Origin of the sequence: Pannonibacter phragmitetus (genome assembly GCF_050510895.1) — a bacterium.
GTDB lineage: Bacteria > Pseudomonadota > Alphaproteobacteria > Rhizobiales > Stappiaceae > Pannonibacter > Pannonibacter phragmitetus_B.
Genome location: NZ_JBNINT010000001.1, coordinates 3,764,111 through 3,877,768, shown reverse-complemented (window position 1 = coordinate 3,877,768; position 113,658 = coordinate 3,764,111). Strand labels below are relative to the sequence as shown.

At 62.6% G+C, this 113,658-nt stretch carries 99 protein-coding genes, 1 tRNA gene, 13 pseudogenes and 3 riboswitches (2 of these 116 only partly in view); of the genes and pseudogenes, 39 read left to right on the top strand and 74 right to left on the bottom strand.

The window, feature by feature from the left end:
- The 3 genes in view from hemW to rph are tightly spaced (at most 8 nt apart) and all read right to left on the bottom strand, a layout consistent with a single transcriptional unit that may run on beyond the window.
- Window positions 1–121: the 5' end (the start) of a radical SAM family heme chaperone HemW gene (gene hemW / locus ACQB61_RS18640; protein WP_019964187.1), read on the bottom strand. The gene continues 1,037 nt to the left of window position 1, outside the view; 121 of the gene's 1,158 nt are visible here — the first part of the coding sequence; it begins with the start codon at window positions 119–121; its stop codon lies beyond the left edge, outside the window.
- Complete coding sequence (rdgB, locus tag ACQB61_RS18635) at window positions 118–759, bottom strand: RdgB/HAM1 family non-canonical purine NTP pyrophosphatase (protein WP_430513836.1); 642 nt, start codon at window positions 757–759, stop codon at window positions 118–120. Before rdgB ends, hemW begins: the two co-directional genes overlap by 4 nt.
- A gap of 8 nt (window positions 760–767) precedes the next feature.
- The gene (gene rph, locus ACQB61_RS18630) at window positions 768–1,481 is read right to left on the bottom strand and encodes a ribonuclease PH (protein ID WP_430513835.1); all 714 of its coding nucleotides are present in this window, start codon (window positions 1,479–1,481) and stop codon (window positions 768–770) included.
- Between the two features lie 196 nt (window positions 1,482–1,677).
- Between rph and hrcA the strand changes: the two are divergent.
- Window positions 1,678–2,726: pseudogene (hrcA, locus tag ACQB61_RS18625) on the top strand (heat-inducible transcriptional repressor HrcA).
- Between the two features lie 30 nt (window positions 2,727–2,756).
- Entirely contained in the window at window positions 2,757–3,563 is an 807-nt protein-coding gene (locus tag ACQB61_RS18620) for a HesA/MoeB/ThiF family protein (protein WP_430513834.1), read from the top strand.
- 70 nt (window positions 3,564–3,633) lie between these two features.
- On the opposite strand, the gene secB is transcribed toward ACQB61_RS18620, so the two are convergent.
- Window positions 3,634–4,128 (bottom strand): protein-export chaperone SecB, encoded by a 495-nt coding sequence (gene secB, locus ACQB61_RS18615; RefSeq protein ID WP_430513833.1) that lies wholly within the window; start codon window positions 4,126–4,128, stop codon window positions 3,634–3,636.
- 181 nt (window positions 4,129–4,309) lie between these two features.
- On the opposite strand from secB, the gene ACQB61_RS18610 reads away from it, so the two are divergent.
- From ACQB61_RS18610 to ACQB61_RS18600, 3 genes are all read left to right on the top strand, one after another.
- On the top strand, window positions 4,310–5,668 hold the full coding sequence (locus tag ACQB61_RS18610) for an ActS/PrrB/RegB family redox-sensitive histidine kinase (protein ID WP_430513832.1): 1,359 nt from the start codon (window positions 4,310–4,312) through the stop codon (window positions 5,666–5,668).
- A 60-nt stretch (window positions 5,669–5,728) separates the two neighbouring features.
- Window positions 5,729–6,286 carry an ActR/PrrA/RegA family redox response regulator transcription factor gene (locus ACQB61_RS18605; protein ID WP_430513831.1) on the top strand — a complete coding sequence of 186 codons (558 nt, stop codon included), beginning with the start codon at window positions 5,729–5,731 and terminating at the stop codon, window positions 6,284–6,286.
- 270 nt (window positions 6,287–6,556) lie between these two features.
- Window positions 6,557–8,332, top strand: a complete 1,776-nt coding sequence (locus ACQB61_RS18600) for a hypothetical protein (RefSeq protein WP_430513830.1) — start codon at window positions 6,557–6,559, stop codon at window positions 8,330–8,332.
- 30 nt (window positions 8,333–8,362) lie between these two features.
- Here ACQB61_RS18600 and coaA read toward each other — a convergent pair whose 3' ends face one another.
- The 7 genes and pseudogenes from coaA to hisB all read right to left on the bottom strand — a co-directional run bounded on the left by coaA (window position 8,363) and on the right by hisB (window position 13,146).
- Complete coding sequence (gene coaA, locus ACQB61_RS18595; protein WP_430513829.1) at window positions 8,363–9,328, bottom strand: type I pantothenate kinase; 966 nt, start codon at window positions 9,326–9,328, stop codon at window positions 8,363–8,365.
- A 96-nt stretch (window positions 9,329–9,424) separates the two neighbouring features.
- Window positions 9,425–9,748: a phosphoribosyl-ATP diphosphatase gene (locus tag ACQB61_RS18590; protein ID WP_430513828.1), complete on the bottom strand. Its 324-nt coding sequence runs from the start codon at window positions 9,746–9,748 to the stop codon at window positions 9,425–9,427.
- A 53-nt stretch (window positions 9,749–9,801) separates the two neighbouring features.
- Window positions 9,802–10,581: an imidazole glycerol phosphate synthase subunit HisF gene (gene hisF / locus ACQB61_RS18585; protein ID WP_430513827.1), complete on the bottom strand. Its 780-nt coding sequence runs from the start codon at window positions 10,579–10,581 to the stop codon at window positions 9,802–9,804.
- A gap of 10 nt (window positions 10,582–10,591) precedes the next feature.
- Window positions 10,592–11,320: pseudogene (gene hisA / locus ACQB61_RS18580) on the bottom strand (1-(5-phosphoribosyl)-5-[(5-phosphoribosylamino)methylideneamino]imidazole-4-carboxamide isomerase); the annotation flags it as partial.
- 63 nt (window positions 11,321–11,383) lie between these two features.
- Window positions 11,384–12,037, bottom strand: a complete 654-nt coding sequence (gene hisH, locus ACQB61_RS18575; protein WP_430513826.1) for an imidazole glycerol phosphate synthase subunit HisH — start codon at window positions 12,035–12,037, stop codon at window positions 11,384–11,386.
- Complete coding sequence (locus tag ACQB61_RS18570) at window positions 12,034–12,540, bottom strand: DUF2628 domain-containing protein (protein WP_430513825.1); 507 nt, start codon at window positions 12,538–12,540, stop codon at window positions 12,034–12,036. Before ACQB61_RS18570 ends, hisH begins: the two co-directional genes overlap by 4 nt.
- Window positions 12,541–12,552: 12 nt before the next feature.
- On the bottom strand, window positions 12,553–13,146 hold the full coding sequence (gene hisB / locus ACQB61_RS18565; RefSeq protein ID WP_094462666.1) for an imidazoleglycerol-phosphate dehydratase HisB: 594 nt from the start codon (window positions 13,144–13,146) through the stop codon (window positions 12,553–12,555).
- Between the two features lie 212 nt (window positions 13,147–13,358).
- Between hisB and pyrF the strand changes: the two genes are divergently transcribed.
- A complete protein-coding gene (gene pyrF / locus ACQB61_RS18560) occupies window positions 13,359–14,087 on the top strand; it encodes an orotidine-5'-phosphate decarboxylase (RefSeq protein ID WP_430513824.1) in 729 nt (242 codons plus the stop codon).
- A gap of 8 nt (window positions 14,088–14,095) precedes the next feature.
- Here pyrF and ACQB61_RS18555 read toward each other — a convergent pair whose 3' ends face one another.
- On the bottom strand, window positions 14,096–14,884 hold the full coding sequence (locus ACQB61_RS18555; RefSeq protein ID WP_430513823.1) for a dioxygenase family protein: 789 nt from the start codon (window positions 14,882–14,884) through the stop codon (window positions 14,096–14,098).
- A 230-nt stretch (window positions 14,885–15,114) separates the two neighbouring features.
- Between ACQB61_RS18555 and dut the strand changes: the two genes are divergently transcribed.
- The gene (dut, locus tag ACQB61_RS18550; RefSeq protein ID WP_430513822.1) at window positions 15,115–15,576 is read left to right on the top strand and encodes a dUTP diphosphatase; all 462 of its coding nucleotides are present in this window, start codon (window positions 15,115–15,117) and stop codon (window positions 15,574–15,576) included.
- A 780-nt stretch (window positions 15,577–16,356) separates the two neighbouring features.
- Here the strand turns inward: dut and ACQB61_RS18545 are convergent.
- On the bottom strand, window positions 16,357–16,881 hold the full coding sequence (locus tag ACQB61_RS18545) for a hypothetical protein (RefSeq protein WP_430513821.1): 525 nt from the start codon (window positions 16,879–16,881) through the stop codon (window positions 16,357–16,359).
- A 498-nt stretch (window positions 16,882–17,379) separates the two neighbouring features.
- Between ACQB61_RS18545 and cysK the strand changes: the two genes are divergently transcribed.
- A complete protein-coding gene (cysK, locus tag ACQB61_RS18540) occupies window positions 17,380–18,342 on the top strand; it encodes a cysteine synthase A (protein WP_430513820.1) in 963 nt (320 codons plus the stop codon).
- Window positions 18,343–18,519: 177 nt separating this feature from the next.
- Here the strand turns inward: cysK and ACQB61_RS18535 are convergent, their stop codons facing one another.
- The 10 genes from ACQB61_RS18535 to ACQB61_RS18490 all read right to left on the bottom strand — a co-directional run bounded on the left by ACQB61_RS18535 (window position 18,520) and on the right by ACQB61_RS18490 (window position 30,659).
- Entirely contained in the window at window positions 18,520–18,813 is a 294-nt protein-coding gene (locus ACQB61_RS18535) for an SIP domain-containing protein (RefSeq protein WP_430513819.1), read from the bottom strand.
- Window positions 18,810–19,634, bottom strand: a complete 825-nt coding sequence (locus ACQB61_RS18530) for a siderophore-interacting protein (RefSeq protein ID WP_430513818.1) — start codon at window positions 19,632–19,634, stop codon at window positions 18,810–18,812. The genes ACQB61_RS18535 and ACQB61_RS18530 overlap by 4 nt, the downstream gene beginning before the upstream one ends.
- A complete protein-coding gene (locus tag ACQB61_RS18525; RefSeq protein ID WP_430513817.1) occupies window positions 19,631–20,839 on the bottom strand; it encodes an MFS transporter in 1,209 nt (402 codons plus the stop codon). The genes ACQB61_RS18530 and ACQB61_RS18525 overlap by 4 nt, the downstream gene beginning before the upstream one ends.
- Window positions 20,840–20,967: 128 nt before the next feature.
- Window positions 20,968–21,741 carry a TonB-dependent receptor domain-containing protein gene (locus tag ACQB61_RS18520; RefSeq protein ID WP_430514415.1) on the bottom strand — a complete coding sequence of 258 codons (774 nt, stop codon included), beginning with the start codon at window positions 21,739–21,741 and terminating at the stop codon, window positions 20,968–20,970.
- The gene (locus tag ACQB61_RS18515; protein ID WP_430513816.1) at window positions 21,738–23,180 is read right to left on the bottom strand and encodes a TonB-dependent receptor plug domain-containing protein; all 1,443 of its coding nucleotides are present in this window, start codon (window positions 23,178–23,180) and stop codon (window positions 21,738–21,740) included. Before ACQB61_RS18515 ends, ACQB61_RS18520 begins: the two co-directional genes overlap by 4 nt.
- 168 nt (window positions 23,181–23,348) lie before the next feature.
- Window positions 23,349–25,121, bottom strand: coding sequence for an IucA/IucC family protein (locus ACQB61_RS18510; protein WP_430513815.1), 1,773 nt, complete (start codon window positions 25,119–25,121; stop codon window positions 23,349–23,351).
- A complete protein-coding gene (locus ACQB61_RS18505; protein ID WP_430513814.1) occupies window positions 25,118–26,074 on the bottom strand; it encodes a GNAT family N-acetyltransferase in 957 nt (318 codons plus the stop codon). The genes ACQB61_RS18510 and ACQB61_RS18505 overlap by 4 nt, the downstream gene beginning before the upstream one ends.
- Window positions 26,075–26,090: 16 nt before the next feature.
- A complete protein-coding gene (locus tag ACQB61_RS18500; protein ID WP_430513813.1) occupies window positions 26,091–27,938 on the bottom strand; it encodes an IucA/IucC family protein in 1,848 nt (615 codons plus the stop codon).
- A gap of 88 nt (window positions 27,939–28,026) precedes the next feature.
- Window positions 28,027–29,373 (bottom strand): lysine N(6)-hydroxylase/L-ornithine N(5)-oxygenase family protein, encoded by a 1,347-nt coding sequence (locus ACQB61_RS18495; protein ID WP_430513812.1) that lies wholly within the window; start codon window positions 29,371–29,373, stop codon window positions 28,027–28,029.
- A complete protein-coding gene (locus ACQB61_RS18490; protein ID WP_430513811.1) occupies window positions 29,370–30,659 on the bottom strand; it encodes an MFS transporter in 1,290 nt (429 codons plus the stop codon). Before ACQB61_RS18490 ends, ACQB61_RS18495 begins: the two co-directional genes overlap by 4 nt.
- Before the next feature lie 393 nt (window positions 30,660–31,052).
- Here ACQB61_RS18490 and ACQB61_RS18485 point away from each other — a divergent pair, with 393 nt between their 5' ends.
- The 3 genes from ACQB61_RS18485 to ACQB61_RS18475 all read left to right on the top strand — a co-directional run bounded on the left by ACQB61_RS18485 (window position 31,053) and on the right by ACQB61_RS18475 (window position 32,722).
- Complete coding sequence (locus tag ACQB61_RS18485) at window positions 31,053–31,823, top strand: PRC-barrel domain-containing protein (RefSeq protein WP_430513810.1); 771 nt, start codon at window positions 31,053–31,055, stop codon at window positions 31,821–31,823.
- Between the two features lie 101 nt (window positions 31,824–31,924).
- Window positions 31,925–32,227: a DUF883 family protein gene (locus ACQB61_RS18480; protein WP_430513809.1), complete on the top strand. Its 303-nt coding sequence runs from the start codon at window positions 31,925–31,927 to the stop codon at window positions 32,225–32,227.
- A gap of 3 nt (window positions 32,228–32,230) precedes the next feature.
- A complete protein-coding gene (locus ACQB61_RS18475) occupies window positions 32,231–32,722 on the top strand; it encodes a hypothetical protein (RefSeq protein WP_430513808.1) in 492 nt (163 codons plus the stop codon).
- Between the two features lie 254 nt (window positions 32,723–32,976).
- Here the strand turns inward: ACQB61_RS18475 and ACQB61_RS18470 are convergent, their stop codons facing one another.
- The 3 genes from ACQB61_RS18470 to ACQB61_RS18460 form a co-directional block, all read right to left on the bottom strand.
- A complete protein-coding gene (locus tag ACQB61_RS18470; RefSeq protein ID WP_430513807.1) occupies window positions 32,977–33,654 on the bottom strand; it encodes a diacylglycerol/lipid kinase family protein in 678 nt (225 codons plus the stop codon).
- A 104-nt stretch (window positions 33,655–33,758) separates the two neighbouring features.
- Window positions 33,759–34,346 carry an RNA polymerase sigma factor gene (locus ACQB61_RS18465; RefSeq protein WP_430513806.1) on the bottom strand — a complete coding sequence of 196 codons (588 nt, stop codon included), beginning with the start codon at window positions 34,344–34,346 and terminating at the stop codon, window positions 33,759–33,761.
- The gene (locus ACQB61_RS18460) at window positions 34,343–34,531 is read right to left on the bottom strand and encodes a NepR family anti-sigma factor (protein WP_430513805.1); all 189 of its coding nucleotides are present in this window, start codon (window positions 34,529–34,531) and stop codon (window positions 34,343–34,345) included. The genes ACQB61_RS18465 and ACQB61_RS18460 overlap by 4 nt, the downstream gene beginning before the upstream one ends.
- Window positions 34,532–34,722: 191 nt before the next feature.
- Between ACQB61_RS18460 and ACQB61_RS18455 the strand changes: the two genes are divergently transcribed.
- The 4 genes from ACQB61_RS18455 (at window position 34,723) to ACQB61_RS18440 (ending at window position 38,756) form a co-directional block, all read left to right on the top strand.
- Window positions 34,723–35,520, top strand: a complete 798-nt coding sequence (locus tag ACQB61_RS18455; RefSeq protein WP_430513804.1) for a response regulator — start codon at window positions 34,723–34,725, stop codon at window positions 35,518–35,520.
- Window positions 35,521–35,701: 181 nt separating this feature from the next.
- Complete coding sequence (locus ACQB61_RS18450) at window positions 35,702–35,866, top strand: DUF1328 domain-containing protein (RefSeq protein WP_430513803.1); 165 nt, start codon at window positions 35,702–35,704, stop codon at window positions 35,864–35,866.
- 87 nt (window positions 35,867–35,953) lie between these two features.
- Complete coding sequence (locus ACQB61_RS18445; protein ID WP_430513802.1) at window positions 35,954–37,039, top strand: sensor histidine kinase; 1,086 nt, start codon at window positions 35,954–35,956, stop codon at window positions 37,037–37,039.
- 112 nt (window positions 37,040–37,151) lie between these two features.
- Entirely contained in the window at window positions 37,152–38,756 is a 1,605-nt protein-coding gene (locus tag ACQB61_RS18440) for a CHASE domain-containing protein (protein WP_430513801.1), read from the top strand.
- Window positions 38,757–38,780: 24 nt separating this feature from the next.
- Here the strand turns inward: ACQB61_RS18440 and ACQB61_RS18435 are convergent, their stop codons facing one another.
- Genes ACQB61_RS18435 through thiO form a run of 4 tightly spaced genes read right to left on the bottom strand, consistent with a single transcriptional unit; the run spans window position 38,781 to window position 41,404 of the window.
- Window positions 38,781–39,386: a thiamine phosphate synthase gene (locus ACQB61_RS18435; protein WP_430513800.1), complete on the bottom strand. Its 606-nt coding sequence runs from the start codon at window positions 39,384–39,386 to the stop codon at window positions 38,781–38,783.
- Window positions 39,383–40,159, bottom strand: coding sequence for a thiazole synthase (locus ACQB61_RS18430; RefSeq protein WP_430513799.1), 777 nt, complete (start codon window positions 40,157–40,159; stop codon window positions 39,383–39,385). The genes ACQB61_RS18435 and ACQB61_RS18430 overlap by 4 nt, the downstream gene beginning before the upstream one ends.
- 1 nt (window position 40,160) lies before the next feature.
- A complete protein-coding gene (thiS, locus tag ACQB61_RS18425) occupies window positions 40,161–40,358 on the bottom strand; it encodes a sulfur carrier protein ThiS (protein WP_430513798.1) in 198 nt (65 codons plus the stop codon).
- Window positions 40,355–41,404: a glycine oxidase ThiO gene (thiO, locus tag ACQB61_RS18420; RefSeq protein ID WP_430513797.1), complete on the bottom strand. Its 1,050-nt coding sequence runs from the start codon at window positions 41,402–41,404 to the stop codon at window positions 40,355–40,357. Before thiO ends, thiS begins: the two co-directional genes overlap by 4 nt.
- 73 nt (window positions 41,405–41,477) lie before the next feature.
- Window positions 41,478–41,592: riboswitch (TPP riboswitch) on the bottom strand.
- Between the two features lie 312 nt (window positions 41,593–41,904).
- Between thiO and ACQB61_RS18415 the strand changes: the two genes are divergently transcribed.
- Entirely contained in the window at window positions 41,905–42,261 is a 357-nt protein-coding gene (locus tag ACQB61_RS18415) for a GNAT family N-acetyltransferase (RefSeq protein WP_430513796.1), read from the top strand.
- 51 nt (window positions 42,262–42,312) lie between these two features.
- On the opposite strand, the gene ACQB61_RS18410 is transcribed toward ACQB61_RS18415, so the two are convergent.
- From ACQB61_RS18410 to ACQB61_RS18375, 8 genes and pseudogenes are all read right to left on the bottom strand, one after another.
- Window positions 42,313–42,813, bottom strand: a complete 501-nt coding sequence (locus ACQB61_RS18410) for a GNAT family N-acetyltransferase (RefSeq protein WP_430513795.1) — start codon at window positions 42,811–42,813, stop codon at window positions 42,313–42,315.
- Window positions 42,810–43,082 (bottom strand): YjhX family toxin, encoded by a 273-nt coding sequence (locus tag ACQB61_RS18405; protein WP_430513794.1) that lies wholly within the window; start codon window positions 43,080–43,082, stop codon window positions 42,810–42,812. Before ACQB61_RS18405 ends, ACQB61_RS18410 begins: the two co-directional genes overlap by 4 nt.
- Window positions 43,083–43,406: 324 nt before the next feature.
- Window positions 43,407–43,658, bottom strand: a complete 252-nt coding sequence (locus ACQB61_RS18400) for a hypothetical protein (protein WP_430513793.1) — start codon at window positions 43,656–43,658, stop codon at window positions 43,407–43,409.
- A 310-nt stretch (window positions 43,659–43,968) separates the two neighbouring features.
- A complete protein-coding gene (locus ACQB61_RS18395) occupies window positions 43,969–44,973 on the bottom strand; it encodes a carbon-nitrogen hydrolase family protein (RefSeq protein WP_430513792.1) in 1,005 nt (334 codons plus the stop codon).
- 16 nt (window positions 44,974–44,989) lie between these two features.
- A complete protein-coding gene (locus tag ACQB61_RS18390) occupies window positions 44,990–46,336 on the bottom strand; it encodes a PLP-dependent aminotransferase family protein (protein ID WP_430513791.1) in 1,347 nt (448 codons plus the stop codon).
- A 577-nt stretch (window positions 46,337–46,913) separates the two neighbouring features.
- The gene (locus ACQB61_RS18385) at window positions 46,914–48,104 is read right to left on the bottom strand and encodes an amino acid aminotransferase (protein WP_430513790.1); all 1,191 of its coding nucleotides are present in this window, start codon (window positions 48,102–48,104) and stop codon (window positions 46,914–46,916) included.
- Window positions 48,097–49,331 (bottom strand): annotated as a pseudogene (locus ACQB61_RS18380) (aspartate aminotransferase family protein). The gene ACQB61_RS18385 and the pseudogene ACQB61_RS18380 overlap by 8 nt, the downstream one beginning before the upstream one ends.
- Entirely contained in the window at window positions 49,331–50,497 is a 1,167-nt protein-coding gene (locus tag ACQB61_RS18375) for a phosphoserine transaminase (RefSeq protein WP_430513789.1), read from the bottom strand. Before ACQB61_RS18375 ends, ACQB61_RS18380 begins: the two are co-directional and overlap by 1 nt.
- Window positions 50,498–50,715: 218 nt before the next feature.
- On the opposite strand from ACQB61_RS18375, the gene ACQB61_RS18370 reads away from it, so the two are divergent.
- Window positions 50,716–51,408: a 2-dehydro-3-deoxy-6-phosphogalactonate aldolase gene (locus ACQB61_RS18370; RefSeq protein ID WP_430513788.1), complete on the top strand. Its 693-nt coding sequence runs from the start codon at window positions 50,716–50,718 to the stop codon at window positions 51,406–51,408.
- Between the two features lie 229 nt (window positions 51,409–51,637).
- Here the strand turns inward: ACQB61_RS18370 and ACQB61_RS18365 are convergent, their stop codons facing one another.
- The 14 genes and pseudogenes from ACQB61_RS18365 to ACQB61_RS18300 all read right to left on the bottom strand — a co-directional run bounded on the left by ACQB61_RS18365 (window position 51,638) and on the right by ACQB61_RS18300 (window position 65,175).
- Complete coding sequence (locus ACQB61_RS18365) at window positions 51,638–51,832, bottom strand: hypothetical protein (RefSeq protein WP_430513787.1); 195 nt, start codon at window positions 51,830–51,832, stop codon at window positions 51,638–51,640.
- Between the two features lie 189 nt (window positions 51,833–52,021).
- A complete protein-coding gene (gene ccoS / locus ACQB61_RS18360) occupies window positions 52,022–52,189 on the bottom strand; it encodes a cbb3-type cytochrome oxidase assembly protein CcoS (protein ID WP_430513786.1) in 168 nt (55 codons plus the stop codon).
- Window positions 52,186–54,405: a heavy metal translocating P-type ATPase gene (locus tag ACQB61_RS18355; protein WP_430513785.1), complete on the bottom strand. Its 2,220-nt coding sequence runs from the start codon at window positions 54,403–54,405 to the stop codon at window positions 52,186–52,188. Before ACQB61_RS18355 ends, ccoS begins: the two co-directional genes overlap by 4 nt.
- Window positions 54,402–54,899 (bottom strand): FixH family protein, encoded by a 498-nt coding sequence (locus tag ACQB61_RS18350; RefSeq protein ID WP_430513784.1) that lies wholly within the window; start codon window positions 54,897–54,899, stop codon window positions 54,402–54,404. The genes ACQB61_RS18355 and ACQB61_RS18350 overlap by 4 nt, the downstream gene beginning before the upstream one ends.
- Window positions 54,896–56,341 carry a cytochrome c oxidase accessory protein CcoG gene (gene ccoG, locus ACQB61_RS18345; RefSeq protein WP_430513783.1) on the bottom strand — a complete coding sequence of 482 codons (1,446 nt, stop codon included), beginning with the start codon at window positions 56,339–56,341 and terminating at the stop codon, window positions 54,896–54,898. Before ccoG ends, ACQB61_RS18350 begins: the two co-directional genes overlap by 4 nt.
- Entirely contained in the window at window positions 56,341–57,210 is an 870-nt protein-coding gene (gene ccoP / locus ACQB61_RS18340; protein ID WP_430513782.1) for a cytochrome-c oxidase, cbb3-type subunit III, read from the bottom strand. Before ccoP ends, ccoG begins: the two co-directional genes overlap by 1 nt.
- A complete protein-coding gene (locus ACQB61_RS18335; RefSeq protein ID WP_430513781.1) occupies window positions 57,207–57,365 on the bottom strand; it encodes a cbb3-type cytochrome c oxidase subunit 3 in 159 nt (52 codons plus the stop codon). The genes ccoP and ACQB61_RS18335 overlap by 4 nt, the downstream gene beginning before the upstream one ends.
- A gap of 3 nt (window positions 57,366–57,368) precedes the next feature.
- Window positions 57,369–58,108, bottom strand: a pseudogene (gene ccoO / locus ACQB61_RS18330) (cytochrome-c oxidase, cbb3-type subunit II).
- Between the two features lie 63 nt (window positions 58,109–58,171).
- Window positions 58,172–59,646, bottom strand: a pseudogene (gene ccoN / locus ACQB61_RS18325) (cytochrome-c oxidase, cbb3-type subunit I).
- Between the two features lie 366 nt (window positions 59,647–60,012).
- A complete protein-coding gene (locus ACQB61_RS18320) occupies window positions 60,013–60,561 on the bottom strand; it encodes a DUF934 domain-containing protein (protein WP_430513780.1) in 549 nt (182 codons plus the stop codon).
- Window positions 60,545–62,203 carry a nitrite/sulfite reductase gene (locus tag ACQB61_RS18315; RefSeq protein WP_430514414.1) on the bottom strand — a complete coding sequence of 553 codons (1,659 nt, stop codon included), beginning with the start codon at window positions 62,201–62,203 and terminating at the stop codon, window positions 60,545–60,547. The genes ACQB61_RS18320 and ACQB61_RS18315 overlap by 17 nt, the downstream gene beginning before the upstream one ends.
- The gene (locus ACQB61_RS18310) at window positions 62,110–62,556 is read right to left on the bottom strand and encodes a DUF2849 domain-containing protein (protein ID WP_430513779.1); all 447 of its coding nucleotides are present in this window, start codon (window positions 62,554–62,556) and stop codon (window positions 62,110–62,112) included. The genes ACQB61_RS18315 and ACQB61_RS18310 overlap by 94 nt, the downstream gene beginning before the upstream one ends.
- A gap of 24 nt (window positions 62,557–62,580) precedes the next feature.
- On the bottom strand, window positions 62,581–63,807 hold the full coding sequence (hemA, locus tag ACQB61_RS18305; RefSeq protein WP_430513778.1) for a 5-aminolevulinate synthase: 1,227 nt from the start codon (window positions 63,805–63,807) through the stop codon (window positions 62,581–62,583).
- A gap of 480 nt (window positions 63,808–64,287) precedes the next feature.
- Window positions 64,288–65,175, bottom strand: a complete 888-nt coding sequence (locus tag ACQB61_RS18300; RefSeq protein ID WP_430513777.1) for a LysR substrate-binding domain-containing protein — start codon at window positions 65,173–65,175, stop codon at window positions 64,288–64,290.
- 237 nt (window positions 65,176–65,412) lie between these two features.
- On the opposite strand from ACQB61_RS18300, the gene ACQB61_RS18295 reads away from it, so the two are divergent.
- The 4 genes from ACQB61_RS18295 to ACQB61_RS18280 all read left to right on the top strand — a co-directional run bounded on the left by ACQB61_RS18295 (window position 65,413) and on the right by ACQB61_RS18280 (window position 69,057).
- Complete coding sequence (locus ACQB61_RS18295) at window positions 65,413–66,864, top strand: MFS transporter (protein WP_430513776.1); 1,452 nt, start codon at window positions 65,413–65,415, stop codon at window positions 66,862–66,864.
- A gap of 51 nt (window positions 66,865–66,915) precedes the next feature.
- The gene (locus tag ACQB61_RS18290) at window positions 66,916–67,068 is read left to right on the top strand and encodes a hypothetical protein (RefSeq protein WP_430513775.1); all 153 of its coding nucleotides are present in this window, start codon (window positions 66,916–66,918) and stop codon (window positions 67,066–67,068) included.
- A 319-nt stretch (window positions 67,069–67,387) separates the two neighbouring features.
- Window positions 67,388–68,056 carry a class I SAM-dependent methyltransferase gene (locus tag ACQB61_RS18285; protein ID WP_430513774.1) on the top strand — a complete coding sequence of 223 codons (669 nt, stop codon included), beginning with the start codon at window positions 67,388–67,390 and terminating at the stop codon, window positions 68,054–68,056.
- 80 nt (window positions 68,057–68,136) lie between these two features.
- A complete protein-coding gene (locus tag ACQB61_RS18280) occupies window positions 68,137–69,057 on the top strand; it encodes a cupin domain-containing protein (RefSeq protein WP_430513773.1) in 921 nt (306 codons plus the stop codon).
- Between the two features lie 9 nt (window positions 69,058–69,066).
- Here the strand turns inward: ACQB61_RS18280 and ACQB61_RS18275 are convergent, their stop codons facing one another.
- A complete protein-coding gene (locus tag ACQB61_RS18275; protein WP_430513772.1) occupies window positions 69,067–69,765 on the bottom strand; it encodes an HAD-IA family hydrolase in 699 nt (232 codons plus the stop codon).
- Window positions 69,766–69,926: 161 nt separating this feature from the next.
- Between ACQB61_RS18275 and ACQB61_RS18270 the strand changes: the two genes are divergently transcribed.
- Window positions 69,927–70,676 carry an SDR family oxidoreductase gene (locus ACQB61_RS18270; RefSeq protein ID WP_430513771.1) on the top strand — a complete coding sequence of 250 codons (750 nt, stop codon included), beginning with the start codon at window positions 69,927–69,929 and terminating at the stop codon, window positions 70,674–70,676.
- 270 nt (window positions 70,677–70,946) lie between these two features.
- Here the strand turns inward: ACQB61_RS18270 and ACQB61_RS18265 are convergent.
- Window positions 70,947–72,247 (bottom strand): annotated as a pseudogene (locus tag ACQB61_RS18265) (HAMP domain-containing sensor histidine kinase).
- Window positions 72,247–72,936, bottom strand: a complete 690-nt coding sequence (locus tag ACQB61_RS18260; RefSeq protein ID WP_430513770.1) for a response regulator — start codon at window positions 72,934–72,936, stop codon at window positions 72,247–72,249. Before ACQB61_RS18260 ends, ACQB61_RS18265 begins: the two are co-directional and overlap by 1 nt.
- 150 nt (window positions 72,937–73,086) lie before the next feature.
- Here ACQB61_RS18260 and ACQB61_RS18255 point away from each other — a divergent pair, with 150 nt between their 5' ends.
- From ACQB61_RS18255 to ACQB61_RS18245, 3 genes and pseudogenes are all read left to right on the top strand, one after another.
- Complete coding sequence (locus ACQB61_RS18255; protein ID WP_430513769.1) at window positions 73,087–74,520, top strand: efflux transporter outer membrane subunit; 1,434 nt, start codon at window positions 73,087–73,089, stop codon at window positions 74,518–74,520.
- A gap of 11 nt (window positions 74,521–74,531) precedes the next feature.
- Window positions 74,532–75,608 carry an efflux RND transporter periplasmic adaptor subunit gene (locus ACQB61_RS18250; protein ID WP_430513768.1) on the top strand — a complete coding sequence of 359 codons (1,077 nt, stop codon included), beginning with the start codon at window positions 74,532–74,534 and terminating at the stop codon, window positions 75,606–75,608.
- Window positions 75,605–78,690, top strand: a pseudogene (locus tag ACQB61_RS18245) (efflux RND transporter permease subunit). Before ACQB61_RS18250 ends, ACQB61_RS18245 begins: the two are co-directional and overlap by 4 nt.
- Window positions 78,691–78,847: 157 nt before the next feature.
- Here ACQB61_RS18245 and ACQB61_RS18240 read toward each other — a convergent pair.
- Window positions 78,848–78,925 (bottom strand) — tRNA-Arg (locus ACQB61_RS18240).
- A gap of 392 nt (window positions 78,926–79,317) precedes the next feature.
- On the opposite strand from ACQB61_RS18240, the gene ACQB61_RS18235 reads away from it, so the two are divergent.
- Complete coding sequence (locus ACQB61_RS18235; protein ID WP_430513767.1) at window positions 79,318–80,820, top strand: cryptochrome/photolyase family protein; 1,503 nt, start codon at window positions 79,318–79,320, stop codon at window positions 80,818–80,820.
- A 207-nt stretch (window positions 80,821–81,027) separates the two neighbouring features.
- Here ACQB61_RS18235 and ACQB61_RS18230 read toward each other — a convergent pair whose 3' ends face one another.
- A complete protein-coding gene (locus ACQB61_RS18230) occupies window positions 81,028–81,378 on the bottom strand; it encodes a septal ring lytic transglycosylase RlpA family protein (protein WP_430513766.1) in 351 nt (116 codons plus the stop codon).
- 468 nt (window positions 81,379–81,846) lie between these two features.
- Between ACQB61_RS18230 and ACQB61_RS18225 the strand changes: the two genes are divergently transcribed.
- From ACQB61_RS18225 to ACQB61_RS18175, 11 genes and pseudogenes are all read left to right on the top strand, one after another.
- Window positions 81,847–82,332, top strand: coding sequence for a hypothetical protein (locus tag ACQB61_RS18225; protein WP_430513765.1), 486 nt, complete (start codon window positions 81,847–81,849; stop codon window positions 82,330–82,332).
- Window positions 82,284–83,170, top strand: a pseudogene (locus ACQB61_RS18220) (GGDEF domain-containing protein); the annotation flags it as partial. The gene ACQB61_RS18225 and the pseudogene ACQB61_RS18220, both read left to right, overlap by 49 nt.
- Window positions 83,171–83,239: 69 nt before the next feature.
- Window positions 83,240–84,049, top strand: coding sequence for an EAL domain-containing protein (locus ACQB61_RS18215; RefSeq protein WP_430514413.1), 810 nt, complete (start codon window positions 83,240–83,242; stop codon window positions 84,047–84,049).
- Between the two features lie 195 nt (window positions 84,050–84,244).
- On the top strand, window positions 84,245–85,177 hold the full coding sequence (locus ACQB61_RS18210) for a helix-turn-helix domain-containing protein (RefSeq protein WP_430513764.1): 933 nt from the start codon (window positions 84,245–84,247) through the stop codon (window positions 85,175–85,177).
- Window positions 85,178–85,300: 123 nt separating this feature from the next.
- Window positions 85,301–86,740, top strand: a complete 1,440-nt coding sequence (locus ACQB61_RS18205; protein ID WP_430513763.1) for an aldehyde dehydrogenase family protein — start codon at window positions 85,301–85,303, stop codon at window positions 86,738–86,740.
- Between the two features lie 20 nt (window positions 86,741–86,760).
- A complete protein-coding gene (locus tag ACQB61_RS18200) occupies window positions 86,761–88,410 on the top strand; it encodes a GMC family oxidoreductase (RefSeq protein ID WP_430513762.1) in 1,650 nt (549 codons plus the stop codon).
- Window positions 88,411–88,651: 241 nt separating this feature from the next.
- The gene (gene cobF / locus ACQB61_RS18195) at window positions 88,652–89,437 is read left to right on the top strand and encodes a precorrin-6A synthase (deacetylating) (protein ID WP_430513761.1); all 786 of its coding nucleotides are present in this window, start codon (window positions 88,652–88,654) and stop codon (window positions 89,435–89,437) included.
- Window positions 89,434–90,786 carry a precorrin-3B synthase gene (cobG, locus tag ACQB61_RS18190; protein ID WP_430513760.1) on the top strand — a complete coding sequence of 451 codons (1,353 nt, stop codon included), beginning with the start codon at window positions 89,434–89,436 and terminating at the stop codon, window positions 90,784–90,786. Before cobF ends, cobG begins: the two co-directional genes overlap by 4 nt.
- Before the next feature lie 10 nt (window positions 90,787–90,796).
- Window positions 90,797–91,429 carry a precorrin-8X methylmutase gene (locus ACQB61_RS18185; protein ID WP_334250641.1) on the top strand — a complete coding sequence of 211 codons (633 nt, stop codon included), beginning with the start codon at window positions 90,797–90,799 and terminating at the stop codon, window positions 91,427–91,429.
- A gap of 8 nt (window positions 91,430–91,437) precedes the next feature.
- Window positions 91,438–92,187 carry a precorrin-2 C(20)-methyltransferase gene (locus ACQB61_RS18180; RefSeq protein ID WP_430513759.1) on the top strand — a complete coding sequence of 250 codons (750 nt, stop codon included), beginning with the start codon at window positions 91,438–91,440 and terminating at the stop codon, window positions 92,185–92,187.
- Window positions 92,184–92,948, top strand: coding sequence for a precorrin-3B C(17)-methyltransferase (locus tag ACQB61_RS18175; RefSeq protein ID WP_430513758.1), 765 nt, complete (start codon window positions 92,184–92,186; stop codon window positions 92,946–92,948). The genes ACQB61_RS18180 and ACQB61_RS18175 overlap by 4 nt, the downstream gene beginning before the upstream one ends.
- Here the strand turns inward: ACQB61_RS18175 and ACQB61_RS18170 are convergent.
- The gene (locus ACQB61_RS18170) at window positions 92,912–93,682 is read right to left on the bottom strand and encodes a cobalt-precorrin-6A reductase (protein ID WP_430513757.1); all 771 of its coding nucleotides are present in this window, start codon (window positions 93,680–93,682) and stop codon (window positions 92,912–92,914) included. The two genes, ACQB61_RS18175 and ACQB61_RS18170, sit on opposite strands and share 37 nt — an antisense overlap.
- Between ACQB61_RS18170 and cbiE the strand changes: the two are divergent.
- Window positions 93,675–94,945 (top strand): annotated as a pseudogene (gene cbiE / locus ACQB61_RS18165) (precorrin-6y C5,15-methyltransferase (decarboxylating) subunit CbiE). The gene ACQB61_RS18170 and the pseudogene cbiE sit on opposite strands and share 8 nt — an antisense overlap.
- Window positions 94,945–95,708 (top strand): annotated as a pseudogene (cobM, locus tag ACQB61_RS18160) (precorrin-4 C(11)-methyltransferase). Before cbiE ends, cobM begins: the two co-directional pseudogenes overlap by 1 nt.
- Before the next feature lie 81 nt (window positions 95,709–95,789).
- Here the strand turns inward: cobM and nrdF are convergent.
- The 16 genes and pseudogenes from nrdF to ACQB61_RS18080 all read right to left on the bottom strand — a co-directional run.
- Window positions 95,790–96,764, bottom strand: coding sequence for a class 1b ribonucleoside-diphosphate reductase subunit beta (gene nrdF, locus ACQB61_RS18155; RefSeq protein ID WP_430513756.1), 975 nt, complete (start codon window positions 96,762–96,764; stop codon window positions 95,790–95,792).
- Between the two features lie 26 nt (window positions 96,765–96,790).
- Complete coding sequence (gene nrdE, locus ACQB61_RS18150) at window positions 96,791–99,001, bottom strand: class 1b ribonucleoside-diphosphate reductase subunit alpha (protein ID WP_430513755.1); 2,211 nt, start codon at window positions 98,999–99,001, stop codon at window positions 96,791–96,793.
- Window positions 98,989–99,386, bottom strand: a pseudogene (gene nrdI / locus ACQB61_RS18145) (class Ib ribonucleoside-diphosphate reductase assembly flavoprotein NrdI). Before nrdI ends, nrdE begins: the two are co-directional and overlap by 13 nt.
- A gap of 22 nt (window positions 99,387–99,408) precedes the next feature.
- Window positions 99,409–99,630, bottom strand: a complete 222-nt coding sequence (gene nrdH / locus ACQB61_RS18140) for a glutaredoxin-like protein NrdH (protein ID WP_334250633.1) — start codon at window positions 99,628–99,630, stop codon at window positions 99,409–99,411.
- A gap of 284 nt (window positions 99,631–99,914) precedes the next feature.
- A riboswitch (cobalamin riboswitch) is annotated at window positions 99,915–100,129 on the bottom strand.
- A gap of 71 nt (window positions 100,130–100,200) precedes the next feature.
- Window positions 100,201–100,656 carry a pseudoazurin gene (locus tag ACQB61_RS18135; protein WP_430513754.1) on the bottom strand — a complete coding sequence of 152 codons (456 nt, stop codon included), beginning with the start codon at window positions 100,654–100,656 and terminating at the stop codon, window positions 100,201–100,203.
- A complete protein-coding gene (locus ACQB61_RS18130; RefSeq protein WP_430513753.1) occupies window positions 100,656–101,459 on the bottom strand; it encodes an ABC transporter ATP-binding protein in 804 nt (267 codons plus the stop codon). The genes ACQB61_RS18135 and ACQB61_RS18130 overlap by 1 nt, the downstream gene beginning before the upstream one ends.
- Window positions 101,456–102,481, bottom strand: a complete 1,026-nt coding sequence (locus tag ACQB61_RS18125) for a FecCD family ABC transporter permease (protein WP_430513752.1) — start codon at window positions 102,479–102,481, stop codon at window positions 101,456–101,458. Before ACQB61_RS18125 ends, ACQB61_RS18130 begins: the two co-directional genes overlap by 4 nt.
- Window positions 102,481–103,506, bottom strand: coding sequence for an ABC transporter substrate-binding protein (locus tag ACQB61_RS18120; protein ID WP_430513751.1), 1,026 nt, complete (start codon window positions 103,504–103,506; stop codon window positions 102,481–102,483). Before ACQB61_RS18120 ends, ACQB61_RS18125 begins: the two co-directional genes overlap by 1 nt.
- A 265-nt stretch (window positions 103,507–103,771) precedes the next feature.
- A riboswitch (cobalamin riboswitch) is annotated at window positions 103,772–104,016 on the bottom strand.
- A gap of 120 nt (window positions 104,017–104,136) precedes the next feature.
- A pseudogene (locus ACQB61_RS18115) lies at window positions 104,137–104,755 on the bottom strand (2,3-bisphosphoglycerate-dependent phosphoglycerate mutase).
- A 31-nt stretch (window positions 104,756–104,786) separates the two neighbouring features.
- The gene (gene dapB, locus ACQB61_RS18110) at window positions 104,787–105,599 is read right to left on the bottom strand and encodes a 4-hydroxy-tetrahydrodipicolinate reductase (RefSeq protein ID WP_430513750.1); all 813 of its coding nucleotides are present in this window, start codon (window positions 105,597–105,599) and stop codon (window positions 104,787–104,789) included.
- A gap of 265 nt (window positions 105,600–105,864) precedes the next feature.
- Window positions 105,865–107,992 (bottom strand): annotated as a pseudogene (gene pnp, locus ACQB61_RS18105) (polyribonucleotide nucleotidyltransferase).
- 229 nt (window positions 107,993–108,221) lie between these two features.
- On the bottom strand, window positions 108,222–108,491 hold the full coding sequence (rpsO, locus tag ACQB61_RS18100) for a 30S ribosomal protein S15 (RefSeq protein WP_430513749.1): 270 nt from the start codon (window positions 108,489–108,491) through the stop codon (window positions 108,222–108,224).
- A 218-nt stretch (window positions 108,492–108,709) separates the two neighbouring features.
- On the bottom strand, window positions 108,710–109,645 hold the full coding sequence (gene truB, locus ACQB61_RS18095; protein WP_430513748.1) for a tRNA pseudouridine(55) synthase TruB: 936 nt from the start codon (window positions 109,643–109,645) through the stop codon (window positions 108,710–108,712).
- Between the two features lie 41 nt (window positions 109,646–109,686).
- On the bottom strand, window positions 109,687–110,118 hold the full coding sequence (gene rbfA, locus ACQB61_RS18090; RefSeq protein WP_430513747.1) for a 30S ribosome-binding factor RbfA: 432 nt from the start codon (window positions 110,116–110,118) through the stop codon (window positions 109,687–109,689).
- Window positions 110,119–110,272: 154 nt separating this feature from the next.
- The gene (gene infB / locus ACQB61_RS18085; RefSeq protein ID WP_430513746.1) at window positions 110,273–113,014 is read right to left on the bottom strand and encodes a translation initiation factor IF-2; all 2,742 of its coding nucleotides are present in this window, start codon (window positions 113,012–113,014) and stop codon (window positions 110,273–110,275) included.
- An 8-nt stretch (window positions 113,015–113,022) separates the two neighbouring features.
- A protein-coding gene (locus ACQB61_RS18080; protein WP_430513745.1) for an RNA-binding protein crosses the window boundary here: on the bottom strand, window positions 113,023–113,658 show its 3' portion. It continues 27 nt past the right edge of the window; the window shows 636 of its 663 coding nt (coding positions 28–663); its start codon lies beyond the right edge, outside the window — the gene reads right to left on this strand; the stop codon is at window positions 113,023–113,025.

Genomic DNA, 113,658 nt, shown 5'->3' with positions numbered 1-113,658 from the left:
AGCGGTCCTGATCGACCGGTTGATGCCGGACGTGGGAATTGAAGTCGCAATAGGGGCACTTGGCCGCGCAGAAGGGCCAGTGCACATAGATGCCGAAGCCGCCGTCCGGGGTGGTGGTCATTCTTGCTCCAGGCAGGCCTTCGAAAAGGTCACAAAGGCGCGGGCACGATGCGACAGGGCAGGTGTGGTGGTAGACCAGCCGTGCTTTTCCTCTGACGTCATCTCGCCGAAGGTGAGCTCATGGCCATCAGGCTGGAACATCGGGTCATAGCCGAAGCCCTTGGTCCCGCGCGGCGGCCAGACGATCTGGCCTTCCACTTCGCCGCGGAAGAACTCCGCATGGCCATCGGGCCAGGCAAGACACAGCACGGCCACGAAGGACCCGCGCCGGGCTTCGGGTGTTACGGCACCTGCCTGCTGCAGCTTTTCTTCCACATTGCGCATGGCCATGGCGAAGTCCTTCTCCGGACCGGCCCAGCGGGCGGAATAGATGCCGGGGTCGCCATTGAGCGCTGCCACGCAAAATCCGCTGTCATCGGCCAGCGACGGCAGACCGGAGGCTTCCGCTGCCGCGCGGGCCTTCAGTTCTGCATTGGCCTCGAAGGTGGTGCCGGTCTCTTCCGGCTCCGGCAGGCCCAGTTCGCCGGCGGAAACCACATCGAAGCCATAGGGGCCGAGCAGTTCGCGGATCTCGCGCAGCTTTCCGGCGTTGTGGGTGGCCACGACCAGACGGCCCGGCTCCAGCTTGCGGTGTGCCATGGTGTGCCTCACAGGATAGACATTTTCTGCAGGTCGATAAGGCGGCCAATGCCGCCCCGGGCCAGGTCCAGCAGTGCCTTGAACTCTTCCTCGGAGAAAGGTGCACCTTCCGCCGTGCCCTGGATCTCGACAATGCCGCCAGCGCCGGTCAGCACGAAGTTGGCGTCGGTTTCGGCAGCGGAATCTTCCTCATAGTCGAGGTCCAGTACCGGCTTGCCTTTGTAGATGCCGCAAGAAATGGCAGCCACATGGTCCTTCAGCACCGGCTTCTTGACGATTTCGCGGGCGCGCATCCATTCGATGCAATCATGCAGGGCGACCCATGCGCCGGTGATCGAAGCCGTGCGGGTGCCGCCATCGGCCTGGATCACGTCACAGTCGATGGAAATCTGGTTCTCGCCGAGCGCTTCCAGATCGACCACAGCGCGCAGCGAGCGGCCAATGAGGCGCTGGATTTCCTGGGTGCGTCCGGACTGCTTGCCGGAGGACGCCTCGCGGCGCATGCGCGTGCCGGTGGCGCGCGGCAGCATGCCGTACTCGGCCGTTACCCAACCCTTGTTCTGGCCGCGAAGCCAGGACGGCACACGCTCTTCGAGGCTGGCGGTGCACAGGACGTGGGTGTCACCGAATTTCACCAGGCAGGAGCCTTCAGCGTGCTTGGACACACCGCGTTCGAGAGTGACGGACCGCAGTTCATCGGCAGCACGTTTGGACGGACGCATATCTGGCTCCTGACTTGAAAATGGCCGCTGCGGCGCACTGGCCCACAGATCTTTCCGCGCTTGTAGCCCTGAGACCCGAGAGCCGTAAAGGCCTGCTTGCACTCTGCGGCCATTTTGGTCCTATATCTTGCAGAAGAGCCGTGAATTGCCCGCAGGTGGCAGAGCATGAAACCCGGCAGAGGATGAGGTTGGATACGTGAGCCTGAGCGATCTGGACAAGCGGTCCCGCGAGATTTTCCGCTCCATCGTCGAGACCTATCTGGACACCGGCGAGCCCGTCGGCTCGCGCAATGTGGCGCGCGGCCTCGGCATGTCGCTGTCGCCAGCCTCTGTGCGCAATGTGATGGCCGATCTGGAGCATCTTGGCCTGCTCTATTCCCCGCACACCAGTGCCGGGCGCCTGCCGACCGAAACGGGCCTGCGTTTCTTCATCGACGCGTTGCTGGAAGTGGGCGATCTGTCTCAGGAAGAGCGCGAGCGCATAGATGTGCAGGTGCGCGCCTCCAGCCATGCCAAAGGCACGATGGAACATGTGCTGACGGAGGCCAGCCAGCTTCTGTCGGGGCTTTCCAGCGGGGCAGGTGTGGTGCTGACCCACAAGCAGGATGTGCGCCTGCGCCAGATCGAGTTCATCCGTATCGAGCCCCTGAAAGCCCTTGCCGTTCTGGTGGGCGAGGATGGCTCGGTTGAAAACCGCATCATCGACCTGCCCTCCGGCCTGCCGCAGTCGGCGCTGGTGGAGGCGGGAAACTATCTCAATGCCCAGATCCAGGGCCGCACCCTGTCGGATGTACGCCGCGAGCTGGAGCGCCTGCGCGAGGCCAACCAGGCCGAGCTGGACAGCCTGACCCAGAAGATTGTCGAGGCCGGTCTTGCGGTCTGGGCTGGCGAGGGGGCGAAAGCGACAGGCTGATCGTGCGCGGCCAGTCCAACCTGCTCACCGATGTCGACGTGGCGGAGGATCTGGAGCGGGTGCGCCTGCTGTTCGATGACCTTGAGAACAAACGCGACCTCATCCAGCTTCTTGGCCTTGCCGAAAAGGGCGACGGCGTGCGCATTTTCATCGGTTCGGAGAACAAGCTGTTCTCGCTGTCCGGCTCGTCGCTGGTGGTCTCGCCCTACCGCGACCGGGAGCAGCGCATCGTCGGTGTTCTGGGCGTCATCGGCCCCACCCGCCTCAACTATGCCCGCGTGATCCCCATGGTGGATTACACGGCCCGCCTCGTCAGCCGCATGCTCGGCTGACAGGCTTCTCAGATACAGTCAGGAATCGTCATGTTTTCTCCCGCAGAGCTGGAGCGCTACGCCCGTCACATCGTGCTGAAGGAAGTGGGCGGTCCGGGTCAGCAGAAGCTGAAAGCCGCACGCGTTCTCGTCATCGGCGCAGGAGGGCTCGGCGCGCCGGTGCTGCAGTATCTGGCGGCGGCCGGGGTCGGCACGCTCGGCATTGTCGATGATGACACGGTGTCACTCTCCAATCTGCAGCGGCAGGTGATCCATGACACGGAGCATCTGGGTGAGCCGAAGGTGTCGAGTGCGGCTGAAGCGATTGCCCGGCTCAACCCCAATGTGACCGTGGAACCGCATCCGGTGCGGCTCGCGGGCCACAACGCCATGCAGCTGATCCAGCGCTATGATCTCGTCATCGACGGATCGGACAATTTCGCCACCCGCTATCTGGTGTCCGATGCCTGCTTCTTTGCCCGCAAGCCGCTGGTCACGGCCGCGGTGGGGCGCTTCGACACCACCATTACGCTGCTGAAGCCCCATGAGACCGGTGAGGACGGCACGCCCAACCCAACCTACCGCTGCCTCTTCCCGAAGCGTCCGGCGGAGGGCCATCTGCCGACCTGTGCCGAGGCAGGCGTTCTGGGGGCCCTGACGGGTCTTGCCGGGACGTTGCAGGCGCTGGAGGCGGTCAAGGAAATCACCGGCATCGGCACCGGCCTGACCGGGCGCCTGCTGATGATCGACACACTCGCCATGCGGTTCGAGACGATCAACTACCGCCGTTCCCCCGCCAATCCGCTCAACGGCGATCACCCGAAAACCTGGGCGGAGCTGCTGGAAGAGGGACGCTGACCTTTGAAAAGCAAAGGCCGCAGCCCGGAGGAGCTGCGGCCTGAAGCCTTGCCGGAAATGGCTGCCCGGGTCAGTTCGGAACCGGAGCCGCTTCCTGGTTTGCCATGTTCTGGCGGTAGAGCTGGGCGAAGTCGATCGGGTCCAGCATCAGCGGCGGGAAGCCGCCGTTGCGGGTCGCATCGGCCAGGATCTGGCGTGCAAACGGGAAGAGCATGCGCGGGCACTCGATCATAACGAAGGGGTGCAGGTGCTCGCTCGGCACGCCGTTGATGCGGAACAGGCCACCATAGACCAGCTCCACGTTGAACATGACCATGTTCGGACGCTCGGCCTTGGCGCTCAGCGACAGGACCACATCGAAGTGACCATCGGCGACCGGCTGGGCGCTGACATTTACCGAAATGTCGAGCTTCGGCTGCTCGCCCTGCTGCAGCGAACGCGGTGCGTTCGGGTTCTCGAAGGACAGGTCCTTGATGTACTGCGCCAGGATGCTGAGGCCCGGTGCTTCGCCACCCTGTGCATCGCTGCCCTGCGCCGCAGCGCCACCTTCGTTGATGTCCGTCATCTGTCTCGTATCCGTCTTTCAGTTTCAGGTCCGGCAGAATGCTCCGGACCATCAAGCGGCAAGCCGGTGTCCGCTTATCGGTCGCAGAACACCATCTGGACAGGCTGGCTAACACGCGAGCACCTGTTCACACAAGAGGAGAGGGCTTGCCACGGCGCGGATTTCGGCCCAGTTAGAAGCCATGAACGACCCAGTTGAATCCGGTTTCATCCTTTCCCACCGCAGGCTCAGCCTTGATACGCTGGTGCGTTTGCGCTGGCTTGCGGTTGCGGGCCAGACAGTGGCCCTGCTTGTCGTGCAACTGGGGCTTGGCTATCCGGTGCCCTCAGCGCCCGCCTTTGCGCTGGTTGCCTGTTCGGCCTGGCTCAATGTGTTCCTGAAGGTCCGCTCCCCTTCCGCCAAACGCCTGCCGGACTGGGCGGCGGCCGGGCAGCTGGCCTATGACATCCTGCAGATGAGCGGCCTGCTGTTTCTGACCGGCGGTCTCGGCAACCCCTTTGCCTTCCTGCTTCTGGCGCCGGTGATGGTGTCGGCCACCGGCCTGTCGGGCCGTCTGACGCTGATGCTGGGCCTGCTGGTGACGGTCTGTGCCACGCTGCTGGCATTCATCCATCTGCCGCTGCCCTGGCCGGAGCCGCATGTCTTTTCGCTGCCGTATGTCTATTCGGTCGGCGTCTGGATGGCGCTTGTCTGTTCTCTTGCCTTCATGGCTGTCTATGCTTTCCGCGTCGCGGTGGAAGCGCGCCAGCTGGCCGATGCGCTTGCCGCCAGCGAGCTTGTTCTGGCGCGTGAGCAGCATCTCAATGCCCTCGACGGCCTAGCCGCTGCCGCAGCCCACGAGCTGGGCACGCCGCTGGCAACGATTTTCCTGACAGCCAAGGAACTCTCACGGGAATTTGACGAGGGTGACCAGCGCCGCGAGGACGTGGTTCTGATCCGTGCGCAGGCAGAGCGCTGCCGCGATATCCTGCGGCAGCTCACCACCCTGTCGAGCGACAAGGACCGGCTGTTCCAGCGCATGCCCATGTCTCAGCTGATTGAGGAGGTCGTGGAGCCGCACCGGGGCTTCGGCATCGACATCCAGGTGGGCTTTGCCGGCAAGGAGCCGGAGCCGGTCGGCGTGCGCAATCCGGCGATCCGCTATGGTCTCGGCAACCTTCTTGAAAACGCTGTCGACTTTGCAGCTTCTGCTGTTCAGGTGAGAACATCCTGGGATCAAAGGACCGTCCGGATCGAGATCCGCGATGATGGCCCCGGCTTTACCCCGGACGTATTGTCGCGGATCGGGGAGCCCTACATCTCCTCCCGTGCCTCCCGCTCGCAGACGGGCGGAGGCCTTGGACTTGGCTTTTTCATTGCGAAAACCCTGCTGGAGCGGACCGGTGCAAGGCTGATGCTGGAGAACCGTCCAGCCCCTGAAACGGGAGCTCTGGTGCGCATTTCCTGGCCCCGCAGCAGCATTGAAGGCGCCTCGGATATGGACCCGGAGGCGGTTTCTGGCCATATAAAGGACACTATTCACGAGCGAGGGGCTCCGTGAGCGGCCGGACACCATTCTGGCAGCGGAGCTGATCACGTCTGTAAATGCAGGACGGCACCCATGAGTGACACAGAGCTTCGCAAGATTGAGGCGGAAGACAAGAGTCTTCTGCTTGTTGATGACGACAGGGCTTTCAACCAGCGCCTTGCCCGGGCCATGGAAAAGCGCGGGTTCGAGGTGGAGACGGCGGAAAGCGTGCGTGAGGCCGTCGCCAAAGTGGGCGCCCGTGCCCCGGCTTTTGCCGTCGTTGATATGCGCCTGGAAGATGGCAGCGGGCTTGATGTGATCGAGGCCATCCGCCAGAGCCGTCCGGATGCCCGCGCCGTGATCCTCACGGGCTATGGCAACATCGCAACGGCCGTGACAGCGGTAAAGCTCGGCGCCATCGACTATCTCTCCAAGCCCGCTGATGCTGATGAGGTTTTTGCCGCGCTGACCCGGGAAGGGGACGAGAAGGCCGTTCCGCCGGAAAACCCCATGTCCGCCGACCGTGTCCGCTGGGAGCATATCCAGCGTGTCTATGAAATGTGCGAGCGCAACGTCTCGGAAACGGCACGCAGGCTCAACATGCACCGGCGCACGCTGCAGCGCATTCTGGCCAAGCGCGCCCCGCGCTAATTTCAGACTTCAATGAACGTGACACATTGAGGTCTGGTCAAGCCCGTAGGGCGCGTGAGCAAACTCAAGGCATCACGCGTAAGCCTTGGCATAAGCCGGGGCGCCAGCCTCGCACCAGATGCAATTGATAGCGCTGGGGCACTTCCGGCGCTTTGGATGCGGGCCCCGCATGGGCAAAATCCCGCCCCAAGTGTTTGCGATATTGCCGTCAGTGGCCCGGCAAGGCTAAAAGCGGCTTGCGCTGGGCTTGTCCCGGGCAGGTGCGAACGCATGAAGATGAGGGACGACATGGGGTGGATGTTCAGCGGCGGTGCCGGGGGCGCGACAGCGGGACTTCTGACGCTGCTGGCAGTCACGCTACCTGCGCAGCCTTCCCTCGCCCAGAACCTGCCGGAGCAGATCCGGGTGCAGGTTGTGCCGGCCGAGCCGGGAATCCGCTCCATTCTGGTCAACAAGCGTTACCGCCCGATCATATCCCGCGGCATTGAAGGTGCGGTGATCGAGACTGTGACGGGCGCCGTCGATCCCTCTACAGTCGGCTGTCAGGTTGAGCTTGAAATCACGCTGGAGAACAGCCGCGTCCTGCGCGAGAGTGCAGATATCTGCGCTTCCGGCGGCGCAGTGACGGTCGATGTGAAGAAGGACGTCGGGGGCCGCCCGCGTGTTGTCGGCGGAGCAGGCGTGACACCTGCGCCATCCACTCCTTCGGCCTCCTCCGCCTCCGGCTCGCAGAACAACAGCAACCCTCAGGCTGCGGCAGCTCCCGCCCAGAGCACACAACAGCCGTCTGCCCAAAACCAGAACCAGCAGAGCCCGGCAGCTGCCGCTCCTGCGCAGACGCAGGCTGGATCTCAGAACGGAGCTCAGCCGCAGGCAGATGCCCCTGCGCAGCAGACACAGCCAGCGCCACTGCCGCAGCCTGACAGCTCCGCACCGCCGGCTGTGCCTGTCGAGCGGGAATGGACGGTCACCGGCACGGAGCTTGGCTCAACGATGGCGCGGCTCGCGCATGGCTCGGCGCAAGGCGCTGATGCAGATTTCACCGCGCGCTGCACGCCGCAATCCGGCTTCATTACCGTCAGCGTGCCCCAGACCACCGCTCCGGTCTCGCAGGGCAGTCCGGTCTCTGTGGCGCTGAAGTCGGAAGAATTCTACACCAGCTATGATGCCACCGGATCTGACGCGAACAATCCGCAGGGCCGCTCCCTGCCGGAGTTCACTGTGGCTGCGACTGATCCCGTTTGGGACATGATGGCCCGCAAGTCCGTGCTGGAAGTGATTGTCGAGGGTGCCAACACGCCGGTTTCCCTCAAAGGCAGCGCCAAGGCGGTACGCTTGTTTGCCGCCGCCTGCGCCTTGCCGGACCAGATTGTGGACCCCAATTCCAACCCGGCCATGGCCGGTGGTACCGGCGATCTGGCTTGCTCGGAACTTGGCGGAATCCGCTCGCTCGACGGCGGTTTCCGGGGCCGCATGCTGTTCCGCAATGCCCGGGGCGGCCCCATTGATGTGTTCTGGATCGATTATTCCGGCATCCAGCAGTTCTATGCGCGCCTTGAGCCGGGGCAGGTGCTGGATCAGGAATCCATCATCTCCAATGCCTGGCTCGTCACGACCGATGTGGGACAATGTCTCGGCATTTACATCAGCCGCGAGCCGCAGCAGACCGTGGTGATCGGGCAGGCGTCCGGGGGCGCAATGCCGGTTCCGCAAGGCCTGCCGCAGGGTGCCTTCACGCCCGCGCCATCTGTTCAGCCCCAACCTCAGCCTCAGGCGCCGGGCATGCTGCTGCCGCCCGCACCCGTCGGCAATGTCAGCACCACGAATTACATCTGCACCGCCGGTATCGACCTGCAGGTCGTTTATGACACCGCCCGCGGCGTTGCCATGGTGACCGAGTTCGGGCAGGTCTCCGTCACGCTCCCGCGCGTCAACGGCGGATCGGGCTTCCGCTATGAAGCAAACGGCTATGTTCTGCAGGGGCAGCGGGACAACGTCACGTGGTCCCGTCCGGGCCTCTATGACGTCTTCTGCGGGCGCGGGTGATCAATCCACACGCCCGCAGTCTTGTGAAAGTCAGATCCGGCGCAGGGCGACCTTGGAGATACGGTGATCGGCATCCTTGGTCAGGATCAGATCGGCGCGCGGGCGCGTCGGCAGGATGTTTTCCTGAAGGTTCAACAGGTTGATGTTGGTCCAGATGGTCTTGGCCGTGGTGAGGGCTTCTGCATCTGTGATCCGCGAGTAGCGGTGGAAATAGGAGCCGGGATCACGGAAGGCGGTTTCACGCAGGTGCATGAAACGCTCCACGTACCATGTCTCCAGAATATCCTCCGGCGCGTCGATATAGACAGAGAAGTCGAAGAAATCCGAGACGAAGGGCACGGCGCGGCCGTCCTTCGGCAGCTCCCGCGTCTGCAGCACGTTGAGACCTTCAACGATAAGGATATCCGGCTGATCGATGGTGACCGAGTGGCCGGGCATTACGTCATAATAGAAGTGCGAATAGAGTGGCGCCCTGACGTTGCGCTTGCCTGCCTTGATATCGGACAGGAAGGTCAGCAGCGCCGTGCGGTCGAAGCTCTCGGGAAAGCCCTTGCGCTGCATCAGGCCTTCGGCTTCCAGCACCGCATTGGGGAAGAGGAAGCCATCGGTGGTGACAAGATCCACCTTCGGGCTTGCCGGCCAGCGGGCGAGCAGGGCGCGCAGGATGCGCGAGGTGGTGGACTTGCCCACCGCGACGGAGCCTGCAACGCCGATGATGAAGGGCGTCTTGCTCTCGGCCACACCGAGGAAGCGCTTCGTCGCCTGATGCAGGATCAGCGTGGCTTCGGCGTAATAGGCCAGAAGCCGCGACAGCGGCAGATAGATGCTCTCCACCTGCGCCATGGAAATGGGGTCGTTCAGCGCCCGCAGTTCGCTCACCTCGGCAGAGGTCAGCGTCATGGGCGTATCGGCGCGCAGCCGTGACCATTCGTTTTCCGTGAAGACCCTGTACGGCGACAGGTCCATGGTCTCGGGGCGGGTGACAGTCTGATCCATGGGCGGCTCTGTCCCGGTTGTTCCAAGGGAGTGCATACGGGCCGGAAGGTCCGGATGCGCTTTGCGATGCGCCAGAGCGGTGCCTGTTGAAAGGCTCTAGCTGGCAGGCCGCGAGGCTTTTTCCTCAAGGCCGGTCTGCCCGGTGCGTGCGGCCAATTCCGCCATGACCTCGTCAAGGCTCACATCACAGACCTTCAGCACCACCATGAGGTGATACAGAAGATCCGCTGCTTCACCCCTGAGGCCCTCCCGGTCACCCTGCACGGCGGCAATGGCGGCTTCAACGGCTTCTTCGCCCAGTTTCTGGGCGCATTTGCCGATGCCTTTGCCGACCAGCTTGCGGGTGTAGGACATGTCATCATCGCTCGCCGCACGGGCCGCGACGATGGCTTCCAGATCGGCCAGAGTGAATGCGGTCATCAGAGCTGTCTTTTCCCGTAACAGGTGAAACTTACACCGGATTTCGACCGAAATCAGGTATCCATTCGCATAGGTATCCCTGCGGCAGCCATGTGGGTTTTTGCCTCACCAATGCTGTAGGTGCCGAAGTGGAAGATCGAGGCGGCCAGAACCGCCGTTGCATGGCCATCGCGCACGCCTTCGACGAGATGGTCGAGATTGCCGACGCCGCCCGAGGCAATCACCGGCACTGGCACCGCATCGGCAATCGCCCGCGTCAGGGCAATGTTGTAGCCGGATTTGGTGCCGTCCCGGTCCATGGAGGTGACCAGCAGCTCGCCCGCGCCCAGTTCCACCACCTTCTGCGCAAACTCCACGGCATCAATGCCGGTGGCGTTGCGCCCGCCATGGGTGAAGATCTCGAAGCGCGGTGCCTCGCCTTCGGCATTCACCTGCTTGGCGTCGATGGAGACAACGATGCACTGGGCCCCGAATTTCTCGGCAGCTTCGCGCACGAAATCCGGGTTCTTCACCGCCGCCGTGTTGATCGAGACCTTATCGGCCCCTGCGATCAGCAGCTTGCGGATATCCTCCACCGCACGCACGCCGCCGCCAACGGTGACGGGCATGAAACAGGCCTCCGCCGTGCGCCGCACCACGTCGAAAATCGTATCCCGCCCCTCGTGGCTGGCGGTGATGTCGAGGAAGCACAGTTCGTCGGCACCAGCGGCATCATAGGCCTTGGCCGCCTCTACCGGGTCTCCGGCATCCACCAGGTCGACAAAGTTGACGCCCTTGACGACGCGGCCGTCCTTGACGTCGAGACAGGGAATGATGCGGGCCTTGAGGGTCATGCAGCAGTCTCCTCGCCGCCCGGATCAGGGCCATGGCTTCGGCCGGGTCGAGGCGGCCGTCGTAGAGGGCGCGGCCGGAGATGGCGCCTTCCAGGATGGCGCAGTCCGGCTGCAGCAGGCGCTTGATATCCTCAATCGAGGCAAGGCCGCCCGAGGCGATGACGGGAATGGATACGGCAGCCGCCAGGTCCAGCGTCGAGGGGATGTTGAGGCCCTTCAGCACGCCGTCCCGGTCGATATCCGTGTAGATGATGGCTGAAACGCCGGCATCCTCGAAGCGCTTGGCAAGATCCACGGCGGTGAGTTCGGAGGTTTCCGCCCAGCCCTCCACCGCCACGCGGCCGCCCTTGGCGTCGATGCCGACGGCGACCTTGCCGGGGAACTTGCGGCAGGCCTCGCGCACCAGCTCCGGGTCGCGCACGGCGACGGTGCCGAGGATGACGCGGGTGATGCCCTTGGCCAGCCAGCTTTCGATATGGGCCAGGGTGCGGATGCCGCCGCCCAGCTGCACCGGGTTCTTCGTTGCGCCAAGAATGGCTTCCACCGCCGCGCCGTTGACGCTTTCCCCGGCGAAGGCGCCGTTGAGGTCAACCACGTGCAGATACTCAAAGCCCTGATCTTCAAAGGCCTTGGCCTGCGCCGCCGGATTGTCGTTGAACACGGTGGCCTGGTCCATGTCGCCCAGTTTCAGGCGCACGCACTGGCCGTCCTTGAGGTCGATGGCGGGAAAAAGGATCATGGCAATGTCTCTCTTGCGGCGCCTGCCGCGCCATAGTCGTGCATCAAGCGTGAAAGCCGGGCCTCAGGGCTTCCAGTCAAGGAAGTTGGCAATGAGGCCAAGGCCAAGCCGCTGGCTCTTTTCCGGGTGAAACTGGGTACCCACCATCGTGTCGCGCGCCACCATCGCAGTGAAGGTGCCAGCATAGTCGAAGGTGGCCAGCCGGTCTTCCGGGCGGGCGCAGGCGAAATGGAAGGAATGGACGAAATAGGCATGCAGCCCGTCCGGCCCGGTGGCCAGCCCCTTGAGAACGGGGTGGGACTGCGGATGCACGCTGATCGTGTTCCAGCCCATGTGCGGGATTTTCAGCGCGGGATCAGACGGCTGCATCGCCGTGACATCGCCGTCGATCCAGCCGAGGCCTTCCACCGTTTCGAATTCCAGTCCGCGCGAGGCCATCAGCTGCATGCCGACGCAGATGCCCAGGAAGGGCTTGCCCTTGCGGCGCACGCTTTCCTCCAGCGCTTCGTGCATGCCCTCGACGGCCTCAAGCCCCCGGCGGCAATCGGCAAAGGCGCCGACACCCGGCAGGACGATGCGGTTTGCCTTCAGTACCTGTTCCGGATCGGAGGTGACGATCACATCCGGCACCTTCGCATGATCGCGGGCGGCCCGTTCGAAGGCCTTGGCAGCCGAGCGCAGGTTGCCCGAGCCATAGTCAATGATGGCGACAGTCATCTTGCACCTTCTCCCGCAAATCCGGAGCCGGACAGCGTCAGGCCGATCACCTGCTCGCGGCCAAAGCGCGGCACGAAGCCCTGTGGCTGCGGGGCAGCCGGTGTTTCCACCGGGCGCGGGGCCGGGCGGTAGGCGTTGAAGAAGCGCAGCTCAGCCTCTTGCACGTCCTGTCCCGTGACAACACCGGCAAAGATCCAGCCCTTGCGCTCCAGCGACCAGCGCCGCAGGTTGCCGCTTTCAAGGCCGATGAGAACACCGGTCAGGAACGCCAGCACGCCGGGCACCGACTGGATGAAATTCTGCGCGATCAGCTCCAGCACCAGCGAGAGGGTGAGATAGGCCAGAAACGGCAGCCACAGCCGGTGCACCAGCATCCAGATGCCGGTGAAGACCAGCGCCGGGGTGGAGAAGCCGTCGCGCACGAAAACCGCCCTTTGCGCCATGGCGGGCGTCAGTTCGCGCCCCTCCGCCTCCGGCGGCAGCATGACCATGTATGTGCTCATTGTCCTGCCTCCTCAGCCGCCAAGCTGGCCTTTGGTGGTGGGCACGCGGCCCGCCTGGCGCGGGTCGATCTCGATGGCCTTGCGCAGCGAGCGTGCCACGGCCTTGAAACAGGTTTCCGCGATATGGTGGCAGTTGCTGCCATAGATATTGGCGACATGCAGGGTGATGCCTGCATTCATGGCGAAGGCGCGGAAGAATTCCTCGAACAGTTCGGTGTCGAACTCGCCCACCTTGTCACGGGAGAATTCCACCTGCCAGACGAGGAAGGGGCGGCCCGACACATCCAGCGCGCAGCGCGTCAGCGCCTCGTCCATGGCCAGATGGGTGTCGGCATAGCGGGTGATGCCGGACATGGACCCCAGCGCCTGCGACAGGGCCTGCCCCAGCGCGATGCCGGTGTCCTCCACCGTGTGGTGGAAGTCGATATGGGTGTCGCCCTCGGCGCGCACCTTGATGTCGATCAGCGAATGGCGCGCAAGCTGTTCCAGCATATGGTCGAAGAAGCCGACCCCCGTCGCCACGTCATAGGCGCCGGTGCCATCGAGATTGATCTCGACGTCAATGCGGGTTTCCTTGGTGTTGCGCGAGATTGCCGCTGTGCGCATCTGTCATCCTTCCATCGGCCAGCCTTACTACCTGCCTGGCGAAACCGCGCCGTTTTAGCAGGCGGTGCCAATCATTGAAACACAAATGGGCAATCTGGCCAGAGACTTCTTTGCCAGATCATCGAAGCCGGGAAGATGCGCGGTTCTGGCGTTGCCGCAACGGGCCTGCTAGGAAGCGGCGATGCCTCATGCCACCATGAAAGGAAACCCGGATGGCCGCCTCCAGCCGTTTTGCCCCCAAGTCCGCCACAAACCGCCTGATGCTGCCGCTGGATGTGCCCACGGTTGAGGAGGCGCGGGCGCTGATTGCGGCGACCAAGGGCGCCGTCGGGGTCTACAAGATCGGCATGGAGCTGCAGTTTGCAGGCGGGCTGAGGCTTGCCGAAGAGCTGGCGGGCGAGGGCATTGAGGTGTTCCTCGACGTGAAGCTGCTCGATATTGACAACACCATTGCCAGCGCCGTGCGCAACATTGCCCGCATGGGCGTGCGCTTCGTCACGCTGCATGCCTACCCCAAGACCATGCGCGCCGCCGTAGCTGCCTTGGAGGAAACGGACGCCAAGGATCTCTGCCTGCTCGGCGTCACGGTTCTGACCTCCATGGACGAGGAAGATCTGGTGGCAGCCGGTTATCGCGGCCCGGTAGCGGGCCTTGTCGAGGCGCGCGCCGGGGATGCGCGGGCCGCCGGCATGGGCGGCATCGTCTGCTCGCCGCTGGAGGCGGGCCTTGTGCGTAAGGCTGTGGGCGGCGAGCTGGTGGTGGTGACGCCCGGCGTGCGGCCCGCTGGCAGCGACAAGGGTGACCAGAAGCGCGTGATGACGCCGGGCGATGCCATCCGCGCCGGGTCCGACTATCTCGTCATCGGCCGCCCCATCAGCCGCGCCACCGACCCCCGCCGTGCGGCAGAGGCCATCGTTGCGGAAATCGAAGCGGCGTTGTGAGCGCTGCTTCAGGCAGCTTTTCCGAACCGGTAGTAGGACATGGACAGGGTGCCGTATTCATAGGTGCGGTGCAGCAGCTCGCCCTTGGCGCCCTTGCCGCCGGCACCAAGCGCGAAGAACACGGGCAGAAGGTGCTCCTCCCTCGGGTGCGCCATCCGGAAGCCGGGGGCGGCGTCGAGATCCGTGATCCGCTCCGCTTCGCCGCTCAGAAGCCCCTGATCCAGCCAGGCATCAAAGGCCGTGGCCCATTCGGGGGCCGGGCTGTTCTGCGGCATCAGCTGGCGCAGGTTATGGGTGGTGCTGCCGGTGGCGATGATCAGCACGCCGCTGTCCTGCAGTCCGCTCAGCGCCTCGCCCAGCTCCAGGAGCTCCTGCGGGCCGTAGCTCAGCGGCAGGGAGAGGGCGACGACCGGAATATCCGCCTGCGGATAGGCGAGATAAAGCGGCACCCAGGCGCCGTGATCCAGCCCCCATGTGGGGTCGATGCGCGCCGCGATGCCTGCGGCGCTCAGCTTGTCCATCACCTCGCCGGTCACATCTTCCGGGGCGCTGGCCGGATACTGGATCTCGAACAGGGCACGCGGAAAGCCGCCGAAATCATGGATGGTGCGCAGCGGGCCGGGGGCGGAAACCCGGAGGCCCTCCGTCTCCCAGTGGGGCGACAGCACGACGATGGCACGCGGGCGCGGCAGGCTGGGGCCGAGTTCCTTCAGAAACCGGTGCGCGGCGCTGTCCGCAATCGCCAGCATGGGCGAGCCATGGGCCAGAAACAGCGGTTCAAATCCTGTGGCAGACATGTGATCCCTCCATTGAGGCGCAGGGGTTTCAATCGTTGCCTGGAGAATAGGAACGTTTCCGGCGTGAATAAAGATGCGCAAATGCGACGGATCGTTCACTTCAAGGAAACAGAAGCCATGCCCCCGTCCGGCGCCTTGCCGCATGACCTGTTGACCGCAGGCCGCAAGGCTTGCGCTGGGCCGCCAATGCTGACAGCAAGAGGGCCGTATTTCCTTCAAGGAGAATTGCCATGCCCGTTCCTGCTTCCGTCACCGTTGAACTGCTGCGCCTTGAGCATGGCGCAGACCTGCCGCTGCCCGCCTATCAAAGCGCCGATGCGGCCGGGTTTGATCTGATGGCAGCGGTGAGCGAAGATCTGGTGCTGCAGCCGGGCAAGAGGGCGATGGTGCCGACCGGCCTTGCCATGGCCATCCCGCGCGGCTTCGAAGGCCAGGTCCGCCCCCGCTCCGGCCTTGCCGCCAAGAACGGCATCACGGTTCTCAACTCCCCCGGCACGGTTGATGCGGATTATCGCGGCGAGGTGAAGGTCATCCTGATCAACCACGGCGACGAGCCCTTCACCATCACCCGCGGCCTGCGCATCGCCCAGATGATCATCGCCCCGGCCACGCAGGCGTCTTTGACCGAAGTCACCACCCTCGACGCCACCCAGCGCGGCGCTGGCGGGTTTGGGTCGACCGGGGTGGGGTGAGTGGGTTTTTTGGGGTGGGGGTCGGGAGAAGCGGGTGGTTTCAGAGGCCTGCTTCTCAGGTTGAGAGGGGAACTCCCGCCTGAGGCGCAGAGTTGATATTGGGCGCAAGGAAAAGGCCACTTCCTCTCGTGGCCACCGGATTCACACATCAGGTTCGGACACTGCCTGCAATGATGCATCTGATTTGTGGCAGGGCCTCTCCGCCCCCTCCCCTCGTGGGGAGGGGTAAGGGGTGGGGGCTCTGAACCCGCAACTATTTGAAAATAAGATATTTTCCTGAATGACTCTCAAGCGGACCAGCTGCCTGCAATCCATAAACTCTCTGCCAGCCGGAGATGCCTCCCCCACCCCTAACCCCTCCCCACCAGGGGGAGGGGAGCTGAAGCGCTGTGCCGGGGCGACCAGATTGCAGGCTTTTCGCGAGCCATGACTGGTTCGAACATATGTGTGATTTCCGGCGGTCTTGAAATGGGAGAGCTCTTGTGCCGGAAAATCTTGGTCTGTATGGGGCTAATTGTTGCCTTGGCTGGGCTTTAGATCATTTGGGATAACAAACGCCCGACATTTTTGCGCCAGAGGCAGCGGGGTCTTGGAGGGCCTGAAGTATGTCTGCGCACGCGAGCTATTGACGTGCCAATCTCGCATAGGAATCCACAAAGTCTAGCCGCCTACCGGCAAGAGTGTAACTGCTAGGGAATTGCCTAGGGAAAAATACGGACGTGATCACGAATGGGCGCGTTGCGGAACGATCTAGAGGATGTGGACTTCCGAATACGAATATCAACCTGGCGAACTCCAAACGTAAAATTCGTCCTTATGGTCATATATAAATTCTCGGAAAAAGCAGCCTAGAGCAAAGAGTCTGTCGATGTTGACGCTATCGATGCCGTTGTTCTTTTCAAACGGATAGCGTGTCTTCTGAAAGACACCATCGAACTCCTTCAGTAGTATACGAATGGTACGGGATTCAAATCGAAACTCAAAGTCATCTCGCCAAATTTCCTCCAGTTTTGATCGAACATCCCAATCAAGGTCTTCATACTGGCCGGAAAGATGATGGTCACGGCTCATCGCCTTCGAGTGCAACTGTCTGAAGCCGTCAGGATCGTTTATCTTGGAATACACTGTCGTGGCGTTCAATGATTTCAGATAGAGTTCGACAGCGATGATCAGCGCGTTAATGAGGGGCAGCTGAACCTTACTTGCAGTGGAATTGGAATGCAAAATTGTGGCTGCAGTCAGATATTGATCAGCTACACCAACGATTAGCATGTCCGGGATTACGCCGAACAAATCACTCTTCATCGTATCCTCCCGGCACTATTTTGATCACCAACTTTGCTAGCGAAAAGCCCTCCTAATGTGAAGTATGCGGCCGCCTTAATCTCACACTTCGCCATCTGCAGCATGCTCGAGTTCACGCTAAGGCTTCTATGCTTCGTACTGTCTATACAGCCTCGAAGCCTCCACGCGGGGCCGTCGTAGTTGTAGCTGCTGTCGGCGGCGGCGATGATTTCGTCTTAATTGGATACGGAGAGCTCTGCTGGGGCACCATCACAGCAAATCTGAGAGCCGCCTAAGTGGGTTCATATGGCATCGGCCGATTAGCGAGAACCAAACGACCAAAGCCAGAGCTCCCCTCCTCCCCCCACCCCGCTTTGGCACAACTTTCCTTATTCCTCAGGCTTTTGAGCATGAGAGCACTCGATTCCGGCGGGAATTGTTCCTAGGTTAGGGGTTAGAATTCCGACAGAAGAACAGGTGCCCCGCATCATGGTGCCGGGGCCAGGACGGGAGATGAGAATGACCGACAGGAAGCCGGGCCGCGGCCGGATTTACAGCTCGATCACCGAAACCATCGGCGACACGCCGCTTGTGCGGCTGGACCGCCTTGCGGAAAAGCACGGGGTGAAGGCCACTCTGCTGGGCAAGCTGGAGTTCTTCAACCCGATTTCCAGCGTCAAGGACCGTATCGGCGTTGCCATGGTCGAGGCGATGGAAGCTGCTGGCCAGATCCAGCCGGGCAAGACCACGCTGGTGGAGCCGACTTCCGGCAACACCGGCATTGCGCTGGCCTTCGTGGCCGCCGCCAAGGGCTACCGGCTGATCCTTGTCATGCCGGAGACCATGTCCATCGAGCGGCGCAAGATGTTCAAGATCCTCGGCGCCGAGCTGGAGCTGACGGAAGGGCCGAAGGGCATGAAGGGCGCCATCGCCCGTGCCCAGGAGCTGGTCAGCGAGATCCCCGGCGCGGTGATGCCGCAGCAGTTCGAGAACCCGGCCAACCCGGAGATCCACCGCCGCACCACGGCGGAAGAGATCTGGAACGATACAGACGGCCAGGTGGATGTGTTCGTCTCCGGCATCGGCACGGGCGGCACCATCACCGGTGTGTCGCAGGTGCTGAAGAGCCGCAAGCCGGGCCTGCATGTGGTGGCGGTGGAGCCGGAGGACAGCCCGGTCCTGTCCGGCGGCAACCCCGGCCCGCACAAGATCCAGGGCATTGGCGCCGGTTTCGTGCCGGGTGTGCTGGACACGTCGGTCTATGATGAAGTGGTCAAGGTTTCCAATGACGAAGCCTTTGCCACGGCCCGTGAGGTGGCTCGCACCGAGGGCGTGCCGGTCGGCATTTCCTCCGGCGCAGCGCTGATGGCGGCCATCAAGGTGGGCCAGCGTGAGGACATGGCCGGCAAGACCATCGTCGTCATCATCCCCTCCTTCGCCGAGCGCTATCTCTCCACGGCGCTGTTTGAAGGGCTGGAGTGAGACAGGGCTACAACGGCCAGGCGTAACAAAGCCCCGGCGGATGCTGCATCCGCCGGGGCTTTTGTTTGTGATAGAGGCCCATCCCTTTCCGCCGTCTTGCCATGGTCGGGCCATGGCAAGACGAAACAAATGAGTGCCGGGCGTTCTGGTAAATCCCCGCCGCCGTCCCCCTGACGCTTACCGCTCCATCCCGGTCTTGCCCTTTGTCCAATAGGCAATCGCATACTGGCTGCCCTTGCCGAGGCCGAAATCCTTGCGGAACAGGGGGCGCAGGTGCTGGGCGGTCTGCTGTTCGCCGGCAAACCAGGCATAGGCGGGCTTTGTGCCTGCGAAGGCCGTGCGGATGGCCTGTTCCAGATCCGCATCGAAGGCTTCCGGGGCAAGGCCATGCACCTTCAGGCCGAGGCGGGCAACCTCTGCGGCGGGAAGATAGGCCAGCGCCTCCTCATCCGTGCCAAGCCCGAGGATCACATGCCCGCCGCCGGAAACGGGGTGCCCTCCCGGTCCATGTCTGCGGCCAGTGCCTCGATCATGCGGGCAACGGCCGGCGCGCCGGTGCCATCGGCGGCAAGCAGCAGCGGGCCTGCGAGCGGCGGATGCTGGAAGCCGGAGGGGCCGAGCAGGCCGATCACATCGCCCTCACGGCAGGCCTCGGCCCAGTCCGAGACGGCGCCGCCTGCATGGCGGACAACGTCGATATCGATTTCGCCGGCCTGCTTGCGGGTGTTCTTGATGGTGTAGTAGCGCATGTGCAGCGCGTCCGGCCCTTCGGGCAGGATCAGCGCGCCATTGGCGGCAAGCCGGGGCCAGACAGGCGTGCGGCCTTCCGGTGGCAGCAGCAATTTCACGTGAATCCCGTCGCTGCCAAAGCGCTCCATCCCTTCCACCTTGAAGGTGAGGCGGAGCAGGGCAGGGCTGAGCGCAGCCTTTTTCAGGACCGTCAGCTCGTGGAAATAGGGTGGGGCAACCTCGCCATCGCGCGGCTCATCATCGGACCAGCGCAAGGCCGCCGTCGTGCCGGGCTGCAGCTCCTCCAGGTGCTCCATCAGCCATTGCTTCAGCCGGTGGAGGGGAACCAGCCCGTTTGCCTGCACCGTAATGCGCAGCCCTTCGCCCTGCTGAACGCTGAGGCCAACCGTGTTGGGGTCAAGGTTCAGCGCAACTTCGGCCGGGGTGGGGCGGGTGATGTCCATGCCGTTGCGGAGCATTTCGGCAACAAGCGTCTCCAGCAGCGCTGCCGGGGCATCGCAAGGGAGCGTGGTGAAGGCAATCAGAGGGGCGGGGCCGTTCATGGGCGGATTTCCTCAAACATCTGCGGGGCCGGCTTGCGGCGCAGGAGTGTTGCCGTCAGCAGCACGGCAAGGCCGGACAGGGCCGTGGAGAGGGTGAAGAGCACGCCATAGCCCAGCTTGTCCGCCAGGACGCCGGAAACACTGGCTCCCCCGAGATAGACCACCAGCTGTGCACAGGCCAGAATGGTGAAGTCGGTGCCCGGCTGCTCCTTCGAGGAAACGGACATGAACAGCGAATAGAGGACGACGATCTCCATGTAGCGGATCAGCGTCTGGAACCCGGCGGCACCAATGACGGTGTAAAGGCTGTCCGAAATTCCCAGGGCATGGACCATGAACATCAGGAAGCAGATGGTCCGGAGGCCGCCCAGCGTGATCAGGGCCGTGCGCGTGCCCTGCCAGCGCATGAGGCCCACGGCGACGATGGAGCCCAGAAGCCCGGCCGTTGCCGCCGAAGCCCCCGAAAGGTAGCCGATCCAGGACAGCGGCAGTTTGATATCAACGAGGTAAGACCCTTCCATCGCCTTGACGAGGCCCTCACTGGCCCGGAACACCAGCGCAACGATGAGGATCTGCACCGCTTCGGGGCGGCGGAAGAAGGCGCGAAGCGAGGGGCGCGGTGCCTGGCCTGCTCCGGAGGTGCCTCGTGCAAGTTCGTCTGCGTCCTCTTCCATCAGGGCGGTGATGGCCAGCGGGATCAGCGACAGGGCGGCCACAAAAAGCAGCGTTGGCTGCCAGCCCCAATGCTCGAACAGGAAGAGCGACAGGCTGCCGCCGATGACGACGCCAAAGGCAACCGCTCCGCCCTGACAGGCGTTGCCGATGCCCCGGTCAGCTTCCGTCAGCTTCTGTGTTGCGTAGCCATCGGCGGCGATGTCCTGCGTCGACATGGCGATTGAAATGACCGTGCAGATGACGAAGAGACGGACCACATCCGTGGGCTGGATGAAGGCCATGGCCAGCAGGGCAGCAGAACTGATGAGCTGCATCGGCACTATCCAGCCGCGCCGGTGGCCGATGGGCAAAAGACGGATCCGGTCCACGAAGGGCGCCCAGGCGAATTTCACCACCAGCGGCAGCATCAGCAGCGAGAAAAGCCCGATGGCCGTACGCGAAACGCCCTGCTCGCGCAGAACGGGCGGCAGGGCGGCAGCGAGCAGATAGCTCGGGATACCTTGTGCAAGATAGAGCCCGGCCAGCGTCACATAGAGGCGGATCCGGCTTTCCCGGCTGGCGCGGTCTGGCTTTGGGGTGCTGGTGCATCCCGCATGGCACTGGTCTTTCCGGCAAGAGGAAAGCCTCCCGCAAGCGCTTGCGGGAGGCCTCAGTAGGATCAGAACGTCACGCGATAGGTGAGGGCCACCGTGCGGCCAAGGCCCGGTACGTCTGCGCCGCGGACAGCGCTGGCGGTCGGGTTGACGTAATCCGTGTCAAAGACGTTGCGCACGCCAAGCGACAGCTTGCCCGCCTTGCCCATGTCCTTCGAAACGCCCATGTGCACCAGTGTCACATCCGGCAGATGCTGGCTGGTCTCCTTGCGGCCGGACAGATGCTCGATCTCGGCGCGGGCCATGATGTCGTACATGAACTTCATCTCGCCATAGACATTCAGCTTGACGTTGTTCGGGATGCGGTTGTTCGGCATGTATTCGCCCGCTCCGATGCGGCCGTCGCCATTGGCGTCATACTTGCCTTCCACGTAGGAGAAGACGGTGCCGAAGGTCAGCCGGTCGGTGGCGTCCGCCTCGGCGGTGAGGTCAAAGCCCCAGATCTTTTCCTTCTGCTGAGAGACGGTATTGTTCCGGGGATCGAAGGTCGTGCCCTTGTCCGAGGTGGAGATATAGGCGCTGGCCGTGCCGCGCACACGGCCCCAGTCGCCACGCAGGCCACCTTCATAGGTGTTCACAAGCTGCGGCTCCGGCGCAATGGAGGCATAGCTGATGCTCAGTGCGGGCGTTCCGGAGCAGCCGAAGGCACGGGCCAGGGCGCCATAGGCCGCACAGATCTCGCCGGTGGAGTTGACGCCTGCGCGGCGGGTGAAGCCGCCGATGTCGGTCAGGGAGTAGCCCTGCGAAAAGTTTGCGAAGGCCTGAGCTTCCTGCGTCAGGTCAAATACGGCCCCCAGATTATAGGTCGGCGAATTATACTCAAAGCTGCCGCCGCGAACATTGATGGCCGGCCAGAGTGTGAAGGCCGTGGGGAGCGGTACTGTACCGCTGTTGGGCGGTTGAAGTCCTTCACGTCCAGATAGAACTGGTCAAATCTCGCGCCACCTTGCAGCGTCAGACGGTCGGTGACCGGCAGTTCCAGCTGGGCAAAGGCGCCGATCTGGTTCTGGGTCATGGGGGAGATGATGGTGGTCCCGTCGGTCAGTTCCTGCGTGGTCTGGTCATAGGTGTAGTCCAGACCCCATGTCAGGTTTGCCCCCTGACGCAGCCAGTCAACCGGGCTGTTCACAGTGGCATTGACGCCAGCGCGATCGCTCTTCAGCACACTCTGATTGTAAGGCGACGTCGGCGATGCCGGATTGCCGGAGTAATAAACAATCGAGTTCACTGCGGAGAGTGTATTGAACGGGCTCGTCTTTTCGATCGAATTGTAGAATGCCGTGACCGACAGCTTCCCCAGCAGGAAATCATTCTCGGTGAACTTGCCAGTCAGATACTTGGAGTCCTCCTTCAGCGGATCGCTGACATAAGGCGACCGGAAGTCAGGCGATACGGGTGTGGTGGCGTAGTTGGTCAGCCAGTCGGGCTTCTGCTCCAGGTAGGTCCAGTCGAAGCTGAAATCGAAGCGGCGGCTTTCGTTTTCATAGCCGAGGCCGGTGAAGAGGTTGCCCTGCTTCGTCCGGTCTGCGCCGCCCTGGCCGAGCATGGCATCGGAAGCCATCTCCTTGCCGCGGCCATCATAGGCCTTGCGCGTCATATCGCCGGAGAGGGAGAAGAAATAGTCGAACTGGCGGATGCGGCCTTCAACGTTGGCACTCACCGAAGGGGCAATGGAATTGCCGGCGTCCTGAGTGAAGGCGCTTGCCTGCGTTGTGATCGAGGTGCGGATGCCCTCTTCCGCGCCACGCTTGGTAATGAAGTTGATCGTGCCACCCGTAGCGCCTGCGCCGTACAGGCTGGATGCGCCATTGACGACCTCGATGCGCTCGACCGTGCTCAGATCAATCATCGACAGGATACGGGAATTGTCGCGCAGCGGTGTGTTGCGCGGCACGCCGTCGACCATGATCAGCACTTCACGGCCACGGAAGGTCTCCGAAGCGCCGGAAAGGGTCTGGTTCGACGGAGCAAATCCCGGGACCATCCGGGCAATGAGATCTGCGGCATCAGTTGACCCGAAGTTGCCATCTTCAATCTGCTCCCGGTCGATCACGACCACAGACTGCGCCAGCGTGCTGACCTCACCTTCACTGCGCCCCGCAGTGATGACGATCTTGTCGAGGGTGGAAGCGGCTTTGGGCGCGGCACCTTCCTGAGCCATTGCCGGAAATGCTGCGATGAGCGCTGTGGTCGTCAGCGCAAGTGTTCTGATATGCATGGCCTGCCACCTGTTGCATGAGCGGTTGAAGTCTTGCGTGCGGTGGCTTGGCCCTTTGGGCCTGGCTTCCTGATGTGGGCGCTACAACTACATATATGAATTAAGGATTCAAGTTTTGTTCAAGGCGCAGACCTTGCAAAAGTTGCGCTGTTGCGTGAACGCAACATTTCAGTGCCGCCACAGCGGGTTCCGCAGGTCAGTCCCCAGTGCCGGCATCGGGCGCTGGGCGGCATCGCCATAGCCGATGGCAAAGCGCACCTTGTTGATGCAGACCCTGGGCATCGCCGGATTGAACAGATCGAACATGCTGTGCCGCTCCGCCAGAGCCGGATGCTTTGCCATGTAGTCCTGAAGCACATCCGCCAGCAGCCGGTAGAACCGGTCCTCCGGCAGCACACCGGACGCTTCGAGCCGGGCGGAGAAGAAGCGCAGCACCGTGACGAAATGCGCGGTCTGGATGTTGTGAACGATATAGGCCGGAGGCTTCGACGGCAGCACGGCCCTTACCTCGGCTGGCAGGTCCGCTTGCTCCGGAAACTCGACATTGACCAGATCCACGTCGCCCTGCAGATCCTTGATGGCAATTCCGGCCGGTACGTCCTTCTCCAGCACCACGGTGATGTTCTGCCCGTGGGCGATGAAGCCTGTGCCGAAGCGGCAGAGCATGTGGTAGAGCGGCACCACGCTGACCTCGAAGAGGCGCTTCAGCCAAGCCTCGAAGTCCATTCCGGCCCGGCCTGCATGGGCCACGGCAAGTGGCCGCCCTTCCGCGTCGGGATGCAGAAGCGCTGCATAAAGGCAGGCGCGGCGCTGCGGTCCTACCCTGCCGGAGGCATTGTCACGCCAGATCACGCCCAGCGTTTCGCCGTGCTGGTAGGGTGCATCCTCCATCTGCCCATAGAGCGGGTGCCGGTACCAGATGCCGCGTGCCTCGCGCAGGATCGTGACGTGCCGGGCCAGCAGATCATCTGAGGCCACGATGCCTTCCAGCCAGTCCGACAGGGCGGCGCCGATTGCGATGTACTTGCCCGGAATGCCGCGCCAGGCGGAGGTGTTGAGGATGGTCAGCGCCACCTTCACATCCGCCGAGCCGGGCCGGTCGATGCTGGTGAGCGTGCGCAGACTGGGGCCTGCCACATAGCGCCCGCCGAAGCTGCCCAGGAACACCAGATCGCCCGTCGCCAGATCCGTGACATAGGCCTGCTGGATCACATTGTCCCACTGCCAGGGGTGTACGGGGATCAGCGTGTGGGTCTCAAGGCTCAGCCCCTTTTCAGCCAGCCGGGCCAGAAGCTTTGCCGTCTCATCTTCTTCGAGTTGGCGGCGCAGGAAGGCGGCTTCGTCGCCTTCCCCGCCCATGCGGCAGTTCTGCCGGATGGCTGCCAGCCAGAACAGGGAGAAGGGTTCGGCAGACTCCGGCGAATAGCGGGCAAGGTCATCCACGCCCCAGCCCAGGCGCCCCTTGTTGGCCACGGCCTTGGGGTGCCCTTCCAGCAGCCCGTGCAGCACATGCACCGGAAGGTTCAGCAGCCGGTCCGCATCCAGCCCTTCCGTCTTCTGATGCAGGATCATGTCCTGCCGCAGGGTGTTGGAAAGCTCGCGCAGGAAGGTGGCGAGGGTTTCCGGCGCCATGCCGAGCTCGGATCTTGCGTCCAGCGTGAACTGAAGCGGCGAGACCGCCCCCTCCGGCTCGCGGCGGATCGTCCGGCTGTCCGTCAGCAGGTTGCCCCAGGCGCCGGTGCGGGCGGCAAAGCGCCAGGTGACGCCGGACTTGAGGCGCAGGGCATAGCCGCCCTCGCCTTCCGCTTCCGGCGCCAGCACTTCCTCATAGGTCAACTCGTCGAGCATCTTGGCAAGGGCGGTCCGGCAGACGCTGTTCCAGCGGGCGTCTGCGGCGCTGCGGCCGTCTGCCGGGGTGGACAGGGTGAAGGGCGCGTTCACAGCCGCACCTCCGAGAAGAACCGGTCACGGGGGCAGCGCATCAGGGCCGAGCGCTTGTGCGGGAAGTCGAATTCCTTGACCTTTTCGTAGCCGACTTCTCCGGCATAGTTCAGCAGCTTGGCATTATCGACGCGCGGCTCGCCCATGATGTTCTCCGTCATCGGGCAGTCGAGGAAGAGATAGTGGATGAGCCCGCGCAGCCAGGCGCCTGTCTTGGCCCGGCCAAGATGGCGGCGCTCGCCAATGAGCCCGTGCCAGGCCCGGTCCCAGGGGCCGCTGTCATAGAAGGGGCCAAGCCGGTCCTCCCGAACCCAGTAGGTCTCGAAGTAGCCGGCGTCCTCACCGTTGAAGCAGCCGATCAGCGGATAGGTATGCGGACGCTCCGCGAAGGCGGCGAGATAGTCGCGCAGCTTCGGCTTTTCCCAGGCCAGCTCCCAGAAATAGGCGACGCGGCCATCGTTCATCCAGCGGTGGAAGGTGTCGAGGTCCCGGTCAATGTCCACGGTGCGGAAGGAGACGGTGAGATCTGCCACCGGGTCATACCGCTCGTAGACCACACCCACCGGATGGGGCGGGCGCAAGGGATGGTCGCGGCCATCGGGGCCCGGCACCAGCCCGGTGTGCAGCCGTCCTACGGGTCTGTGCCCAAGCCAGAGCTGGTCTGTCTGATAGAAGCCGTCGCGGCGCACCTCCAGCCCGCCCGCCACCGGATGAGCAAAGGGCAGATCGCGGATGATCAGCGGCGCGCCCGCCGGATCAAGGATCAGCCGGTGGAGGCTTCCGTCAGCAGCAAAGGCGGATTCCAGTGCCCGCAGTACGGCGCCGGTCAGTTCTTCTGCGCCGGGCGCTGCTCCGTTCAGGCGCAGCGACAGAACAGGTGTTTCCCCGGTGCTGTCGAGACGGGTGGTCACGAGGGCTTCCGCCTGTGTGGTGCTGGCAGCATGAATGTTCATGGGCTTGTCTCCGGTGTCAGTGCCCGTCCGCGCGCGTCAGCGCCAGCAGCGGGTTCGGCATTTCAAGGAAGGCGGCAAGCTGGCCCGAGCCATCGCCCGAGGCCTCGTTCACGTTGCTGAGGCTGGTGCGGTAATTGCCCTTGCTCACCCAGGTGGGCCGGTTCAGCAGAAAGTCATGCAGGCTGGTGTCACCCTGGCTCTGCACCTTCTCCCGTTGCAGGAAGGTCAGAAGGCAGCGGTTGGCCCGCTCTTGCGCCATAAGGCCATCCAGCACCAGCGTGGCGATCACGCTCATCAGGTTGTTGACGATGACGTAGTAGCAGAAGAGTCCGTCACCCAGTTCCGGCGGCACTACATTTTCCGCGTGGCGGCCGATATCCGGCAGGTGCTTAGCCAGCATCTCGTGATGGGTGGTGAGGTGCCCGGTGCCCTGACAGTCGCGCAGCCACAGATGCGCTGGCCAGCCGTGCTGATCGAGCGCCAGCGTCATGTTTTGCTGATGCGCTCCGAAGAGAAGGCCATAGCGGGCGCGGATTTCCAGAAGCGGATGGATCGCCACATCAAGGAAATCCTGCAGCCAGCTTTCCGCCAGATCCTCCACCGCGCCGCCATCGCGGGCGGCACGGGCCAGGATCAACTCGCCGAGAGGCGAAGCGCCATCAGGGCGCTGTTCGCACAGGCCCGCCATCATCACTGGACCGGATGCAGTTTCATCACGGAACGGGTTGTCGCGCAGGACGACGAAACTTTCCTCCAGCGCGCCGCCATCGGCATCCTTCAGCGCCACATAGGCCGGTTCGCGCAGGATCGAAGCCTTCGGGAACCCGGTGGCAAGGCTTTCCCCGATCGGGCCGTCAAGCAGTTCTGCCAGTTGCAGACCCCGCTCCACTTCCTTGCGCGCCAGCGTGCGGCGGGAGTTGGTGAGCCGCAGGGAGAGGGAGAACTTCAGCATGGACGGCGCGTGCCAGGCATGGACGCCGCGGAATGAGCCGGTGGCGGCAAAGGGCTGGCCCAGTTCGCCGAGCGGCCGCAGCAGGCCTTCCCGCACGAGGGCGTTGACATCCGCCCGGGCAAGAAGCTTGGGCGCCTGAAAGGGATGCCAGGGCAGCGGCACGAAACCCTCTTCCGGCTGGTGCAGCTCTTGCGGCAAGGACGGATCGCTCTCTGCCAGTGCCCGCAGCATCTGTTCTGCCGGGGTCAGTGTGCCACTGGCAAGAACAAGGATGGAGCGGTGGGCGAGACACCAGAAAAGCGGAAAGCGTCCGCCCAGATCCGGCGCAAAGCGGCGGGCCTCCTCCAGGTCCAACCCGTCACGGCTGCGCGGATTGGGGTGTGTGGCGTGTCCGCCGGTCAGGGCTTGCTCGCCTTGCTGGAAGTTCCAGCCTGAGGCGAGCCCCAAAGGCTGGCGGGCGCGGAAGGCTTCTTCGGCTGCAAGGCGGCTGTCCATCACCCGTTGCAGCAGCTTCATCTGCAGGGCCTCATCGCCCGCGCTTGCCACAGGATCGGTGACAAGCAGGGCCAATGCGGTGGCCAGCGGCAGCTTGCGCAGGCTGCCATCAGCGCTCATCAGGCAGAAGGGCAGGCGCACGGCGGTGCGGAAGGGTGTGCGGGCAGGGGCGTGGATCAGCAGCGCATCACCGCCCGCAAGCGGCAGTTTCAGGATTTCTCCGCCCGGACCGGCAAAACCGTCCGGCAAGGCTGTCTGAAGGCGCGCTGTTTCGTCCGGTCTGGTGACAGACCATCCGTCCCACTCGCGCAGAAGAGCGTTGAGAAAGGCGCTGGCAGCGGAATGATCGGCCAGGGCTGCGGCGTCCATGGGCGCGGTATCGGGCGCAAGCTGGGTCAGGGGCAGAAACTGGTTCATGCCGGGTCCTCGTCAATCGGGATCAGATCAGCCGCCGCCGCCAGGACCGGGGCGGGTCTGGCGGGCGGCGGCTATGGTGGCGGCCGGGTTAGCCGACGGCCCGGGTGAGCGGGGCTTCATCCGGGAGGCGCTTCGGCCAGTCCACCAGTTCCGGTCCGGCGCTGACATCGAAGAGATCTTCTCCGGTCAGGGCGTTGACGATGACGGCGCTTCGCCAGGCCATGAGGCTCATCTGCGGGTCGACGATGCCGTGCGACGACAAACCGAGATTGAGACCGAAAAGTCCGATGCTGGAGGGGCCATCCCATTGCAGGCGGTAGCTGGCATCCAGAACAGGCAGGCCATTGGCATCGAGATCCAGCCGGTGGCGCAGCGGCTCAAGGCAGGCGGGCAGGGCAGGGCGGGCGCCGGTTGCCAGGATCACCACATCGGCAGCGAAAAGCTCGCTCTCGCCGCTGGTGATGGCGTGGGTGTGCAGCAGGAAGCCGCCGTTCTGCCGGTCCATTGCCTCCAGATTGCGGCCCGGAAGCAGGGAAATGCAGTTTTCGCCCATGACATGGCGGCGGCGGTAGATCTCGGCAAAGAGCGTGTCCACCGTGACGGGTGTCAGCCCGTCGCTGGCCAGTTTCTGGCCCGCAATCTCGCTGCGCTGCGCTCCGGCGGGCAGCGTCTGATAGGCCGCAACATAGCCCGGCGTGAACACCTGATCGACAAAGCCGCCTTCCTCCAGCGGAGAGAAGCGCGGCAGATTGCTGATCCAGCTCACATGCGCGGGCGCGCCGCCGGCGCGGGTCAGAAGATCAAGCACGATCTCGGCCCCGGTCTGACCGCCACCGATCACGGCCACGCGTTTGTCCGCAAAATTGCGCGGCTGTGTCAGGTAGGTTCCTGCATGGAAGCAGTCAGCCCCCAGATGTGCTGCCGTGCAGGGCGGGACGAAGGGCTGCATGCCTGCCCCCGCGATGAGATTGTGCGCCAGTTCCGTGCGGCCGCTCGCAAACTCCAGCCGCAGGCGGCTGCCATCCAGATGCACGGCCGTTGCTTCCTCGCCAAAGGCGAGCGTGTCGAGCCGTCCGCTTACCCACTGCAGATACTCGTTGAATTCCATCCGGGTGACGCCGGTGAAGCGGCCGGAAAGGAAATCGTAGAAGCGCTTCTTCTCAACCAGGAAGGCGGTGAAAGAATGCGGGCTTGTCGGCAGGACGGGCGTCACCAGATCCTTCAGGAACGAGGTCTGCAGGATCGAGCCGGGGAACATCAGCCCCTGATGCCAGATGAACTGCTTCTTCTTTTCAAAGAAGCGCGCATTCAGCCCCGGCACGCTGTCAAGGAGCGCAGCGACGCTGAGATTGAAAGGGCCGATGCCAATTCCGGCAACATCCAGCGGCAAGGCGGGGGTGCCGGCATGGGGGCGCATTTCGAGCACGGGGTTCATTCGGATGCTCCTTTATGAGGGGCGTGGGCAGGGGCGGCCGCGGACAGATCCGGAAGGGGAAGCTGAAGCGCAGGGCCACTGCTGTGGCTGAAACGGGAAAGGACCGGTATGAGGATTGCGGTGAGCGCGGCTGCGCCCGCCAGAACGGCAAGGGCCATGTCAAGGCTGATGGAGCCCAGAACACCGCCTGCAAGGGAGCCCGCAGCAAGACCGGCAAATTGCAGGCTGCTGAGGCGGGTGGAGGCAAGGGCGCGGCTTGGCGCAGGCATGTCTTCGGCAGAAAGCGTCAGGGCCGTATTCGCACCCAGGGCCACTGAAAGCCCTGCGGCTGTAAGCGCTGCGGCGAGCGCGAGCATTGGCAGGCTGGCAGCTAAGGCCAGAAGGCCAAGCCCGGCAGCACAAAGCGCTGCTCCGGCCAGGCGGCCAGCCTGAAGGCGCGGGCCAACGATCCGCTCAAGGCCCAGCTGCACAGCAATGCCAACCGCCACCGAGATGGCAAGGCACAGGCCGGCGGCGCTGGCAGCCTCCGAAGGAGCGAGGGACAGCCGCTGTGCGATGACGGGGCCGAGGAGAACATAGGCGGCACCCGTTGCCAGTTGCAGCATGAAGCCAAGAAACAGCGGACCTGCCAGCGGACGCCAATCCAGTCTGCTTGCACCAAGCTCAATCTTCTGGAGTGTGTGGGAGGCAGGTTTTTCGCCCCTGCCCCGGCGGAGGAAAAGCACCAGTGCGGCAAGATAGACCGGCAGTGGCAGGAGCACGGGCGCCCAGGCGCCCAGCAGAAGCAGGGGAGCGATCAGGGCATTTCCGGCAAGGCGTCCAATGCCGTTCATGGCATTGAGCCGGCCGATGTGTCCGGCCAGCGCAGCGCCCTCTGTTGCAGTGTTCCGCGATGACCTGGCCGTCTCTGCGGTTTGTGCCAGCGGCAGAATGGCCGGTGCGCTGAGGCTGTAGATCAGCCGTCCGGCAGCCAGCAGCCCGAAGGCAGGCAAGGCGGCGAGCCAGCCATATGCTGTTGCTGCGATGCCTGTGCCCATCATCATGACACCGGCACCAGCACCCGTCAGCGTCAGCTGCAGGGCCCGGTCAAGTCCGCGGCTGGCTGCCACACGGCCCCAGACCGGAATGGCAAGAGCCGCCGCGAGCAGGCCGACCCCGACCAGCGCCCCAAGCGTTGCAAGACTGACACCGAACAGGTGCTGCAATACCGGCACAAGGGCGATCAATGCCGCCTGATGGAATGCGTTGGCGGCCAACGCCAGCATCAGCATCCGGATTTTTGCCACGGGAACGCAACCTTGAGTTTTTGATTGCGCCCTCAATACCTGAGTTTTTGATTCAAGTAAACATGATTGATCGCCTCGATCGTGCGAAACGCGCAGCAGAAATTTTGGAACAAAGTTTTGTTTGGCGTGTTTCCCCCTGTACGTGGGAAAAACAGGATGGCTTTCAGTTGTTTCTCAATTCAGAGATCAGCGGAGCCATCTGCAAGAAATGGAGGATAAATAATGATCCAAAGGATTCTTGCTACGACCGCTCTAGTTTCTGTACTTGTTGCCGCGCCCGCAATGGCGCAGGATATGAATAACGCAACAGGAACGATGAAACCTGTCGAAAGTCCTGCCGCAGCATCTGATGCGCCGGCAGGTACTCAGCCGGGTGTCATGCCCGGACAGGACATGAGCCAGACGCCTGGCACCATGGCTCCTTCTGGCCTTTCAGGTCTCACGTCTGAGGTTGCTGCCAGCAGCCTCATCGGTGAAGATGTCCACGCGACTGGCTCCACCGAAGGCGAGCGTATCGGCACAGTCTCCGATGTGGCGATGACCGAGACGGGCGAAGTGAATGCCGTGATCATCTCGGTCGACAGCACCGCTGATTCTGAAGGCAAGGACGTTGCCGTTCCCTTTGATCAGTTGACCTGGATCGACCAGAATGGCGAAAGCCGCCTGATGGTGCAGATGACGCCGCAGCAGCTGAATTCAGCGCCTGCCTTCGACAAGACCAGCCTGACCGGCCCGTCTGTCATCGACGAGCTGAAGGAAACGGCCGGTCTGACGGATGAAAACGCAGGCACCACCATGGCGGTGCCGGGAACCGGTGCCACAGGTCAGGCAGCTGGCGAACAGGTTGCAGGCGTTAACGTGATCAGCACCGAAAGCCTGATCGGCACCGACGTTATGACGGCTGGTGGCGACACCGCCGGCAAGATCTCGGACGTGGTCCTGGCACCTGCCGGAAAGGCCGAAGCCTATGTGGTTGATGTAGGCGGTGTGCTTGGCATCGGCAGCAAGGCGGTCGCCGTTGAGGCTTCCAACGTGATGATCCAGCGTGATGCCGAAGGCACCATTCAGGCCACCACGTCGGTGACGCCGGAGGCCATCGAGAACGCCCCTGCCTATACGCTCGAAGCCTACAGGCAGAGCCCGGAAACCACGGTCATCCGCTGACCGTGACTGGCGCCCGCTTCTGCGGGCGCCATCAGCCGGAACCCTATCTCCCGACGAATGGCGGCCTTTCCGGCCGCAAAACATGACAAGAGGAGCATATCATGCCCGCAGCAGTTCAGAATGCCGCAAATGACACCAGCAAGTCTGTTTCCGCCAAGGATCTGGAAGAGCGGATCACCCGCGTCCGGGCCGATGTCGCCGATCTCGGCAAGGCCGTCGCCAGCTATGGCAGTGGCAAGGCAGATGACCTGAAGGCCGCCGGAGAGGATGCGCTGGAAACTCTCAAGAAGGAACTTGCCGACCTGGAAGGCAAGGTTGCCACCCAGGTTCGCGCCCGTCCGCTCCAGTCGCTGGCCATTGCCGCGGGCGTCGGTCTGCTCGCAGCCCTGCTGATGCGGCGCTAAGCCATGCGCCTTCTGGCTTCCCTCGCCCTGGATACCTTGGGTGATGCAAAAGGAAGGCTGCGGCAGTTTCGCCGCAGCGTCCTGCTGCTTGGGGCCTGCGCCCTGCTGGTCCTCACCGCCTGGGGCTTTGGCACCACTGCCGCCGTGATCTGGGTTATCCGCACCGGATATGATCCGGTTGCCGTCCTTTTCACAGGTGCGCTGCTGTTGCTGTCCTGTGCTGCGATTCTGGTGGCCATCATGATGCTTTTGAACCGGCGGGACCGGCGCAAGCGCGAACAGAGGCGTGCCCTCAATGCCGTCGCTCTGGCTGCTGCCACGCCGCTTCTGGCGGGTGGAAGGGGAAAACCATCGGTCTGGCAGCTCTTGCTGTCGCCGGCCTTTTCCTCGCCAGCCGTGCCCGGCCATCTGACAGCGAGTAAGCCCCTTGCGTTCCCGCCAACTGGTTTCATCCCGGCCTCGTGCCGGGAGTTCTGCGTTTTGAAGGGCTTATAGGGGCATCAGACAGGAAAGCGGATCAGATTGCGCCCGGTGCGGAGGGCCGGAGCACCGCCAGCGCCTTCGGTTCGATCTTCACGGTGACCGTCAGCGGCAGCTCGACCAGCTCGCCATCCAGCACACCAATCTTGCGGCGCATGGAAGGGAGAGATGCACCTCGATTTCACGGGCGCGGTCAAACATCAGGTTGGCGTTGGAGCGCCACGCCCCACGGGCAAGGTCGGCCGCCAGCAGTGTCGTCTCCAGTGAAGTCAGCCGGTGGACGCTGTAGACCCCCAGAACCCCTCATCCAGCCGCGCCGCATAGGGCAGTGTGCCCTCGCCATAAACGTTGTTGGACACGGCAATAACGCTGAACCGCCCGCGCCGCGTCTCGCTGCCGGTACGCAGCCTTGCGCGGAAGGAAAAGGGTCTGAAGGTGGAGCGCAGGAATGCGCGGAAGCTGCCCCACATCTTGGCGATGCGCGAGGCATGCTCCGCCTTGTCGCGCTCACGGATCATCTGCGCCTGCAGCCCGAGCGAAAACTGATGCACGAAGGGCCGGCCGTTCATCAGGCCGATGTCAGATCGCACCACGTCTGCCTTTGCCAGGGCCGTGATGGCCTTGTCGAGCGGCAAGGGAATGGTAAGCGAGCGGGCAAAGAGATTCATGGTCCCGGCTGGCAGTACGCCCAGCACCTTGCCGGACTGATAGGCCATTGCAGCGGCAGCCGAAATGGTTCCATCCCCGCCACCGGCGAGGATGACCTCTGCTGCCGGGTCCCCGGCAATGCGTTTCAGATTGTCTTCAAGGCGGGCAGACGAGGTGACGATGCACTGCACCTCGTGTCCGGCGGCGGAAAACTCTTTCTCGATCTGATTGCAGACAGCCTGAATGTCGGCAGTCTTCAATGTGCCGCCATCCCGGTTCAGAAGTGCTGTAACGCGCATTCAGACTCTCTTTCGTGCTGCAGCCTTTCATTCAAACAGCACAAACGGGCAGAACGATGGACTGTTCTGCCCGTTACTGGCGAGGCCAAAGGGCTGCTTTGCGGTCAGCCGTGAAACAGCTGCTGGGTGGCCGGCGCCGACAGGCTGTCGGGGCCATAATCTTCTTCGCCGCTGATCTGCAAACGTTCCTGCAGACGGTTACGGGCGCGGTTGACGCGGCTCTTGATCGTTCCGATGGCACAGCCGCAGATCTCTGCTGCCTCCTCATAGGAAAATCCGGATGCACCAATCAGCACGATGGCTTCGCGCTGATCATCGGGCAGCTCGTCCAGCGCCTTGCGGAAGTCCTGCAGGTCAAGCGAGCCATATTGGCCCGGATGCACAGCAAGACGTTCGGTGAACAGGCCGTCGCTGTCCTGCACCTCGCGGCCGCGTTTGCGGGCCTGGCTGTAGAATTCATTGCGCAGGATGGTGAAGAGCCAGGCCTTCATGTTGGTGCCCAGCTCGAAGCTTTCCTGCTTGGCCCAGGCCTTCATGATGGCGTCCTGCACCAGATCGTCGGCTCTGTCAGAGTTGCCAGTCAGCGACACGCCAAAGGCGCGCAGGCTTGGCAGGCAGGCGAGCATCTCACGCTTGAAGATCTTGCGCGGGTCTGCCACCTGCGCCTGAGCTGCGGTCTCTGTTGCCATCATTTTTTCAGGCTCCTCTCCTCAGCTTCGTCGAGGCGTTCCAGAAGATCGAGAAACCTGTCGGGAATCCCTTCATTCTGCACCGTGTCGTAAAGCTGCCGGAGGCGGGCCGAGATCTGCTGCGCATGAGCGCCATTCAGCGCTCCGTTGCCAGCGTCCGGTGTTCCGGGCTTTTTCCAGTCGTTCATGGGCATCATGCATCCGTTGTGTATCTGTCAGGAAAATGCAGACACTCAAAAAAGTTCCCGCCGTGAGGAACTTTTTGGAACCAGCCGTTCCTGTTCCAAGATGCCCGCGCGTGCGGGCTGTCACAATCCGGTTTCTCCCAATGCGCGGGTCAATTCCTGACGTCACGCGGGAGCCCTATGGAGCGTTTTTAATGTCGCTTTCGACCCGTATTGCACCTCACCTGAGCTATCTGCGCCGCTACGCCAGAGCCGTGACCGGCTCGCAGGCATCAGGCGATGCCTATGTTGCGGCGACCCTTGAGGCGTTGATTGCCGATGTGTCGCTCCTGCCCGAAGCGCAGGATGACCGGGTTGCGCTTTACAAACTCTTTGCCACGCTTTTTGGTTCCACGCTGATCGAGGTCGAGACGTCGGAATCGCCGTTCCTTTGGGAGCGGCGGGCCTCCAGTTACCTTGCGTCGCTGCCGCCGCGCAGCCGCCTTGCCTTCCTGCTGGTGTCCGTGGAGGAATTCACAGTAACCCAGGCCGCCGATATTCTGTCTGTGACGGAAACCGAGTTCGGCGCTCTGCTGCGTGAGGCCGCAGAAGACATTTCCCGTCAGGTGGCCACCGATATCATGATCATCGAGGATGAGCCGCTGATCGCGATGGATATCGAGCAGATGGTGGAAGGACTGGGGCATCGTGTCACCGGCATCGCCCGCACCCACGCGGAGGCCGTTGACCTGTTCCGCGAGACCCGGCCGCGGATGATCCTTGCCGATATTCAGCTGGCCGACGGCAGCTCCGGTCTGGATGCAGTGAACGAGATTCTCGCCGACGTGACGGTTCCGGTCATCTTCATCACCGCTTTCCCTGAGCGTCTTCTGACGGGCGAGCGCCCGGAACCGGCGTTCCTCGTGACCAAGCCTTTCAATCCGGACATGGTGAAGGCCCTGATCAGCCAGGCCCTGTTCTTCGATGAAAGCGCGAGAGCTGCCGCCGAGTGAGGCTCTTTTGCCTGCTTTGAATCGCAAATGATGGAACCAGACAGTCCTTCAGCCGTTTCATGATCAGCAAGCTGCTTCCAAATGCTCCGGTCATCCGGGTTGCGGAAGTTAACAGAACTCTTAAGGCGGAGAAGTTCCTGTCAATAAAGACAAGGCTTCCGCCCCTTGAAAGGAGCTGAACATGCTTTACTACGCGGCTGTTTTTCTTGTGATTGCGGTCATCGCAGGTGTCCTTGGGTTTGGTGGCATTGCCGGTGCTTCTGCCGGTATTGCACAGATCCTGTTCTTCGTGTTTCTGGTCTTCCTGGTGCTGTCCCTGATTGCCGGTGTGCTGCGCCGGGGCTAGGGCAGAGGTGATGTTCCGAGTGAACAGCAGGAGGGGCTGGCTGCAAGAGCAGCGGGGCCCCTTTCTGCGAGAGTTGGAGAGGCGCCGGTGGTTCATCGGTTGATCTGGAAGGATCCGGGGCAGCCGGAGACCCATCTGCGTGAATATCTGCTGCTGGCGCTTGAGCGGTCGGGCATCTGCCTTACCCTTCAGGACAGCCAGTTGAACTACGTCTATGCTGCCAATCTCCCTGCGCCCTGGAGACTGGATCCGGAAGCTGACCGGCCGACGGATGCGGCAATCTTCGGCGACGAGGTGGCCGGAATGCTGGCGGCGAGCAAAGCGCAGGTCATGGCTTCGGGTGAGCCGGCCGCACTTGAAGCTGATCTTGGTGACGCTGGTGTCTTTTCCTTCAATGTGGAACAGGTGACATCCTTTGGCGCGCGGCCCTATCTGCTGACGACGATTGCCGACCTCACCGAAAAGACACGCCGCGAGAAAGTGCTCCGGGCTCTCCTGCGCGAAGTCAGCCACCGCTCCAAGAACCTTCTTGCCATTATTCAGAGCATTGCATCGCAGACGGCGCGGCACTCAACCCGCATGGACCAGTTTCTGGCCAAGTTCCGGGGGCGGCTGCACTCGCTCGCTCAATCGCAGGATCTGGTGACCGATTCCAATTGGCATGGCGCCTATTTTGAGGATCTGGTGCGCCAGCAGGTCAGCCGTTATGTTCCGCAAAACCCGCATCTGGTCGAGGTGCTGGGTGACAACGCCCTGCTTGACCCGAATGCGGCCTTGCATGTGGGGCTCGCGCTGCACGAACTGATGGTCAATGCCGTCAGCTACGGAACTGCGCTGACCGCCGGTCCGCCGGTGACGGTGCGCTGCAGGGTGAGCAAGCAGGAGGGCGTGCCTGTGGCGGAAATCGTCTGGATCGAAACCGTGACGCCGCAGGCCAGCGAAACGGACACTCTGGCAGGTGCTGGGCAGGCGTCCCGCACGGCTTATGACCGCCATTTTGGCAGCACGGTGCTTGAGCGGGTGGTGCCGCAGGCTGTCAACGGCAAGGCCAGCTACAGCCTCACGCCGCGCCTTGTGACATACAGCGTCGAGTTTCCCTGGAGCCCCATCCGGCCTGATTTCTCTGGCCAGATGGGGGTAACCCCGAAAATTCAGCAGACTACCCTAACGTAACCTATTGAAAACTGACAAGGCGCACCGTTTACTCCCTTTACCGGCAGGGTGTGTTTAATCCCCTGTCCCCTGAGCACGGTTGCAGATGTCATGAGAAAGTATCTCCCCGGCCGTGTTCTTTGCCGTGTCCTGCGTTGGACTGTGGCTGACCTGGGCCGTTTTTCAGGCTGAAACAACGGCAGAGCGGCAGCGGTTTGAAGCCGTGGCCCGGGAAGCGGTGGACAGGGTCAGCAGCCGAATTGACCAGCAGCTCGGCGTATTGGCTGCCACTCAGGCCTTTTTCGAGGCTGCGGGAGGCATTGCCGGACACAACGAGTTTCGCACCTTCGTTCTGGGGCTTGAGCTGACTGGCCAGCTCCGCGGGCTGCAGGGCGTCGGGTTTGCTCAGCTGATCCGCACCGGGGCTGAGGCTCCTGTGAATGAAGCATTATCCGTCCATTTCGGGCCTAAGGCCGCCGTCTGGCCCACCGTCACCGCAGAAGAGTGGCGCACTCCCATAGTGATGCTGGAGCCGCAGGACCCCCGCAATGCCCGGGCCATCGGGTATGACATGTTCAGCGAGCCTCTGCGCCGGGATGCCATGTCCCGGGCCATGCAGACCGGAAAGCCCCATGCCTCTGCTCCGGTCGAACTGGTGCAGGAGACTGGAACAGAAAAACAGGCAGGCTTTCTGGTCTACAGTCCCTTTCGCGGAACCCAGCCGCGTGCGCTGGAAGATGAGGCAGGCGGGCAGCCGGATGGCTTCATCTACGCTCCGGTGCGCGCAGGAGATCTCATTCTTGCGTCTTTAACGTACCCGCAGGAACTGCCTGTCGAAGTCGAAGTGACGGATCAAGGGGCTGACAGTTCCACTCAGCCTGTTCTTTTCCGGTCCGAAGGCTTTGTGAAACTTTCGGAACAGAGCTTCCAGTCCATGGCGGGAGAAATCACCGTCGCGGGCCGTGACTGGCTCGTGCAGGTACGGCAACCTGATATTGAGAACGGCGTCACGGCGCATTGGCGCTCCCTGCTGATCTGCACGTTCTCGATGCTGTTCGCGGCGGCATTGGCCGTCTCCATCCGCAATCAGAACCGGGCCGTTGCCGCCCGCCGCGACCTGGAAACCATGTCGCAGCAGACCATCGCCGAAAAGGATCTGATGCTTCAGGAAATGAAGCACCGGATCAAGAATTCCATAGCGCGCATTCTCGCCATTGCCCGGCAAACGGCCAGCAGTTCCTCGTCACTGGAGAATTTTTCCTCTTCCTTTGCCGCAAGGTTGCAGGCCATGGCCAATGCGCAGGACCTGCTGACACGGTCGCGCTGGCAGCGTGCGGGGCTCAATGAGCTTCTGGAGCAGGAACTGGAGCAGGTGTTCGGCGAAGCACTCCAGCGTGAAAAACTGTGCGGGCCTCCGGTTGTCCTTAACGAGAAGGCAGCTCACGCCCTGAGCCTTGTCTTCCACGAGCTGGCAACCAACGCGCTTAAATATGCCCGCGTCGGGGATGACGGAGGATCACTGACCGTGGACTGGACGCTGGAAGCGGCCCCCAAGGGCAAGCTTCTGCAACTGGTGTGGATGGAACAATCCGCGCAAGCTGTTGAGCCGGGCACGAGCAAGGGCTTCGGTACACGGCTGATTGACGCCAGTGTCCGCGGCGAACTGGGTGGCAAGATCGAGCGTGAGTTCACAGACCATGGCCTGATCGTGCGCATGACTGTGCCGCTGCAGGCTTGAGCTCCAGTCTCCATCCGCTGACGCTTAGCGCCAGCGGGCCGTCGCTGCCAGCCATTCACGCACGCGCGCTTCCGGATCTGCACTGCGGGTGATGTCGGTGGCAACCGCCGCGCTGTCTGCCCCGGCTGCAAGTGCCGCCTCCGCCCGTTCCGGTGTCAGACCGCCAATGCCGATGAGCGGCAGCGCGCCAATACGCTTCTTCCAGATGCCGAGCCTTTCCAGCCCCTGTGGCGCCCACTTCAACTCCTTCAGGATGGTGGGATAGACCGGCCCCAACGCCACATAATCGGGCTTTGCGGCGAGCGCCGTCTCAAGTTCGGCCTCATCATGGGTGGAGAGCCCCAGCTTCAGCCCGGCGCGGCGGATGGCGGCAAGATCGGCCTCTGCCAGATCCTCCTGCCCCAGGTGCAGCCAGCTGCAGCCTTCGTCGATCGCCAATTGCCAGTAGTCATTCAGCACCAGCGTCGCGCCATTGGCCTCGCAAACGGCTTTTGCCTCGCGGATCTGGCGGCGCAGTTCTGCAGGTTCGCAGTCCTTGACGCGCAGCTGCACCAGCTTCACGCCCTGAGGCACGAGGCGGGTGATCCAGTCTGCGCTGTCCACGATCAGATAGAACGGATCAAGCTTCATCCGAAGGCTCCCTTGCCAATGATGGGGGTTGATGGCACGGCCATGTCCCTTGGTTCAAGCAGTCCGGCCAGATATCCCGTACGCCCGGCCTCCACTGCACCGGCAAAGGCTTGTGCCATGGCCACCGGATCGCCCGCCCCGGCGACAGCCGTGTTGAGCAGAACCGCATCAAAGCCAAGCTCCATCACCGTTGTGGCATGCGAAGGGCGGCCAAGGCCGGCGTCGATGATCTGCGGCACGTCCGGAAAGGCTGCGCGCATGGAGCGCAATGCGGCCAGGTTCTGAGGGCCCGCGGCCGTGCCGATGGGCGCACACCAGGGCATCAGCACCTGACATCCGGCGGCCAGCAGCTTCTCCCCCACGATCAGGTCATCGGTGGTGTAGGGAAATACCTCGAAGCCTTCTGCACTGAGAATGCGTGCGGCCTCCACCAGCTCGAAAACATCCGGCTGCAGCGTGTCGTGGTGGCCGATGACCTCCAGCTTGATCCAGTTCGTACCGAACACCTCCCGCGCCATTTTCGCTGTCAGCACCGCCTCTGAGGCGCTGTGGCATCCGGCAGTATTGGGCAGCACCCTGACACCCAGATCCCGGATCATCTGGAAAAAGGCACCGCCATTTCGCCCGCCCGCCGTTTCCCGGCGCAGCGACACGGTGACAATCTCCGCCTTCGAGCTGCGTACGGCATCGGCCAGCACGGCAGGAGAAGGATAGCGGGCCGTGCCCAGCAGCATCCGCGACGAGACCTCGCAGCCATAGAGTGTCAGGTTCATCTCAACCTCCCTGCATGGGGGACAGGATTTCGATCCGGTCGCCCTCGTTCAGCGCGCAGGTGTCCCGTGCCTCGCGCGGCACCAGCTCGCCGTTGACGGCGGTGGCCAGCCAGTCGCCCTCATACTCGAGTTCCAGCAGCAGGGCGGGGAGGGTTTCCGCCGCACAGGTCACTGCCTCGCCATTCACCAGCACATTCATGGGTTTGCACCTCCTCTGGTTTCCATCAGCTGCCGTGCGGCCATATCCGCTGCCTGCCGCGCCAGCGCCGGGGCGAGCAGGAAGCCGTGCCGGTACATGCCGGCAACAGCCAGATCTGCCCCCTGCGGCAGGCGTTCCGGCTCTGTCACCACGCGGGGCATGTTGTCGTCAAAGGCTGGGCGCACGCCGGCGCCCAGTTCCACAATGCGCGCTTCGCCAAAGGCCGGATGCAGCGCATAGGCGGTGTTGGCCAGTTCCATCACCGAGCGGGCCGTGACCGGGCCGCCGTCGTCGCTTTCAATCATGGTGGCGCCCACCATGAAGCGCCCTCTGCCGCGCGGAACCACATAGAGCGGATGGCGCGGATGCAGCAGGCGCACGGGGCGCGACAGGGAGATTTCCGTGGTCTCCAGATACAGCATCTCGCCGCGCACACCGCGCAGACCCGGCATCCGGCCAATGGCACCCGGCCCGCTGCAGTCGATCACAAGGGATGCGTCCGTCTCTGCCCCTTGCGCCTCATCCCCGAGCCTGAAGCTGACGCCTTGCGCTTCCAGCTGCTTCCAGAGCGCCGTCATGGCAAGGCGCGGATCAAGATGTGCCTCTTCCTCGAAGAACAGCCCGGTCCTGAAGCGTCCCGCCAGAACAGGTTCCAGCTCTGCAATCTCCGCAGCATCCACCATGCGGTGGCCAGAGGAGCGGCTGGCAAAACGGCGCAGTTCCACCTGATCACGCGGCGGGCACAGAACCAGCGTGCCCTTGCGGGACACGAGCCCTGGAACGGCTGCATCCCACCAGTCTGCGGCTTCCAGCCCCAGTTTCAGCACTTCAGGCCCGGCGGTTTCGGCCTCGCACCAGGGCGCCAGCATGCCGCCGGCATAGAAGGAGGCACCATGTCCGGGCTTTGAATTGGTGTCTGCGACTGTCACAGAAAGCCCCCGGCGCGACAGTTCCAGCGCCGCAGCAAGCCCGGCAACTCCGGCCCCGCGAACGAGAACCGCGGCTGTTTCAGCTGCGTGAGAAAGACCTGCGTGTGTCAGGCTCATCCGCTTCCGGCTTCCGTGGCATCGCGCTCACGGGCGGAAGGCCTTGTGATGCTGCGGACGGCCAAAGCCCTTGCCTCGCATCACGCACCATCCCTCCGCCAGCGTGAACTGGATCAGGTTCAACGGGTCACTGCGCTGCATCGCCAGCAGTATCTCAGCCCCTTGCACGGGACTCCCAAGGTGAAGCCCAACCATTGCGCCCAGCAGGCAGGATTGTCAATTGCGGGAGAGACCGTGCGGTGTGACGCGCTGTGTTGACCTGGAGGGCCCGTGCGTCTAGGACAGAGTTAGTCAGTCAGGGAGATTTATGCGCAGACGCTTCAATCCAGTTTGACCCTGCGGGGTGAGCGGCCATTCGGCCGAATGATTGATTGTGCGCATTTGCGCCTGACAGACGGAAATATGAACATGACTGAACTTTGCATCAGGCCGTACCGGCTGGATGATACCTCCTGCCTGCTTCGTATCTGGCGGACAGCTTCCGAGCTGGGCCATCCCTTTTGGGCCAGGACCGGCTCGACGCACAGCAGAAGCTGACCGCAGAGGTCTATCTGCCCATGGCCGAAACCTGGATCATCGAAGTGAATGGCCAGCCGGCCGGCTTCATTGGCCTCCTGGATGACTTTATCGGCGGTCTTTTTGTAGACCCGGCGCAACACGGGCGCGGCCTTGGCAGGGCGCTTGTGAACCACGCGCTCAAGAGCCGCAGCAGCCTGGAGCTTGAGGTCTATGCCCGCAATGAGGCCGCCCACGGCTTTTACCGCAGGCTGGGCTTCATGGAGGTGAGCCGGCGTCAGGTGGATGACAACGGCTTGTCCTTTGAGCTGATCCAGCTTCGCCTCGACAAGCCCCTCTGAGGGCAAAGAATGGCCGGGCCGCATCCTGTGATGATGCGGCCCGGCCAATTGTCAGTCCGGCTGGTTCAGTCCGAAGGCGGGGTGATGGATCAGCTCACCCTGCGGCGCCTGCCCATCGAAAGGCAACGCCAGAACCACGCTGGAAGGAACGCCGGTGACACCCAGACCGGGAAAGGCCCGGAAGCCAAACCGGGCATAATAGGCCGGGCTGCCCAACAGTGCTGCCCCTCGCGCCAGCGGCCTGAACTGGCGCAGAGCTTCGCGCATCAGCGCCGTGCCAATGCCTTGACGATGCCGTTCGGGCAGCACCGCCAGAGGGCCGATCAGCCCCCAGGGACCGTCCGCTCCTATGCGGGCCCAGGAGGCGGCGAGATAACCCGTTACCTCGCCGTCCTCTTCGGCGATGAGTGAAAGCGCAAGGGCTCCATCGGCCCGTAGCGCCTCGACAATCGCGGCCTCGGTGCCCGTGGATTGCGCCAGCATCTTGAGCGCTTCGGTGACCACGCGGCGGATCGCCGGACTGTCTGCAGCCATTTCGGGGCGGATGATCATGCGAATGCCTCCTGACGGTTGTCGGGCTGAGCCCGGACGCAGAGGCGTCCCTTGCCGGAAATCCGGTAGGGGCTGGATGCTCTGGATTCAATGAGGCGCTTGCGCCGCAGTTTGGCAAAGACCTCGGGCGTGCAATCGGACAGAATAAGGCCGTCGCGCGTGAAGCACTGCACGTCCGTTATGCGGCCGCTGCCGGACCGGTGATGACGGATATAGCCGCCTTGCGCCAGCACGTGCAGAACGCGCTGTTCGCTGCGAGAGATGTTCATGGAAAAGCCTGTGTACAGAAATCACCCTGGCACCCTTCGGGCACGGCAAAACCGCCGCGGCGAAACGGGTGCATCTGGATGTCCCGGTCGATCGGGACAATCAGCGGGTGGTCACAAGCTCCAGCATCTACAATCCCCTGTTGGCTTGGATTGGACGGCCGCGATTTAACGCCAGGGCAGGCACACCGTCAATAGCGTACAGGCAACGGCCCTTCCCGGCCTTTGCAAGGACATCCGTTCTCCGATTCTGCGTAGGAGAGGGGCCCGCCGCGTGGTGTGAGTTCCTGTGGCCGTCGAACGGTTTGTACTCTCACCCGGCAGGGATTAGCCGCGCAACTCGTGAAGGATCGCTGCTGCGGCGCCAAAGGCGACCGCATCCGTCGCGGAGTTCTGCGGAACAAGGATTTGCGGCTGCAGAACCCGCGCCCCTTCAAATGGGTTCGATGTGGCAAGTTCAAGCCAGCCGGCAAGACGTTTGCGGACACTCCAGGGCAGCGTCCCTCCGAGATAAATTGCAGAAGGCGCGAGGATGGCTGCAATCATGAAGCCCAGCTTTGCCGTCTCCGGCCCTGCCACATCAATCCACTGGCTCAGCCCGATGACTTGCGGAACTTGCTGCCCTGCCAGTCCTGGCCTTCATCGCCGGGGTCGTTGGCCCGCGTGCGGCGGCGTTTTGCCGGCAGCCCGCAAGCGCTCGACGATACCAAGGGCCGGGCACATATCTGCAAAGGCCCGGAGCTTGAAACCGTTTCAAAACGCGGCACTCTCACGTGAACACCGACTGTCAGCATCGTATTATAGCCCGCCAAGCCAAGGGTCATGGCCAGGAAGGTGATATGGAACGATGCGGTGAAACCGGACTGGATGCCTGCCAGTTCGGCTGCACTTAGACCGAACAGTCCATCGCCTCTTGCGGCTCATGCTCACCGGCTTCCTTCCCGCTCAAAGCGTCGGGCCGAAGCTGGGGAAATGAGACTGCTGCCTTGGACCTTGTGTCCACGGAAAGTCTGAAGACGTCGGGCCGGGCATAGTGACCGGCCACGTCGAGGTCGTACTTGCCGCGGACGATGACGCGCCGGTCGATCTCGGCGATCTTTATCGCCTCCCCGGAGAAGTCCGGCTCAACCAGAACGTTCCCAAGCGGGTCGATGATGCAAGACCCGCCCCTGATCAGAACCGTGGCCGGGTCGTCGCCCTGGATCGGTGAATAGTCAGCAGGACCGTCGCCACGAGTGAAATGCTGACAGGCAGAGAGGACGAAGCAGCGCCCCTCGAGTGCGATCGTGCGCATCGTTGGCAGCCAGGTGTCGCGGTCATCGACCGTGGGAGCACAGTAAAGCTCGACGCCCTGGGCGTACATCGCCATTCGCAGCAGCGGCATGTAGTTTTCCCAGCAGATCACACTGCCGATGCGGCCTAGCGCGGTTTCCGCCACGCCGATGGTCGATCCGTCGCCGAAGCCCCATACGAGCCTTTCGAGCGCCGTCGGCATGAGCTTGCGGTGCTTTCCAACCAGCCGTCCGGCGGGATCATAGGTGACCGCGGTGCAGTACAGCGTGCCGCCGTCGCGTTCGATGATGCCAAGCACGAGATGAACGCCATTGTTGCGCGCGATTTCGCCAAGCCTCGCCGCCTCCGGGCTCGGCAGTTCGATGGCGCTCTCATAATAGCGGCGGAAATCCTCGCGACCCTCCGGACTCCGCATTCCAAGCCGGGCCCCAAAATCGAGCCCCTTGGGATAGCCGCCGACGAAGGCTTCAGGAAAGACGACCAAACAGGCGTCCTGGGAAGCGGCTGCCCTTGTCAGGTCCGCGACCTTTTCGATCGTCCGGGGAGTATCGAAAAGGACCGGAGCGGCTTGAACAACAGCTGCTTTAAAGATCTGCGACATCGGAATACCTCAAAAGCTATACGACAGCGCGCGTTCCCAGCGATGGCTGGGAAAGCAGACTCGCGAGTTGCGTCAGACCATCCTCCAGAGCGCCACGATCGGGAGCGACGCCGACCGAAATTCTGACCGCCTCTATTGGATGAGCAGTTGTGGCGAATGCCGAGCTTGGAACGATGGAAACACCGGCCCGATCGGCATGCTCGGCGAAATCCGCAGCGCGCCAATGATCAGGCAGGCGCAGCCAGAGGTGATGCCCGTGGGGATCGGCGGCAATGCTTGCCTCTCCCAAAATGGCCGCCGCCAGCCTCTGGCGTTCAACATTCTCCGCGCTGATGGCTGTGGCGATCTCGTCCAGCGTGCCTTCGGAAATCCAGCGGCTGGCCAGGGCCGACATGAGGGGAGGCACCATCAGAATGGTCGCACGCAGAACGGACGCCAGCCTCAGTGCCTTGCTTGCGCTTGGCGCGACCACATAGGCCACGCGCAGAGCCGGCGTCGCGCATTTGGACAGGGTCGCGATATGCCAGGTAATATCGCCGGCAAGCTCCGCCATTGCAGGAATGCGCTCAGGCCTTAACGGAGCGTAGGGGTCATCCTCGATGATCGCGACCTCGTATTTACGGGCGAGCGACGCCAGGGCGCGGCGGCGTTCTTCGGGCAGTGTCGCCGTCGTCGGATTGTCGATTGTCGGAACGGCATAGAGCGCCTTGGGCGCCTTTTCTCGACAAACGCGCTCGAACGCATCGGGAATGATGCCGTGCTCATCCATCGCCAGAGGCTCAATGGTGAGCCCGCGCTGTACGGCGACAGCCTTCAGACCCGGATAAGTCATCGCTCCGGCGGCAACGACATCGCCTTGTCCAACCAACAGCTCACAAAGGGCAAATAGCGCGCACTGCGCTCCACCGGTCACGACAACACGTTCGGCCGTGGTTCCGCTTATGCGCTGGTCCAGCCAACCGGCAGCCGCTGCCCGATCAGCTTCCGCCCCGTTGCTCTCCTGATAATGCAGACTGAGAAGCCCGCGTGGACTGCCAAGAATGCCCGCGATTCCTTGCGGGAAGATCTTCCGAAAGTCGGTTGCCGCCGGTTGCGGAGGAATGTTCATGCTGAGGTCGATCAGCGGGTGGCTTTGATCGAGCGGATCTGCACCTTCCGGCTTTTCGCTGATGAAGGTGCCCCGACCCGCGTGCGCTTCGACAAGTCCCCGGCGGCGGGCCTCATTGAAGGCCCTGGTTACGGTCGTCAGGTCCACCTCGAGAGCCTCGGCAATCGCACGTTGCGGCGGCAGTCGCTCGCCGCGGGCAACCCGCCCGGACCGAAGATCGGCCTCCAGCGCCTCGACAATGCCGAGGTATTTCATGCGCGCGGTTTCGATCAGTCGCGGTCGCCACATGTTGCCCTCGTATCTGTATGGTCATTTCACATACAATGCATCTAGCATGTATGGCTAGTGAATGAAAGACCGGATTGCGTCAAGTCTGCTTGGCAGACTGCCTCTACGAGGGTGAGAATATGCTGGTCTTTCACCCTGATGACTATATCGACTGAGGTATTTGTCGGCTTGGGTTCCCTGCCGGGCGATCCAGTCCTGGCGAGACAATCCCTCTGCGATGCGGATCGGCCACAGTGCAGCCTACGCGGGGTCCGCCCAAGACTGCGATTGCCAAGCCTCCGCCGTCTGATGCTGATCATGTGAACGAAAGGGTCGGAAAGCTGCACCGTTCCTATTTTTTCCTCGCGCCGTCTCTGCTCGCAATCGGATATTGATGGCCTTCTTTCTGCGCTGACAAATGAGGCAGACCCGAAGCGCTTCGTCCGGCCCTCTACTATCTCTATCCATTCGGCGGGATTGCTGACGCCGTCCGCTGGATGAACGGCGCCTTGGTCAGACAAGGCCCGTCGCCTGACCCTATCAGGCAACGGGCGCGGCATCTCGATCAGGTTCGTCTTGCCAAGGCATCCGTGACCGCGTGCACGAAATCTGTCACGCGTTGTGTTGGCAGTCCCGCCACGTTGATCCGGCCGTCTTCGACGATATAGATGCCCCGTTCTTCCCGCAGCGTCAGTATTTCTCCGGGGGACAGGTTAAGGAGCGAAAACATGCCGCTCCCGTTCTCCAAGTAGTCAAAGCCGGTCGTGCCCGTTGCGTTGCGGAACGCGGCCGCCAGCGCACGCCGGTTGTCCAGGATTGATTGAGTCATCTCGCTGAGCTCAATTCGCCAGGAGGCTGCCAACTCTGCATCCTCCAGAATCGTGCGGACGATCGCGCTGCCGTGGTCTGGCGGCATAGAGTAGAGCGGCCTTGCGACGAGAGCCATATGCTCGCCTGCTAACCTTGCACGCGCTTCATTCTCAGCAAGGACCAGGGCACATCCCGTTCGCTCCGAATAGAGGCCGAAATTCTTCGAACAGGAAAAGGCGATCAGTAGCTCCGGCATCTTCGCTGCGAGCAAACGGACGCCGGCAGCGTCTTCATCGAGCCCGCGTCCGAACCCTTGATAGGCCAGGTCGACGAACGGAATGAGCCCTCGCTTGCCCATCACCTCAGCAATGGCTTCCCATGCCTCGAACGGCAGATCGGCTCCACAGGGGTTGTGGCAGCATCCGTGGAAGAGAACGACATCACCCGCCGGGATGGTCTCCAGCTTTGCCAGCAGCAGATCGGGACGGACCCGCAGTTCCGTCCGGTCATAGTAAGGATAGCCTGCAGTCTTCAGCCCGGCATCCGCGAAGATTGTCTGATGATTGAGCCACGTCGGCTCCGGCACCCAGACAGCGACATCCCTCCTTGCGCGAGCAACCAGCCCGGCCAGCACGCGCAGCGCGCCGGTTCCGCCGGTCGCCTGAATACCGGTCAGCCTTTCCGGCCTGCCCGTTCCGAGTATGAGTTGTGCGACAGCGTCGGCGAAGCGCAGATCGCCGCGCGCGCCTACATAGGTTTTCGTAGTGCGGTCATCAAGGAGGCGGCGTTCGGCCTCGCGAACCGCCTGCATGATCGGCGTATGCCCGGCTTCGTCGCGGAACACACCGATCCCCAGATCCAGCTTGTCCGAGCGGCGGTCTGAGCGTACGGCGCCGCCAAGAGCGAGGATGGGATCGACCGGAGGGGTCGGCAATGCCTCAAGCATTTTCGCCCTCCCGTCCCGGCCTCGCCGTCAGGGCAATCCCCACACGGTTCAGGCAGGTGAACGCTTCCTCTATCTCTGCATCCGTTATGATGAGCGGAGGCAGGAGCCGCAGCACATTCTCTGCGGCGGCGGCAGAAAGCATCCCGTTTGCCCGTGCAGCAGCCGCCACCTCAGCCACGGGCGGGCCGCAGCGGAGGCCGAGAAGGAGGCCTTCGCCGCGGACCTCGGGAAAGACCTCCGGATAGAGCGCTGACAGCGCCTCAAGGGCGGTGCGCAGCTTTGCGGCTACGCGTCTGACCTCGCTCAGGAAGGCTTCGTTCGCGACGATCTTCACCACCTCGGAAGCGATCGTCATCGCGAGCGGATTTCCGCCGAACGTGCTTCCATGCGTTCCAGGCATCATCCCGGCAGCCGCACTTTCAGTCGCAAGGCAAGCGGCTACAGGAAAGCCGTTTCCGAGCCCCTTTGCAGCGGCAAGAATGTCCGGCGCCGTGCCCGTTCCCTGATAGGCAAAGAGATTTCCGACCCGGCCAATCCCGGTTTGCACCTCGTCGAAGATCAGGAGGGTGCCTGTGCGATCGCAAATCTCACGAACCTGTCTGAGGATTTCCGCTCCCAGCCGGCGGACGCCACTTTCCCCTGAATGGGCTCGAGCAAAACCGCAGCGGCTCCAGCGCCGCAGGCTGCAGCGAGCGCGGCCATGTCCCCGAACGGAACAACGGTGAACCCCGGCGCTGGCGGCCCAAAGCCTTCGAGATACTTCTCACGGCCACCGGCAGCAATCGTCGCCAGCGTCCTGCCGTGGAAGGCGCCTTCGAATGTCACGATGTCAAAGCGCTCCGGTTTGCCCGAAACGAACTGGTAGCGCCTTGCCGTCTTTATGGCTGTCTCGACTGCTTCCGCACCCGAATTGTTGAAAAAGACGCGATCGGCAAAGGTGTTTTCGCAAAGCAACCGTGCCAGTTCCGCCTGCTCGGGAATCTCTACGGTATTCGATACGTGCCAGAGCTTCTTCCCTTGCCGGACCAAGGCATCGACCAGCTTTGGATGAGAGTGGCCTAAGCCTGTAACGGCGATGCCGGTGGCAAAGTCGAGATAGCGAATGCCATCGGTACCCTCCAGCCAGGCACCGTCTCCGCGGGAGAAGCTCACGTCCGCTCGTGAGAAGCAGGGATAGAGATAATCCCTGCCTTCATCATGCTGTGAAACCTTTGCGAGGGCGCTCATTATTGGTCTCCCTGGCTGACCTGCTGGTAGCCCCAGGTAAGCCACTCGAGGGCAATACCGAGATCTTCCGCATCAATCGTCGCGCCAGCCCAGAGCCGAAAGCCAGGAGGCGCGGTTCGATAGGCGCCAACATCAAGTGCCACCTGCTCCTGCGCCATCAGGCTCGAAATGGCATTCGCCAGCTCCGCTTGACGGGCCGGATCAGCCGCCAGCAACGGATCGACGATCTTGAGACAGATCGATGTTTCCGACCGAATGTCGCTGCGGCTGGCGAGGAAATCGCACCAGTCGTTCTGTTTGATCCAGGTCTCGACACGCTCGAAATTCTTCCGGCACCGGGCTATCAACGCGGGAAGGCCGCCGATGCCGCGCGCCCAACGCAACCCGTCGATCGCATCCTCGACGGCCAGGAGGGACGGCGTATTGATCGTCTCGCCGGCGAATAGCCCTTCGGTCAGAACGCCATTCTGCACCATGCGGAAGAGCTTCGGCATCGGCCATTGCGGCACGTGATTGACCAGCCGCTCAGCCGCGCGCGGACTGAGGACGATCATGCCGTGGGCACCCTCTCCACCCAGCACCTTCTGCCAGGACCAGGTCGTCACATCGAGTTTTGACCAGGGCAGGTCCATTGCGAAGGCGGCTGAGGTCGCATCGCAGATCGTCAATCCGGTTCGATTGTCGGAAATCCAGTCACCGTTGGGCACACGCACGCCGGACGTCGTTCCGTTCCAGGTGAAGATCGTGTCCCGGTCTGGATCAGCCTGTGTCAGGTCCGGCAGCTCTCCATAGGGCGCCTGGAAGACCCTGCGGTCCTGGATCGGCAACTCCCTGGTAATGTCGGTGACCCAATCACCGCCGAAGCTCTCCCAGGCGAACACATCCACGCCGCGCGGTCCGAGGAGGCCCCAAAGCGCCATCTCGACGGCTCCCGTGTCCGACCCCGGGACGATGGCGATGCGATAGTCTGCCGGAACTCCCAGGACTTCGCGCGTGAGGTCGATCACTTCCCGAAGCTTGGCCTTGCCCGGCTTGGACCGGTGCGACCGGCCCAATGCAGCGCCGTTCAACGCCTGCAGCGTCCAGCCTGGGCGCTTCGCGCAGGGACCTGACGAGAAGTTGGGGTTTGTGGGTCTTTTCGCTGGTCTGGGGGCGTTTCCACTCATGTCAGATCCTTTCCATCTCGTCCAACTAGACAAAGACAATATCGTTTAATAAGTATGGTTATAAGCCATACATAATCTGATATTGCGAATCCGGCGATAAGCACCAGACGGATAAGCCGCCGAAATACGTGCGGCAGATTGCAGCAGGCATTCAAAGGAGTTGCCTCAAAATCCTCGGCAGACAGATTGTATGGGTAAATTTGAAGTGGAGCATACAAATGAACATTCACTTGGATCCAGCTGAGAGCACCACACAAGCCTTGACGGGCGCCCTCGCGAGCTGCCCGCTATTCGCCGTGCTGCGCTGGATTCCGCCTCAAGACGCCGAAGACGTGACCGGGATCCTGGTCGAGGAAGGCTTCCGGCTTATCGAAATTCCGCTCAATTCCCCTGACCCGCTTTCCAGCATCGAAAAGCTTGCCAGCCGCTTCGGCGGTACCGCTCTCATCGGAGCAGGCACGGTCATGCGGCCTGAGCAGGTCAGCCAGGTGGTGCAAGCCGGCGGCAGGCTCATCGTCATGCCGCATGCCGATCTCAAGGTCGTTCGTGCAGCCAAGGACCACGGACTCGCTTGTTTTCCGGGGGTCGCAACACCCACCGAAGCGTTCGCAGCTCTGGACGCAGGTGCCGACGGCCTCAAGGTTTTTCCTGCGGAAGCGATTTCTCCCGCCGTGCTGAAGGCATGGCGTGCTGTGATCGCGAAGGAGATTCCGCTGATGCCGACCGGAGGGATTACGCCAGAAGCAATGGCCGAATGGGTACGGGCCGGTGCGACCGGTTTCGGAACCGGCGGCAATCTCTACGCCCCCGGACGATCGCTCGAAGATATCAGGCTTCGGGCCCGGGCCTATGTCGCGGCCTGGCGAAGCATCGCCGGCGGGTGTGTTGAGACCGGCAGAATTTCATCATGAGGGATGGCGCCGCGCTCGATCACCGATTGTAGCCGCGGATTCCCGGTGAAGCCGGGGAGGCGGTCAACTGCGAGCCTGTGCTTGCGCTGTTGACCGCCTCCCCGGCATCGGAACCGGGATCTTCCGGACCGGCAAGTTGACCGGCTTCGCGGCGGACAACTTTGGGCCGGGATCCGGCACGTCAAAGCCTGATCCTGGCCGTCAGCAGCTGCATCACCGGGTGTGAGCGTTACGCTCCTTCCACCGGAATCGCTATTGCTTGTGCTTCAATGTCGGGCTCCAGAACCGCGACGATCAGCATCAGAACGACGATCGGCACACCGATGAGCGCAGCGTAGAATGCCACGTCGATACCGATCCACAGACAGCCGACCAGGATTGCCTGGACCAGATTGACCATCGTCCAGGGTAGTTGCTCGGGCACAAAAAGTTCCGGTGAATGAAGCCGAATGGCCTCATGCCGGTCGTGCGCGGGATCACGGCGAACGTCATCCACGCTGCAAAGGCCCAGAACGCGCCTGTGGGCCCCGCATAAAGAGCACCGAATACCGGAGCGAGCGCCGTCGTAAGCCAAAGCGCAAAGGCTTTGCGGCGCTGCGCTCCCCGTTGAAGTTCAGTATTGCTCATCTGACGTCTCCGGTTTGTCGTTATCGAGAAAGATGCGCTGCGCCGCGCCATCGAGGTCGTCGAACTGTCCGTTGCCAAGCGACCAGAGGAACGCGACAACTCCCAGCGAGCCGAGTGTGAGCGCGATTGGAATGAGAAAGGCCAGCGGGCTCATCTTGGTGTCCTAACCTTGGGAGGCTGCGCGCGAAGCGCATTCAAAGTCACAATGATCGAACTGGCCGACATGGCGGCGGCTGCAACAAGCGGGGTCGCAAAGCCAAGCACGGCCACAGGGACCAGCGCCAGATTGTAGAGCGCGGCAAATGCCAGGTTTTGACGGATGATGCTGACCGATTTCCTTGCGGTTCGATGCGCGAGGGTCAAAGCCGACAGCGACTCGCCGGGCAGTACGAAGTCCGCAGCAACCTGGGTGGCGGGTGCGCCGAAGCCGAAGCTGGCAGACACGTGAGCCATCGCCAGAGCCGGCGCATCGTTCAAGCCATCGCCGGCCATCAATGTCCGCGCACCGCCGGCTTTCCAGTTTTCCAGGATTTGCGCTTTTTCCGCAGGCTTCAGACCGCCCCTTGCATCGTCGATCCCGAGCTCTGCGGCACATTTGGCAACGACGACGGAACGGTCGCCCGAGAGGATGCTGATCCTGGCCCCGGTTTTGCGGAAATAGGCGACTGTGCCAGCAGCGTCGAGGCGTACCACGTCCGAGAACACGAAACGCCCGCGAAAGCCGCCATCGACGACGATCCAGACTTCGCTGGCAACGTCTTGCGCTTCGCTTTCAATCCCGCAGAATGCAGCGCTGCCGAGTTTTGCGGCAACGCCATCCACCTTCCCCGTGATCCCGCGGCCCGCAACTTCGGACACCTCGCTTGCCACAGCATCAGTTCTGAAGCGCTTGGCGATCACCTGCGAAAGAGGATGGCGGCTCACCATGGCCAACGCGGCTGCTGCGCGGATCAGGGCAAGATCGGAAGGGGCACCCGTTAACTCCGGGCGTCCTCCGGTCAGCGTGCCAGTCTTGTCGAAGACAATGTGATCCGCCGCCGCCATGCGCTCCAGCGCGTTCCCCGAGCGAACAAGAATGCCGCGCCTTAGCAGGCCGCCGATCGCAGCGACCTGAACGGCCGGGATCGCCAGGCCGATTGCACACGGGCAAGCAATAATCAGCACGGTCACGGCATTCAGAAGCGAGGTCGAAAGACCAGCGCCGGCGATGAACCACCAGCCGCCAAACGTCAGCAATGCTACGGCGTGCACCAGGGGCGTCCAGAAAGCGGAAAGGCGGTCCGCCATTGTGGCGACGCGGCCCTTCTGAAGTTGGGCCTGTTCAACCAGACGCAGGATTCCGGCAAGGTGGCTCTCGGCAGCCGCTTTGTTCGCTTGAATGTGCAGACCAGTCGCACCAGACACAACGGAGCCTGCCAGCACCTCATCGCCGGGCCGCACCGGTTCGGGGAGCATTTCACCCGTCACAGCCGACCTGTCGAGAGATGTTTCGCCCATGACGACACGGCCGTCAGCAGGTACCGTTTCGCCGGGGGCGACCACAACAACCATTCCAGGTTCGACAGACCCCGACGGTACATTTGCGGTCTTGCCGCCGGGCAGCAGCACCGTGGCGTGCTGCGCCCGGATCATCGCCAGTCGTTCGATAGCCTCCCGTGAGCGAGCCCGGACCCGGAAATCGAGATAACGCCCGATCAGCAGAACAAAGAGAAGCATCGTGGCGCTGTCGAAATAGACGTGAGCTTGGTGACGCAGGAGCTCCATGAGACTGATGGCTGTCGTCAGCACCAGGGCAGCCACGATGGGAACATCCATGTTCGTCGTGCCACCCTTCAGCGCCATGAATGCGGAGCGGAAGAATGGCCGGGCCGCCACGGCGACAGCCGGCACAGCGACCAGAGCTGACAGCCACGAGAGAAACGACTGGGTGCTGGCGTGCATTCCCTGCGCCTGACCGGCCCAGACCGCCCACGCGAGCATCATGACGTTGGCTGAAGCGAATCCTGCGATCGCCAGACAGCGAAGCAGCTCTCGACCCGCCCTATCGTTTGAAGCTCCGATCGCCCCGGGATCATAGGGCGCGATGGGATAGCCCAACTCTCGCACAGTGCTACCGATAAATTCTGCGTGGCTCTGCGCACCGTGCCACTCGACCGAAAGCCGGCGAAGCGTAAGATTGACCCTGGCGCGAGTGATCGCCGGATCCCGCGTCAGACGGGTCTCGATCTTGCGAATACAGTTTGCACAATGCACCCCTTCGACAAGCAGATCGAGTTGATGTGCTTTTCCATCCTTGGACGTAGTGAAGGCAGAGAGGAACTCTGTGCGGGACGCCGGAGTTCTCGCAGCAATGTCTTGAGATGCGCTCATGGCTGAACGTCAACCTCGTCGATGACATGGATGCTCTGGCCATCGCGCTCGACCCGGGCGCGGATAAACCACCTTCCCGCCAACGGAACCGAGAGCTTGGCTTCATAGACCCCGTCTGGCCGCCGGACGTACTCGACGGGCTGGATTTGCGGAAACCGCGTCATCAACTCGGCGGTCGCACGTATCTCGTCCGCAACAACTTGCTTTCCATCCCGGTCTCGAATGATGAACGCCAGATCGCCGCCCAGTTCATTGCCTTGCTTGAACGTCAGTGTGGCTGCCCAGCCAAGGCGTTTCTCCACCTCACGCTGCGCCAGAACGTCATTGTAATCCAATCCCACGGCATACGCGTTGTCCGTGACGACGCCGGTAAACGACTGGTTCGCCAGAACCACGAACCAGGTCAACAGCCCCGTCAGAAAAACGAAGAAGAGGATGAAGCAGGCTGGAATCCAGTGGTCCCTCCGGTCACCAGCAGACGCAGATTCGCTCATTGCGCAGGCCCCCAGAAATAGGTCTCGACCTGGCTCAGCGTAGCGCCTGTCGCCACATCGGTTACGATGATGCCGACATTGGTCCGGCCCGGTGGCGCGGTTCCCGGCGCAGCCGTGACGAACAACCGGTCGCTGATGTGTCGCGAACCGGGGATCGCGATCTCGGCTTTCTCGTGCTCCGCCTTGCCGTCACCGAAGCGCAACGACGCGCCCGGCAGACCTTCGATATGAACGGCAACCTGGTCGAGCTGCGGAAGACGATGTGCAAGACGGAAACTGAAGTCATTTCTGACCGAACCATCCGACAACTGCACAAAGGGCTGCCCCCTTTGCGGATCCACGTCCAGCAGGACCGATTGCATTCGCAAGGTTCCTGCGACGATCGAAAACAGCGCTATCGCGCAGAGCAGGCCGTAGAGAAGAACCTTCGGCCGAAACATGCGAACCTTCGGCGGCTTTAGCGAACCGCTCCGCTCCGAGCCTTCAACATCAAAGCGGATCAGACCGGCGGGCCGGTCAATCTTCGCCATGATGTCGTCGCAGGCATCGACGCAAAGGCCGCACCCGATGCATCCCATCTGCAATCCGTCACGAATATCGATGCCAGTCGGGCAGACGTTCACGCAGCGCTGACAATCGATGCAATCGCCACGGCTGCCGTCGAAGGCGGCAGCTTGACGCACCAAGCTCGACAGATCGGCAAGATCCCGCCGCAGGGGAACTTTCTTCTTGCCGCGTGGCTCACCCCGCCATTGTTGATATGTGACGACGAGGCTCTCCCTGTCGAGAAGTGCTGCCTGAAAGCGCGGCCATGGGCACATGTGCAGGCAGATCCGCTCCTTGGCGTAGGCCGCAAAGACCCATGTCGTGAGCGTCAAGACGCCAATGGCAATGTAGGCACCCAGAGGCGCGCTTCCGGTGACCAATGCTGAGGGGAAGCTCGGTGCGTCATTGAAAAAGGCCGCGAAACCGAAGGCCGTAAGCACTGCAATGAGGATTTGCGCAATCGGCTTTGCCACATTCGACAGAACGGTGCCCTTGCCGAACAGGCGTTCGCAGAAGCGGTCGACCGTGAAAAAGAGGTCAGTCCATACGGTCTGCGGGCATGTGAAGCCACACCACACTCGTCCCGCAATCGTCGTCGCGCCGAACAGGCCGAATGCGCCGAGGATGAGCACACCAACCGCGATGGGAAGATCCTGGGGCCAGAACTCCAGGCCAAAGAGGAAGAGACGCCGGCCTGGCAAGTCGAAAAGAATGGCCTGATCGGGAAGTTGCTGCCCACGGTCCCATCTGATCCACGGCGCCAAGAAGTAGAATGTCAGCAAGCTCAGGGCGACAGTTGTCTTGATCGTCCTGTAGCGGCCCCGGACGGTCTGGGGGACCGGCAGGCGGGGTGTTTTCCGTGTCGGGATCGTATCAATCAGCGTGGTGGTGGCCATTACTTCTCTCCACCGCCAAGCGTGTGGACATAGACGGCTAACATCCGGATAGTCGCTTCATCGAGCCGTGCCTCCCATGCCGGCATCTGGCCCATACGCGGCTGCGTGATCTGAACAATGACGGCATCGCGGGAGCCGCCATAAAGCCAGATTGCGTCGTTGAGACGCGGAGCGCCGAGATCCCGGTTTCCTTCCCCGTCGATACCGTGACAGGACGAGCAATTGTTCGCGAACAGCGCAGCGCCCGGCATCGACGCCCGCGCCGCATCACGGCTCCGATCGGAAAGGCTAAGGACATAGTCCGCTGTAGCTGCAATTTCCTGTCCGCTGAGAATGTCTCCGAATGCGGGCATCTCACTCGTTCGGGTGTCATCGCTCGTTCCGCGGATCCCGTGGCGAATAGTGGTGTGGATGTCGGCGATCTTCCCGCCCCACAGCCAATCGTCATCGACCAGCGACGGGAACTGGCCAATCTGTCCGGTCGCGCCAATGCCGTGGCAAGCGGCGCAGTTCTCGTTGAACGCCGCCTGTCCCCCTGCGACGGCGAAGCGGCGCAGCTCCTCATTGCCTTCGATCTTTTCGAGCGGCGTGGCGAGGATCTGATCGCGCCAGACCGCCTGCTGTTGAAGCGCCTGACGGGTCGCCTGACTCAGATCATTGCGGCTCGACCAGCCGAGGAGACCTGGTGCGTAGCTCCTGGTCGTCGCGAAAGACGGATAGAGGACCAGGTAGCCGACCGATAGCACCCAGGTTACGATAAAGGTGATCAGCCACCAGTTCGGGATCGGAGTTCGCAACTCCTTGATCCCATCCCATTCGTGCCCTGTCGTGATTTGGCCCGTCAGAGGATCACGTTCTTCCGCGTTCATTGGCCGCCTCCGTGTTCCTGGAAGGGAATCTGCGCATGCCGCTCCATCCTGGCTCGGGCGGAGGGGCGGTAAGACTGCCAGACAATCGCGGCGAACAGGATCACGGCGATCACAAGCCAGACGTTGAGGAACAGGCTGATAAAGAACTGGGACATCGGTTATTCCTTCGGCTCGTCAAGGCGCACATCCGAGAAGTCCACCATCGTGCCGAGCACTTGCAGATAGGCGATCAGGGCATCCATCTCGGTGATGCGAGCAGGCTGCCCGTCGAAATCGCCGATCTTTGCGCCCGGATACCGCGCCAGCAGCGCATCGGTATTCTGGCCGGTCGCCTGGGCCTGCACGTCGGCAGCAGCGCTGAGGATCGCCTCTCCGGTATAGGGGACACCGACTTGACGAAGGGCGCGCAGATGGTCGGCAATGTCGTCGAACGCAAGCTCGCGCTCTTGCAGCGACGGGTAGGCTGGCATGATCGAGACGGGCACCACGTCCCGGGGTTGATCATGTGCGCGACATGCCAGGCATTGGAGTACTTGCCGCCCAGCCGTGCGAGATCCGGGCCGGTCCGCTTCGAACCCCAAAGGAACGGGTGATCGTACATGCTCTCAGCTGCGATCGAGTAGTGACCGTAGCGTTCCACCTCATCTCTGAAGGGGCGGACCTGTTGGCTATGACACGCGTAACAGCCCTCGCGCGTGTAAATGTTACGGCCAAGCTGCTCGAGCGGCGTGTAAGGCCGAACGCCTTTGACTGGCTTGATCGTCTCATCAAGCCGGAACAGCGGGACGACCTCGACCAGACCGCCAATGGCGACCACGAGAAAGCTCAGCACGAAAAGAAGAAGCGTTGAGCGCTCAATGGTGGCGTGATTGACTTTTGTTTCAGGTGTTTTTGCCATGGGATAACAGGAGCTTTCGGCAGACGTTGTTGGGCTGGCCCAGCTTTTCGAGGCGAACGGAATTCAGAGCGTGGCAGGTACGTCTTCCGGGGAGGAAGGAGAGCTGGCCACGCGACGGATCTTCGATCCCCGGATCGTCATGAAGACATTGAAGGACATCAGCATCGTGCCAATCAGGTAGAGAAGCCCGCCCAATGCCCGAACGACGTAATAGGGGTGGAGCATGGCGACGCTATCGGCGAACGAATACTGTAAGAAACCAAACTGATCGTACGCCCGCCACATCAAGCCTTGGGCAATGCCCGCCACCCACATAGCCGTGATGTAAAGAACGATGGCGATGGTCGCGATCCAGAAGTGCCACTCGACGAGCCGGTGTGACCAGAGCGGGGTGCGCCATAGGCGCGGCACGAGATAGTAGATCGAGCCGAACACCATGAACGCCACCCAGCCGAGCGCCCCCGAATGGACATGACCCACGGTCCAGTCGGTGTAATGGCTCAGCGCATTGACCGACTTGATGGACATCAGCGGTCCCTCGAAGGTTGCCATGCCATAGAACGCGACGGCGACGACGAGGAAGCGCAGGATGGGATCGGTCCGCAGCTTCCCCAGGCGCCAGACAGCGTCATGATTCCGTTGATCATGCCGCCCCAGGACGGAATCCAGAGCATGATCGAGAACGCCATGCCGAGCGTCTGAGCCCAATCGGGTAAGGCGCTGTAGTGCAAGTGGTGTGGGCCGGCCCAAATATAGAGGAAGATCAACGCCCAGAAGTGAACGATCGAAAGCCTGTATGAATAGATCGGTCTCTCGGCCTGCTTCGGAACGAAGTAGTACATCATCCCGATGAAACCGGCCGTCAGGAAGAAGCCGATCATGTTGTGGCCGTACCACCACTGAATCAGCGCATCCTGCACGCCCGCGAACTGCGAATAGCTCTTGGTGCCCACAAACGAGACGGGCACAGCCAAGTTATTGACGGTGTGAAGAATCGCGACGGTAATGATGAAGGCCAGGAAGAACCAGTTCGCGACGTAGATGTGCGGCTCGCGCCGCCGCGCGAGAGTTCCCGTGAAAACCGCCAGATATGTCAGCCAGACCACGAGCAGCAGGAGATCGGCATACCATTCCGGCTCGGCGTACTCCTTGCTTTGAGTGATGCCGAGCAAATAGCCCGTCAAGGCCAGGATGAGGAACAGCTGATAGCCAAAGAAGATCAGCATCGAGAGCTGGCGCCCGCCCCAAAGCCCAACCTGACAGGTCCTCTGGACGATGTAGAGCGACGTTGCCAAGAGGGCATTGCCGGCGAAGGCGAGCACGACACCCGACACGTGAACCGGGCGCAGCCGGCCGAACGTCAAATACTCGGAATAGTTCAACGACGGGAACGTGAGTTGCAGGGCCGCAAGCACGCCTGCTGACATTCCGGCGAGAGCCCAGATCACAGTCGCGATGGTGAACCAGCGGACAATCTGTTCGTCATAGCCGGGAATTGTCACTGCCTGCGATTCATCCTGTTCTATCGCACCATGCATCACCAAACTCGCTTCTGTTCACATCGCCGCAAAGACATGATTGTCTTGTTAGTATGGTTTTAAGCCATACACAAAACTACAGATCGAATCCATACGGAACCTGCGCAGGTGCGGCAAAATGCGCCACATGCGGGCGCTGGACCATCGTTCTGGGAGTTGAGGAGATAGTCATGATGTATGGCTTGTCGACAAATAGCCATACATAGATGGCAGATGCCGCAAGCGGATTGCAATCCAGGAAACTCACGGCGGCGAAAGCGCGAAATTGGCCAGCCAAAGAAGACGGCGAGGTTGCGCTGAACGCAAACCTCGCCGCGTAGCTTCGGCTGAGCAGCGCCAGGCCGCCGGCGCTACAGATGACGGCAACTAGAGCTTGGGCGAAGCGGGACTTCGCGAACCGCCCGGGCTCGCGTTCTCTTCGTCAGCAGGCGCAGACACGGCAGCACGCCGCCCGATGAGACGCTGCAGCAGCGGGCCAGCGTTCATGGAACTCGTGGCCGCATTTTGCACCCATTGCTCGGGCGGGTGCTCCGGGGGCGTAACGATCGAGGTGAAGCCGCATTGCGTCAGGGCCGCCAACTGATCAGGCAAGATGTGTCCGATCGCACGAATGTCGCCCTGAAAGCCGTGCCGGCCCCTCAGCGCCCGAGCGACTGTGAAGCCCCGGCCGTCCCGGAACTTGGGAAATTCGATCACGACCAGCTCGACCTCGTGGAGAATGGGGGCAAGCTGGTCTGCCGTGATTCCTGCTTCGGCAAGAACGCCAAGGGGGCCGTCCACTCGGCCACTTGGACCGGTCTCTGAAAGGATTTCGAACGGCACTATGCAGCCAGGCTGCAGCTGCTCCGTTCGATCTGCCTCAGGATAGATCCAGCCATCGTCGATTATCTGTCCCTGACTATCGATCAGCGGCATAGACGGCCTCCTTGAACGGGGCAGCGCCCAGCCGCCGGTATGTGTCTATGAACTGCTCCCCTTCGGCGCGTTGCAGCATATAGGCCTCGACAATGGCCTCTATGGCGTCAGGTATCCGTTCAGCCGGAACGGCAGGTCCAATGATCGTACCGATTGCCGCCTTCTCGTCGCCAGCGCCGCCGAGGGCAATCTGATAGACCTCCTCGCCGTTCTTATCGACGCCCAGCAGGCCGATTTGAGCGACATGGTGATGGCCGCAGGCGTTGATGCAGCCAGAAATATTGAGTTCCAGACGCCCAATATCGCGCTGACGCTCCGGATCGGCGAAACGCTCTGCGATCTTCTGCGCAATTGGAATTGCGCGCGCCGTCGCCAGGCTGCAGTAATCCATCCCCGGACAAGAGATAATGTCCGTGATCAAGCCGATGTTGCCGGTGGCCAGCCCGCCATCCACGAGCGCCTGCCAGAGATCGTAAAGATCGTCCTTCCGGACGTGCGGCAAGACCAGGTTCTGTTCGTGAGAGACCCGTATTTCGCCAAAGGAAAAACGATCGGCAAGATCGGCGATCAGGTCCATTTCATCCGCACTTATGTCGCCGGGGATTCCGCCGACGGACTTCAGCGAAATCATCGAGCAGATGTAGCCCGGCTCACGATGCGGATGTGTATTTGCGTCGGCCCACGCCTTGAACGCCCGGACCTTGCTCAATGCGCGCTCAAGCGTCAGAGACGTGGACGGCAAACTCTCGAAGGGCGGGGGAACGAAGCGCGCAGCAACCGCATGAATGATGCCTTCGTCGAGAACGCAATAGTCAGCGGGCATGGCGCCAAACTCTTCCTCGATCATCTCGATGAAGCGTTCCGGCTTCATGTCGCGAAGCAGGATCTTGATACGGGCCTTGTAGATATTGTCTCGTCGGCCAAGCGCATTGTAGACGCGCAGGATCGCCTCAACGTAGCGCAGAAGGTCCCGTACCGGCAGCCATTCGCGAACCTTCGTGCCAACAACGGGCGTGCGCCCCAGGCCACCGCCGGCATAGATCTGGAAGCCAGGTTCACCAGCCTCATTACGCTTCGCGAGGATGCCAATGTCGTGGACACGTACGGCGGCGCGGTCCTGCGGACTGCCGGTGATGGCAATCTTGAACTTGCGCGGCAGGTAGGTGAATTCCGGATGGTCTGTAGACCATTGGCGTAGAATTTCGGCATAGAGGCGCGGATCTACGACTTCCTCCGCAGCGGCCCCTGCAAAATGATCCGTCGTCACGTTGCGGACGCAATTGCCGCTGGTCTGGATCGCGTGGAGATCGGCCTCCGCCAGCACGGCCAGTATGTCTGAGGCATCCGCGAGCCTGGGCCAGTTGAACTGGATATTCTGACGGGTCGTGAAATGCCCGTAGCCGCGATCATAGTAACGAGCGACATAGGCGAGCTGACGCATCTGGGATGCACTCAGCACGCCATATGGCAGGGCCGCACGGAACATGTAGCCATGCAGCTGAAGGTAGAGACCATTCATCAGCCGCAGCGGCTTGAACTCTTCTTCGTTCAGCTCGCCCGAAAGGCGCCGCCGGACCTGATCGCGAAACTGGCTCGCACGATCACGCAGGAACTGACGATCATATTCGTCATAGCGGTAGATGCCTGCAAAGGGAGAGGCCGAAGTCTCCGAAGGGGAGGAGGAAGGGGCCCCTGTGCCCAACGCGTCTCCGGAGGTGTTCCGGCCAGGTCGTTGCGCACGCTTGGGCCTGCTGCGCGCAACCGCTCGCGTCTGGCGGTTGGAACGATCCGGCCTTCAATCAATTCGACCGGGATCTCGCGCACATCGACAACAGTATTCCGATCCCGATCCTGCGCCCTCTGCAGCATCGGCGGGACCGACGCTGAATCAAAGACCGCGGCAGCTGCGATGTCGCTGGCCCAGCCGTCTGTCTGATCAAGCCACACGACGACCCCATCGGTCAGCCGATTGGCGGTGATGATGCTCTCGGGCATTCGCAAACTCCAAGATGGCAGGGTTCAGGCTGCAGCCTGCTGGACTGCTGTCCACCCGAGATCGCGCCCAACCTTGACAAGGGCGTCCACCAGACCTCGCATATGGGCCTCTGTATGGAATGGAGTCGGGGTGATCCGCAGCCGCTCCTGGCCCCGCGCAACCGTCGGAAAATTGATCGGCTGGACATAGATCCCATGTTCGGCGAGCAGGCGCTCGCTGATCCGGCGGCAGAGGTGAGCGTCGCCTACGATCACCGGGAGAATGTGGCTGGGGGTATCCAGAACGGGCAGACCGGCATCGCGCAGCATCGCCTTCAGCCGGGCGGCGTTCTCTGCCTGGCGCGCCCTCTCTTCCGGATGCGCCTTCACATGTCGAATGGCCGCTACGGCGCCGGCGGCCAGATGCGGGCAGAGCGAGGTGGTGAAAATGAAGCTGTCGGCCAGGCTACGGATAACGTCGATCAGAAGGGCGGGGCCCGCCACGTAGCCGCCCATCACCCCAAAAGCCTTGGCAAGCGTTCCTTCGATCAGCGTCAGCCGGTGAGCAAGGCCCTCACGCTCGGCGATCCCGCCACCACGGGCACCGTAGAGCCCCACGGCATGGACTTCGTCGAGATAGGTAATCGCGCCGTGCTTTTCCGCGACGTCGCAAATCGCCTCAATCGGCGCGATGTCGCCGTCCATGCTGTAGACGCTCTCGAACGCGACGATCTTGGGCCGGGCAGGGTCGACGCCGCTCATCAATTCGTCCAGATGGCCGGGGTCATTGTGCCGGAAGATGAACCGTTCAGCGCCCGACCGGCGGATGCCTTCGATCATCGAGTTATGATTGAGCGCATCCGAAAAGATCGCACAGCCAGGCAAAATGCGCCCGAGTGTTCCAAGCGCAGCCAAGTTCGAGATCCAGCCGGACGTGAAGATAAGCGATGCTTCCTTGCCGTGCAGGTCCGCGAGCTCCGTTTCGAGCGCGGTGTGCTGCCGGTTGGTTCCGGAGATGTTTCGCGTGCCCCCGGTCCCCGCGCCGGACATGTCGATTGCTTCATGCATGGCGGCAAGCACGTCGGGATGCTGCCCCATGCCGAGGTAGTCGTTGCTGCACCAGACCGTTACGCGTTGCGTCTCGCCGTCCGGGCGATGCCAGAGTGCCGTTGGAAACTCCCCAGCGACGCGCTCGAGCTCAATGAACGTCCGATAACGGCCGTCCAGCTTCATGTCAGAAATCAGATCCTGAAACTTGGCATTGAAGTCCATTTGTCACCACCTGTCGCACGACCGCTGCCGCGGGAGCTTTTGCCGTCGAGAAGTCGGCGGCCATACATGCATCTAATCACGTATGCTAAAGTGCCATACAATACAAGAATAGTCCCCTCAATCAGAGAGATCGCTTCAGGGAAAGCCTGATGCCATATGACACCGCGCGGCGAGGGGCTGGCTGTCTTCGACATCAAGATGAGAGTGCGGAAGTCACCGGTTTTGGCTAAAACTCAAGGGCCTTGAGGCGAAAAGCGCCATGCTCCCATGCCTGCGCGCGGATCCGAGTTCAAGCCACGTGCGGCGTAATGTATGCTTAGAACGCATACAGTATGCGGCGATTTGTCGTCCTCAAGATTGCCCGCGGTTGAGCGGCGGACTAAGGCGTTCAGCGCGCAAGCGAGGGCTCCCGTTGTTTCACCTTCTCCGGCCGCCTCCCTGGGGGGAGCGGAGGGAGATCATTACCCGCAAGTACGATTTTCAGGTGATTTCGCGCGCGGGCGTTTCCTTGATCTGCGCTACGAAATTTCTGACCGTCGGCGAACTCTCGTCGGATCGAAAAACAGCCGCCACTTCTGAGATGATCGCCTTGCCGTCGATCGGCCTGAAGATCACGCCGGGCAGGTGTAACACGCCGCTGGCGACTGACGGGACCACCGAGATGCCCGCCCCCAAAGACACCTGGGTCAGAACCGCCAACAGGCCGCCCGGAGCAGATACGATACGGGGATGGAAGCCTCCCCGATTGGCCACTTCATAGGTTCCTGCATTCTGTTCCGGCATGATGAACGCGTGCTCTTTAAGCGTCTCAGGATGAACCGCTTTTAAACCACGTGAACTCGGCGGACTTTCTGGCATTGCAAGACAAAAGCGGTCACGTAAGAGGACGTGACGCTGCAACGAATCCGGGATCAGCATTGGCAGCCGGACAAAGCCCACGTCGACTTTCCCATCGACGATGAGATCGGGAAGCGACTCCATCGGAATTTCTCGTGCATTCAGGTCGACGTTCGGCCACGCCTTCCGGAACTCACATGTTTGTTCCCTGAGCACGCCCGCATATGCCGCGGATCCGACATATCCGATCTCGACCCTGCCAACTTCACCACGGCCCGCCCTGCGTCCAACGCTCTGCGCCTTCTCGAACTGCGCAAGGACGTTGCGCGCCTCGCTCAGAAAGATCTCTCCGGCGGGTGTCAGGGCTACCGAACGTTTCGTTCTCGCGAAAAGAGGGGCAGCCAAGGTTCTCTCGATCTCTTGAATCTGCACGGTCAGCGTCGGTGGGGCGATGTTCAATCGTTCTGCCGCTCGCGCGAAGTGCAGTTCTTCGGCGAGAACCACAAAATACCTGAGATGCCTTAGCTCCATCGCACCCTGCTTACTATTAGGTAAGACCTAATAATAAGGCAAAAACCCGAAAATGCGAGAAATTTAGCCAAGGGGTAGTGGTTGATCGCCGACATCAAAGGAGCCGCTCATGTCACGATCCCTCTTTCTTCCCGGTCTCACCGCTCTAGCTGCGCTGACTCAATGAGCGATCTTGCACTAACGCGCCGATCGGCGAACCCGCTCCTTGTTTTGCTCACTGCGTCGACCGGTTGCGCGATGACCGTCCTCGATACGAATGTCGTGGCGATCGTTCTTCCCACAATCGCTCGCGATTTCCAGGCAAGCTTCGCTGAGATCGAGTGGGTCATCAGCACCTATGTCCTCTGCTTCGCGGCTCTCCTTCTGCCTGCTGGCGCCATAGCGGACCGGTTTGGACGCCGCCGCATATTCTTGATCGGCATCACTTCTTTTGCGATCTCCTCCCTTATGTGCGGGCTCGCGCCTGCGGCGATGGCGCTTTACCTTGCGCGGGCGCTGCAGGGCGTGAGCGCCGCCTTCATGCTGGCGCCCGCCCTCGCAATCATCGGGCACACTTTCCACGTCGAAACTGAACGCAATCGCGCTTGGGCGATCTGGGGCGCGATGATGGGGCTCACCATGGTGCTCGCCCCGATCATCGGAGGTGTCATCGCATATGCCCTTGGTTGGCGATGGGCCTTCCACATCAATGCGCCGGTCTGCGCGCTGCTCGCGCTCGCGGCCCTTTTTCTGGTGGACGAGTCCAGCGACGCAGCGGCACGCCGGCTCGACCCTGCGGGAATTGTATCTTTCACCGCGACTATGTTCGGCCTTACGTGGGGACTGATCAACGGTCAGGCTCATGGCTGGGGATCCACCAGCGCCCTTGTCGGTTTTGCAGGCGGAGCTTTGGCGCTTGCGACCTTCATCGTTGCGGAGCGTTCGCAACAGCGCCCCATGCTCGACCTGCAGCTTTTCTCGAACCCGCGCTTCGTCGGCGCCGTTTGGGCCATGTTCGCCTATGCTGCTGCGGCCCAGGTCATGGCATCCCTGCTGCCGCTGTTTCTCCAGAACGGCTTGGGGCGTTCCGCTCTCGAAGCCGGGTTTGCAATGCTGCCATTTGCGCTTGCCATGCTCGTTTTTCCCCAGGTTGGGAGACTCCTTGGAAGCCGCTTTTCCTCAAGAGAGATACTGGCCACCGGCCTTGTCCTCGTCGGCATCGGCAACGCTGCAACGGCTTGGGGTGCGCAAATTGGGTCCTGGCCAGCCGTCATGGCTGGGATGTTGGTGCTGGGCAGCGGTGGCGGTCTACTCAACGGTGAAACTCAGAAAGCCATTATGAGCGTTGTCCCGCGAGAACGGGCGGGAATGGCCTCCGGCATCAGCACCACGTCGCGTTTCTCCGGCATTCTGCTGGGCTTTGCCTTGCTCAGTGGCATCCTTGCGACAGCAGTCCGGCGCCAGCTGGCCGACCCGGCTTGCGCAGAAACATGCCCGCCAGCATCCTCGTTCGCAGACGCGGTTATCGCCGGCGACCTGCCGCATGCAGTCGCCGGCCTGACGGGACCCGCCCGTGAACTGGCGGTCGAGCATGCGCGCGCGGCATTCTCTTCTGGGTTCTCCATCGCACTGTTGACGGCGGCGGTGTTCGCGGCCGGCTCCTCGATCGCCATCTATCGCCTGATGCGCGACCGTCCCGGTTCTTCGTGACCCCGTTACAGCAGGGGCTGCCTGAACAAACATCACAAGGAGGGGCGCCGGATGAAGATCGAAATCACCGGCGCTGGCGAGGCCGGCGCGGCAATCGCAAGGTCCCTTGTCCAGCGGCAGGCCGGCAACAATCTTCTTGAGCGTGGCACTGTCCTCTTCCCATCAGGGATCACAAGTGGGACATCAGAGTTCCAAGTGGCCTAATCTGGAGCGTGCACGCGACCGCCAAACAGACATATTTGGCCTGCAAAAAGATGCAGATCTGGGGCTGGTGAAAGTTCAGAATTCTTGCAAGCTCTTTATTTTCTTTGAGAAAATGTCGCGCTGCACCGGGTGAAGAAGAGAACTATGTCTACGCTATAGCCCTTTAAGCCCGCCCAAATGCACCCGCTCCGACGATCAGGTAAAATTCCATCAGGCAGCAAGGACTATCGCGATGCATACATCCTCTGAAGGGTACAAGACCGGCGCCAAGGCCTATGTCAGCGGGCGACCAGGCTATCCGCCCGAGGCGCTGGGCTGGTTGCGCGGCATCGTGGGCGTTGGACCCGGTCGGAAAGTTCTGGAGCTGGGTGCCGGAACTGGAAAGTTCATACCCATGCTGCGGCAATGCGGAGGAACGCTCATTGCCGTCGAGCCCATTGACGCCATGCGTGTGCAACTCATGGCCGGCTTTCCAGAGGTCGAGGTCCTCGCCGGTTCGGCCGAAGCCATCCCTTTGCCAGACGCATCTGTCGATGCCGTCGTCTGCGCGCAGGCCTTCCACTGGTTCGCCAACGCGGCTGCCTTGCAGGAAATCAGACGCGTTCTGTCGCCGGGCGGCGTGCTGGGGCTCATCTGGAACGGGCGAGATGAGACTGTGCCATGGGTCGCTGAACTGTCTGCCATCACGGACAAGTGGGAAGGAAATACGCCCCGTTATGTGACAGGCGAATGGCGTCGCGTATTTCCCGCACCAGGGTTTGAATTCATCGATGAGCGTCATGCCCGCAACGCACATGTCGGAACGGCAGAACAGGTCATTGTCAAACGGACATTATCCGTCAGTTTCATCGCGGCCCTGCCTCAGCAGAAACAGGCCGAAGTCGAAGAGCAAGTGAGGACGCTGATCGCGCGAACCCCTGAACTCTCAAAGGGCGATGACATTTCATTCCCTTATGAGACGAGCATGTTTGCTTATCGCAAGGTGTAGTCAGACCGGACGTCAGGCACTGGACTTGCTGTCTTGGACGATACATAATTTAATGTAGAATTAATTCATGGATCATCCAGATGGACCCCCTCAGCGATGTGATTGCCCTGCTTCGACCGAACACGGCCATCTCGAAGCCCATTTCCGGGCGGGGTGAGTGGGCCGTGCGCTATGCCGCGCATGAGGCCCCCGGCTTCACGATCATTCTCAAGGGTGCGTGCTGGATAGCATTCGAGGGCGAGGGCCATTTGAAGCTGGAAACGGGGGCATTTCTGCTGCTGCCCTCGACCCCCGCCTTCACCTTGTGCAGCCAACCCGGGATGATCGGAACGCCGGCAGATCCGATGGATGTGCCTGTCCGCCATGGCGAGCAGGAGGGCGAAGCGGATTTCATGGCGCTTGGCGGCACGTTTCGTATCGAGGCGGCGAATGCGCCGCTGCTGCTGGCCCTGTTGCCGCGCATGATCCATGTTCCACCGTCGGAAAGGCGATCGGCGCGGCTCAGGCAGCTGATAGATCTCATCGCCGAAGAGTGTCGTGGCGACGAGCCGGGCAAAGACGCGATCCTTCAGCGGATGCTCGAAGTTCTTCTCATCGAGGCGCTTCGCTCGCAGGAAACGGTGATGGACGAAACGCGCGCCGGTCTGCTGCATGCCATGCGCGATCCGGCGCTTGCGCGGGTCCTTGCGGCCATGCATGCGGATGTGCGCGCAGACTGGACGGTTGCAAGCCTTGCCCGCATGGTCGGCCAGTCGCGCTCCGCCTTTGCCGCGCGATTCGGAGCGGTGCTCGGCTGCGGGCCGATCGAATATCTCGCCCGCTGGCGGATGGCGCTGGCAAAAGACGCCTTGTTGCGCGGCGCAAAGTCCCTTGACCGGATCGCCGACGACATCGGCTACGAATCCGCAAGCGCCTTCAGCACCGCGTTCCGCAAGCGCCTTGGCTGCCCGCCCGGAAGATTTGCCAGAACCAGTGGCCTTGAAGATCCCGACAAGGACTAGTCAGACAGATCAGGCGTCCAGCAGCCATGTGATCCCGCCGCGAAGATCGGCGTTTCCCACATTATGGATAATCGAAACAGAGGTGTCTGGGCGGCGCTCCAGCACGAGGTCATCATAATCGACAATCGCGGGATGTCCGACTTCCTTTGTCTCATGATGCGTGGCCGTAACGACCAGCACCATCGCTCCGGCGCTTTCTGCTGCAGCGATGCCAGCTACGGAATCCTCGACGACCAGACATCTTTCCGCCGTGGTTCCAAGCCTTTCAGCGCCAAGGCGAAAACAGTCGGGCGCCGGTTTGCCCCGCGCGACATCCTCGGCGGCGATCAGCAACGGCGGAGCGGGTAGGCCCGCTGCCTCAATCCGGCGCAAGGCCAGCGCCCGTGGCGCGGATGTCACGATTCCCCAGCGCGTTTCCGGCAGCGCCGCCAGAAACATGGCTGCGCCAGCAATCGCCTCAATGCCCTCGACATCGTCAATTTCAGCCTGTGTGATGGCTGCCGCTTCGGCCACCGGATCGACACCTGCGATTCCGGCCCGCCGGATCGTTTCGACCGACTGGACGCCGTGAATCGTTGGCAGGAAGGCCTCGACGTCGATGCCGTGCCGTTCGGCCCATGCGGCCCAGATACGTTCGGCGGTCTTGATGGAGTTCAGGATTGTCCCATCCATGTCGAGAAGGACGGCATCGATCGGCAGCGTTTGCATCGGGAGTGCGCCTCTCTTTGAAGCAGATTTCCTGTGAACGACCGTTATTACCATCATCCCAACGAAATGGACAATTGGAAATGAATAATGGACTATAGATTATATATCGTCTCGCTGTGCAGGCGTATCACGGGAGCATCCGAAAGCAAATGGAGGTTCCCATGCAAACGATCCTGATCACTGGCACATCCTCTGGCTACGGCCTGGAGACGGCGCGCCATTTCCTCGACAAGGGCTGGACTGTCATCGCAACGATGCGCCGCCTGACCCCCGGCCTTTTCCCTGCCTCACCCCGGCTGCGTCTTCTGCCACTCGACGTGACGAATGACGAGAGCATCGCCGCCGCCGTCGCGGCGGCCGGGCCGATCGACGTGCTGGTCAACAATGCCGGCATCGGCGTCGTCGGCGCGTTTGAGGCGACCCCCATGGCGCATGTCCGCAAGGTCTTTGCCACCAACACGTTTGGCGTCATGGCCATGTGCCAAGCGGTCATTCCGCAGATGCGCGAACGCCGCTCCGGTGTGATCGTCAATGTCACGTCGAGCGTGACGCTGGCCTCCATGCCGCTGGCGGCGGCCTATACCGCCAGCAAGCAGGCGATCGAGGGCTTTACCGGCTCGCTGGCGCATGAGCTTTGCTACTTCAATGTCCGCACCAAGCTGGTCGAGCCCGGCTATGCCCCGACGACACGCTTCGCGCAGAATACCGATGTGCGGATTGAGGATCTGATCCCGCCCGACTATGCCGGTTTCGCAACGCCGATCTTCGAGGCTTTCGCTCACCCCGCCATGACGACGAAGGAAGCGGAGGTCGCCGAGGCCGTATGGGATGCGGTCCACGATACGTCGGGTCGGCTTCAGTTTCCGGGCGGAGCCGACGCGGTTGCACTCTACGAAACCCGTCGTCGGTGAGCGCAAAAGCGTCCTGATCATCACAGAACACGTGGCATCGGCGTTCCTGCCGGCGCCGCCTGTTCTTCGATCGTCTTGATGGTCCGGGAGAACGCGAAGTTTTCTCCGCCTGATACCGCCGTTTCACACGTGGAGCGAGGGAGTTTCGCTCTTCATGCGCAGTTCGGCGCACAATCGCGCTGCTATCGCGTATTTTAGCGTGCAATCGGTGGAAAATGGCGCGCCGCACCGGGTGATGATGAGAACTATACTTGCGCCATAGCCCTCTTTTTAAGGGGCTCCATCCCTAGTGGTTCCGCCTCGTTTATGGGCAGTCGCCTGGGGAATCTCCAAGGTGACCGCCAGGCCACCACGGGCGGCTGTCGAAGCCGTGACCCGGCCACCATGCTGTTCGATTGCTTGTCTTGTGATGGCCAGACCAAGTCCGAAGCCGTTTAGCGCAGCCGCATCGGTTCCGCGCGAAAACGGCTGGAAGATTCTCTCGAGTTCGGACACCGGCACGCCCGGCCCTTCATCCGTGACCGTCACACGAAGCGTCCCGTCGACAATTTGGGAGCAAATCGAAACGCGGGAGTTGTCGAGGGAATATTTCAAGGCATTGCGGATAACGTTCTCGAAGGCGCGGTAGATCAGTTCCCCGTCGACCTCGGCGACGAAGGCCGCTGCGCCGTCATGGGACACGGCAATCCCACGCGCATGGGCCTCGAAGGCCGCGTCCTCGACGATCTCGTTCAGCAGATCCATCAGATCGAGCGTCTGTACGGCACGATCGCCCGAGCCGGCGGTCAGCCGCGCGAGCGTGAGGATCTCGCCCACCAGCCCGTCGATGCGCTCGATCTCGCGATCCATGCGATCCATCATCGCCTCAAGCTTTAACGGATTCTGCCGAAGCACGCCGATTGCCGCCTGAAGCCGGGATAGCGGCGAACGCAGCTCATGGGAGACGTCGTGGAACAATCGCTGCTGGACCTCATGGAGCTCCTGCAGGCGCGCGGCGCTGGCGTCGAAGTCATGGGCGAGCGCCGTCACCTCGTCCTTCCGGCCGTCCATTTTGTCGCCGATGCGGACGTCGAACCGGCCATGAGCGAGAGCGCTCAGGCCGTGTCGCAGGTGGGCGACGGGGCGAATGAGATAACGCGCGAGCCAGAATGCGGAGACCGCGCTTGCGATGAGGGCCGAGAGCCATGGCACCAGCTTCGGCCAGGTTTCCGCAACGATACCGGGTTCCGGAGTGGTGGATGTCACGCGGATGCATCTCTCATCGGCAACGACGCCGCGCATGGTCCTAACATCGATATCGGCGCAAGCGATCTGAGGACCGATCTCGGATATGGACAGTTCGACAGGCCGAGGCGCCGCCCTTGCGGCCCGCGCGAACGCCTGGGCGGCCTCTTCCCCTCTTGCTCGAGCAACCGTTCGGCCACGTCAAGGGTGAAGGCCCGCTGCTCGCGTGCGATGTCCTGGGATAGCGGTCCAACATCGAGCAGAGCACTGATTGCGAACAGCCCCGCGATCGATGCCGCCATCATCAACCAGGTGATGGTGAAGAACTTCCAGAACAGGCCGCGCATCATCGGTCCTGCAGGAGCTGATAGCCCTGTCCCCGCACCGATTGTATCCAGGACTGGCCGTCTTCCCTGGCGCCGAGCTTCTGGCGCACGCTGCTGAGATGAACGTCGATGCGCCGATCAAAAGGCGTCAGGGGCCGCCCGAAGGCATGCTTCGAGATCTCCTGCTTGGAGACGAGCTGGCCGGCATTGCGGGCGAGCACTTCGAGTAGGCTGAACTCGGTGCCTGTCAGTTCCAGATGCGCGCCGCCCCATTCCGCCGTCCTGTTTCCCGGATGCATGACGAGTTCGCCCACCCGCAGCACGTCTTGCGATGTTCCGGCACCGGAGGAGCCGACACGGCGCAGTATGGCCTTCAGCCGTGCCGCGAGCTCGCCGGGTGAGCAGGGCTTCGGCACATAATCGTCGGCGCCGAGATTGAGCCCGGCGATCCGGTCCGCGTCATCGCCCTTGGCCGTCAGCATCAGGACGGGCACCTGACTCAGTCGCCTGATCCGCTGCAGAACGTCAATGCCGTTCATGTGCGGCATCATGATGTCGAGGACGATGATATCGACGGCGCTCGATGCAGCTTGGGCGATCGCGGCGCGTCCGTCCTGCGCTGTCGCGACATCGAAACCCTCCTCGGAGAGGTATTCTTTCAGAAGCGTCGTGAGATCGACGTCGTCGTCGATGAGAAGGACCTTTGCCATCCTGGAAACCTACCGTTCGTTCAGAACACAGCCATACAAGACAAATGCCTGTCGGAAAGTGGATTTTACCTATCTTAACACTGACTTGACCCTACTTAACATTCGACCTGCTACGAACGTGAGAAAATCGTCGGCTGTCCGGGCAGGTCAATGAAAACTGCACTCGAAAAGAAACTATTGCCGTGCGTGTCAGTCGCACTCGGTCTGCTGCTCTCCGGCTGCGCCACATTCGCAGAGCTTCGGCCGGCGGACATTAAAATCGCGAATATCTGGCATGCAACCGTACCGCATGGCGGCAAGACATCCAGCCTTGTGTCGTGGTGGTCGACCTTCAACGACCCGTCGCTGACATCCCTCATCGGCTATGCGGAGGAAGAGAACCCCAGCCTTGCTTCCGCCGCCGCCGGCATCGACAAGGCGCGCGCGACGCTGGCTTCGGCGCGGGCAAGCCTGTTTCCGGGGCTGGACGGTTCGGCCTCCGTCAAGCGTTCCGGCACCGACGGCGATGCCTATAACCGCGTTGCCGCCTCGACGACGTCGAGCGGCGGCCTGGATGCGTCGTGGGAAATCGATCTGTTCGGCAAGGCGCGGCAAAAGAGCGAGGCGGCTCAGCTCCGGGTCCATGAACAGATCGCCAATTGGCACAAGGCGCGGGTCTCTCTCGCTGCCGAGGTGGCCGATTATTATGTCCAATACCGGGCCTGCCGGCAGATCGAGAACGCCTACAGGGTCGAACTCGCCTCGCAGCGGGAAACGATCCGGGCGACGGAGACCGCCGCCACCTCTGGCTTGACATCCACCGCCGACCTCGCCTTGGCACGGGCGAGTGCTGCCTCATCCTCCTCGACGCTGACGGCGCAACACGCTGAATGCGAGGTTCTGGTCAAATCGCTCGCCCAGGTCACCGGCGGTGACGAGGCAAGGGTCCGGCAGTTATTGGCCAAGGGCAAGGCGGACATTCCGACACCCAAGAACCTCAAGCTCGCGGCGGTGCCGGCCGACGTCCTGCGCCAGCGCCCGGATATCGGCGCGCTCGAACTGGAGCTTGCCGCGTCCATCGCCGATGTTGGTGCGGCGAAAGCCGATCTCTATCCGAGCCTGAGCCTTGGCGGCTCGGTGACGATCCGTAGCTCGACGCTGACAGGCGAAGCTATGCCGTGGTCCTTCGGTCCGGCATTGACGATACCGCTTCTCGACGGCGGGACGCGCCGCGCGGCCGTCAGGGGCGCGATTGCCGACTACGACACAGCGGTCGCCAACTACAAGTCCGGCGTGCTGAGCGCGATCGCCGAGGTGGAAACTGCGCTTGTGCGGGTCGACAGCACCCGTAGGCGCATCGGCGACGCCAGCAGCGCGGCCCGCAATTACCGGACCTACTTCAACTCGATCGACTCGAACTGGCGGGCGGGCGGCGTCAGCCTGCTCGACCGGGAAGAAGCCCGCCGCTCGGCGCAGTCGGCGGAGATCTCGCTCATCGAAATCCGGCGCGATGCGGTCCGCTACTGGATCGCGCTCTACAAGGCGCTCGGCGGAGGCTGGGACGCCGGCTCCGCTTCGCCGGTTCAGCGCCAGACAAAGATATAAGGACTTTACTGATGCAGCCTGCCCGTCTTCTGGTTGCCCTGTTCGCCGGGGCGAGCCTGGCTTTCGTAGCCCAGTCTTCCCATGCACAGCAGCAGGAGGAAGCCGCGGCCCTTACTGTGGCGGTCGTACAGCCGGCAGAACGCCAATGGGCGGAGACCGTGCCGGCGAGCGGCTGGCTAAAGCCGTGGCACGAGGCGATCATCGCATCGGAAATCAGCGGCCTTCGTATCACCGATGTTCTCGTCGATGTCGGCTCTGTGGTCTCGAAGGGGCAGCCGCTCGTCCGGCTTGCGGACGAGACGGTGCTTGCGGATCTGCGCAAGGAAGAGGCCGCGCTCGAAACAGCGAAAGCCGATCTTACCAAGGCAAAGGCAAATGCTGACCGGGCGCGCAAGGTGCAGGGCAGCGGCGCGCTTTCGGACGAGAAGGTCACCGAATACCTGATCGCCGAGCAAACCGCCGAGGCGAGTCTCAAGTCCGCGGATGCCGCGCTGGACAGCCAGAAGATCAAGATTGATCAGACCACGATCGCTGCGGTCGACGACGGGCTGATCACCTCCCGCTCCGCACAGCTCGGCGCGGTAGTCTCCTCCGGCACCGAGCTGTTCCGGCTTGTACGGCAGCAACGCGTCGAATGGCAGGCCGAGGTCTCGGCACGCTATCTTCCGCACATTACCCAGGGCCTTAACGCTGCAATTGCAGGCCCCGGCGACAGGCGCATCGAAGGAAAAGTCAGGCTGGTCGGACCGACCGTCAGCACCGATACAGGCCGCGCCATCGTCTATGTCACGCTGCCGCCCGAGGATCACCCTCCTGTCGGCATCTATGTCACCGGACAAATCGAGTTACAGTCGACAAGTGCCCTTACCGTACCGGAGACGGCGCTCGTGTTCCGCGACGGCATCAACTACGTCTTCACGGTCGATGCGGATCGCCGTGCCGCGCGGGTGCGGGTCGAGACCGGACGCCGGAATGCCGGCGAGGTGGAGATCTTGTCCGGCATCGATCGGTCCGCCTCGGTCGTGAAGTCCGGCGGCGCCTTCCTCTCGGACAATGCGCTGGTCAGGGTTGAAGGAGAAGCACAATGAACTTCTCCGCCTGGTCGATCCGCAATCCCGTCCCCGCCATTCTGCTGTTCGTTCTGCTGACGGTGGGCGGGCTGCTCGCCTTCGAGCGGCTCGCAGTGCAGAATTTTCCCGACATGGACCTGCCAACGATCAAGATCACCGCGACGCTGGAGGGTGCGGCCCCGTCGCAACTGGAGACCGAGGTCGCCCGCAAGATCGAAGACAATCTCGCCTCTCTCAGCCTTCTCGATCATATCACGACGACCATTACCGACGGGTCGGTGTCGATCAGTGTCTCCTTCAAACTGGAGAAGGACAGCGAAGAGGCCCTCAACGAGGTCCGCAACGCTGTGGGCAGCACCACCAATCTGCCTTCTGCCATGCAGTCGCCAAGCGTGACCAAGGTCAAGGTGCAAGGTTCTCCGCTGATCACCTATGCCGTCCGCTCGGCCCGGCTCAACGAGACCGAGCTCTCCTGGTTCGTCGACAACGACATGACCAAGGCGCTGCTTTCCGTCTCCGGTGTCGGCGAGGTCGGCCGCATAGGCGGCATAGACCGCGAGGTACATGTCGACCTCAACCCGCAAATCATGGGATCGCTGGGGCTAACGGCCGCAACGGTCTCGTCCCGCCTCAAATCCGTTCAGGCGGACAGTTCCGGCGGCCGTGGCGAGATCGGCGGCGGCAGGCAGTCGATCCGCACCCTCGGAGCAGTCGCGTCGATCGAGGAGCTTAAGGCCCTCACGATCCCGCTGCCGAGCGGCAAGCTGGTGCGCCTCGACGAGATCGGCATGGTGACGGACAGCTTCTCCGACCGCTCTTCGCTCGCCTATCTCGACGGGCAGCCGGTGATCGGTGTTCAGGTCAAGCGCTCGAACGGCGTTTCGGACACCGGCGTTGCGGCCGCCATCCAGGCGGCAATGCAGGACTTCACGGCCGCCAATCCGGACGTGGAGATCGTCGAGGCCTACAGCACGGTCGGGCCGATCATCGAGAACTACGACGGCTCGATGCACATGCTCTATGAGGGCGCGATCCTCGCCGTCGTGGTCGTCTGGCTGTTCCTGCGCGACTGGCGGGCGACCTTCCTGTCGGCGGTGGCTCTGCCCCTTTCGGTCATCCCGACCTTTCTCGCGATGTATTTCGCGGATTTCAGCCTGAATACCGTGACGCTGCTCGCGCTCTCCCTGGTGGTCGGCATCCTCGTCGACGACGCCATCGTGGAAGTGGAGAACATCGCCCGTCACCTCAACATGGGAAAATCGCCGATGGACGCGGCGCTGGAGGCCGCCGACGAGATCGGCCTTGCCGTCATCGCCACGACCTTCACGCTGGTCGCCGTGTTCCTGCCGACCGCCTTCATGAGCGGCATTCCCGGTCTCATCTTCCGCCAGTTCGGCGTAACGGCGGCAGTGGCGGTGCTTGCCTCGCTGCTGGTCGCGCGCCTACTGACGCCGATGATGGCCGCCTACATGATGAAAGCCCGTCCGTCCGAAGAGAAGGACGGCCTCATCATGCGCGCCTATATGGAGAGCATGAAAGCCTGCCTCAGCCATCGGAAGCTGACGGTGCTGGGCGTCTGCGTTTTTCTCGGCCTGTCCCTGTCGACAATCCCCTTTCTCAAATCGGGCTTTATGCCCGCTTCCGACGACGCACAGACGAAGGTCACGCTGACGCTGCAACCCGGCAGCACCATCGAACAGACGGATGCGGCGACGCGGCGTGCCGTGGACATCATCACGAAGCTTCCGCACGTAACCCGCGTTTTCTCGTCGGTTGGAAGTGCTTCCTCGGGCGGTGGCCTGGATGCCTCGACGACGAGCGACGTCGCCTCGGCAACCCTCGTCGTCAATCTGGCGTCGATCGGCGACCGCGACCGGAAACAATCCGAGATCGAGAACGACATCCGGCAGGCGCTCGCCGTGCTGCCGGGAGTACGGGTCGAACTCGGTTCGGGGGCAATGGAACAACGCTCGAGATCACGCTTGCCAGTGACGATTCCAATGCCCTCGACCAGGCAGGCAGCGCGCTGGAGGAACAGTTGCGCACTCTTAAGGGCATCGGCGCCGTTACCTCCAGTGCCTCACTCCAAGCCCCAGAGATCCAGATCGTGCCCGATTTTACGCGGGCGGCGGCACTCGGCGTCACGTCGGAAGCGATTTCCGAGGCGGTCCGCGTTGCGACCAATGGCGATTACTCATCTTCGATGGCAAAGCTCAACCTGCCGCAACGGCAAGTGTCGATCCGCGTGCGGCTCGATCCCGGGAACCGTGCGGCACTGGAGGACATCGCCAATCTCCGCATCGGTGGCACGAACGGTAATGTCGATCTCGGCTCCATCGCCGACATTCGCATCGGCGGCAGCCCGTCCAAGATCAACCGCATTGACCGCTCGCGCAACATCACCCTGTCGGTCGAGCTCAACGGCCGCATCCTCGGCGACGTCAACCGTGAAGCGCAGGCGTTGCCCGCGCTCAAGAACCTGCCGCACGGTGTGAGGCTTGTCGAACAGGGCGAACTGCAGCGCAGCTCGGAATTGTTCGAAAGTTTCGGCATCGCCATGGCGATCGGCGTGTTCTGCATCTATGCCGTGCTGGTCCTGCTCTTCCACGACTTCCTGCAGCCCCTGACCATCCTTATGGCGCTGCCGCTGTCGCTTGGCGGAGCCCTCCTGCCGCTCATTGTCACCGGCACGAGTTTCTCCATGCCGGCGGTAATCGGATTGCTCATGCTCATGGGCGTCGTGACGAAGAATTCAATCCTGCTGGTTGAATACGCCATCATGGCGCGGCGCGGCGGCATGACGCGATTTGATGCTCTCGTCGACGCCTGCCACAAACGGGCGCGACCCATCATCATGACCACGATCGCCATGGGGTGTGGCATGCTGCCCGTGGCCTTGAGCCTGACCGGCGGCGATGGGAGCTTCCGGCAGCCTATGGCGATCGTCGTGATCGGCGGGCTTCTGACCTCCACATTCCTTAGCCTCCTCGTCATTCCGGTCATTTTCACGTTTGTCGATGACTTCCTCGAACTCCTCAAACGGCCATTTCGTGGGAAACGGCAGGGAGAATCGGAATCGGCGCCTGCAAAGATTGTCTGAGATAACGTGGCGGGCGCGTCAGGCGCGTTCGCCACGAAGGCCTCGGAACATTATAGACAAAAGGCCCACCATGCTTCTCGGGATCAGCACCCATCGTCTCGATTAACTGCGGCGATTGGCGGAAAATTTCGTCGCCGGCGTAGCGGAAATGGGAAAATGGCGCACCCGAAGGGATTCTGAACCCCTGGCCTCTGCCTTCGGAGGGCAGCGCTCTATCCAGCTGAGCTACGGGTGCTGACCGGACGCTGGTTGGAACCAGCCGGTCCGGTTCTGATACAGGAATGAAACCGTCTCGGCAACGGCTTTTCTGTTCTCTCGCGTGGATAGAAAAGAGCATTCTGGTTATGGGCTGCGTTTCATCGGTGGCGTGAGTGATACAGGCTGCAAGGAGCTGCGTAGAGGCAGACGGGCAGGAATGGGCGACAACGCTGATCCCTCCCAGAGGAACAGATAGCGCCTGCCCGCTGCCGAGAGGCGGGCGCCCAGAACAAAGCCGTCATTGCCCATGCCCTGTCTTCCGGACCTTGATGCGTCAGCTGCCCGTCTTTTGCTGCTGCGCCTGCCTTTGCGAAAGCTCTCGCTGCCCTGCCGGAAGTGCCGGCCGGGCAGATTGACACGCTTGTGCCCGTGCTGGGTGATCAACTGTCGCCGAGCCTGTCCTCTCTTGCCGCGGCAGACCGGGCGCGGACCGTGGTGCTGATGGTAGAGGTGATGGGCGAGGCCAGCTATGTGGGGCACCATAAGCAGAAGATTGCCTTCATTTTTTCCGCCATGCGCCACTTTGCGCTTCGTCTGCGGCAGGCTGGCTGGCAGGTGGACTACGTCACTCTGGACAACCCGGACAATACGGGAAGCCTGGCGGGCGAGGTGGAGCGGGCGGCAGAGCGTTACAGATGCCGGCAAATTCTGGCCACGAAGCCCGGCGAATGGCGGGTCCTTGAGGATATGCGTGGCTGGGGCACATTGACCGGCTGCGGTCTGACCTTGCTGGATGACACCCGCTTCCTCTGCTCCCTTGATGAGTTTGCCGGATGGGCTGAAGGGCGCAAGCAGCTGCGCATGGAGTATTTCTACCGCGAGATGCGGCGCAAGACCGGCCTGCTGATGGAAGGAAGCGAGCCTGCGGGCGGGCGATGGAATTTTGATGCGGAGAACCGCAAGCCGGCGGAAGGCGGACTGTTCATGCCACGCCCGTGCCGGGCGGCCCCCGATGCCGTGACGCAAGAGGTGCTGGCGCTGGTGGGTACGCGCTTTGCGCAGAATTTCGGGCGGCTGGAGGGCTTTGCCTATGGCGTGACGGCGGAAGATGCGCAGGCGGCGCTGGAATGGTTTCTGCGCGAGGCGCTGCCTTGTTTCGGTGACTATCAGGACGCCATGCTCAAAGGCGAGACTTGGCTCTATCACTCGGTGCTTTCGCCCTATCTCAACACAGGGCTGCTGGACCCGCTGGAGGTTTGCCGCCGGGTGGAAGCGGAATGGCGGGCCGGGCGTGTGCCGCTCAATTCGGCCGAAGGCTATATCCGCCAGATCATTGGCTGGCGGGAATATGTGCGGGGCATCTACTGGCTGAAGATGCCGGGCTACACGCAGGAAAATGCGCTGGCTGCGGACCGGCCCCTGCCTGCCTTTTACTGGACGGGCGAAACGGACATGCGCTGCCTGAGTGAGGTCATCACTCAGACGCGCGACACAGCCTACGCGCACCATATCCAGCGGCTGATGGTGACCGGCAATTTCGCCATGCTTGCCGGCATCAATCCGCACGAAGTGCATGAGTGGTATCTGGCTGTCTATGTGGATGCCTTCGAGTGGGTGGAAGCACCCAACACCATCGGCATGAGCCAGTTTGCCGATGGCGGCCTACTCGGTTCCAAGCCCTATGCGGCTGGAGGCAATTACATCAACCGCATGTCGGATTATTGCGGCAGTTGCCGCTATGACGTGAAGCAGCGAACGGGGCGCGACGCCTGCCCGCTGAATGCGCTCTATTGGGATTTTCTGGTGCGCAATAGCGCCAAGCTGCGCGGCAACCCCCGCCTGGCTCAGGTTTTCCGCACATATGACAAGATGGGGGATGAGGCCAAACGGGATCTGCACAGGCAGGCTGACGCTTTCCTCAAGTCTCTGTAATTACGAAGAAAACTGGCACATGGAAAAAAGCCGCGCCCTTCGGAAGAAGGTGCGCGGCTGAAGTTTTGTGCACATGGCCCCATCGACCACGACGGCGAAATGTAACGATCACCTTTGATGCTGTCATTACTTAATGTCAGCTTGTTTCATGAATAATGCTCTGCTTTTGCGGCAGAAGAAAAAATGGACGGTTCGGCCGCCGCGTTGTCAGCAGTGCTTGCCTGCGCGAAGAGTGTCGCCGTGCGGGCCCACGACCTTGACGCGCGCCGTACCTCTGCCGGTAAAGCCCAGTTCGTTCGCCGCCTGACGGGTCACATCAATGACGCGGGAACGGATGAAGGGGCCGCGGTCATTGATCCGGACCCTCACTTGCTTGCCGTTATCCAGGTTGATCACCGTGACCACTGTGCCAAACGGCAGGGACCGGTGTGCCGCTGTCAGCATGTTCGGATTGGCGCGCTCGCCGCTGGCCGTCTTGCTGGTCAGGGCATACCACGATGCCATGCCGCATTGGCCGGATGTGGCGGCGGAAGCTGTCGCAGAGGCTGCCGCTGCCATGGAAAAAGCCAATGCTGCCAGAGACCTGGCGTATACCGCGCGCGAGGCGCCGGTCTTCACTTCATATTCGGGCTCTATTGTCTCATCCCCCGGTGATCTTCCTGCGGCGCCGTTCAGCACAAGGCTGAAACGGAATGGTAAATCCGCCAGGAGGGAGGCCCGTCTAAAGCCAGCCCTCACAGGATAGTCAGCAGTTCATCTGGAGCCAGACTTTCGATGACTCCGGAAATCGATGCGGCCTGATGCCTATACAATCGGGCCATATTGTGACGCTGCGTCTGATCGTGTTGTGGCAGGGCACGGCGTAAATCCTCGCCAGCGCGTTAACAGTTTGTTAAGTTCACAGGGAACGCCATTGGGAAAACCGCCTGCGTCCCGGTTGCCCGCAACGCGGTGGTGGTTCACTTCTGGAGATCGATTTGGGGGAGAGAGGATCAGGAGACTGATCCTTTTGTTGAGGGGTACGGTTTGACTGAAGAGACCTCGATTTCTCCGCAGATCCATGCAGATGTGAGGCCGCTGACGGAACTTGATCTCGCCTGCGCGGCGGGAACGTTGCTGCACAGCGTGCGCCATCCGGCTGCACTGCTGACCGCGCGGGGCAAGTTTCTGCTGGCCAATCAGGCCTTGCTGGAAGAGCTGGCCTGCAGCAGCGCGCTTCTGACAGGGCGCCCGCTTGAAGCTGTGATCAACGAACAGGCCCTGCGCCGCCTGAGGCCGCTGATCGAGATGGCGGCACGCGGCAAGCCAGCCATGGCCGAGGGCATGTTTGCCTTTGACGAGGGGCGCGGGGCGCCGATGCGGCTGACCTGCACCCCTTGCGCACCGCCGCTGTGCCGCGCCAGACGCAACTGCTGTTTCTGGAATTGCGGGAGCTTGCTTTCGTCGGTCCGGCCGAGCGGCGCATGCGCATTGCCCAGCAGGCGGCGCATCTGCTGGCGGGGCGGGTGCTGATGCTGGGGCGCAATGGCCGGGTGGCCGATGTGCTCCCGGTCGATGACCATGACCCGCAACTCGCCACGCTTCAGGATATGGATGAGACCGCCCTCACCGGCATGCATCTGGCAGAGCTTGCCGGCCATGAGATTTTCCGCCGTGCGCTGGCGCCGGCCTTTGATGCGGCGCTGGAGGGCGAGTGCACCCATGTCACCCTGCCATCCAGCCAGATGACGGGTGCTCTGGCACAGCTGTGTCAGCGCAAGGCCGGGTCATCAGGCGGGGCGGAAATGCTCAAGGACGTGGTGCTGACCTTTGCGCCCAGCCGTGACTGGGTCGGCCGCGCCGACGGTGTCATGCTGGTGCTGGGGACGGCTGCAGGAGCCGTTGCGGGCCGCGAACCGGAAGCGCGCACGCGCGAACTGGAGCGCCTTGCCATGGAAGACCCGTTAACGGGCCTTGCCAACAGGCGCGCCTTCCAGCAGGCGCTTGAGTCTGAACTGACGCGGGTCCGGGCGGGCGCATCTGCCGGTATAACGGTGCTGGTGGTGGATCTCGACCAGTTCAAGATCATCAATGACCGGGCCGGGCACATGGCGGGCGATGCCATGCTGGAGCGTATTGCCGCCCAGCTGCGGCAGATCGCGGGGAAACGGCGCTTGTGGCGCGGCTTGGCGGTGACGAGTTCGCCATCATTCGCTTCAGCGCTGACGAGGAGGGCGCCCATGGCTTTGCCAGCACCATCGCAGCCTCTCTGACCCAGCTCAACTTCCCGTGGGATGGCGCGGTCTACCGCACGGGTGGCAGCATCGGGTTTGCCGTTTTGGACCGGCAGTTTGCCCGCACGCTCAACGCTTCGGCAGCCGATGTTCTGCGCTGGGCCGATCAGGCCTGTGTCTCCAGCAAGGCGCTGGGCGGGGGCAAGGTGCAACAGTTCCGCTTTGATGAGCATCTTCTGGCCTCCTACAAGACCTCGCGCTCCAATCTGGAGCGGATCGAGCAAGCGCTGGCCACTGACCGGTTGCAGCTTTTCTCGCAGCCGGTGTGCTGCACGGCCACGGGCCGCACGGTGATGACCGAATTGCTATTGCGGGTGGATGACGAAGAGCTGGGGCTGCTGGAGCCGCAGGGCGTGCTTTCTGCCGCCGCAAGGCATGGCCTGCTGCCGCAGGTGGACCAGCGGGTGGTCGAACTGGCGCTGGCGCGGCTGCGCCGTGGAGGGCGGGCCGCAGCCGGGCAATTCTCCATCAATCTGTCGGAGCAGTCGCTGGGCGACAGCGCTTTCCTGGGCTTCCTCGATCGCGCGCTTGCTGGAAACCGGGCCATTGCCACACGGCTGGCCTTTGAGGTGTCAGAGCTGGCGGTCGCGCGCGAGACCGCAGGCATGACGCGGCTGGCCGGTATCCTCAAGGCCCATGGTGCAACGCTGATCCTGGACGAATTCGCCGGCAACTGGCCGAGAACCGCGCATCTGAAGGGCCTGGGCCTCAAGTGGCTGAAGATCGATGGCAGCATGACCGCCAGCCTGTTGAGTGACCGTGTGCAGCGGGTTCAGGTCAAGGGCATCGTACTGGTGGCCGCTTCACTTGGGGCAAGGGTCATCGCCGAAGCGGTGGAGAATGAGGACACTGCCGTTTGCCTGGCTGAGCTTGGTGTCTTCACCGCGCAGGGCTTTCATTTCGGCGCGCCGCAGCCCTGGACCAGCGCCGCCGACCTCCTGAAAAAGGCAGCGTGAAGCGCTCCCCGCAATGACACAGCGCAGAGACCGCAGACAGACCTGCCGCAGGAGCAGCTTGACAGCCCGGTTGCGCAAGGGCTCAATGAAGGCGGCTCAGGAATAATGCGTAGAGGCGGCAAACCGCCCGCAAGCGCAAGGCATAGACCGGAATGACCGGAGCCACCTTCAATTGCGGATGGGGCGTGGCACGCCATGAGGGAGCATTTCGCAGCACATGATTTCTCCGGCATCGGAGCCTTTCGTGAAGGGATCGCGAAGGTCTGCGGCTGCTTTGACGTGCGCGCAGCAGAAGGCGGAGCGGCCTCAGGTAGTCCTGCCTTTCGCGCCAGCACAGCGCTGCGCCAATCGAACGGGCTGGAACTGGCCTATGTGGCGGTGGCTGGCGCCAGCGTCTTGCGCAGCGGGCAAGCCTACCGCACGGATCACCTCGATCATTTCGTCCTGACCATCCAGAACCGGGGCTCGGCACGCATGCACCAGCTGGAGGGTGATGTGGTCATGCGCCCCGGCGACATGTTCCTGATGGACGCGGCAAGGCCAAGCCACTTCAATTTTGAGCAGGGGTTCAGCGAACAGCTGTCCGTGCATCTGCCGCGTGAGGATCTGATCCGCCGCATCCCGGCCCTGCCGGGCGGAGGACTTGCGATCCGCCGGGAGGACAGTATCGCCATTGCCATGCAGGCGGTGCTGAACCGGCTGTGCGAGAGCCGGGAAGAGATGGCGACGCCGCTGCAGGAGGCCCTGTTCGCTCTGTTCGGCAGCTACATGCACGACCGGGATAGAGGGACTGCGGATCATGGCGTGCAGGGTGAGGGGCTTTTCGGCGAAGCGCTGCGGCTGATCCGCCAGAATTTCCGTGACCCGGATTTCGGCGCAGGCACACTCTGCGCGCTTCTGGGCGTTGCGCCCCGGCAGCTTCAGCGCGCCTTTGCCCGCCATGGAGACAGCCCGCGCGAACAGATCCTCGCCATCCGGCTGGATGCAGCGCGGCACCGCCTCATGGCCGAACCGCAGCGCACCGTTGCCGACATTGCCTTTGAGCAGGGCTTTGGCGATCTGTCGCATTTCTACCGTGCTTACCGCCGCCGTTTCGGCCATGCACCGGGGGCTGCCAGCCATCACTGAAGGCTGGCAGGCACGGATCAGCCGTGACGCTTTACACCAATACCCCTGTCGCATGCGCCCAAGACCGGACGGAAGCAGCCCGCCTAACCTTCCTTCATAATAATCCTGAAGGAGGGACCTCAAATGACCTTGCATGCTTCGGATGCCGCTGCATCCGCGCCTGTCTATCCGCTCATCATCAATGGCCAGAAGGTCAATCTGGACAGCGTCTTCGCGGTCGATGACCCGGCTACGGGAGCTGTCGTCGGCTTTGCCCCCAATGCGGGCGAGGCGGAGCTGAACGCTGCCGTTGCCGCGGCCGCTGCGGCATTTCCGGGCTGGGCCACACGCCCGGATGCGGACCGTGTGGCAGCCTGCCATGCGATTGCAGACAAGCTGGAAGCCCATGCGGACGAACTCTCGCGTCTCATCACCCGCGAGCAGGGCAAGCCGCTTAACGGTGTCGGCTCCCGTTTCGAGGTGCAGGGCGCCGCGGGCTGGTGCCGCTATACGGCGGGTCTGACCCTGCCGGTGGAAGTGCTGCAGGACGGTGAGGCCGGACGCGTCGAGATGCACCGCAAGCCGGTTGGTGTTGTCGGTTCCATCACGCCGTGGAACTGGCCGATGATCATTGCCGTCTGGCACATTCTTCCGGCCATCCGCAGCGGTTGCACGGTCGTGTGCAAGCCTTCTCCCTATACGCCGCTCTCCACCTTGCGCATGGTGGAGCTGATGAATGAGGTTCTTCCCGCAGGTGTCGTCAACGTGGTGACGGGCGATGACAAGGACACCAGCCTCGGCGGGCTCATTTCCGCCCACCCGGATATCCGCAAGGTGGTGTTCACAGGGTCGACAGCGACGGGCCAGAAGGTGATGCGTTCCGCCGCAGACACGATGAAGCGTTTGACGCTGGAACTGGGCGGCAATGATGCGGGCATCGTCCTGCCCGACGCCGATCCGCAGGCCATTGCCGAAGGCCTGTTTTGGGGCGCCTTCATCAACATGGGCCAGACCTGCGCCGCGCTGAAGCGGCTCTATGTGCACGACAGCATCCATGATGCGGTGGTCGAGGCGCTGGCTGCCTATATCCGCAACATCCCGGTCGGCAATGGTCTTGAGGAAACCTCGGTGATGGGGCCGGTGGCCAACAAGATGCAGTTCGACAAGGTGGCAGCGCTGGTGGAAAGCGCCAAGGCCAAGGGCACTGTCGTCACTGGCGGCGCACCGGGTGAAGGCCTGTTCTTCCCGCCGACGGTGATCACAGGCCTCTCGAACGGGGATCCGCTGGTTGATCAGGAGCAGTTTGGCCCGGCGCTGCCGGTCATTCGCTATACCGATCTGGAAGAGGCGATCCGCGCTGCCAACGACAGCCCGTCGGGCCTTGGCGGCTCGGTCTGGTCGTCGGATCCGGAGAAGGCGCGGGCGGTGGCCTCCCGTCTGGAATGCGGCACTGTCTGGATCAACAAGCACGGCATGATCCAGCCCAACGCACCCTTCGGCGGCACCAAGATGTCGGGTCTGGGTGTCGAGTTCGGCCAGGAGGGGCTGCTCGAATACACGGACATTCAGGTGATGATTCTCTGAAAGGGGCGGGAGGAAAAACCATGAGCACTGAAACAGCAAACGGGCTTACCCGCCGCAGTTTCATCGGCAAGGTGGCGGTCGCCAGCGGTGTGCTGGTGCTGGCCAACGGTCTGCCGGGCGCGTCCATCAACACGGCCGAAGCGCTGGATGGCAGCTTTGACTACATCATTTGCGGGGCAGGCAGCGCCGGTTGCGTGCTGGCCGCAAGGCTCAGCGAATCGGGGGCGAAGGTGCTGCTGATCGAGGCCGGTGGCCCCGATAACAGCGAAGCCATCTCCAGCCCGGTCCGGCTAATCGAGCTGTGGCGTTCGGAATATGACTGGGCGTACCGCACCGTGCCGCAGAAACATGCGAACGGGCGGCGGATTGATTGGCCACGCGGCAAGACGCTGGGCGGATCGTCCTCGCTCAACGGCATGATCTATGTGCGCGGCGCGCCGACGGATTATGACCGCTGGGCTTCCTTCGGCAACGAGGGCTGGGCCTGGAAGGACGTGCTGCCCTATTTCCTCAAGTCCGAGGATTATGATGGCGAGGCCTCGGCCTATCACGCCAAAGGCGGGCCGCTGCATGTGCAGTCGAAGATCAACCCGCACCCTGTCTGCAAGGCCATGCGCGATGCGGCCATCGAGGCTGGCCACGCGGACAATCCGGATTGCAACGGCGAAAGCCAGATGGGGGCAGGCTACTGCCACCTCAACATCAAGGATGGCAAGCGCCAGTCCACGGCGGTTGCCTTCCTGCGCCCGGCGCTGGAGCGGCCCAACCTGACGCTCATCACCAATGCCCGCGTGCTGAAGGTGGAGATCGAAAACGGCCGCGCTACCGGCGTCACCTACATGCAGGACAGCAAGACCCATACGGTCAAGGCGGCAAAGGAAGTGGTGTTGACGGGCGGTGCCATCGAAAGCCCGCGCATGCTCATGCTCTCCGGTGTTGGCCCGAAAGCGCATCTGGAGGAGATGGGCATCGAGGTGAAGCTCGACCTGCCGGGTGTTGGCGAAAATCTGCATGACCACACCCTGCTGCCGGTCATCTGGGAAGCTTCCCAGCCCGTGCCGCCGCCACAGGATCCGGGCCTGACCGTCCTGCATGTGCAACTCTTCGCCAAGACGAAGCCGGACCTGCCGGAGCCGGACCTGCAGCCGCTCGGCTTTCATGTGCCCACCTATGTGGAAGGGCAGGATGCTTCGGTCAGCAACGGCTTTACTTTCAACGCAGGCGGCGTGCGGCCCGTTTCCCGCGGTACGCTGCGGCTTTCCTCGGCTGATCCGGATGCGGAACTGCTGCTCGACCCGCAGCTTCTCTCCGCGAAGGAGGATGTGGATGCCCTCGTCCATTGCATCCGCCTGCTGCGCGAGGTGGCGGAGCAGCCGTCATTGAAGGCCTGGGTGAAGCGGGAGATCTATCCGGGGCCTGATGCCCAGTCGGATGAGGCGCTGGCTGACTATGCCCGCTCGGCGCTGGTGACCTATCACCACCAGTGCGGCACCTGCAAGATGGGTGAGGATGAGCTGTCGGTCGTGGATGCGCAGCTGCGTGTGCGCGGGATTGACGGCCTGCGCATCGCCGATGCCTCGATCATGCCGGATGTGCCAACCGGCAACACCAACGCGCCTGTCATCATGATCGCGGAAAAGGCAGCGGACATGATCAAGGCGGATGCCTGATCTGCCGGCTTGAAGCCATGCCTCTCGCCCCGGCTGCAGGAGACTGCGGCCGGGTTTTTTGTTTTGCGGCAGGCCTGTTGGCTAAAAGGAGGAAACTGCCGCAGGCCTTGCGGCTGGCCTTCGGGGCGGCGGCAGGCTAATGTCGCGGCTCAGGGTGCTGGCAGAGCCATGCACCCCTTGGAACTTCACGCGGGACCCATACAGGGACGCGGGCCGGGAGCGCTGGGCGCACGGGGGAATGATGGCGAGACGCATTCGTGTCATCGGGATTGGCGCTGGCAACCCCGAGCACCTGACTATTGAGGCGGTGAACGCCCTCAACACCTGTGACGTGTTTTTCATCCCCGTGAAAGGCGAAGAGAAGAGCTTTCTGGCCGGGCTTCGTGAGGACATCTGCGCCCGTTTCATCGAAGGAAAGCAGCCGCGCCTGATCCATTTCGACATTCCTGCAAGACGGCAGGACGGAGCCTATGCCGGTGCCGTCAAGGACTGGCATGAGGCGATTGCCGGGATCTACGAAAGGCTGTTGAGCGAAGAGACCGGGGAGGGTGAAACCGCCGGGCTGCTCGTGTGGGGTGACCCCATGCTTTATGACAGCACCATCCGGATCATCGAGCATGTGCGTGCCCGCGGCCATGTGGCCTTCGATTATGACGTTATTCCCGGCATCAGCAGTCTGCAGGTGCTCTGCGCAAGGCATCGCATTCCCCTGAACCGGATCGGTGAGCCCGTACAGATCACGACCGGACGGCGGCTGGCGGAAGGGTGGCCGGAAGGCGTGAACGACGCTGCCATTCTGCTCGACGGTATTCAGGCCTATGAGACCGTGGCTGACCCGGATGCGGAAATCTTCTGGGGGGCCTATCTTGGCACCAGCATGGAGACCGTGCTGTCAGGGCGGCTGGGCGAAATTGCACCAGACATTTCAAGGGTCCGGGCTGCGGCACGGGCCGAACATGGCTGGATCATGGATACCTACCTGATCCGCCGCAAGGCAGGTCCGGAAGACGGGGAGGCCCAGCCGTGACCCAGCCGGACACCTCCTGCGGCGCTTCTGAAGCCGCACCTCGCTTTCCCGTCAGGCGCGGGGCCTGCCCTTCGCTTGTGAACCCGATGCCGACAGGGGACGGTCTGCTCGTCCGGCTCCGTCCTGCCGCTGCCGGTCTGACGCCCTCGCAATGGGGCACCCTTGCGGAGCTCGCCAGGACATTCGGCAATGGCTTGCTGGATGTAACCGCACGCGGCAACCTTCAGATCCGAGGGCTGACGCATCAGGGTGCCGCGCAGCAGCTTTCGGCAGAGTTGTCTCGGGCCGGCATCGAAATCCGCTCCGGTACGGCGGTGGAAACGCCGCCGCTGGCCGGGCTGGATTGCGCCGAAGTTGCCGATGGGTCCGCGATCGCAGACCAGATCCGCGATGCGATCCGCCAGCATACTCCCGCACTCGCTCTTGCGCCGAAACTAGCCATCACCGTCAATGGCGGCGGGCTTTTCAATCTGTCAGATGCCATTTCTGACCTGCGCCTTGATGCTGTCCGGCATGGGGGCAAGGTGCTCTGGCGCATTGCGCTTGCCGGAGATGCGCGGACGGCAAGGCCTGCCGCACTGGTGGACGAAGCGCAAGCCGTCAGCCATGTCATCGCCCTGCTTGAGCTGCTCCACGCGCAAGGCAGCGCCAGCCGCGGGCGTGACATCACAGCGCTTGTGCCAGCGTTGGACGAAGCGTGTTTTCCGGCGGAGCTGAAGGCTGGCCCAGTCAATCCCGCAGGCGTGATCGGCAATGGCAGCTCTGCCGTGCTCGGCCTCCGGCTGGCGTTTGGCCGCATGCATGCCGGTGAGCTGGTGAGCCTGATGGCTGGCCTTTCCGGCCTCGGCGCAACGGAAATCCGGCTGGCTCCGGACCATGCGCTTCTGGTGCTGGGGCTCCCGGATGGCGCCATCCCGGCCGCAGCAAGGCTTGCTGCGGAGCAAGGGTTCATCACCCGCCCGGACGATCCGATGAATTCGGTCTCGGCCTGCCCGGGAACAGGCTTTTGCGCGGCAGGGCGTCTCGACACGCAGGAACTTGCTGGACTACTGGCCGAAGAGGCGCCGGATTTGCTGGATGGCTCATGCACGGTGCATCTGTCCGGCTGCACCAAAGGATGCGCGCACCCGTCCCCCGCTCTGCTCACGGTTACTGGCACAGACGCAGGTCTGCGGATTGTACTGGCCGGGCGGGCAGGGGATGCTTCGGATCTCAATATATCTCTGGAGGAATTCCGGGCTCTGCTTCCGGCCTTGCAGCAAGGCATTGCGCAGCACCGGCAGTCAGGGCAAACCGCAGCGCAGGCCCTCAGCCTGAGCGGGGCTGCCATCTTCGGCACGGCGCCCTGAAGGAAAGGACATGATGCACTACGACTACATCAAGGATGGAACGGCGATTTACGAGAAGTCCTTCTCGATCATCCGGGCGGAAGCGGACCTGTCGCGGTTCTCCGAAGCTGAGGCGGATGTTGCCGTGCGCATGATCCACGCCTGCGGTCTGGTGGAAGCGGGCCGGGAGTTTCATTTCTCGCCGGATTTCGTGTCTGCGGCACGCGAAGCGCTGCTGGCCGGGGCGCCAGTGTTCTGTGATGCGGAAATGGTGGCACGCGGTGTCACGGCAGCCCGTCTGCCGGCCAGCAACGAAGTCATTTGCACTCTGCGCGATCCGCGCACGCCGGAAATTGCAGCTGAAATCGGCAACACCCGTTCGGCAGCGGCGATCCGGCTCTGGCTGGACCGGATGGCTGGCTCTGTCGTGGCCATTGGCAATGCGCCCACCGCCCTTTTCTTTCTTCTTGAGCTGCTGCGCGACGGCGCGCCGAAGCCGGCCGCGATCCTTGGCATGCCGGTCGGCTTCGTCGGCGCTGCCGAATCCAAGGATGCGCTGGCTGACAATTCCTATGGCGTGCCCTTCGCAATCGTCCGTGGCCGTCTTGGCGGCAGCGCGATGACCGCAGCTGCCATCAATGCTCTTGCGAGGCCCGGATTGTGACAGCCCAGATGAATTTGACCGGCGGCAACTCTTCAGCCGGACGGCTCTATGGCGTCGGCACCGGCCCCGGTGACCCGGAACTGATGACCGTCAAGGCCGTGCGCATATTGGGTGAGGCGGATGTGATCGCCTGGTTCGCCAAGGCGGGGCGCAGCGGAAACGGGCGCCGGATCGCTGAGCATCTGATCCGGCCGGGCGTGGAGGAACTGCCGCTTTACTATCCGGTCACCACCGAAATCGACAAGCACGAGGAGGCCTATACCTCCTGCCTTGAAGCCTTTTACGAGGAATCGGCAGAGGCCATCGCCGCGCATCTGAGTGCCGGACGCACGGTCGCGGTTCTGTCCGAAGGCGATCCGATGTTCTACGGCTCCTACATGCACATGCATGTGCGGCTGGCGGACCGGTTTGACGTCGAGGTCATTCCCGGCATCACGGCGATGTCCGGCTGCTGGTCGCGCACCGGCGTTCCCATTGCGCAGGGCGATGATGTCCTGTCCGTGCTTCCGGGCACCATGGCCGAAGCGGAGTTGCAGCGCCGGCTCGCCGATACGGAAGCGGCAGTGATCATGAAGATCGGCCGGAACCTGCCGAAAGTCCGGCGGGCGCTGGCGGCTTGCGGACGCCTTGAGGACGCCATCTATGTGGAGCGCGGCACCATGGCAGCAGAAAAGGTGATGCGCCTGGCTGCCAAGCCGGATGACGTGGCGCCCTACTTCTCGCTGGTGCTCGTGCCGGGCTGGAGCGGGCAGCCGTGACCGGCCGTCTCTATGTGATTGGCACCGGGCCCGGCAACCCGGACCAGATGACGCCGGAAGCCCAGGCTGCCGTTGATGATTCAACGGCTTTCCTTGGCTATCTGCCCTATCTGGAGCGGCTCACCCTGCGCCCGGACCAGATGCGGATCGCCTCGGACAACCGGGAAGAACTGGCCCGTGCCCGTGATGCGCTGGAGAGAGCCGTCAGGGGTGAGCGGGTCTGCATGGTCTCCGGCGGGGACCCGGGCGTCTTTGCCATGGCGGCAGCCGTGTGCGAGGCCATCGAGCATGGGCCGGACGGCTGGAAGCAGGTCGATCTCGTCATTGTTCCGGGCATCACCGCCATGCTGGCCGTTGCTGCCCGGATTGGCGCGCCGCTCGGCCATGACTTCTGCGCCATCTCCCTTTCCGACAATCTGAAGCCTTGGCCGCTGATTGAAAAGCGGCTGCGTCTTGCCGCCGAGGCAGGGTTTGTCATGGCCTTCTACAATCCGGTCAGCAAGGCCCGGCCCTGGCAGCTGGACCGGGCTTTCGAGCTGTTGCGCGGCGTGCTCCCGCCTCGGACGCTGGTCATCTTCGGCCGCGCTGCGGGGCGTCCGGATGAACGGATCGTGGTCTCTACCCTCTCTGAGGCCAAAGCAAGCATGGCGGATATGGCCACCTGCGTCATCATCGGCTCGGAAGAGACACGGCGCGTGCCGCGCGAGGGCCGCCCGGATCTCGTCTATACGCCGCGCTTTTCTGGTGGAGGCAGCAGGTGATCAATCAGGCGCAAGGCTTCCCCGGCAGTGCCTGCGGTGAGGGCCGCTGCCGTGCTGCTGCGCTCGACCATGATGACCTCAAGCCCCAGCTGGCGCGCGGCCTCCAGCTTGGCAAAGGTGGCCTTGCCGCCGCTGTTCTTGCAAATGATGACGTCAATCCGGTGCTGCCGCAGCAGTTCCAGTTCCTCGTCGAGGCCAAAGGGCCCGCGGCCCAGAATGCAGGTGGCATGGGGAACGGTGAGCGGCGGATCGACCGGATCGACGCTGCGCACCAGATAAACATGCTGGGGCGCGCTGTTGACTGCCGCAGCTTCCTGCCGGCCGGTTGCCAGAAACACACGCCGCTGGCTGGCTCCCAGCGCCGCAACGGCCTCCGGCACCGTCCGGACGCTGGTCCATCTGTCACCCTCCTCCGGCACCCAGGGCGGGCGTTCGACTTTCAGGAGCGGCAGGCCAAGGCGCGCCGCCGCCTCAGCAGCATTGTGCGAGATGCGCGCTGCAAAGGGATGGGTGGCGTCGATCAGAAGGTGGATGTTTTGCCGTCTCAGATAATCCGCAAGCCCATCGGCGCCGCCGAAGCCGCCGGAGCGGACGTGGCCGGGCAGGGCTGCCGGATGTTGCGTGCGGCCCGCAAGCGACAGGGTAACCGTCAGGTCCGTGCGCAGGACAAGCTGTTCCGCCAGTGCCCGCGCCTCCGCCGTGCCTGCCAGAATGAGGATATGACTCTTGTCCAAGCGTGATCTCCCGCCGTCTCCCCAGCATCCCTGGCTGACCATCATCGGCATCGGTGAGGATGGTTTAGCGGGCATTGGCGAGGCTGCCAAGGCAGCGCTCGCAGCGGCGGAGGTGGTCTTTGGCGGTGTCCGGCATCTCGATCTTGCCGGGGCGGCGGTCACGGGCGAGGCCCGGCCCTGGCTCAGCCCGTTCGAGCGTTCGGTGGAAGCGGTTGCTGCCGAACGCGGGCGGGCGGTTGTTGTTCTGGCTTCCGGGGACCCGTTTCTTTATGGCGCAGGGGCGACGCTTGCCCGCCGGATATCGGCCGCCGAGATGCGGGTCATTCCGCACCCGTCTTCCTTCAGCCTGGCCGCGTCACGCCTTGGCTGGGCTCTGGCGGAGACGGTCTGTGTGTCCGTGCATGGCCGCCCGGTGGAGCTGATCCGCCCGCATCTCCACCCCGGTGCCCGCATAATTGCGCTGACTTCGGATGAGCACGGACCTGCCGCCATCGCAGGTCTTCTGACCGGGGATGGCTTCGGCGCCTCGCAGGTTCATGTGCTGGAGGCGCTCGGCGGGGACAGGGAGCGCATCAGCTGCCAGAGGGCAGAGACGTTTGCGCCTCAGGATTTCCATGCGCTGAATGTCTGCGCCATCGAGGTGCTGGCTGCTCCGGGCGCGCGGGTGCTGCCCTATGCTCCGGGGCTGGATGATGCGCTGTTCGAGCATGATGGCCAGATCACCAAGCGCGAGGTCAGAGCGCTGACCCTCTCCGCCCTTGCCCCCGGCATGGGGAACTGCTGTGGGATGTTGGCGGTGGTTCCGGTTCGGTCAGCATCGAATGGATGCTGGCAGATGTTTCGCTCAGGGCCATTGCCATTGAAAGCGATGGCGAACGCGCCTCCCGCATCCGCCGCAATGCCGTAAGCTTCGGCGTGCCCGGCCTGCAGGTGACCGAGGGCGAGGCGCCGGCAGCGCTGGCGGATCTGCCTGCGCCCGATGCCGTGTTCGTTGGCGGGGGTGGCACGAACCCCGGTGTCATGGAGACGGTCATCGAACGGCTGAAGCCGGGCGGGCGGCTTGTGGCCAATGCGGTCACGACAGAGATGGAAGCCGTGCTTCTTGCCCTGCATGCCCGCAACGGCGGCTCGCTAACGCGCATTGAAATCGCCCGCGCCTCACCCATCGGCTCGATGCACGGCTGGCGGCCGGCCATGCCCGTTACCCAATGGAGCTGGGCGAAGCCCCCGGTGGATGAACGCCCAAGCAAAGAGGAAGAATGATGAAGGTCCATTTTATCGGCGCAGGCCCGGGCGCGGCTGATCTGATCACCGTCCGGGGCCGCAGCCTGATCGAAAGCTGCCCGGTCTGCCTATATGCCGGGTCTCTCGTCTCGGAAGAGCTTCTGGCTTTCTGCCCGGAAGGTGCGCGGATCATCGACACGGCGCCGCTGTCGCTTGACGAGATCGAGGCCGAGTTCGTGCGCGCTTCTCAAAACGGGCAGGATGTTGCCCGCCTGCACTCAGGCGACCTCTCGGTCTGGAGCGCGGTGGCCGAGCAGATCCGGCGGCTGGACCGGCTGGGCATCGGCTACACCATGACACCGGGTGTGCCTGCCTTTGCTGCGGCTGCCTCGGCCCTCGGGCGCGAGCTGACGATCCCGGCGGAGGCCCAGAGCCTTATTCTCACCCGCGTGTCTGGCCGGGCCTCGCCCATGCCGGAGGGGAAACGCTCGACCGTTTCGGTGCCACCGGCGCGACACTGGCGATCCACCTCGCCATCCATGCGCTCGACAAGGTGGTGGCGGAACTGACCCCGCTCTATGGCGCAGATTGCCCGGTTGCCATTGTCGTCAAGGCCTCCTGGCCGGATGAACGGATCGTCTCCGGCACGCTGGCGGATATCTGTGCCAAGGTGGCGGAAAACCCGATCGAGCGCACGGCGCTGATCTTTGTCGGCCATAGGCTTGGCGCGAAGGAATTCCGCGAAAGCGCGCTCTACGATCCGGCCTATCAGCGCCGCTTCAGGGGCCGGGAGGGCTTATGACGCCGCAAGCGTCAGCTTGAAAAGAACAGGGCCTCACGCGTAAGCGTAAGGCCCTGAAATCAGGCTTGCTCTGGCCGGGTCTCAGAAATCCCAGTCTTCGTCTTCCGTCGCCACGGCCTTGCCGATGACATAGGACGAGCCGGAGCCGGAGAAGAAGTCGTGGTTCTCGTCGGCATTCGGCGAAAGGGCCGAGAGAATTGCCGGGTTCACCTTGCAGGCTTCCGCCGGGAACAGGGCTTCGTAGCCGAGGTTCATCAGCGCCTTGTTGGCGTTGTAATGCAGGAATTTCTTCACGTCTTCGGTCAGGCCCGCACCGTCGTAAAGGTCTTCGGTGTAGCGGGTCTCGTTGTCGTAAAGCTCCAGCAGCAGGTCAAAGGCGAAGTCCTTGATTTCCTGGCGGCGGGCTTCCGGCTCACGGTCCAGTGCGCGCTGGAACTTGTAGCCGATGTAATAGCCATGCACGGCCTCGTCGCGGATGATGAGGCGGATAAGGTCCGCCGTGTTGGTCAGCCTGGCGCGGCTCGACCAGTACATCGGCAGATAGAAGCCGGAATAGAACAGGAAGCTTTCGAGGAAGACGGAAGCCACCTTCTTCTTCAGCGGATCACCGCTCCCGTACTGCTCCATGATCAGCGCGGACTTGCGCTGCAGGAACTCGTTCTCCTCCGACCAGCGGTAGGCTTCGTCCACGTCCGGCGTCAGGCACAGGGTGGAGAAGATGGAGGAATAGGAGCGCGCATGCACGGCTTCCATGAAGGAGATGTTCGACAGAACCGCCTCCTCATGCTGGGTCACGGCGTCTTCCATCAGCGTCACTGCGCCAACGCCGTTCTGGATCGTGTCCAGCAGGGTGAGGCCGGTGAAGACGCGGATGGTCAGGCGCTGTTCTTCCGGGCGAAGGGTGGCCCAGGACTGGATGTCGTTGGACAGCGGAACCTTCTCGGGCAGCCAGAAATTGCCAGTCAGGCGGTTCCAGACTTCCAGATCCTTGTCATCCTCGATGCGGTTCCAGTTGATGGCGCGCACGCGGGAGGCGGGCTTGATGTGCATGTTCATGATGCTTTCTCCACGAGCCGGACAGCTTACAGGGTGCAGGACACGCAGCCCTGAACCTGCGTGCCGTCCAGAGCCATCTGGCGCAGGCGGATGTAATAGATGGTCTTGATGCCCTTCTTCCAGGCGTAGATCTGCGCCCGGTTGATGTCGCGGGTCGTGGCCGTATCGCGGAAGAACAGCGTCAGCGACAGGCCCTGATCCACGTGCTGGGTGGCCGCGGCATAGGTGTCGATGATCTTCTCCGGCCCGATCTCGTAGGCATCCTGATAGTAGTCGAGGTTCTCGTTCGACATGTAGGGCGCCGGATAATAGACGCGGCCGATCTTGCCTTCCTTGCGGATCTCGATCTTCGACACGATCGGGTGGATCGAGGAGGTCGAGTGGTTGATGTAGGAGATCGAGCCGGTGGGCGGCACGGCCTGCAGGTTCTGATTATAGAGCCCGCCTGCCATCACCTCTGCCTTGAGGGTGCGCCAGTCGTCCTGCGTGGGGATATGGATCCCTGCATCGGCGAAGAGCTGCGCCACCCGCTCCGTCTTCGGCGCCCAGACCTGATCCGTGTATTTGTCGAAATATTCGCCGGAAGCATACTTGGACTTCTCGAAGCCCTTGAAGCTGCGGCCTTTTTCGACCGCCAGACGGTTCGACGCACGGACTGCATGATAGGTCACGGCGTAGAAGTAGATGTTGGTGAAGTCGATGCCTTCTTCCGAGCCGTAGAAAATACGCTCGCGGGCGAGATAGCCGTGCAGGTTCATCTGGCCAAGGCCGATGGCAAGGCTCTCCGCATTGCCACGGGCGATGGAAGGCACGGAGGTGATGTTGCTCATCTCGGCGACCGCCGTCAGGGCGCGGATGGAGGTTTCGACCGTGCGGCCGAAATTATCCGAATCCATCGTTTTGGCGATGTTCAGCGAGCCGAGATTGCAGGAAATGTCCTTGCCGAGGTGCGAGTAGGACAGATCTTCCTCGTAGAGGCTGGCCTCGCTCACTTGCAGGATTTCCGAGCACAGGTTGCTCATGGAAATGCGGCCGGCAATCGGGTTGGCGCGGTTCACCGTGTCCTCGAACATGAGGTAGGGATAGCCGCTCTCGAACTGGATCTCGGCGATGATTTGGAAGAACTCGCGGGCCTTGATCTTGGACTTGCGGATGCGCACGTCCTCGACCATCTCGCGGTACTTTTCCGTCACCGAAATCTCGGAGAAGGGCACGCCATAGACCCGCTCCACGTCATAGGGCGAGAACAGGTACATGTCCTCGTTGTTGCGGGCGAGCTCGAAGGTGATGTCCGGCACGACGACACCCAGCGACAGGGTCTTGATGCGGATCTTCTCGTCCGCATTCTCGCGCTTGGTGTCGAGGAAGCGCATGATGTCCGGGTGGTGGGCGTTGAGATACACCGCACCTGCACCCTGACGGGCGCCCAGTTGGTTGGCATAGGAGAAACTGTCTTCCAGCAGCTTCATCACCGGGATGACGCCAGAGGATTGGTTCTCGATGTGCTTGATGGGCGCACCCGATTCGCGCAGGTTCGTCAGGCACAGGGCCACACCGCCGCCGCGCTTGGACAGCTGCAGCGCCGAATTGATCGACCGGCCGATGGACTCCATGTTGTCTTCGATGCGCAGCAGGAAGCAGGACACCAGCTCGCCCCGGCTCTTCTTGCCCGCGTTGAGGAAGGTCGGCGTCGCCGGCTGGAAGCGGCCGGTGATGATCTCTTCCATCATCGCCATGGCAAGGCCTTCGTCGCCGCGTGCCAGCGCCAGCGCCACCATGCAGACGCGGTCCTCGTAGCGCTCCAGATAGCGCTTTCCGTCAAATGTCTTCAGCGTATAGGACGTGTAATACTTGAAGGCGCCAAGGAAGGTCGGGAAGCGGAATTTCTTCGCATAGGCAGCGTCGAACAGGTCGCGCACAAAGGCAAAGGAATACTGCTCCAGAACCTCAGGCTCATAATAGCCTTCGGTGACCAGGTAATCGAGCTTCTCCTTGAGATTATGGAAGAAGACCGTGTTCTGGTTCACGTGCGACAGGAAATACTGGCGCGCAGCTTCCCGGTCCTTCTCGAACTGGATCTTCCCCTCATCATCATAGAGGTTCAGCATCGCGTTCAGCGCGTGATAGTCCAGCGCCGTGGACTGGCGGGCATTGCTGCCACCGGAGGCCGGGGCAACGGCTGCGGAATGGGTCTTTGCGCCCGCCTCTTGCGGGGAATCCGTGTCTAGCATGTCCAAAACCGTTCCAGTCCGAGGGTTACGTTCCCGACATCTTCCGCCGTGCCCAGAAGCTCGAACCTGTAGAGGAACGGAACGTTGCACTTGGCGGAGATGATATTGCCGGCGATGGCATAGCCTTCGCCGAAATTGGTATTGCCCGCAGCGATGACGCCGCGGAGGAGAGTGCGGTTCTGCTCCTCGTTGAGAAAGCGGATCACGGGCTTGGGCACCGCGCCCTTCGGGGTGCCGCCACCATAGGTCGGCGTCACCAGCACGAAGGGCTCACTCACGAGGGCACGGGCGCGCTGGCGTCCACGGGCAGGCGGATGGCGTCCATACCCAGCTTCTCAACGAAGCGGCGGGTGTTTTCCGAAGTGCTGGAAAAATAGACGAGCCTGGCCATGGTGCGCGCGCCCTTCAGTGTATCAGGCGAGGCCGCCGATCAGGTCCGGGCGGAAGCCGGCCCAGTGGTTCTCGCCGGCAACAACCACCGGCACCTGACGGTAGCCAAGGCCGGTCACATAGTCATAGGCCGCCGTGTCTTCCGAAATGTCCACCAGCGTGTAGTCGATGCCCTTGCGCTCCAGAGCGCGGGTGGTGGCATTGCACTGAACGCAGGCGGGCTTGCTGTAGACGGTGACGGTCATCGGTCGATCCTCACATCAGGACGTGACAAAGGGTTCAGCCACGCTTTCGCGCAGCCGGCATCAGATAAAAACTCAAGGACAACTCCGCGCATCCATCCGGACAGTATCCGGCGGAGCGGGGAAAACGGGCCACAGGCTTACCCGGGCGGAAACTCGAAAACAGCTCTCTTCATCATGCCTGCACCCCGAAGCACTGCTGCCGAAGCAGATGGCGCTGGCCAGAGGGAGCGGACAGCCCGGCGGAACCGGACATGAACTGACCACACCCCTCCGGCACCCCGCCGGTGGACGTTACGCTCAAGGCAGGTCTCCTGGCTCACGGGTCGTCACGCCGCCCCGCCTTCCCAAGCCTTGCGGCCAAGTGGCAGAATGGGGCGAACGCTCACCGTTCACAGTTGCGGGGGCAGCCTGGGAATTGCCGGATTTTCGCCGGTTTCACCCTGTTCCCATCTTAGCTCATCGGCGTTTCCACCGGAGAACCCTGAACACGAGTCAACATAGAGGAGATTCGATTTTTATCAATCCCTATGTGAGCCGCTGCAGGATACCCACAAGATGTAGTTATTTGGCTCAGAGGCCGGAGCGGGCCAAAATCTCGTCAAAGCGCTTGAGGGAGGCGGGGGGAACGCTCGGATCCGGGAAGCCTTCAGGCCGGGTGGCCTCGCCAACCCGAATCACCATCACCATACCCATGGTATAGTGCGGCGAGCATTTGATGCCATAGAGCCCCGGTTGATCAAAGGTGATGGAAACCTCCCCGTTGATCTTGCCGGTGAAACCGGCAAAGCCCTCGGGCACCATTGTGGCGATGGAAGCGGCATTATGGCTCTTGTGGCCAACCCGGAATGTCACCGTATCACCCGGCTCGATCTGCACGAAATCGGGCTCGAACACCATGGTGCCTTGGGCGCCCCGGTTCAGCATCTGGATGTCAACAGTTCCGGCGCGGGTTCCAGCGGTGCTTGCCATGAGCAGGGACTGGACAGAAACAAAGGTGAGGAAAAGGGTGCGTGCGAGGCTGCGCATCAGGCTGCGGCTCCTTGAAGCGGGTGTTTGCGGCGGCGGCTGGACGGCCGGGAGTACCGGATATGGCACTCGCCATCCGGTCCCGTTTCCACCGTGGCCTTGACTTTGAAGACCCTGGCCAAAAGATCGGGGGTGAGAATTTCGCCCGGACGGCCCTGCGCAGCGATCCGGCCAGCCTCCATCACGATCAGCCGGTCGCAGAACATGGCTGCGTGATTGAGGTCATGCAGCGCGGCAATGACGCTGAGCCCTTGCGAGCTGACAAGATCCAGCAGGCCGATCTGATGCTCGATGTCCAGGTGATTGGTGGGTTCATCCAGAATGAGGATGGCCGGCTTCTGTGCCAGGGCGCGGGCGATCTGCAGCCGCTGTTTTTCCCCGCCGGAGAGGGTCAGCCATTCCCGCGTCTCGAAATCCTGCATTCCAGCTGCCGCGATTGCGCCTGAGACGATGGTATCGTCCTCGCTGGACCATTGCCGCAAAATGCTGAGATGCGGGGTACGGCCAAGCTCCACGACCTGACGCGCGGTCAGCCGCTCGCTGGTATCCGCATGCTGCTCGACCACAGCAATCCGGCGCGCAATGTCACGCCGGGACAGATTCGTCATGGACGTGCCCATGACGGTCACATGTCCGGATGAGGGCCTGCGCAACCCTGCGAGCATGGACAGAAGGGTCGATTTCCCGGAGCCATTGGGTCCGGCGATGCCCAGAAACTCGCCTTCTGCGAGGTCAAGACTGACCTTGTCGGTGATGAGGCGGCCTTGCGCGCGCCATGTCAGATCATGAGCTGTCAGCATCATCGTGTCACTGGCCTGTGGATCAGGAGAACGGCAAAGGCAGGTGCTCCGGCAAGGGCGGTCATCACGCCGATGGGCAGCACCTGACCGGGGATCAGGATGCGCGACAGAATGTCGGCAAGAATCATGAAGACCGCACCGAGCCAGGCCGAAACCGGCAGCAGCAGGCCATGCCGGACACCGACCAGCAAGCGGGCAGCATGGGGAATGACCAGCCCGACAAAGCCGATCGATCCGGCAATGCTGACCATGACGGCGGTCATGATGGCAGCCGTGGCGATCAGGATTATGTAGACCCGGCGCACCGGAACCCCGGCAGATGCGGCTGCATTGGTTCCGAAGGCAAAGGCGTCCAGATGCCTTGCATGCAGCAGGCAGACGAGGAGACCGGCCAGTGCCACCGGCACGGCCAGCCCGGCATCCGGCCAGCGTACGCCCGATAGATTGCCCAGCAGCCAGAACATGATGCCGCGTGCCTGATCTGCCGTCGCCGATTTGGTGACGATGAAGGAGGTGACCGCGTTGAAGAGCTGCGAACAGGCAATCCCGGCCAGAATCACGGCGGCGCTGCTGCGTCCGGCGAGGACGGCCAGCAGGCTGACCAGGGCGAAGGCCGTGAGCGCACCGGCAAAGGCCCCAAGGGGAAGGGAAAGCAGCCCGCCCCCGAGCCCGAGAATGGCAACGCTCACCGCTCCGGTAGAGGCCCCCGCCGAGATGCCGAGAATATAAGGGTCGGCCAGCGCATTGCGCAGCAGCGACTGGAGGATCGCGCCGCACAACGCCAGTGATGCCCCGCAGGCCGCAGCGGCCACCGCACGGGCGATCCGGTAGTTCCAGATCACCCCTTCATCGATCGGATCAAGGATATAACCGGCTGCCCAGACCCGGTTGGCCAGCGTCTGGAATACGGTATCAACGGGGATCGAGGTCTCGCCAATGGCTGCTCCGGCGGCGAGGGCTGCAATGAGAGAGGCGGCGCCAAGCGCACCGCCTCCCCATTTTCCGGCGCGGAAAGGAAGGGTCATCACTTGGCGAGGCCGAAATTGGCCAGCGCATCGGCCAGTACTTCCATGCCTTCGATGGTGCGGATCGTCGGGTTCATGGCCTGTGCATCCATGACGATGATCCGGCCTTCCTTGACCGCAGACATCAGGCTGGTGACCGGATCCTCCTTGAGGAACTTCTGCTTCAGCTCCACGTCATCCGCCGGGAACCTGCGGCGGTCCATCTTGCCGGCGACGATCACTGTTGGATTGGACCGGGCAATCGTTTCCCAGCCAACGGTCGGCCACTCTTCGTCGCTCTCGATCACGTTCTTCAGGCCAAGGCTCGCGGTCATATAGCCGGGTGCGCCCTTCTGGCCCGCCACGTAAGGGTCGATCGCCAGATCGGCACTTGAGAACCAGAAGACCGCCGAGACCTCGCCGTTGACGGCGCCGATCTTCCGGCGTGCGGCTTCCTCCCGCTCCTTCAGTTCTGCGATCAGGGCAGCGCCCCTGTCCTCAACATCGAAGATGCGGGCGAGATCATCGATCTCCTGATAGATCTGGTCCATGGAGAAGCTGGTCTTGCGCAGCCCGTCATCTCCGGCAGAGTTGTCTTTGCCGATGCAGTCGGCCGGCGAGGTGTAGACGGCGATCCCCAGTTCCTCGAACTGTTCCACAGTGGCAACGACGCCCTGCGGGCCGATCTGCCATTGAAACTGGGTGGTCACCAGCTCCGGCCGGGCTGCTGCGACGCTTTCAAAGCTCGGAGCATTGTCTGCAAGGCGCGGCACTGTGGCGTTGACCTCCTCATAGCCCTTCAGAACAGGGCCAATCCAAAGAGCGGTCCCGGTGACCTTGTCCGCCTGTCCCAGCAGATAGAGAATTTCGGTGGTGCTCTGGCCCACGGAGACGGCCCGCTCCGGCGCCCTGGTGAAGGTCAGTTCCTTGCCGCAGTTCTCCAGCGTCAGCGGATACTGGGTCTTTCCGGCGTGAGCGGCACCAGCCAGGGTGAAAGATGCGCAGGCAGCAAGGCCTGCGGCAGCAGCAAAATTTCGCAGAAGCACGGGACGTTTCCTTCCTTTGGGCAGATTTCCAGTCAAGGCGCGGGAATGGGGCTGGAATGCAGATGCATCACGCCTTGAAATGCTCAAGCGCCGCGCGGGAGCAGACAGCAGTCCGCTGAAGCGGCAGGAGCCAGTGCAGGACCGGGAAGGCAGGGGAGCGCATGCCCCCAGGAGGAAAGGGCAGCAAAACGTCTTTCAGGCCCCCTGAGGGCCTTAGGCATGGATACCGTCATTTTGATCCTCCTTGAGCATCCCCGCTCAAGCATCTGGATTTCACAAGACGGCAGGTCTCCTGGCTCACAGATTTCAGGCTTGTCATTTGCCTTCCCGCACCAGTTGAGGACTGGCGCAGTGACCTGGCGCCTCGGAAGAAGCGCCACAAGAATGACCGGCATCTGCTTACAGTTGCGGGGGCAGCCACGGATTTGGCCCCTGTTTGGGTCGTCCGTACCGTGTTCCCTTTAATCCCGGCAGCTCTCACTGCCAGAAACCGTCGTAGAAGTAGTATTTTCTGGAAGGCAAACCGTCAAGCTGCGGCTGCTGGCGGCGCCAGCAAAAAGGCGCCCCTTGCGGAAGGCGCCTTTCCAGATGATGCTCTGCGGCAGGCCGGTAGCCGCCGCCATCGGCAGGTCAGTCTGCCAAATCCTCGACGCTGACCACCTGGCCGTCTTCATCCAGACGGTAGACAACCGGTGCACCGGTGCCCAGTTCCCGCTTGAGGATCTGTTCCGGTGTCAGCTTTTCCAGTTCCATGATCAGCGCACGCAGGAGTTGCCATGGGCGGCAACGATGACGCGGGTGCCTTCCATGACACGCGGCAGGATCTCGGCACGGTAATAGGGCAGAACGCGCTCGGCCGTCATCTTCAGGCTTTCACCGCCCGGAGGGGCACGTCGAAGGAACGGCGCCAGATGTGGACCTGCTCCTCACCAAATTTCTCGCGGGCCTCGTCCTTGTTCATGCCGGTGATGTCGCCGTAGTCGCGCTCATTCAGGGCCTGATTGCGGATCGTCTCCAGACCCTCCTGGCCAAGCTCGGCAAGGATGAGCTTCAGCGTGTGCTGGGCGCGGGTCAGGTCCGACGTGAAGGCGATGTCGAACTTCAGCTTCATGTCGCGCAGCTTGCCGCCGGCAGCCTTTGCTTCACCGATGCCCTGTTCAGTCAGGTCCGGGTCCTTCCAGCCAGTGAAGAGGTTCTTGAGGTTCCACTCGCTCTGGCCGTGGCGGACGAGCACCAAGAGACGTTCCATGCACCGATCTCCTTGAATTTCCGAAGGTCTGTCAATCGTTGAGGCCGAGCACGTCGGCCATGGAGTAAAGGCCCGGCTTGCGGTCGCGCGCCCAAAGGGCTGCCCGGACTGCACCGCGGGCAAAAATCTGGCGGTCTTCCGCCTTGTGGGTCAGCTCGATGCGCTCCCCTTCACCGGCGAGGATGACGGTGTGGTCGCCGACCACAGAACCGCCGCGCAGGGTAGCAAAGCCGATGGTGCCGGCCTCACGCGGGCCGGTATGCCCGTCGCGCACCCGCACAGAATGCTCCGCCAGGCCGATGCCGCGCCCTTCGGCCGCAGCCTCACCCAGCAGCAGGGCCGTACCGGAGGGGGCATCCACCTTGTGCCGGTGGTGCATCTCGAGGATCTCAAGATCGTAGTCGGGGCCAAGGGCTGCAGCCGCCTTCTTCACCAGTGCGGCCAGAAGGTTGACGCCAAGGCTCATGTTGCCGGACTTTACGAGCCGGGCATGGCGGGCGGCAGCTTCCAGCTTCGGCAGCTCCTCATCCGTCCAGCCGGTGGTGCCGATCACGTGCACGATGCGCGCCTGGGCGGCGAGTTCGGCAAAATGCAGGCTTGCCTTGGGGGCGGTGAAGTCCAGCACGCCTTCAGCTGCGGCAAAAGCCGTCAGCGGATCATCAGTCACCTTGACGCCGAGCGGGCCGAGGCCTGCCAGTTCACCGGCATCCTTACCCAGAGCAGGAGAACCTTCCCGTTCGATGGCAGCAGCAAGCACGCTGCCCTCCATGGCGGTGATGGCGCGTACAAGGGCCTGGCCCATCCGGCCCGCAGCCCCGACGACGACAAGACGCATCTGGCTCATGTGTGTTCCTGAAATTGTTCCCGGCCCGATATATCAGGCGGGAGGGAAGCGCGAAAGGCCTTGTGGTTGCGAAGCTGTGCGCCCTGCATGCATGCAATCATGCCTCAGCTGCCAGGTTCCCGTTTACGGGATGGAGCTGTGCAGGCGGAAGGCTGTAAGGGACGCAGAGGCATATCTGGCCTGGCTACAGATCACGCAGCACAGAAAAAGAAAAGACCCGGGCTTGCGGCCCGGGTCCCCATGTCTTTCAGGATCTGAAAGCGGATTATTCCGCTTCCTTTTCCTTCTCGATTTCCTTGCCGGTTGCCTGATCGACAACCTTCATGGACAGGCGGACCTTGCCGCGCTCGTCGAAGCCCATGAGCTTGACCCACACCTTGTCACCTTCCTTGATCACGTCGGTGACCTTGGCAACCTTCTGCGGGGCGAGCTGGGAAATGTGGACGAGGCCGTCCTTGGCGCCGAAGAAGTTCACGAAGGCGCCGAAATCGACGCACTTCACGACCGTGCCTTCGTAGATCATGCCGATTTCCGGCTCAGCGGCGATGGAGTTGATCCAGTTGATCGCAGCCTTGATCGCCTTGCCATCGGAGGAGGCGACCTTGACGGTGCCGTCGTCCTCGATGTTGATCTTGGCGCCAGTCTTTTCCACGATTTCGCGGATGACTTTGCCGCCCGAACCGATCACTTCACGGATCTTGTCGACCGGGATCTTCAGCACTTCGATGCGCGGCGCATGTTCGCCGAGTTCCGAACGGGCTTCGGTGATCGCGTTGGACATTTCGCCGAGGATGTGGATGCGGCCGTCACGAGCCTGATCCAGAGCGACCTTCATGATCTCTTCGGTGATACCGTCGATCTTGATGTCCATCTGCAGCGAGGTGACACCAGCAGCCGTACCAGCCACCTTGAAGTCCATGTCGCCGAGGTGGTCTTCATCGCCGAGAATGTCGGACAGAACGGCGAACTTTTCGCCTTCCTTGATGAGACCCATGGCGATACCGGCCACCGGAGCCTTCAGCGGCACGCCTGCATCCATCAGCGCCAGCGAGGTGCCGCAGACGGTTGCCATCGAGGACGAGCCGTTCGACTCGGTGATCTCGGAGACGACACGCAGGGTGTAGGGGAACTCGTGGTGGTTCGGCAGCATCGGATGGATGGCGCGCCATGCCAGCTTGCCATGGCCGATTTCACGGCGGCCCGGCGAGCCCATGCGGCCCGTCTCGCCCACGGAATAGGGCGGGAAGTTGTAGTGCAGCATGAAGTGCTGCTTGTAGGTGCCTTCCAGCGCGTCAACGAACTGCTCGTCTTCGCCGGTGCCGAGGGTGGCAACGACCATCGCCTGGGTTTCACCACGGGTGAACAGGGCGGAGCCGTGTGCACGCGACAGGATGCCGACTTCCGAAACGATCGGACGGACGGTCTTCAGGTCGCGGCCGTCGATGCGGTGGCCGGTCTCGATGATGGCGCCGCGAACGATCTCGGCTTCCAGCTTCTTGAACAGCTCGCCCACAACGGTGCCAGCCGGAGCTGCGTCGCCGCCGTTGGTGATGACAGCTTCCACGACCTTGGCCTTGGCCGCATCAACGGCGTTCTTGCGCTCGGTCTTGGAGGTGATCTTGTAGGCGGCGGTCAGATCGGCGGCAGCGATGCCCTTGATCTTGCCAAAGAGCTCGGAGTGATCCGGCAGGTTGAGAGCGCGGGGCTCCTTGGCTGCGGTCTCTGCCAGCTTGATGATGGCGTCGATCACGGTCTGGAAACCGCGGTGACCAAACATCACGGCGCCGAGCATGACGTCTTCGTTCAGTTCCTTGGCTTCGGATTCCACCATCAGAACGGCGTCATTGGTGCCGGCGACCACGAGGTCGAGCAGCGAGATCGGCCATGGAGTCAACGGCCGGGTTCAGCACGTATTCGCCATTGATGTAGCCGACGCGGGCGCCGCCGATCGGGCCCATGAACGGAACGCCCGACAGGGTCAGGGCAGCAGAAGCTGCGACCATGGCGAGGATGTCCGGAGCGTTCTCCATGTCGTGCGACAGTACGGTCACGATCACCTGGGTGTCGTTCTTGTAGCCGTCAGCAAAGAGCGGGCGGATCGGGCGGTCGATCAGGCGCGAGGTCAGCGTCTCGTGCTCGGACGGACGGCCTTCACGCTTGAAGTAGCCACCCGGGATCTTGCCGGCCGCGAAGGCCTTTTCCTGGTAGTTGACGGTGAGCGGGAAGAAGTCCTGACCGGGCTTCGGCTCCTTGGCGGACACGACAGTGGCCAGCACCTTGGTCTCGCCATAGGTGGCCATCACGGCGCCGTCAGCCTGACGGGCAACCTTGCCGGTCTCGAGCACGAGCGGGCGGCCTGCCCAGTCGACTTCAACACGATGAATATTGAACATGCAATGTCCTTACATATGCGTCCGCAGCCCCTTGGCATGCGGGCGGTTTCCGGCTGGCCCCGGACGGGCCGGTTACCGGGGACAGATCATGGGCAAGACGGCAAGACGCTTCCCGTGCCACCTTGGCACTGCCGGGAGAGCATCCGGCGATCCTGCCCCATGACTGTCATGAGACTTCCTATAAGCAAACGCGGCGGGCAAATCCACCCACCGCGTTTCCTTCTGATCCTTAGCGACGGATCCCGAGGCGTGCGATCAGCGCCTTGTAGCGCGCTTCGTCCTTGCGGTTCAGGTAGTCGAGCAGGGAACGGCGCAGGGCCACCAGCTTCAGCAGGCCACGGCGGGAATGGTTGTCCTTGACGTGTCCCTTGAAGTGTTCGGTCAGGTTCGTGATCCGTTCGGTCAGAACAGCGACCTGCACTTCCGGAGAACCGGTGTCACCTTCCTTGATGCCATATTCCTTGATGAGCTGCGCCTTGCGCTCTGCAGTGATCGACATCGGTATGTCCTTTCTTGGGATGAAACTGGCCGGGCCAGCTGTATCTTGGCGGCTCATGGCCGCCTTATGCCGCTTCTGCCGTTCAGCCAGGGCCGGGATGTCGTCCAGCGAAGGTCGGGCAAAGGGATCGGGGCCATCATTGGCCCGATTGCGCGGGAATATGACGGAGACGGCCTGCAAATTCCAGAAGAATCTTGAAAGGCTGCTCCCCGCCGTTCCTAAAGGTGAAGAATGCGCGAAGGCTGGAACCGGCCCTTGTCAATGAAGCCGAGCGCCACCGGTGTGCCGCCATGGCTGGCAAAGGCCAGATCGCAGGACAGCGGCGCGCTGCGTCCGCGCAGAAGCACCGCCATGCCCTGGCGGATACGCGCCGCATCGTCGCTGCTGACCGGCACTTCCGGCAGGTCTTCCAGCGCCTCGCGCACGGGCAGCAGGAAGTCCATCAGGGCTTCCACATTGCCTTCAGCCTCTTCGGCGGCTTCGCTTAGCTCATCCAGCGTCACCATATCCGCTTCGCCAAAAGGCCCGACCAGCAGGCGGCGCAGTTCGGTCACATGGCCGCGGGTGCCAAGACGGCGGCCAAGGTCACGCGCGAGTGCCCGCACATAGGTGCCCTTGCCGCACTCGGCTTCAAAGACGGCCCGGTTCTCGTCGGGCATATCCACCAGCGTCAGGCGGTGCACGTCGATGGGCCGTGCTTCCAGCTCCACCTCCTCGCCGTCCCGGGCAAGGTCATAGGCGCGCTCGCCGTCCACCTTGATGGCCGAGAATTTCGGCGGCACCTGCAGGATGGTGCCGGTGAACTCCGGCAGTACCGCACCGATGGCAGCCGCATCCGGACGCACATCCGACGTGGCGATGACCTCGCCTTCGGTGTCATCCGTATTGGTTTCTGCGCCCCAGGTGACCTCAAAGCGGTAGATCTTGCGTCCGTTCATGACCATGGGAACGGTCTTGGTCGCCTCGCCAAAGGCAATCGGCAGGCAGCCGGAGGCACGCGGGTCCAGCGTGCCGGCATGGCCCACCTTTTCCGGATGCAGGATGCGCTTCAGGCGCGACAGGGCGTCATTGGAGGTCAGGCCATAGGGCTTGTCGAGCACCAGCCAGCCGTCAATGGCATTGCGCGGGCGGCGCTGCTTCTGCGGACGGGACATGTTTGTTTCCTGAAATTCCTGATGGACCTGAAAGCTGCGGCTCAGTCTCTAGTGTCGTCACCGGCTTCGCCGTCATCGCCATCCGCATAGTCCCGCCGGACATCCGGCGAGTGCAGCAGCGCGCCGATGCGGTCATCGTCGTCGAACCGGGTGTCGAGGATGAAGCGCAGGTCCGGCATGAATTTCATGGTCATGCGGCGGGATACCTGGCCGCGGAAGTACTTGGCGCTGCGGTTCAGCGCCTTCACCACCTTGTCGCCGTTCTGGCCGCCCAGAGGCATGATCAGGCAGGTGGCCAGACGCAGATCTGGCGTCATCCGCACTTCCGGGATGGTGATGATCACCCCGTCCAGATCCGGATCGGACAGCTGGCCGCGGGTGAGAATTTCCGACAGTTCCTTACGCACGATTTCGCCGACGCGAAGCTGGCGCTGCGAGGGCATGCCGGCGCCCTCTCCTGATGTTTTGGCCATTGGGTCATCCACTCAAACAGGTCCACCGGGGACGGCCGGTGCCCTGCGAAAACAAACCGCCGGCGCAAAGGAAATTCCTCGCGCCGGCGTGCAATCCTGCCAGCATTTCATCTGGCTCGATGCCCGGCGGATGCCGCCGGGCGTGGCGCTTGCCTTACAGCGTGCGGGCGATCTGCTCGACGCGGAAGCACTCGATGACATCGCCGACGCGCATGTCCTGGTAGTTGACGAAGTTCATGCCGCATTCCTGGCCGGATTCGACAGACTTGACGTCGTCCTTGAAGCGCTTGAGCGTGCCGAGCTTGCCTTCGTGCACCACGACGTTGTCGCGGATGAGGCGGACTTCGGCGCCGCGCTCGACGATACCTTCCGTGACAAGGCAGCCTGCCACCTTGCCCACCTTGGTGATGTCGAAGATCTCGCGGATCTCGGCATACCCGATGAAGGTTTCGCGCCGCTCGGGAGCCAGCATGCCGGACATCGCCGCCTTCACGTCATCCACGAGGTCGTAGATGATGTTGTAGTAGCGGATCTCGATGCCTTCACGCTCGGCCGCTTCACGGGCCTGCTTGTTGGCGCGCACGTTGAACGCGATGATCGAGGCATTCGAGGCGGTCGCCAGCGTGACGTCGCTCTCGGTGATGCCGCCAACGCCGGACAGGAGGATACGGGCGCCGACTTCGTCGTTGCCGAGCTTCTCCAGCGCATGGGCGATGGCTTCCGCCGAGCCCTGCACGTCCGCCTTGACCACCAGCGGGAAGTCCTTGCGGCCGCCGCTCTGCAGACGGCTCATCATCTGCTCCAGCGAGCCGCGCGAACCGGCCTTCAGCACAGACAGCTTCTCGCGCTTCTGACGCTGACGGTAGTCCACGATCTCGCGGGCACGGGCTTCGTTCTCGACGACGGCAACCTGGTCGCCAGCGTCCGGTGTGCCCTGGAAGCCAAGGATCTCGACCGGCTTGGAGGGACCGGCCTCCTTCACCTGGTTGCCATCCTCGTCCAGCATGGCGCGGACCTTGCCCCACTCACCGCCGGCGACAAGAATGTCGCCAACGCGCAGGGTGCCCTTCTGCACCAGAACGGTTGCCACCGGACCGCGGCCCTTGTCGAGCTGGGCTTCGATGACGAGACCTTCTGCGGTGCGCTCCGGATTGGCGCGCAGTTCCAGAACTTCCGACTGCAGCAGGATCATTTCCAGCAGGCGGTCGAGGTTCAGGCCGGTCTTGGCCGAAACTTCCACGTCGATGGTGTCACCGCCCATGGATTCCACGACGATCTCGTCATGGAGCAGTTCGGTCCGCACGCGGTTCGGATCAGCGGCCGGCTTGTCGATCTTGTTGATGGCAACGATGATCGGCACACCGGCAGCCTTGGCATGCGAAATCGCTTCCTTGGTCTGCGGCATGACGCCGTCATCGGCAGCCACCACCAGAACAACGATATCGGTTGCCTTGGCACCACGGGCACGCATCTGCGTGAAGGCGGCGTGGCCCGGCGTATCGATGAAGGTGATCTTCTGACCATTCTTCTCGACCTGATAGGCGCCGATGTGCTGGGTGATGCCACCGGCTTCGCCCGTCACAACCTTGGAATTGCGGATCGCATCCAGGAGCGAGGTCTTGCCGTGGTCAACGTGACCCATGATCGTGACGACCGGGGGACGCGAGATCAGGGTGCCTTCCTCGTCGGCTGCGGAGAACAGGCCGTCCTCCACGTCCGCTTCAGAGACGCGCTTGACCGTGTGGCCCAGTTCGGAAGCGATCAGCTCGGCCGTATCTGCGTCGATCACGTCGTTGATCTTCAGCATCTGGCCCTGCTTCATCAGCAGCTTGATCACGTCCACGGAACGTTCTGCCATACGGTTGGCGAGTTCTTGGATGGTGATGACTTCCGGCAGGATCACTTCACGCGAGATCTTCTCGCGCACAGCCTGCATGCCGCCACGCTTTTCCTTTTCACGGCGGCGGCGCAGGGAGGCAAGCGAGCGCGAACGCTGCTCGTCCGACCCGCCGGTCGCGGCAGAAATGGTCAGCTTGGAACGGCGGCGGTCATCGCCGGTGCTGCGCTTGGCAACCGGAGCTGCCGGGGTCTTCGGGCGCTTGACGGTCCGCAGGCCGTTCTTGCGCTCTTCCTCGGCTTCTTCCTCGGCTGTGCGGCCAGCGGCCGGGCGCGGACGCTCGGTTGTGGCAGCGGCCTCGGGCTTGCGGCCTGCGGGAGCTTCAGCACGGGCGGCCGGAGCAGGAGCGGCGGGAGCCGCCGCAGCCGGCTTCACCGGCTCAGGCTGGACTTCCGGCTCGGCTGCGCGGCGCTCTGCCTCTTCGGCTTCGCGGCGGACGCGCTCTTCCTCTTCGGCCTTGCGGCGGGCTTCTTCCTCGACGCGGCGGATCGCCTCTTCCTCAGCCCGGCGGATAGCTTCCTCTTCCGCGCGCTTGCGCTCCTCGATCTCGCGCTGCTGCGCAAGCTTGAGGGCGGCGGCACGGGCGGCTGCCTCTTCCTGGGTCAGGGAACGGAGCACGGCACCGCCACCTGGGCGCTGCTGCTGGCCGCGGTTCTGCTGCTGCGGCCCACGGCGCTGCTGCTGATTGCGGTCGCCGCCCTGGTTCTGCGGCTGCTGCTGGCGCTGGGGCGCGGGGGACTGGGCCTGTGCGGGGGCAGGAGCTGCCTCACGCGGACGCTCGGCCGGCGCAGATGCTGCTGCCGGGGCCTCGCCCTCGGGACGCCCTTCCTGGCCGGGAACCACGACCCGGCGTTTCTTCTTTTCCACGACGACAGCCTTCGACCGGCCATGGGAGAAGCTCTGGCGAACAGTTCCCTGTTCGACGCCGCCCCGCTTGAGGCCGAGGGTCTTCCGCTCGACGTTGATCGTCTTGTCGCCTGGATTCTTCGTATCGTTCATATTTGCCTTCAGTCCTGCGCTACCGCACTGTCCGCGCCACAGCGTTCATACGTGACGGAACCTGCCCGGAAAGCCTCCAGTTGACGCACACGTTCAAGGAAGCCTTCGCTCGCCCGGCCAGCGAGCAGTGCAGCATGTATCACATTAGTGCGACCCAATGCCAAATCCAATTGAGTCGAATCGAACAAACGGACGACCGGACGGCCGCTTGCCAGCTCTGTCTGGCTCGCAGCGGCTGCCGCGAGCTTTCGAATTCCGTCCCCGGATGCATCCGAGGCATGAATGAGGGCGATCACAGGATCGCGCCGCAGCGCGGCTTCGACCTTGGAAAACCCGGTCACCAGTTCCCCGGCCTTGCGGCACAGGGACAGTGCGGACAGCGCGCCCTTGACGAGCAGCGTATCGATAAGATCCGCCAGTCCGGGCTCCGCCTTCACCTCTGCCTTGAAGGCCTTGGCGAAAACACGCTTCTTCACGGCCGTCTCGACGGCCTCACGTTTCGCCGTGACCCAGACCCCGCGCCCCGGCAGCTGACGCTTGAGGTCCGGCACGACATGACCTTCCGGGTCCAGAACGAAGCGCATCAGCTCCGAAACCGGCAAGACCGCCCGCGAGAGCGCACATTGCCGTTCCAGCGGCTCGTT

Bases quoted from the DNA above. Each gene is read 5' to 3' on its own strand.
- ACQB61_RS18505 (WP_430513814.1), bottom strand. From the start codon at position 26,074: ATGAACATTCATGCTGCCAGCACCACACAGGCGGAAGCCCTCGTGACC.
- ACQB61_RS18180 (WP_430513759.1), top strand. From the start codon at position 91,438: ATGAATTTGACCGGCGGCAACTCTTCAGCCGGACGGCTCTATGGCGTC.
- ACQB61_RS18290 (WP_430513775.1), top strand. From the start codon at position 66,916: ATGAAGATCGAAATCACCGGCGCTGGCGAGGCCGGCGCGGCAATCGCA.
- cobF (WP_430513761.1), top strand. From the start codon at position 88,652: ATGGCGAGACGCATTCGTGTCATCGGGATTGGCGCTGGCAACCCCGAG.
- secB (WP_430513833.1), bottom strand. From the start codon at position 4,128: ATGACGGACATCAACGAAGGTGGCGCTGCGGCGCAGGGCAGCGATGCA.
- cysK (WP_430513820.1), top strand. From the start codon at position 17,380: ATGACCGACAGGAAGCCGGGCCGCGGCCGGATTTACAGCTCGATCACC.
- ACQB61_RS18530 (WP_430513818.1), bottom strand. From the start codon at position 19,634: ATGAACGGCCCCGCCCCTCTGATTGCCTTCACCACGCTCCCTTGCGAT.
- rpsO (WP_430513749.1), bottom strand. From the start codon at position 108,491: ATGTCGATCACTGCAGAGCGCAAGGCGCAGCTCATCAAGGAATATGGC.
- ACQB61_RS18355 (WP_430513785.1), bottom strand. From the start codon at position 54,405: ATGAGCGCATCTCAAGACATTGCTGCGAGAACTCCGGCGTCCCGCACA.
- ACQB61_RS18430 (WP_430513799.1), bottom strand. From the start codon at position 40,159: ATGAACCTGACACTCTATGGCTGCGAGGTCTCGTCGCGGATGCTGCTG.
- ACQB61_RS18620 (WP_430513834.1), top strand. From the start codon at position 2,757: ATGTTTTCTCCCGCAGAGCTGGAGCGCTACGCCCGTCACATCGTGCTG.
- ACQB61_RS18460 (WP_430513805.1), bottom strand. From the start codon at position 34,531: ATGAACGACTGGAAAAAGCCCGGAACACCGGACGCTGGCAACGGAGCG.
- rdgB (WP_430513836.1), bottom strand. From the start codon at position 759: ATGGCACACCGCAAGCTGGAGCCGGGCCGTCTGGTCGTGGCCACCCAC.
- ACQB61_RS18185 (WP_334250641.1), top strand. From the start codon at position 90,797: ATGATGCACTACGACTACATCAAGGATGGAACGGCGATTTACGAGAAG.
- ACQB61_RS18375 (WP_430513789.1), bottom strand. From the start codon at position 50,497: ATGAGTGGAAACGCCCCCAGACCAGCGAAAAGACCCACAAACCCCAAC.
- ACQB61_RS18610 (WP_430513832.1), top strand. From the start codon at position 4,310: ATGAACGACCCAGTTGAATCCGGTTTCATCCTTTCCCACCGCAGGCTC.
- ACQB61_RS18250 (WP_430513768.1), top strand. From the start codon at position 74,532: ATGCAGCCTGCCCGTCTTCTGGTTGCCCTGTTCGCCGGGGCGAGCCTG.
- ccoG (WP_430513783.1), bottom strand. From the start codon at position 56,341: ATGGCCACCACCACGCTGATTGATACGATCCCGACACGGAAAACACCC.
- pyrF (WP_430513824.1), top strand. From the start codon at position 13,359: ATGGCCGCCTCCAGCCGTTTTGCCCCCAAGTCCGCCACAAACCGCCTG.
- ACQB61_RS18310 (WP_430513779.1), bottom strand. From the start codon at position 62,556: ATGCCCGAGAGCATCATCACCGCCAATCGGCTGACCGATGGGGTCGTC.
- ACQB61_RS18130 (WP_430513753.1), bottom strand. From the start codon at position 101,459: ATGATGCTGACAGCTCATGATCTGACATGGCGCGCGCAAGGCCGCCTC.
- ACQB61_RS18600 (WP_430513830.1), top strand. From the start codon at position 6,557: ATGAAGATGAGGGACGACATGGGGTGGATGTTCAGCGGCGGTGCCGGG.
- ACQB61_RS18500 (WP_430513813.1), bottom strand. From the start codon at position 27,938: ATGAACCAGTTTCTGCCCCTGACCCAGCTTGCGCCCGATACCGCGCCC.
- coaA (WP_430513829.1), bottom strand. From the start codon at position 9,328: ATGGATCAGACTGTCACCCGCCCCGAGACCATGGACCTGTCGCCGTAC.
- ACQB61_RS18455 (WP_430513804.1), top strand. From the start codon at position 34,723: ATGTCGCTTTCGACCCGTATTGCACCTCACCTGAGCTATCTGCGCCGC.
- ACQB61_RS18385 (WP_430513790.1), bottom strand. From the start codon at position 48,104: ATGCTTGAGGCATTGCCGACCCCTCCGGTCGATCCCATCCTCGCTCTT.
- ACQB61_RS18435 (WP_430513800.1), bottom strand. From the start codon at position 39,386: ATGAAGCTTGATCCGTTCTATCTGATCGTGGACAGCGCAGACTGGATC.
- ACQB61_RS18470 (WP_430513807.1), bottom strand. From the start codon at position 33,654: ATGCGCGTTACAGCACTTCTGAACCGGGATGGCGGCACATTGAAGACT.
- ACQB61_RS18255 (WP_430513769.1), top strand. From the start codon at position 73,087: ATGAAAACTGCACTCGAAAAGAAACTATTGCCGTGCGTGTCAGTCGCA.
- ACQB61_RS18405 (WP_430513794.1), bottom strand. From the start codon at position 43,082: ATGAACATCTCTCGCAGCGAACAGCGCGTTCTGCACGTGCTGGCGCAA.
- ACQB61_RS18450 (WP_430513803.1), top strand. From the start codon at position 35,702: ATGCTTTACTACGCGGCTGTTTTTCTTGTGATTGCGGTCATCGCAGGT.
- ACQB61_RS18260 (WP_430513770.1), bottom strand. From the start codon at position 72,936: ATGGCAAAGGTCCTTCTCATCGACGACGACGTCGATCTCACGACGCTT.
- ACQB61_RS18515 (WP_430513816.1), bottom strand. From the start codon at position 23,180: ATGCATATCAGAACACTTGCGCTGACGACCACAGCGCTCATCGCAGCA.
- ACQB61_RS18570 (WP_430513825.1), bottom strand. From the start codon at position 12,540: ATGAGCACATACATGGTCATGCTGCCGCCGGAGGCGGAGGGGCGCGAA.
- ACQB61_RS18280 (WP_430513773.1), top strand. From the start codon at position 68,137: ATGGACCCCCTCAGCGATGTGATTGCCCTGCTTCGACCGAACACGGCC.
- thiO (WP_430513797.1), bottom strand. From the start codon at position 41,404: ATGAGCCTGACACACGCAGGTCTTTCTCACGCAGCTGAAACAGCCGCG.
- ACQB61_RS18125 (WP_430513752.1), bottom strand. From the start codon at position 102,481: ATGACCCTTCCTTTCCGCGCCGGAAAATGGGGAGGCGGTGCGCTTGGC.
- ACQB61_RS18480 (WP_430513809.1), top strand. From the start codon at position 31,925: ATGCCCGCAGCAGTTCAGAATGCCGCAAATGACACCAGCAAGTCTGTT.
- hisH (WP_430513826.1), bottom strand. From the start codon at position 12,037: ATGACTGTCGCCATCATTGACTATGGCTCGGGCAACCTGCGCTCGGCT.
- ACQB61_RS18395 (WP_430513792.1), bottom strand. From the start codon at position 44,973: ATGTCGCAGATCTTTAAAGCAGCTGTTGTTCAAGCCGCTCCGGTCCTT.
- ACQB61_RS18555 (WP_430513823.1), bottom strand. From the start codon at position 14,884: ATGTCTGCCACAGGATTTGAACCGCTGTTTCTGGCCCATGGCTCGCCC.
- ACQB61_RS18390 (WP_430513791.1), bottom strand. From the start codon at position 46,336: ATGAAATACCTCGGCATTGTCGAGGCGCTGGAGGCCGATCTTCGGTCC.
- dapB (WP_430513750.1), bottom strand. From the start codon at position 105,599: ATGAGCCAGATGCGTCTTGTCGTCGTCGGGGCTGCGGGCCGGATGGGC.
- ccoS (WP_430513786.1), bottom strand. From the start codon at position 52,189: ATGAGCCCGCTGGCCTTTCTCATTCCAATCGCGCTCACACTCGGCTCG.
- ACQB61_RS18495 (WP_430513812.1), bottom strand. From the start codon at position 29,373: ATGAACCCCGTGCTCGAAATGCGCCCCCATGCCGGCACCCCCGCCTTG.
- dut (WP_430513822.1), top strand. From the start codon at position 15,115: ATGCCCGTTCCTGCTTCCGTCACCGTTGAACTGCTGCGCCTTGAGCAT.
- ACQB61_RS18200 (WP_430513762.1), top strand. From the start codon at position 86,761: ATGAGCACTGAAACAGCAAACGGGCTTACCCGCCGCAGTTTCATCGGC.
- ACQB61_RS18605 (WP_430513831.1), top strand. From the start codon at position 5,729: ATGAGTGACACAGAGCTTCGCAAGATTGAGGCGGAAGACAAGAGTCTT.
- hisB (WP_094462666.1), bottom strand. From the start codon at position 13,146: ATGCGCACAGCGGCAATCTCGCGCAACACCAAGGAAACCCGCATTGAC.
- ACQB61_RS18590 (WP_430513828.1), bottom strand. From the start codon at position 9,748: ATGACCGCATTCACTCTGGCCGATCTGGAAGCCATCGTCGCGGCCCGT.
- nrdH (WP_334250633.1), bottom strand. From the start codon at position 99,630: ATGACCGTCACCGTCTACAGCAAGCCCGCCTGCGTTCAGTGCAATGCC.
- ACQB61_RS18275 (WP_430513772.1), bottom strand. From the start codon at position 69,765: ATGCAAACGCTGCCGATCGATGCCGTCCTTCTCGACATGGATGGGACA.
- hisF (WP_430513827.1), bottom strand. From the start codon at position 10,581: ATGACCCTCAAGGCCCGCATCATTCCCTGTCTCGACGTCAAGGACGGC.
- ACQB61_RS18465 (WP_430513806.1), bottom strand. From the start codon at position 34,346: ATGATGGCAACAGAGACCGCAGCTCAGGCGCAGGTGGCAGACCCGCGC.
- infB (WP_430513746.1), bottom strand. From the start codon at position 113,014: ATGAACGATACGAAGAATCCAGGCGACAAGACGATCAACGTCGAGCGG.
- nrdF (WP_430513756.1), bottom strand. From the start codon at position 96,764: ATGAACATGCACATCAAGCCCGCCTCCCGCGTGCGCGCCATCAACTGG.
- ACQB61_RS18320 (WP_430513780.1), bottom strand. From the start codon at position 60,561: ATGCCGCTGATCGATAGTCAGGGACAGATAATCGACGATGGCTGGATC.
- ACQB61_RS18335 (WP_430513781.1), bottom strand. From the start codon at position 57,365: ATGTCCCAGTTCTTTATCAGCCTGTTCCTCAACGTCTGGCTTGTGATC.
- ACQB61_RS18545 (WP_430513821.1), bottom strand. From the start codon at position 16,881: ATGAAGAGTGATTTGTTCGGCGTAATCCCGGACATGCTAATCGTTGGT.
- ACQB61_RS18485 (WP_430513810.1), top strand. From the start codon at position 31,053: ATGAGCCAGACGCCTGGCACCATGGCTCCTTCTGGCCTTTCAGGTCTC.
- ACQB61_RS18230 (WP_430513766.1), bottom strand. From the start codon at position 81,378: ATGGCAGCGGCAGCCTCTGCGACAGCTTCCGCCGCCACATCCGGCCAA.
- ccoP (WP_430513782.1), bottom strand. From the start codon at position 57,210: ATGAACGCGGAAGAACGTGATCCTCTGACGGGCCAAATCACGACAGGG.
- ACQB61_RS18370 (WP_430513788.1), top strand. From the start codon at position 50,716: ATGAACATTCACTTGGATCCAGCTGAGAGCACCACACAAGCCTTGACG.
- ACQB61_RS18205 (WP_430513763.1), top strand. From the start codon at position 85,301: ATGACCTTGCATGCTTCGGATGCCGCTGCATCCGCGCCTGTCTATCCG.
- hemA (WP_430513778.1), bottom strand. From the start codon at position 63,807: ATGGACTTCAATGCCAAGTTTCAGGATCTGATTTCTGACATGAAGCTG.
- ACQB61_RS18475 (WP_430513808.1), top strand. From the start codon at position 32,231: ATGCGCCTTCTGGCTTCCCTCGCCCTGGATACCTTGGGTGATGCAAAA.
- ACQB61_RS18135 (WP_430513754.1), bottom strand. From the start codon at position 100,656: ATGCGCAGCCTCGCACGCACCCTTTTCCTCACCTTTGTTTCTGTCCAG.
- ACQB61_RS18210 (WP_430513764.1), top strand. From the start codon at position 84,245: ATGAGGGAGCATTTCGCAGCACATGATTTCTCCGGCATCGGAGCCTTT.
- ACQB61_RS18410 (WP_430513795.1), bottom strand. From the start codon at position 42,813: ATGATCATCCGCCCCGAAATGGCTGCAGACAGTCCGGCGATCCGCCGC.
- thiS (WP_430513798.1), bottom strand. From the start codon at position 40,358: ATGAATGTGCTGGTGAATGGCGAGGCAGTGACCTGTGCGGCGGAAACC.
- rbfA (WP_430513747.1), bottom strand. From the start codon at position 110,118: ATGGCCAAAACATCAGGAGAGGGCGCCGGCATGCCCTCGCAGCGCCAG.
- ACQB61_RS18295 (WP_430513776.1), top strand. From the start codon at position 65,413: ATGACCGTCCTCGATACGAATGTCGTGGCGATCGTTCTTCCCACAATC.
- ACQB61_RS18300 (WP_430513777.1), bottom strand. From the start codon at position 65,175: ATGGAGCTAAGGCATCTCAGGTATTTTGTGGTTCTCGCCGAAGAACTG.
- ACQB61_RS18350 (WP_430513784.1), bottom strand. From the start codon at position 54,899: ATGAGCGAATCTGCGTCTGCTGGTGACCGGAGGGACCACTGGATTCCA.
- truB (WP_430513748.1), bottom strand. From the start codon at position 109,645: ATGTCCCGTCCGCAGAAGCAGCGCCGCCCGCGCAATGCCATTGACGGC.
- rph (WP_430513835.1), bottom strand. From the start codon at position 1,481: ATGCGTCCGTCCAAACGTGCTGCCGATGAACTGCGGTCCGTCACTCTC.
- ACQB61_RS18270 (WP_430513771.1), top strand. From the start codon at position 69,927: ATGCAAACGATCCTGATCACTGGCACATCCTCTGGCTACGGCCTGGAG.